109 protein-coding genes and 11 pseudogenes (2 of these 120 only partly in view) are annotated in these 114319 nt (G+C 62.0%); 51 read left to right on the forward strand and 69 right to left on the reverse strand.

The annotated features are described in order from the left end of the window. The 3 genes from MTX19_RS26845 to MTX19_RS26855 all read right to left on the reverse strand — a co-directional run. A protein-coding gene (locus tag MTX19_RS26845) for a primary-amine oxidase (RefSeq protein ID WP_280980080.1) crosses the window boundary here: on the reverse strand, positions 1–162 show its beginning. The gene continues 1797 nt to the left of window position 1, outside the view; only the first 162 of its 1959 coding nucleotides appear in the window; the start codon lies at positions 160–162; its stop codon lies off the left edge, out of view. Between the two features lie 1544 nt (positions 163–1706). Continuing rightward, complete coding sequence (locus MTX19_RS26850) at positions 1707–2732, reverse strand: histone deacetylase family protein (protein ID WP_280980081.1); 1026 nt, start codon at positions 2730–2732, stop codon at positions 1707–1709. Between the two features lie 70 nt (positions 2733–2802). Further along, positions 2803–3507, reverse strand: coding sequence for a GntR family transcriptional regulator (locus MTX19_RS26855; RefSeq protein ID WP_280980082.1), 705 nt, complete (start codon positions 3505–3507; stop codon positions 2803–2805). Positions 3508–3655: 148 nt separating this feature from the next. On the opposite strand from MTX19_RS26855, the gene MTX19_RS26860 reads away from it, so the two are divergent. The 8 genes from MTX19_RS26860 (at position 3656) to MTX19_RS26895 (ending at position 12834) form a co-directional block, all read left to right on the forward strand. After that, entirely contained in the window at positions 3656–4429 is a 774-nt protein-coding gene (locus MTX19_RS26860) for a class II aldolase/adducin family protein (protein WP_280980083.1), read from the forward strand. Between the two features lie 55 nt (positions 4430–4484). After that, a complete protein-coding gene (locus tag MTX19_RS26865; RefSeq protein ID WP_280980084.1) occupies positions 4485–6035 on the forward strand; it encodes an ABC transporter substrate-binding protein in 1551 nt (516 codons plus the stop codon). A gap of 72 nt (positions 6036–6107) precedes the next feature. After that, positions 6108–7079: an ABC transporter permease gene (locus MTX19_RS26870; protein ID WP_280980085.1), complete on the forward strand. Its 972-nt coding sequence runs from the start codon at positions 6108–6110 to the stop codon at positions 7077–7079. Next, a complete protein-coding gene (locus tag MTX19_RS26875) occupies positions 7076–7915 on the forward strand; it encodes an ABC transporter permease (protein WP_280980086.1) in 840 nt (279 codons plus the stop codon). Before MTX19_RS26870 ends, MTX19_RS26875 begins: the two co-directional genes overlap by 4 nt. 3 nt (positions 7916–7918) lie before the next feature. Continuing rightward, positions 7919–9538 carry an ABC transporter ATP-binding protein gene (locus MTX19_RS26880; RefSeq protein ID WP_280980087.1) on the forward strand — a complete coding sequence of 540 codons (1620 nt, stop codon included), beginning with the start codon at positions 7919–7921 and terminating at the stop codon, positions 9536–9538. Between the two features lie 15 nt (positions 9539–9553). Beyond that, entirely contained in the window at positions 9554–10471 is a 918-nt protein-coding gene (locus MTX19_RS26885; RefSeq protein ID WP_280980089.1) for a glyoxylate/hydroxypyruvate reductase A, read from the forward strand. Positions 10472–10493: 22 nt separating this feature from the next. Continuing rightward, on the forward strand, positions 10494–11558 hold the full coding sequence (locus tag MTX19_RS26890; protein WP_280980091.1) for a phosphotransferase: 1065 nt from the start codon (positions 10494–10496) through the stop codon (positions 11556–11558). A 4-nt stretch (positions 11559–11562) separates the two neighbouring features. Next, positions 11563–12834, forward strand: coding sequence for an aspartate aminotransferase family protein (locus MTX19_RS26895; protein WP_280980092.1), 1272 nt, complete (start codon positions 11563–11565; stop codon positions 12832–12834). Positions 12835–13273: 439 nt separating this feature from the next. Here the strand turns inward: MTX19_RS26895 and MTX19_RS26900 are convergent. Beyond that, positions 13274–13804, reverse strand: a pseudogene (locus MTX19_RS26900) (IS5/IS1182 family transposase); the annotation flags it as partial. A gap of 59 nt (positions 13805–13863) precedes the next feature. Between MTX19_RS26900 and MTX19_RS26905 the strand changes: the two are divergent. From MTX19_RS26905 to MTX19_RS26940, 8 genes and pseudogenes are all read left to right on the forward strand, one after another. Further along, positions 13864–14259 carry a transposase gene (locus tag MTX19_RS26905; RefSeq protein WP_280980093.1) on the forward strand — a complete coding sequence of 132 codons (396 nt, stop codon included), beginning with the start codon at positions 13864–13866 and terminating at the stop codon, positions 14257–14259. Beyond that, positions 14256–14603 (forward strand): IS66 family insertion sequence element accessory protein TnpB, encoded by a 348-nt coding sequence (tnpB, locus tag MTX19_RS26910; protein WP_280985550.1) that lies wholly within the window; start codon positions 14256–14258, stop codon positions 14601–14603. Before MTX19_RS26905 ends, tnpB begins: the two co-directional genes overlap by 4 nt. Positions 14604–14649: 46 nt before the next feature. Beyond that, positions 14650–15807 (forward strand): annotated as a pseudogene (locus MTX19_RS26915) (IS66 family transposase); the annotation flags it as partial. 296 nt (positions 15808–16103) lie between these two features. Continuing rightward, entirely contained in the window at positions 16104–16310 is a 207-nt protein-coding gene (locus tag MTX19_RS26920; RefSeq protein WP_280980094.1) for a ferredoxin, read from the forward strand. A 71-nt stretch (positions 16311–16381) separates the two neighbouring features. Further along, entirely contained in the window at positions 16382–17608 is a 1227-nt protein-coding gene (locus MTX19_RS26925) for a cytochrome P450 (protein WP_280980096.1), read from the forward strand. An 85-nt stretch (positions 17609–17693) separates the two neighbouring features. Beyond that, on the forward strand, positions 17694–19016 hold the full coding sequence (locus MTX19_RS26930; RefSeq protein ID WP_280980097.1) for an MFS transporter: 1323 nt from the start codon (positions 17694–17696) through the stop codon (positions 19014–19016). A gap of 10 nt (positions 19017–19026) precedes the next feature. Continuing rightward, positions 19027–19692 (forward strand): sulfite oxidase-like oxidoreductase, encoded by a 666-nt coding sequence (locus MTX19_RS26935; RefSeq protein WP_280980098.1) that lies wholly within the window; start codon positions 19027–19029, stop codon positions 19690–19692. 173 nt (positions 19693–19865) lie between these two features. After that, the gene (locus MTX19_RS26940) at positions 19866–21089 is read left to right on the forward strand and encodes a bifunctional alpha/beta hydrolase/OsmC family protein (RefSeq protein ID WP_280980100.1); all 1224 of its coding nucleotides are present in this window, start codon (positions 19866–19868) and stop codon (positions 21087–21089) included. 185 nt (positions 21090–21274) lie between these two features. Here the strand turns inward: MTX19_RS26940 and MTX19_RS26945 are convergent, their stop codons facing one another. Then, complete coding sequence (locus tag MTX19_RS26945) at positions 21275–22729, reverse strand: PLP-dependent aminotransferase family protein (RefSeq protein WP_280986141.1); 1455 nt, start codon at positions 22727–22729, stop codon at positions 21275–21277. Positions 22730–22821: 92 nt separating this feature from the next. Between MTX19_RS26945 and MTX19_RS26950 the strand changes: the two genes are divergently transcribed. Beyond that, on the forward strand, positions 22822–23721 hold the full coding sequence (locus MTX19_RS26950; protein WP_280980103.1) for a DMT family transporter: 900 nt from the start codon (positions 22822–22824) through the stop codon (positions 23719–23721). Positions 23722–23723: 2 nt separating this feature from the next. Here MTX19_RS26950 and MTX19_RS26955 read toward each other — a convergent pair whose 3' ends face one another. The 16 genes from MTX19_RS26955 to MTX19_RS27030 form a co-directional block, all read right to left on the reverse strand. After that, positions 23724–24779 carry a YeeE/YedE family protein gene (locus MTX19_RS26955; protein ID WP_280980104.1) on the reverse strand — a complete coding sequence of 352 codons (1056 nt, stop codon included), beginning with the start codon at positions 24777–24779 and terminating at the stop codon, positions 23724–23726. A 22-nt stretch (positions 24780–24801) separates the two neighbouring features. Continuing rightward, entirely contained in the window at positions 24802–25815 is a 1014-nt protein-coding gene (locus tag MTX19_RS26960; protein ID WP_280980105.1) for a zinc-binding alcohol dehydrogenase family protein, read from the reverse strand. A 33-nt stretch (positions 25816–25848) separates the two neighbouring features. Then, positions 25849–27180 carry a phenylacetate--CoA ligase PaaK gene (gene paaK / locus MTX19_RS26965; RefSeq protein ID WP_280980106.1) on the reverse strand — a complete coding sequence of 444 codons (1332 nt, stop codon included), beginning with the start codon at positions 27178–27180 and terminating at the stop codon, positions 25849–25851. A gap of 23 nt (positions 27181–27203) precedes the next feature. Beyond that, positions 27204–27659, reverse strand: coding sequence for a hydroxyphenylacetyl-CoA thioesterase PaaI (gene paaI, locus MTX19_RS26970; RefSeq protein WP_280984891.1), 456 nt, complete (start codon positions 27657–27659; stop codon positions 27204–27206). 139 nt (positions 27660–27798) lie between these two features. Beyond that, the gene (gene paaE / locus MTX19_RS26975; protein WP_280980107.1) at positions 27799–28878 is read right to left on the reverse strand and encodes a 1,2-phenylacetyl-CoA epoxidase subunit PaaE; all 1080 of its coding nucleotides are present in this window, start codon (positions 28876–28878) and stop codon (positions 27799–27801) included. A 130-nt stretch (positions 28879–29008) separates the two neighbouring features. Next, positions 29009–29512: a 1,2-phenylacetyl-CoA epoxidase subunit PaaD gene (paaD, locus tag MTX19_RS26980; RefSeq protein WP_280980108.1), complete on the reverse strand. Its 504-nt coding sequence runs from the start codon at positions 29510–29512 to the stop codon at positions 29009–29011. Beyond that, positions 29506–30282 (reverse strand): 1,2-phenylacetyl-CoA epoxidase subunit PaaC, encoded by a 777-nt coding sequence (paaC, locus tag MTX19_RS26985; RefSeq protein ID WP_280980109.1) that lies wholly within the window; start codon positions 30280–30282, stop codon positions 29506–29508. The genes paaD and paaC overlap by 7 nt, the downstream gene beginning before the upstream one ends. A 142-nt stretch (positions 30283–30424) precedes the next feature. Beyond that, on the reverse strand, positions 30425–30712 hold the full coding sequence (paaB, locus tag MTX19_RS26990; RefSeq protein ID WP_225711457.1) for a 1,2-phenylacetyl-CoA epoxidase subunit PaaB: 288 nt from the start codon (positions 30710–30712) through the stop codon (positions 30425–30427). Between the two features lie 12 nt (positions 30713–30724). Further along, positions 30725–31717: a 1,2-phenylacetyl-CoA epoxidase subunit PaaA gene (gene paaA, locus MTX19_RS26995; protein WP_280980110.1), complete on the reverse strand. Its 993-nt coding sequence runs from the start codon at positions 31715–31717 to the stop codon at positions 30725–30727. A 75-nt stretch (positions 31718–31792) separates the two neighbouring features. Further along, the gene (gene paaX / locus MTX19_RS27000; protein WP_280985551.1) at positions 31793–32662 is read right to left on the reverse strand and encodes a phenylacetic acid degradation operon negative regulatory protein PaaX; all 870 of its coding nucleotides are present in this window, start codon (positions 32660–32662) and stop codon (positions 31793–31795) included. A gap of 207 nt (positions 32663–32869) precedes the next feature. Further along, entirely contained in the window at positions 32870–33640 is a 771-nt protein-coding gene (locus MTX19_RS27005; protein WP_280985552.1) for an alpha/beta hydrolase, read from the reverse strand. 201 nt (positions 33641–33841) lie between these two features. Then, entirely contained in the window at positions 33842–35125 is a 1284-nt protein-coding gene (locus tag MTX19_RS27010) for a DUF445 domain-containing protein (protein ID WP_280980112.1), read from the reverse strand. Positions 35126–35340: 215 nt separating this feature from the next. Next, a complete protein-coding gene (locus MTX19_RS27015; RefSeq protein WP_280980113.1) occupies positions 35341–35817 on the reverse strand; it encodes a phasin in 477 nt (158 codons plus the stop codon). Positions 35818–36003: 186 nt separating this feature from the next. Next, positions 36004–36597 carry a GNAT family N-acetyltransferase gene (locus tag MTX19_RS27020; protein WP_280980114.1) on the reverse strand — a complete coding sequence of 198 codons (594 nt, stop codon included), beginning with the start codon at positions 36595–36597 and terminating at the stop codon, positions 36004–36006. Then, positions 36594–37676, reverse strand: coding sequence for an alpha/beta fold hydrolase (locus tag MTX19_RS27025; protein ID WP_280980115.1), 1083 nt, complete (start codon positions 37674–37676; stop codon positions 36594–36596). The genes MTX19_RS27020 and MTX19_RS27025 overlap by 4 nt, the downstream gene beginning before the upstream one ends. Continuing rightward, the gene (locus MTX19_RS27030; protein ID WP_280980116.1) at positions 37673–38059 is read right to left on the reverse strand and encodes a hypothetical protein; all 387 of its coding nucleotides are present in this window, start codon (positions 38057–38059) and stop codon (positions 37673–37675) included. The genes MTX19_RS27025 and MTX19_RS27030 overlap by 4 nt, the downstream gene beginning before the upstream one ends. Positions 38060–38230: 171 nt before the next feature. On the opposite strand from MTX19_RS27030, the gene MTX19_RS27035 reads away from it, so the two are divergent. Both MTX19_RS27035 and MTX19_RS27040 read left to right on the forward strand, forming a co-directional pair. Beyond that, entirely contained in the window at positions 38231–39157 is a 927-nt protein-coding gene (locus tag MTX19_RS27035) for an alpha/beta hydrolase (protein ID WP_280980117.1), read from the forward strand. A gap of 40 nt (positions 39158–39197) precedes the next feature. Further along, a pseudogene (locus MTX19_RS27040) lies at positions 39198–39464 on the forward strand (nuclear transport factor 2 family protein); the annotation flags it as partial. 166 nt (positions 39465–39630) lie between these two features. Here MTX19_RS27040 and MTX19_RS27045 read toward each other — a convergent pair. From MTX19_RS27045 to MTX19_RS27055, 3 genes are all read right to left on the reverse strand, one after another. Next, positions 39631–41028: an IS1380 family transposase gene (locus tag MTX19_RS27045; protein WP_280980118.1), complete on the reverse strand. Its 1398-nt coding sequence runs from the start codon at positions 41026–41028 to the stop codon at positions 39631–39633. Positions 41029–41221: 193 nt separating this feature from the next. Then, on the reverse strand, positions 41222–42544 hold the full coding sequence (gene ltrA, locus MTX19_RS27050; RefSeq protein ID WP_280980119.1) for a group II intron reverse transcriptase/maturase: 1323 nt from the start codon (positions 42542–42544) through the stop codon (positions 41222–41224). Between the two features lie 682 nt (positions 42545–43226). After that, positions 43227–44147, reverse strand: a complete 921-nt coding sequence (locus MTX19_RS27055) for a DUF3320 domain-containing protein (protein WP_280980120.1) — start codon at positions 44145–44147, stop codon at positions 43227–43229. A 312-nt stretch (positions 44148–44459) separates the two neighbouring features. On the opposite strand from MTX19_RS27055, the gene MTX19_RS27060 reads away from it, so the two are divergent. After that, complete coding sequence (locus MTX19_RS27060) at positions 44460–45341, forward strand: hypothetical protein (RefSeq protein ID WP_280980121.1); 882 nt, start codon at positions 44460–44462, stop codon at positions 45339–45341. A 120-nt stretch (positions 45342–45461) separates the two neighbouring features. Here MTX19_RS27060 and MTX19_RS27065 read toward each other — a convergent pair. Continuing rightward, positions 45462–46154 (reverse strand): annotated as a pseudogene (locus tag MTX19_RS27065) (sulfite exporter TauE/SafE family protein); the annotation flags it as partial. Between MTX19_RS27065 and MTX19_RS27070 the strand changes: the two are divergent. The 9 genes from MTX19_RS27070 to MTX19_RS27110 all read left to right on the forward strand — a co-directional run bounded on the left by MTX19_RS27070 (position 46119) and on the right by MTX19_RS27110 (position 52519). Then, the gene (locus tag MTX19_RS27070; protein ID WP_280985005.1) at positions 46119–46316 is read left to right on the forward strand and encodes a hypothetical protein; all 198 of its coding nucleotides are present in this window, start codon (positions 46119–46121) and stop codon (positions 46314–46316) included. The pseudogene MTX19_RS27065 and the gene MTX19_RS27070 overlap by 36 nt on opposite strands. 720 nt (positions 46317–47036) lie before the next feature. After that, entirely contained in the window at positions 47037–47198 is a 162-nt protein-coding gene (locus MTX19_RS27075; RefSeq protein ID WP_280980122.1) for a hypothetical protein, read from the forward strand. Between the two features lie 250 nt (positions 47199–47448). Further along, positions 47449–48393 (forward strand): hypothetical protein, encoded by a 945-nt coding sequence (locus MTX19_RS27080; RefSeq protein ID WP_280980123.1) that lies wholly within the window; start codon positions 47449–47451, stop codon positions 48391–48393. A 13-nt stretch (positions 48394–48406) separates the two neighbouring features. Then, positions 48407–48991: a hypothetical protein gene (locus MTX19_RS27085; RefSeq protein WP_280980124.1), complete on the forward strand. Its 585-nt coding sequence runs from the start codon at positions 48407–48409 to the stop codon at positions 48989–48991. Then, positions 48988–49758 (forward strand): metallophosphoesterase family protein, encoded by a 771-nt coding sequence (locus MTX19_RS27090; RefSeq protein ID WP_280980125.1) that lies wholly within the window; start codon positions 48988–48990, stop codon positions 49756–49758. The genes MTX19_RS27085 and MTX19_RS27090 overlap by 4 nt, the downstream gene beginning before the upstream one ends. A 58-nt stretch (positions 49759–49816) precedes the next feature. Then, positions 49817–50230, forward strand: a complete 414-nt coding sequence (locus tag MTX19_RS27095) for a DUF6634 family protein (RefSeq protein ID WP_280980126.1) — start codon at positions 49817–49819, stop codon at positions 50228–50230. Further along, a complete protein-coding gene (locus MTX19_RS27100) occupies positions 50217–51788 on the forward strand; it encodes an AAA family ATPase (RefSeq protein ID WP_280980127.1) in 1572 nt (523 codons plus the stop codon). Before MTX19_RS27095 ends, MTX19_RS27100 begins: the two co-directional genes overlap by 14 nt. Before the next feature lie 80 nt (positions 51789–51868). Then, positions 51869–52114, forward strand: a complete 246-nt coding sequence (locus MTX19_RS27105; protein WP_280980128.1) for a hypothetical protein — start codon at positions 51869–51871, stop codon at positions 52112–52114. Between the two features lie 165 nt (positions 52115–52279). Continuing rightward, a complete protein-coding gene (locus MTX19_RS27110; protein ID WP_280980129.1) occupies positions 52280–52519 on the forward strand; it encodes a hypothetical protein in 240 nt (79 codons plus the stop codon). Between the two features lie 184 nt (positions 52520–52703). Here MTX19_RS27110 and MTX19_RS27115 read toward each other — a convergent pair whose 3' ends face one another. The 3 genes from MTX19_RS27115 to MTX19_RS27125 all read right to left on the reverse strand — a co-directional run bounded on the left by MTX19_RS27115 (position 52704) and on the right by MTX19_RS27125 (position 56932). Continuing rightward, positions 52704–53483, reverse strand: coding sequence for an enoyl-CoA hydratase/isomerase family protein (locus MTX19_RS27115; protein ID WP_280980130.1), 780 nt, complete (start codon positions 53481–53483; stop codon positions 52704–52706). A gap of 67 nt (positions 53484–53550) precedes the next feature. Beyond that, positions 53551–55650 (reverse strand): molybdopterin oxidoreductase family protein, encoded by a 2100-nt coding sequence (locus tag MTX19_RS27120; RefSeq protein WP_280980131.1) that lies wholly within the window; start codon positions 55648–55650, stop codon positions 53551–53553. Positions 55651–55861: 211 nt separating this feature from the next. Continuing rightward, entirely contained in the window at positions 55862–56932 is a 1071-nt protein-coding gene (locus MTX19_RS27125) for an extracellular solute-binding protein (RefSeq protein ID WP_280985553.1), read from the reverse strand. A gap of 829 nt (positions 56933–57761) precedes the next feature. Between MTX19_RS27125 and MTX19_RS27130 the strand changes: the two genes are divergently transcribed. The 3 genes from MTX19_RS27130 to MTX19_RS27140 all read left to right on the forward strand — a co-directional run bounded on the left by MTX19_RS27130 (position 57762) and on the right by MTX19_RS27140 (position 58568). Then, positions 57762–58028, forward strand: coding sequence for a DUF3551 domain-containing protein (locus tag MTX19_RS27130; RefSeq protein WP_280980133.1), 267 nt, complete (start codon positions 57762–57764; stop codon positions 58026–58028). A 92-nt stretch (positions 58029–58120) separates the two neighbouring features. Then, positions 58121–58345 (forward strand): hypothetical protein, encoded by a 225-nt coding sequence (locus MTX19_RS27135; RefSeq protein WP_280980134.1) that lies wholly within the window; start codon positions 58121–58123, stop codon positions 58343–58345. Positions 58346–58421: 76 nt separating this feature from the next. After that, a complete protein-coding gene (locus MTX19_RS27140) occupies positions 58422–58568 on the forward strand; it encodes a hypothetical protein (RefSeq protein WP_280980135.1) in 147 nt (48 codons plus the stop codon). Between the two features lie 831 nt (positions 58569–59399). Here the strand turns inward: MTX19_RS27140 and MTX19_RS27145 are convergent. The 4 genes from MTX19_RS27145 to MTX19_RS27160 form a co-directional block, all read right to left on the reverse strand. Next, positions 59400–60200, reverse strand: a complete 801-nt coding sequence (locus tag MTX19_RS27145) for a transporter substrate-binding domain-containing protein (RefSeq protein ID WP_280980136.1) — start codon at positions 60198–60200, stop codon at positions 59400–59402. A gap of 556 nt (positions 60201–60756) precedes the next feature. Then, positions 60757–61446, reverse strand: a complete 690-nt coding sequence (locus MTX19_RS27150; RefSeq protein WP_280980137.1) for a substrate-binding domain-containing protein — start codon at positions 61444–61446, stop codon at positions 60757–60759. Positions 61447–61783: 337 nt separating this feature from the next. Next, positions 61784–62902 carry an IS110 family transposase gene (locus tag MTX19_RS27155; protein ID WP_280979077.1) on the reverse strand — a complete coding sequence of 373 codons (1119 nt, stop codon included), beginning with the start codon at positions 62900–62902 and terminating at the stop codon, positions 61784–61786. Positions 62903–63061: 159 nt separating this feature from the next. Further along, positions 63062–63787 carry an SDR family NAD(P)-dependent oxidoreductase gene (locus tag MTX19_RS27160; RefSeq protein WP_280980139.1) on the reverse strand — a complete coding sequence of 242 codons (726 nt, stop codon included), beginning with the start codon at positions 63785–63787 and terminating at the stop codon, positions 63062–63064. Between MTX19_RS27160 and MTX19_RS27165 the strand changes: the two genes are divergently transcribed. Beyond that, entirely contained in the window at positions 63735–64097 is a 363-nt protein-coding gene (locus MTX19_RS27165; RefSeq protein ID WP_280986164.1) for a hypothetical protein, read from the forward strand. The two genes, MTX19_RS27160 and MTX19_RS27165, sit on opposite strands and share 53 nt — an antisense overlap. On the opposite strand, the gene MTX19_RS27170 is transcribed toward MTX19_RS27165, so the two are convergent. Continuing rightward, a complete protein-coding gene (locus MTX19_RS27170) occupies positions 64094–64900 on the reverse strand; it encodes an SDR family oxidoreductase (protein WP_280980140.1) in 807 nt (268 codons plus the stop codon). The two genes, MTX19_RS27165 and MTX19_RS27170, sit on opposite strands and share 4 nt — an antisense overlap. A gap of 97 nt (positions 64901–64997) precedes the next feature. On the opposite strand from MTX19_RS27170, the gene MTX19_RS27175 reads away from it, so the two are divergent. Both MTX19_RS27175 and MTX19_RS27180 read left to right on the forward strand, forming a co-directional pair. Beyond that, complete coding sequence (locus MTX19_RS27175) at positions 64998–65720, forward strand: GntR family transcriptional regulator (protein ID WP_280984892.1); 723 nt, start codon at positions 64998–65000, stop codon at positions 65718–65720. A gap of 49 nt (positions 65721–65769) precedes the next feature. Then, on the forward strand, positions 65770–67128 hold the full coding sequence (locus MTX19_RS27180) for an amidohydrolase family protein (RefSeq protein ID WP_280980141.1): 1359 nt from the start codon (positions 65770–65772) through the stop codon (positions 67126–67128). A gap of 67 nt (positions 67129–67195) precedes the next feature. On the opposite strand, the gene MTX19_RS27185 is transcribed toward MTX19_RS27180, so the two are convergent. Together MTX19_RS27185 and MTX19_RS27190 are read right to left on the reverse strand one after the other, a co-directional pair. Then, positions 67196–67465 (reverse strand): hypothetical protein, encoded by a 270-nt coding sequence (locus tag MTX19_RS27185; RefSeq protein ID WP_280980142.1) that lies wholly within the window; start codon positions 67463–67465, stop codon positions 67196–67198. A 135-nt stretch (positions 67466–67600) separates the two neighbouring features. Then, entirely contained in the window at positions 67601–68341 is a 741-nt protein-coding gene (locus tag MTX19_RS27190) for a Crp/Fnr family transcriptional regulator (protein WP_280985554.1), read from the reverse strand. A 516-nt stretch (positions 68342–68857) separates the two neighbouring features. Between MTX19_RS27190 and MTX19_RS27195 the strand changes: the two genes are divergently transcribed. Beyond that, on the forward strand, positions 68858–69055 hold the full coding sequence (locus MTX19_RS27195; protein ID WP_280980144.1) for a hypothetical protein: 198 nt from the start codon (positions 68858–68860) through the stop codon (positions 69053–69055). A gap of 99 nt (positions 69056–69154) precedes the next feature. Here MTX19_RS27195 and MTX19_RS27200 read toward each other — a convergent pair whose 3' ends face one another. The 5 genes from MTX19_RS27200 to MTX19_RS27220 are packed head-to-tail and all read right to left on the reverse strand — an operon-like array spanning position 69155 to position 73708. Beyond that, positions 69155–69994 carry a phosphodiesterase gene (locus MTX19_RS27200; RefSeq protein ID WP_280980145.1) on the reverse strand — a complete coding sequence of 280 codons (840 nt, stop codon included), beginning with the start codon at positions 69992–69994 and terminating at the stop codon, positions 69155–69157. A gap of 8 nt (positions 69995–70002) precedes the next feature. Next, positions 70003–71061: an ABC transporter ATP-binding protein gene (locus MTX19_RS27205; RefSeq protein WP_280980146.1), complete on the reverse strand. Its 1059-nt coding sequence runs from the start codon at positions 71059–71061 to the stop codon at positions 70003–70005. Further along, a complete protein-coding gene (locus MTX19_RS27210; RefSeq protein WP_280980147.1) occupies positions 71058–71843 on the reverse strand; it encodes an ABC transporter permease subunit in 786 nt (261 codons plus the stop codon). The genes MTX19_RS27205 and MTX19_RS27210 overlap by 4 nt, the downstream gene beginning before the upstream one ends. Before the next feature lie 3 nt (positions 71844–71846). After that, positions 71847–72662: an ABC transporter permease gene (locus MTX19_RS27215; RefSeq protein WP_280980148.1), complete on the reverse strand. Its 816-nt coding sequence runs from the start codon at positions 72660–72662 to the stop codon at positions 71847–71849. A gap of 38 nt (positions 72663–72700) precedes the next feature. After that, positions 72701–73708, reverse strand: coding sequence for an ABC transporter substrate-binding protein (locus MTX19_RS27220; RefSeq protein WP_280980149.1), 1008 nt, complete (start codon positions 73706–73708; stop codon positions 72701–72703). Between the two features lie 424 nt (positions 73709–74132). On the opposite strand from MTX19_RS27220, the gene MTX19_RS27225 reads away from it, so the two are divergent. Then, on the forward strand, positions 74133–74693 hold the full coding sequence (locus tag MTX19_RS27225) for a zinc-binding dehydrogenase (RefSeq protein WP_280980150.1): 561 nt from the start codon (positions 74133–74135) through the stop codon (positions 74691–74693). Positions 74694–74740: 47 nt separating this feature from the next. On the opposite strand, the gene MTX19_RS27230 is transcribed toward MTX19_RS27225, so the two are convergent. Genes MTX19_RS27230 through MTX19_RS27265 form a run of 8 tightly spaced genes read right to left on the reverse strand, consistent with a single transcriptional unit; the run spans position 74741 to position 83214 of the window. Next, the gene (locus tag MTX19_RS27230) at positions 74741–75445 is read right to left on the reverse strand and encodes an ABC transporter ATP-binding protein (protein WP_280980151.1); all 705 of its coding nucleotides are present in this window, start codon (positions 75443–75445) and stop codon (positions 74741–74743) included. Between the two features lie 4 nt (positions 75446–75449). Then, a complete protein-coding gene (locus tag MTX19_RS27235; RefSeq protein ID WP_280984893.1) occupies positions 75450–76220 on the reverse strand; it encodes an ABC transporter ATP-binding protein in 771 nt (256 codons plus the stop codon). Further along, positions 76217–77203: a branched-chain amino acid ABC transporter permease gene (locus tag MTX19_RS27240; protein ID WP_280980152.1), complete on the reverse strand. Its 987-nt coding sequence runs from the start codon at positions 77201–77203 to the stop codon at positions 76217–76219. Before MTX19_RS27240 ends, MTX19_RS27235 begins: the two co-directional genes overlap by 4 nt. A gap of 7 nt (positions 77204–77210) precedes the next feature. Continuing rightward, complete coding sequence (locus MTX19_RS27245; protein WP_280980153.1) at positions 77211–78095, reverse strand: branched-chain amino acid ABC transporter permease; 885 nt, start codon at positions 78093–78095, stop codon at positions 77211–77213. 52 nt (positions 78096–78147) lie between these two features. After that, on the reverse strand, positions 78148–79401 hold the full coding sequence (locus MTX19_RS27250) for an ABC transporter substrate-binding protein (RefSeq protein ID WP_280980154.1): 1254 nt from the start codon (positions 79399–79401) through the stop codon (positions 78148–78150). A 59-nt stretch (positions 79402–79460) separates the two neighbouring features. Further along, on the reverse strand, positions 79461–81854 hold the full coding sequence (locus MTX19_RS27255) for a xanthine dehydrogenase family protein molybdopterin-binding subunit (protein WP_280980155.1): 2394 nt from the start codon (positions 81852–81854) through the stop codon (positions 79461–79463). Beyond that, positions 81851–82336 carry a (2Fe-2S)-binding protein gene (locus MTX19_RS27260; RefSeq protein WP_280980156.1) on the reverse strand — a complete coding sequence of 162 codons (486 nt, stop codon included), beginning with the start codon at positions 82334–82336 and terminating at the stop codon, positions 81851–81853. Before MTX19_RS27260 ends, MTX19_RS27255 begins: the two co-directional genes overlap by 4 nt. Next, positions 82333–83214, reverse strand: coding sequence for a xanthine dehydrogenase family protein subunit M (locus tag MTX19_RS27265; RefSeq protein WP_280980157.1), 882 nt, complete (start codon positions 83212–83214; stop codon positions 82333–82335). Before MTX19_RS27265 ends, MTX19_RS27260 begins: the two co-directional genes overlap by 4 nt. A 173-nt stretch (positions 83215–83387) precedes the next feature. On the opposite strand from MTX19_RS27265, the gene MTX19_RS27270 reads away from it, so the two are divergent. After that, positions 83388–84485: an LLM class flavin-dependent oxidoreductase gene (locus tag MTX19_RS27270; protein WP_280980158.1), complete on the forward strand. Its 1098-nt coding sequence runs from the start codon at positions 83388–83390 to the stop codon at positions 84483–84485. Positions 84486–84500: 15 nt separating this feature from the next. After that, positions 84501–85373, forward strand: coding sequence for a polysaccharide deacetylase family protein (locus MTX19_RS27275; protein ID WP_280980159.1), 873 nt, complete (start codon positions 84501–84503; stop codon positions 85371–85373). A 6-nt stretch (positions 85374–85379) separates the two neighbouring features. On the opposite strand, the gene MTX19_RS27280 is transcribed toward MTX19_RS27275, so the two are convergent. The 3 genes from MTX19_RS27280 to nagA form a co-directional block, all read right to left on the reverse strand. Then, positions 85380–85565, reverse strand: a complete 186-nt coding sequence (locus MTX19_RS27280) for a hypothetical protein (RefSeq protein ID WP_280980160.1) — start codon at positions 85563–85565, stop codon at positions 85380–85382. Positions 85566–85773: 208 nt separating this feature from the next. Then, a complete protein-coding gene (locus MTX19_RS27285) occupies positions 85774–86976 on the reverse strand; it encodes an aspartate kinase (protein ID WP_280980161.1) in 1203 nt (400 codons plus the stop codon). Beyond that, positions 86977–88161: an N-acetylglucosamine-6-phosphate deacetylase gene (gene nagA / locus MTX19_RS27290; RefSeq protein ID WP_280980162.1), complete on the reverse strand. Its 1185-nt coding sequence runs from the start codon at positions 88159–88161 to the stop codon at positions 86977–86979. A 113-nt stretch (positions 88162–88274) separates the two neighbouring features. Between nagA and MTX19_RS27295 the strand changes: the two genes are divergently transcribed. From MTX19_RS27295 to MTX19_RS27310, 4 genes are all read left to right on the forward strand, one after another. Beyond that, positions 88275–89186 carry a BadF/BadG/BcrA/BcrD ATPase family protein gene (locus tag MTX19_RS27295; RefSeq protein WP_280980163.1) on the forward strand — a complete coding sequence of 304 codons (912 nt, stop codon included), beginning with the start codon at positions 88275–88277 and terminating at the stop codon, positions 89184–89186. After that, positions 89158–90150, forward strand: a complete 993-nt coding sequence (locus MTX19_RS27300; RefSeq protein ID WP_280985555.1) for an N-acetylmuramic acid 6-phosphate etherase — start codon at positions 89158–89160, stop codon at positions 90148–90150. The genes MTX19_RS27295 and MTX19_RS27300 overlap by 29 nt, the downstream gene beginning before the upstream one ends. A gap of 190 nt (positions 90151–90340) precedes the next feature. After that, positions 90341–90481, forward strand: coding sequence for a hypothetical protein (locus MTX19_RS27305; protein ID WP_280980165.1), 141 nt, complete (start codon positions 90341–90343; stop codon positions 90479–90481). A 49-nt stretch (positions 90482–90530) separates the two neighbouring features. Beyond that, complete coding sequence (locus tag MTX19_RS27310) at positions 90531–90725, forward strand: hypothetical protein (RefSeq protein ID WP_280980166.1); 195 nt, start codon at positions 90531–90533, stop codon at positions 90723–90725. An 11-nt stretch (positions 90726–90736) separates the two neighbouring features. Here MTX19_RS27310 and MTX19_RS27315 read toward each other — a convergent pair whose 3' ends face one another. The 3 genes from MTX19_RS27315 to MTX19_RS27325 are packed head-to-tail and all read right to left on the reverse strand — an operon-like array spanning position 90737 to position 93207. Further along, the gene (locus MTX19_RS27315; RefSeq protein ID WP_280980167.1) at positions 90737–91423 is read right to left on the reverse strand and encodes a TetR/AcrR family transcriptional regulator; all 687 of its coding nucleotides are present in this window, start codon (positions 91421–91423) and stop codon (positions 90737–90739) included. Then, complete coding sequence (locus tag MTX19_RS27320) at positions 91420–91971, reverse strand: flavin reductase family protein (protein ID WP_280980168.1); 552 nt, start codon at positions 91969–91971, stop codon at positions 91420–91422. Before MTX19_RS27320 ends, MTX19_RS27315 begins: the two co-directional genes overlap by 4 nt. 9 nt (positions 91972–91980) lie before the next feature. After that, the gene (locus tag MTX19_RS27325) at positions 91981–93207 is read right to left on the reverse strand and encodes an acyl-CoA dehydrogenase family protein (RefSeq protein WP_280985556.1); all 1227 of its coding nucleotides are present in this window, start codon (positions 93205–93207) and stop codon (positions 91981–91983) included. Positions 93208–93792: 585 nt separating this feature from the next. Between MTX19_RS27325 and MTX19_RS27330 the strand changes: the two genes are divergently transcribed. After that, positions 93793–94230, forward strand: coding sequence for a hypothetical protein (locus MTX19_RS27330; protein WP_280972772.1), 438 nt, complete (start codon positions 93793–93795; stop codon positions 94228–94230). A 55-nt stretch (positions 94231–94285) separates the two neighbouring features. Here MTX19_RS27330 and MTX19_RS27335 read toward each other — a convergent pair. The 8 genes and pseudogenes from MTX19_RS27335 to MTX19_RS27370 form a co-directional block, all read right to left on the reverse strand. Next, positions 94286–94423 (reverse strand): annotated as a pseudogene (locus MTX19_RS27335) (transposase domain-containing protein); the annotation flags it as partial. A gap of 102 nt (positions 94424–94525) precedes the next feature. Then, a pseudogene (locus tag MTX19_RS27340) lies at positions 94526–95441 on the reverse strand (tyrosine-type recombinase/integrase); the annotation flags it as partial. Then, positions 95438–95815 (reverse strand): annotated as a pseudogene (locus MTX19_RS27345) (integrase); the annotation flags it as partial. The pseudogenes MTX19_RS27340 and MTX19_RS27345, both read right to left, overlap by 4 nt. A gap of 126 nt (positions 95816–95941) precedes the next feature. Continuing rightward, the gene (gene ltrA, locus MTX19_RS27350) at positions 95942–97264 is read right to left on the reverse strand and encodes a group II intron reverse transcriptase/maturase (protein WP_280980119.1); all 1323 of its coding nucleotides are present in this window, start codon (positions 97262–97264) and stop codon (positions 95942–95944) included. Between the two features lie 440 nt (positions 97265–97704). Next, positions 97705–97959: a tyrosine-type recombinase/integrase gene (locus tag MTX19_RS27355; protein ID WP_280980169.1), complete on the reverse strand. Its 255-nt coding sequence runs from the start codon at positions 97957–97959 to the stop codon at positions 97705–97707. A gap of 322 nt (positions 97960–98281) precedes the next feature. Further along, on the reverse strand, positions 98282–99520 hold the full coding sequence (locus MTX19_RS27360; protein ID WP_280985557.1) for a tyrosine-type recombinase/integrase: 1239 nt from the start codon (positions 99518–99520) through the stop codon (positions 98282–98284). Between the two features lie 514 nt (positions 99521–100034). Then, positions 100035–101190, reverse strand: a pseudogene (locus MTX19_RS27365) (IS91 family transposase); the annotation flags it as partial. 12 nt (positions 101191–101202) lie between these two features. Then, positions 101203–102083, reverse strand: a pseudogene (locus tag MTX19_RS27370) (site-specific integrase). A 339-nt stretch (positions 102084–102422) separates the two neighbouring features. Between MTX19_RS27370 and MTX19_RS27375 the strand changes: the two are divergent. The 3 genes from MTX19_RS27375 (at position 102423) to MTX19_RS27385 (ending at position 105734) form a co-directional block, all read left to right on the forward strand. Further along, positions 102423–102755, forward strand: a complete 333-nt coding sequence (locus MTX19_RS27375; RefSeq protein ID WP_280985558.1) for a hypothetical protein — start codon at positions 102423–102425, stop codon at positions 102753–102755. A gap of 743 nt (positions 102756–103498) precedes the next feature. After that, on the forward strand, positions 103499–103678 hold the full coding sequence (locus MTX19_RS27380; RefSeq protein WP_280980172.1) for a hypothetical protein: 180 nt from the start codon (positions 103499–103501) through the stop codon (positions 103676–103678). Continuing rightward, positions 103665–105734, forward strand: coding sequence for a recombinase family protein (locus MTX19_RS27385; protein ID WP_280980173.1), 2070 nt, complete (start codon positions 103665–103667; stop codon positions 105732–105734). Before MTX19_RS27380 ends, MTX19_RS27385 begins: the two co-directional genes overlap by 14 nt. Before the next feature lie 27 nt (positions 105735–105761). On the opposite strand, the pseudogene MTX19_RS27390 reads toward MTX19_RS27385, so the two are convergent. Then, positions 105762–105974: pseudogene (locus MTX19_RS27390) on the reverse strand (transposase); the annotation flags it as partial. A gap of 336 nt (positions 105975–106310) precedes the next feature. On the opposite strand from MTX19_RS27390, the gene MTX19_RS27395 reads away from it, so the two are divergent. Then, entirely contained in the window at positions 106311–106619 is a 309-nt protein-coding gene (locus MTX19_RS27395; RefSeq protein WP_280985559.1) for a hypothetical protein, read from the forward strand. Continuing rightward, positions 106579–107551, forward strand: a pseudogene (locus tag MTX19_RS27400) (IS1595 family transposase); the annotation flags it as partial. The gene MTX19_RS27395 and the pseudogene MTX19_RS27400, both read left to right, overlap by 41 nt. A gap of 301 nt (positions 107552–107852) precedes the next feature. Here the strand turns inward: MTX19_RS27400 and MTX19_RS27405 are convergent. Both MTX19_RS27405 and MTX19_RS27410 read right to left on the reverse strand, forming a co-directional pair. Further along, positions 107853–108455: a hypothetical protein gene (locus MTX19_RS27405; protein ID WP_280980174.1), complete on the reverse strand. Its 603-nt coding sequence runs from the start codon at positions 108453–108455 to the stop codon at positions 107853–107855. After that, on the reverse strand, positions 108452–108784 hold the full coding sequence (locus tag MTX19_RS27410; protein WP_280980175.1) for a DUF6364 family protein: 333 nt from the start codon (positions 108782–108784) through the stop codon (positions 108452–108454). The genes MTX19_RS27405 and MTX19_RS27410 overlap by 4 nt, the downstream gene beginning before the upstream one ends. 652 nt (positions 108785–109436) lie before the next feature. On the opposite strand from MTX19_RS27410, the gene MTX19_RS27415 reads away from it, so the two are divergent. Together MTX19_RS27415 and MTX19_RS27420 are read left to right on the forward strand one after the other, a co-directional pair. Further along, positions 109437–110180, forward strand: a complete 744-nt coding sequence (locus tag MTX19_RS27415; RefSeq protein ID WP_280972775.1) for a hypothetical protein — start codon at positions 109437–109439, stop codon at positions 110178–110180. 90 nt (positions 110181–110270) lie between these two features. Further along, positions 110271–110540, forward strand: a complete 270-nt coding sequence (locus MTX19_RS27420) for an SPW repeat protein (RefSeq protein ID WP_280980176.1) — start codon at positions 110271–110273, stop codon at positions 110538–110540. Between the two features lie 461 nt (positions 110541–111001). On the opposite strand, the gene MTX19_RS27425 is transcribed toward MTX19_RS27420, so the two are convergent. The 4 genes in view from MTX19_RS27425 to MTX19_RS27440 are tightly spaced (at most 29 nt apart) and all read right to left on the reverse strand, a layout consistent with a single transcriptional unit that may run on beyond the window. After that, complete coding sequence (locus MTX19_RS27425) at positions 111002–112564, reverse strand: FGGY family carbohydrate kinase (protein ID WP_280980177.1); 1563 nt, start codon at positions 112562–112564, stop codon at positions 111002–111004. A 12-nt stretch (positions 112565–112576) separates the two neighbouring features. Continuing rightward, positions 112577–113161: a transglutaminase domain-containing protein gene (locus tag MTX19_RS27430; RefSeq protein WP_280980178.1), complete on the reverse strand. Its 585-nt coding sequence runs from the start codon at positions 113159–113161 to the stop codon at positions 112577–112579. 29 nt (positions 113162–113190) lie between these two features. Beyond that, on the reverse strand, positions 113191–113904 hold the full coding sequence (locus tag MTX19_RS27435) for an ABC transporter ATP-binding protein (protein WP_280980179.1): 714 nt from the start codon (positions 113902–113904) through the stop codon (positions 113191–113193). 2 nt (positions 113905–113906) lie between these two features. After that, positions 113907–114319: the 3' portion of an ABC transporter ATP-binding protein gene (locus MTX19_RS27440; RefSeq protein ID WP_280972780.1), read on the reverse strand. The gene runs 319 nt beyond the window's last position; only the last 413 of its 732 coding nucleotides appear in the window; the start codon falls outside the window, past its right edge; its stop codon occupies positions 113907–113909.

The raw sequence follows: 114319 nt of genomic DNA on the forward strand, positions 1-114319 counted from the left end.
CTCAAAAAGGAAATCCGGGCCATACTGCGGATCATTGCGGACGATCTCCACAATTGAACGAATTTCTGCTGCCTTCAAAGGATCCAGAGGATGGCGCAACTCGTCCGCTCGGTCGTTCCTGGAAGCGCAGGCGCAGGATGACTCACAGGTGACTTTATCCATTTGCTGTCTCCTTGCAGTGCTGCCCGCGGCTTCTACGAAGCCCGGGATGCTGGCTCCGACGTTCGCGATCCTTTTCCGGCACTACCGATCACTCCATCCGAACTGGATGGCTTGCGGCCAATCGCATTTCCATGCTTCCGATGCTCACCGATCTTGGGCAATACGTCAGTCGACCGATTTTGCGCATCCACCGGATTTGGCACCCTGCGATTCAAATGTGGCGTGGTGACTGGATGAGGCTCAAGCTGACTCGCCCTTTGATCCTAACGTCACTTTCTCTCCCCCGAACAGCGAAACCCCGCATGGGACTCGGTGCCACGTCGCCCTGTTCTGCGACATCATCTACATGGCGGACGACGCGCCTATCGGAGATACGCACGTCAGGGCCGGCGTGGTGGCGGGTGATGGTGGTACCATCATCTGGCCCCAGCTATTTGGATACGCTCGCGCCAACGAATTTCTCATGAATGCGCGCGCGGCGGAACGCATGGGTCTGGTCAACCACGTGGTTCCGCGAGCCGATCTCGATCGCATTGTACTCGAGATGGCACAACGACTTGCAAACGGGCCGAGAGATGCGATCCGTTGGAGCAAAGTGTGCGCGAATGTAGGGGCAATTGTCGCACTCGATTCTCGATGCCTCCATGGCCTACGAATTCCTGACTCTTCGTAGCCCGACGCGCAAGGAGGCAATCAGAGCGCTTATCGAAAAGCGCAAGCCGCACTTCCACGGACCCTGAGCGCTTTCGTGATTACTCGGCCCACACACGTCGAGGAATTACTGGAGTTATTGTGCAACCGGTCGCCATTGAAGCGGTTCAGCTCCCTTGCCGGCGAACAAGTCGCCTCAACTGTCTCGATCGCACTTTGGAGTTGAGCAAAGGCGGAGCGAGGAGTGCGAACTTTCCAGACCGAGGTTCGCTCGTCAGCGCCCGAGTCGCCCCTTGGGGGCTCTTATCGTCGTTCACAGCCACCAATTAAAGCGGTTTGGCCGCACTCGAAGAGCATGCTCACGCTATCGCTGGTGAGATTTTCTTTGATCTCCCGGTGCACACGTCGTGCACACGCTGCCTTCTAACCGACTGAAACTGCTGAACTATCGCTCCAATCCATCATGGGCTAGTTTGAGCCAGTTCCAGCCAAACTACAGAAATTAGAATAAGCTTCAGGAAAAAGCCGCCGCACAGATCGGGAGCATTGATACTCTGACGGCCTATCGGGGCGTCAAGTCTCGGATCCGCCACATCGCGACACCCGCTATTGCGGAAGCCCTGTTTCTTTGTCGAAGGACAGCTAGCTTGGAATTCGGCGTCCTGGCAGCGCACCGAAACTCGCCCTTTGTCCACTATCTCTCGCCGTCCAGCAGCAAGCCTTGTCCCTCGAGGCGCAACATCCAGTTGATAGGATTGATTCAATCACGACACGCTGGCCGACCACCAGTACTCGGACCGGCGCGGAATATGTGGGGCCAACGATGGGATGAAAAGCACGATACCGAACATCCCGCGATATGAATGGCGCGACGCGTCCGTAACGCAAAGGCATTAGCGCGCGGCTTCGAATCCACCGAGCACCGCCGTCAGATTGGCGCCGAGGATGTCGGAAAGATAGCCGCCCTCCTGCACCAGCACCGTCGGCAGCCCGAACCGGGCCAGCTCCTCGCCGATGCGGCGGAAGCCGTCGGTGGTGACGGCGAGGCCCGCAAGCGGATCCTTTTCGGAGGCATCGAGGCCGAGAGCGACCACGAGCGCGGTCGGCGCGAAGGAACGGATCGCCTTCTCCGCAACCGCGAGCGCCTTCATGTAGTCGTCGTTGCCGGTGCCTTTGGCCAGGGGAATGTTCAGGTTGGCACCGAGGCCGGGTCCGGCGCCGCGCTCATGCGCATAGCCCCAGACGAACGGATAGAAGAACGACGGATCGGCGTGGATCGACACCGTAAAGACATCCGGCCGTTCGTAGAAGATGCCCTGTGTGCCGTTGCCGTGATGCACGTCGACGTCGAGGATCGCGACGCGCTCGTGCTTCTGGCGCAGATGCTCGGCCGCGATCGCGCTGTTGTTGAGGAAGCAGAAGCCGCCGGCCATATCGCGATAGGCATGGTGGCCCGGCGGACGGCACAACGCGTAGACGGCGTCCTCGCCGTCGAGCACCATCTGCGCGGCGGTAACCGCGACATCGCTCGAGGCGCAGGCGCCGGCCCAGGTACCGGGGCCGATCGGTGCCGCGGTGTCGACCGTGTGCCAGCCGAGCTTGCCGACAATATGGGTCGGATAGGTGGCGGCGTTGCGCACCGGGTGGATGTTCGCGATCATTTCCGGCCCGGCATCGCCAAGCGCGGACCACGCCTCCCAGGCCTCGGCGAGAAAGCTCAGATATTCCGGACTGTGCACGCGCGCGCGCGGTCCCTGCCCGAACGCAGTTGGCTCGACCAGCGTGTGCCTGTCGGCCTTCAGCCCTGCCAGCAGGCGATCCGCACGCTCGGGTTGCTCGGTGGTGCGCTGAACCACGCCGCGCACCAGAAAGAATTGCGGATCATGGCTGCGATGCAGTTCACTATAGACGGCCTTCACGGGATACTCCTGTTCGATGAATGAGTGAGATGGATCGCGCGACATCGCGCCTGAGCAAGATCACGCGCGTCTATTTCGCCGCCACTGGCCACGGCGGAATCTCACGCACCAGCCGTCCGACTTCGCGCCAGGCATGACCGATGTGATAGTCGACATGCGCGACGATGCGTTCGGGATGGCCCGCCTCGATCGCGGCGAGCACCGGCTCATGCGTGCGCGCGATCTCGTGCGGATCGTCGTAGAGGCGGCCGATCAGGCCGATCACCATGCGCAGCTCCGAGGCGAGGTCGTCGAACAGCCGCAGCATCCGCCGGTTGCCGGCGATCTCGCAGATCAGGCGATGAAAGCGGTAATCCTCCTCGACCTGCCGCGCCGGATCGTCGAGATCCGCCGTCTCGTGCAGCACCTCGATCTGCCGGCGCAGCATGTCGCGCGTCTCCGGCGTCAGGTTGCGTGCCGCGAGCACCGCGGCGTGCCGTTCGACGCAGAGACGCAGATCGTAGATCTCGTCGATATCATCGGCGGCAAACTGCCGGACAAAGAAACCGCGGCGTGGATTGGCGACGAGCAGACCTTGCTGCTCGAGCAGCCGCGCCGCCTCCCGCACCGGAGCCCGGCTCACCCCCAGTTCGCGCGCGATTCCAGCTTCGACGACCTTCGATCCCGGCGGCAACTGTCCCTGAACGATGGCTTGGGTCAGGCGACGGGCGACCTGGCCAACCAGGTCTGTCTCGTTGAGGGCCGGCAAGCCGACCGGAGGGGAAATCGTGCGCATCAAAAGGGTCCGTTTTGACCCTTGTACATCATTTAATCGCCGACTGTCGACAGTTTAGGCTTGATCAATTCTTAGATTGTCGACAGTTTAGTGACGCGGGCATTGCAACGCAACAAGAACGGCCCGCGGACAGGGACTAGCAGCAACGATGACGACGCATGTGCGGCCCGACGCCGTAAAGGACCAAAACCAGCAATTCCGCATCGACCTCGCCGCAGCCTACCGGTTGATTCACCGGCTCGGTCTCGATGACAGCATCTACACCCACATCTCGGTGCGGCTGCCCGGCAGCCATGACCGCTTCCTGATCAATCCCTACGGCATGCGCTTCGAGGAGGTGACGGCCTCCAACCTTGTCACCGTCGATCTCGATGGTGTCGTTATCGACGATCCGCTCGGGCTCGGCATCAATCCGGCCGGCTTCACCATCCACAGCGCGGTCCATGCGGCGCGCCCGGATGTCGCCTGCGTGCTGCACACCCACACCGTCGCCGGCGTCGCGGTGTCCTGCCAGAGGCAGGGACTGTTGCCGCTCAATCAATGGTCGATGCAGTTCACCGGCTGTCTCGCCTATCACGACTATGAAGGCATCGCGCTCGATCTCGACGAACGGCAGCGTCTGGTCGCCGACCTCGGCGACAAGTTCGTGATGGTGCTGCGCAATCACGGCATGCTGACCTGCGGCCGTTCGGTCGCCGAGGCCTTCAAGCTGATGCACAATCTGGAACGGTCCTGCCGCGCGCAGCTCGCGATCCAGGCCGCCGGCGCCGAGATCGCGCCGCTGTCCGATGCGGTCGCGCGCAAGACCGCCGGTCAATACGCGACCTTCTACGACGCCATCGAGACCAACGGCGTGCCCGACGGCGAATGGGACGCCTTCAAGCGCATGCTCGCGCGCACCGATCCGGACTTCGTGAACTAGTTGCCAGCCATAGCCCGGAGCTGCCGCCGGGACATTCCAGCAAGAGAGATTGGACATGTTGAAACGAGTGTTGCTGAGTCTTTTGGTGGCGAGTGCCCTGAGCACCGCGGCATTCGCCGAGGAACCGAAATCCGGCGGCGTGATCAACGCGGTGATCCAGCCGGAGCCGCCGGGCCTGATGGTCGGCCTGGTGCAGAACGGACCGACCCAGATGGTCGCCGGCAACATCTATGAAGGCCTGCTCCGCTACTCGCCGAAGCTCGAGCCGCTGCCCGGTCTCGCCGAAAGCTGGAGCGTCAGCGAAGACGGCAAAGTCTATACGTTCAAGCTGCGCAAGGGCGTCACCTGGCACGACAACAAGCCGTTCACCTCGGCCGACGTCGCCTTCTCGATCGATTTCCTCAAGCAGACCCATCCGCGCGCCCGCGGCAACCTCGCCCAGCTCGACAAGGTCGAGACGCCGGATGATTACACGGTCGTGTTCACGCTGAAGCAGCCATTCGGCCCGTTCCTCGGCATCTTCGAGGTCGGCTCGCTGCCGATTATCCCCAAGCACATCTACGAAGGCACCGACTACAAGACCAATCCCGCGAACAACACGCCGATCGGCACCGGCCCCTTCATGTTCAAGGAATGGCAGAAGGGCTCGTTCATCCGCCTGGTCAAGAATCCGAACTACTACATCAAGGGCTTGCCTCATCTCGACGAGATCTACTGGCATGTGATCCCCGACGCCGCCGCACGCGCGGTGGCATTCGAGACCGGCAAGATCGACGTGCTGCCCGGCGGTTCGGTCGAAAACTTCGATGTGCCGCGCCTCACCAAGCTGAAGAATGTCTGCGTCACCGGCGCCGGCTGGGAGTTCTTCAGCCCGCACTCCTGGCTGTGGCTCAACAACCGTTCCGGCCCGACCGCGAACAAGAAATTCCGCCAGGCGCTGATGTATGCGATCGACCGCAACTTCGCCAAGGACGTGATCTGGAACGGTCTCGCGAAGGTCGCAACCGGCCCGTCGGCCTCCACGATCAAGTACTACACCGACAAGGTGACCACCTACGACTACGACCCGGCCAAGGCCAAGGCGCTGTTGAAGGAAGCCGGCTACAATGGCGAGAAGGTCCGCCTGCTGCCGCTGCCCTATGGCGAAACCTGGCAGCGCTGGGCCGAAGCCGTGAAGCAGAATCTGCAGGACGTCGGCATCAATGTCGAGATGATCGCAACCGACGTGCCCGGCTGGAACCAGAAGGTGTCCGACTGGGACTACGACATCGCCTTCACCTATCTCTACCAGTATGGCGATCCCGCGCTCGGCGTCGGCCGCAACTACATATCGAGCCAGATTTCCAAGGGCTCGCCGTTCAACAACGTCGAAGGCTATTCGAACCCCGAGATCGATCAGCTGTTCGCCGACGGCGCCACCGCCTTCCCCGACTCCAAGCGCGAGGAGATCTACCTCAAGGCGCAGAAGATCCTGACCGACGACGTGCCGGTGGCCTGGCAGCTCGAACTGCAGTTCCCGACCATCACCCGTTGCAACGTCAAGAACCTCGTCACGACAGCGATCGGCGTCAACGACGGCTTCCGCGACGCCTGGCTCGACAAGTAACGACGCTTCCCACCGCGGCGCCATCCAGCGCCCCGGTTTCCGCCGTTTCCTCGAACGCAACCGACCCCACCGATGCTCGCATTCATTGCCCAGAGACTTGCCAAGGCCGTTGTCGTCCTGCTCGCGATCGTGGTCTTCAACTTCATGCTGATCCGCATGGCGCCGGGCGACCCGGCGATGGTGATGGCGGGCGAGGCCGGCGCCAGCGACAAGATCTTCGTCGCGCAATTGCGCGAGAAGTTCGGGCTCGACCAGCCGCTGCCGGTCCAGCTCTACCGCTACGTCAAGGGTATCGTGACGCTCGATCTCGGCTTCTCGTTCCGCCAGCAGATGCCGGTGGCAAAGTTGATCGCCGAGCGGCTGCCCGCGACGCTGCTGCTGACCGTCACAGCCTTCGCCATTTCGTTGCTGCTCGGCGTTCTGTTCGGCACGCTGGCCGCACGCTTTGCCGGCACCTGGGCCGACACCGCGATCACGATACTGGCGCTGATCTTCTACGCCACACCGCTGTTCTGGGTGGCGCTGATGGCCATCCTGCTCTTTTCGGTCTCGATGGATTGGCTACCGAGCTTCGGTTACGAGACCGTCGGCGCCAATTACACCGGCTTCGCCCATGTGCTCGACGTCGGCGCCCATCTGATTTTGCCGGCAACAACGATGGGCCTGTTCTTCATGGCCACCTATGCCCGCATGACCCGCGCCTCGATGCTCGAGGTGAAGCGGCACGACTTCGTCAAGACCGCGCGCGCCAAGGGCCTGCGCGATGCCGTGATCCAGCGGCGCCACGTGCTACGCAACGCGCTGCTGCCGGTGGTGACGCTGGCGGGCTTGCAGGCTGGCACGCTGGTCGGCGGCGCCGTGCTGACGGAAACCGTATTCGCCTGGCCCGGCATCGGCCGCCTGATGTACGAGGCGCTGTTGCAGCGTGACTACAATCTGCTGCTCGGTGTTTTCGTGGTGTGCTCGGCGATGGTACTCGCCTTCAACCTGATCACCGACCTGATCTACCGCGCGGTCGATCCCCGCATCGAGTTCGCCTCATGAGCAAGTTCTGGCGCACGATGCTGCGCAACCCCGGTGGCGTGATCGGCCTCGTGATCCTGCTGCTGGCGATTGCGATCGCGATTTTCGCACCCCTGCTGTTTCCCACCTCGCCCTGGCGCATGGTGCAGCGGCCGTTCCTGCCGCCGTTTACGGTGCCCGGCCTGCCGCTCGGCACCGATGCGCTCGGCCGCGACGTGCTCGCCGGCATCATCTATGGCGCCCGCGTCTCGCTGCTGGTCGGCCTCGTCTCGACCATGGCCGCGCTCGCGGTCGGGATTCCCGTCGGCGCCCTCGCGGGCTATTTCGGCGGCAAGATCGGCGACGCGCTGATGCGCTTCACCGAATTCTTCCAGACCGTGCCGAGCTTCGCACTCGCAATCGTGCTGGTCGCGATCCTGCAGCCCTCGATCGTCTCGATCGTGCTGGCGATCGCGATCGTGAGCTGGCCGCCGGTCGCCCGCCTGGTCCGCGGCGAGGTGCTGTCGCTGCGGACCCGCGAATACGTCCAGGCCGCAATCGTCACCGGACAGTCGAACGGCTGGATCATCTGGCGCGAGATCCTGCCCAATGCGCTGTCGCCGGTGATCGTGCTGGCCTCGCTGATGGTCGCAACCGCGATCCTGCTGGAATCCTCGCTCTCGTTTCTCGGCCTCGGCGATCCCAATTTGATGTCCTGGGGCTACATGGTCGGCGCCGGCCGTACCGTGATCCGCCAGGCCTGGTGGATCACGCTATTCCCAGGCATCGCTATCCTGCTCTCGGTGCTGGCGCTGAACCTGATCGGCGAAGGGCTCAACGACGCGCTTAATCCGCGCCTCAACAAGGAAGGGCGTTGACGCATGTCGGCCGCGACAATCGTTTCGATCAGGAATCTGAAGCTCGCACTGCCGCCGGGCTCCGACCGTCCCTACGCCGTCGACGACGTCTCCTTCGATCTTGTGCCTGGCAAGATTCTCTGCGTGGTCGGCGAGTCCGGCTCCGGCAAGTCGATGTGCGCGCACGCGCTGATGGGGCTGTTGCCGGACACCATCATCCGCGAGGCTGGCGAGATCGCCTATGACGGCCAGAACCTGCTCACCCTCGACGACGCCGGCTGGCTTGCGCTGCGCGGCCGCCATATCGCGATGGTGTTTCAGGAGCCGATGACTGCGCTCAATCCGCTGATGCGGATCGGCGACCAGATCGCCGAGATGTTCGAGGCGCACAATCTGCTGACGCCCCGACAACGCAAGCAGAAGGCGTTGCAGCTGCTGCGCGAGGTCGGCCTGCCCGAGCCCGAGCGTTCGGTGCGTGCCTACCCGCATCAGCTGTCCGGCGGCCAGCGCCAGCGTGCGATGATCGCGATGGCCCTGGCGCTGGAGCCCGCGATCCTGGTGGCGGACGAGCCGACCACCGCGCTCGACGTCACGACACAGGCGCAGATCCTCGAGCTGATCCGCGACCTGCAGCGCCGCCGCAACATGGCGGTCATGTTCATCACCCACGATTTCGGTGTCGTCTCCGACATCGCCGACCGCGTCGTCGTGCTCCAGCACGGCAAGGTGGTCGAACAGGGCGCGGCTGACGACGTGTTGCGGCGGCCACAACATCCCTACACTAGGGCGCTGCTCGCGGCCGTGCCCTCGATGCAGCCGCCGGTGCGCGCGCCGCTTGCGGATCGCGCCAGAGCCGTCGAAGTGGTTGGCCTCGACAAGACCTATGTCAGCGGCGGCGGCTGGTTCCAGCCGGAACGCCGCGTCCAGGCTGCGAAGCAGGTCAATTTCGACATTCTGCAAGGCGAGACTGTCGGCCTGGTCGGAGAATCCGGCTCGGGCAAATCGTCCGTCGCCCGGCTCGTCATGCGGCTGATCGAGCCCGATCAGGGCACGGTGCGCCTTGGCGACACCGATTTCACCCGTATCGCCGGCAAGGCGCTGCGCAAGGAGCGCAGCCGTATCCAGATGATCTTCCAGGATCCATTCGCGTCGCTCAACCCGCGCCGCAAGGTCGGCAACATCATCGCCGACGGGTCGATAGCGCACGGCACTGATCCTGCGGTCGCACATAAGCGCGCCGCCGAACTGCTCGGCCTTGTCGGTCTGAATGCCAGTGCGATGGAACGCTATCCGCACGAATTCTCCGGCGGCCAGCGCCAACGCATCGGGATTGCGCGCGCGCTCGCGCTCGAGCCGGAAATCATCGTGGCGGACGAAGCGGTCTCTGCGCTCGATGTCTCGGTACAGGCACAGGTGCTGAACCTGCTGGAAGACCTCAAGGCGCGGCTCGGCCTGTCGATGCTGTTCATCACCCACGATCTGCGGGTGGCGGCGCAAATCTGCGACCGGATCGCGGTGATGCAGCGCGGCGCGATCGTCGAGCTGAAGCCGACCGCCGCGCTGTTCACGGCGCCCGAACATACCTACACGCGCGAGCTCCTCGCCGCGGTGCCCGGCCAGATTTCCTCATCGCGTGCGGCCTGAGCCATGCGTTGCGTCTTGATCAGCAGCAGCCTCGATCTTCGCGACTATTTCGGCGCGGAGCTGGCACGCATTGCGCCACGCGTCGAGGTAGTCGATCATGCCGGCGGTGCCGCGGATGTCCGTCTCGCTTTGGCCTGGCACCCGCCCGACGACGCGTTCGAACGCTATCCCGACCTGCAGGCGGTGTGCTCGATCGCCGCCGGCGTCGACAACATCATGGCCTGCCCGAGCCTGCCGCCCGGCGTCGACGTGGTGCGCGTGGTCGATCCCGGACAGGCGCAGATGATGTCGGGCTTCATCGCCTGGCATGCAATCGGGCATCAGCGCGGCCTTGCCGCCTTCAGCGCCCAGCAGCGTGACCGGATCTGGCAACGCCGCGCCCAGCGGCGCCCGCAGGATGTTCCGGTCGGCATCCTCGGCAATGGCGAGATCGGCCGGCGCGTCGCCGTCGACCTCGCCCATCTCGGCTTTCCCGTGATGTCCTGGAGCCGGACCGCCAAGGTCATTTCATCGGCGAGCCGCAGTTTCCACGGGCCGGCCGGTCTTGCCGCGATGCTCGACGAGACCGAAGTGCTGGTCAACCTGCTGCCGCTGACGGCGGAGACGCGCAACATCCTCAACGGTAATCTGTTCGGCAGGATGCGCCGCGGCGGTTACCTGATCCAGGTCGGCCGCGGCGAACATCTGGTGGAGGCCGATCTGCTCACGGCGCTCGACAGCGGTCACCTGTCCGGCGCGGCGCTCGACGTCTTCGCGACCGAACCGTTGCCCAAGGCGCATCCGTTCTGGCATCATCCCCAGATCGCCATCACGCCGCATGACGCCAGCGACGTCAGTATCAGCGCCGTCGCGACCACGCTTGCCACGACCGCGGACGCGATCCGCGCCGGACGGCGCCCCCCGCATGCGATCGACCGCGCACGCGGTTATTGATTGCGACACGGAGGAGCGTCAGATGCAGAACTCGCGTTTGTCCGCCGATGCCGTGCACCCGCTCGACGGGCTGCGCGCCGCCGGGCCGATTGTGGAGGCGCGGGCGCAGACGCTGGCCAGGGACTATTACGGCCTGGCGGCCGAGATCCGCCGGCTCGATAGCGAGCGGGACCAGAATTTCCGGCTGCGCACGCAGGACGGAGGCGAATACGTCCTCAAGATCGCCAATCCCGCCGAAGACCGTGCCGTCACCAATCTGCAGACCGAAGCGCTGCGCCACATCGCGGACCGTGATCCGCTGCTGCCGATCCCACGCGTCATTCCCGCACAGGACGGCGCGGTCGAGCTCGAAATCGGCTTCGACGACGGCTCGATGCGGGTCGTACGGCTGTTGTCATTCCTTGCCGGAACGCCGATGCATCAGGCGCCACCATCGGCGACGCTGCGCCGCCACGTCGGCCAATGCGCAGCGCGGCTTGCGCTTGCGCTGCGCGACTTCGTTCATCCCGGCGCGGGCCACAAATTGCTCTGGGACATCCAGCATGCCGCCGAGTTGCGGCCGCTGCTCGACGCGGTACCGTCTGCCCAGCGCCATCTCGTCGAGCGTGTCCTCAACCATTTCGAGGCCGACGCCATGCCTGTGCTGGCGCAGCTTCCAAAGCAAGCGCTGCATAACGATCTCAATCCGCACAACATCGTCGTCGACGCGGCCTCGCAGGCCCGCGTCTGCGGGATCATCGATTTCGGCGACCTGACTGCGACCGCCCGCATCAACGACCTCGCGATCGCGGCTGCCTATCAGGTGACCGACAGCGAGGATCCGCTGGCGCCGGCGCTCGATCTGGTTGCGGCCTATCACGCGGTCTCGCCGCTCGAACCGCGCGAGCGCGGCATCCTGTTCGACCTGATCGCGACCCGCATGGTCATGACGATCGTGATCAGCAACATCAGGGCCGCTCGCTATCGGGAGAACAGCGCGTATATTCTGCGCAACAACAGACAGGCGTCGGCCCGGCTCGCCCGGATCGCGACGCTGACGCGAACACAGGCTACGCAGCAGATCGAGCGTGCCTGCCAGGGGGAGTGATACAATGCCGGCCGAAGCCTCGACCCAGGAGCTGATCGCACGCCGAAACCGTCTGCTCGGGCCCGCCTACCGGTTGTTCTACGAGCAGCCGCTGCATGTGGTGCGTGGCGAAGGTGTCTGGCTGTACGACGCCGCAGGCAACCGCTATCTCGACGCCTACAACAACGTCGCCTGCGTCGGCCACTGCCACTCGCATGTCATCGAGGCCATCGCGCGGCAGGCCGCGGTGCTCAACACCCACACCCGCTATCTGCACGAGACCATCCTCGATTACGCCGAGCGGCTGCTCGCGACCTTTCCGGCCGAGCTCGGCCAGGTGATGTTCACCTGCACCGGCAGCGAGGCCAACGATCTGGCGCTCCGCGTCGCCCGCACCTGCACCGGCGGGACCGGCGTCGTCGTCACCCGGACCGCCTATCACGGCGTCACCGGCGCGCTCGCCGAGTTGTCGCCGTCGCTCGGCCTGCCCGAGCCGACCGCTCCCCATGTCCGGCTGGTGCCTGCGCCGCAGTCCGCCGACGATGACACGGGCGAGACCTTTGCAAGCCACGTCCGTGCAGCATTCGAGGATATGGCACGCAGCGGCATTCGCCCGGCCGCGCTGCTGGTCGACACGATCTTCTCCAGCGACGGCGTATTCGCCGATCCGCCGGGCTTCCTGCGGCCGGCGGTGGATGCCGCGCGTGCGGCCGGCGCGTTGTTCATCACCGACGAGGTGCAGCCAGGCTTTGGTCGCTGTGGCGAGGGCATGTGGGGCTTTGCCCGCCACGGCGTGGTCCCCGACATGGTCACGATGGGCAAGCCGATGGGCAACGGCCATCCGATCGCGGCGATGGCGGCGCGACCGGAGTTGCTGAAGGAATTCGGCGCGCGCTCACGCTATTTCAACACCTTTGGCGGCAATCCCGTGTCCGCCGCCGCCGGCATGGCCGTGCTCGACGTAATCGAGCGGCAAAGCCTGGTCGAGAACGCCAGGCGCACCGGCACTTATTTGCGCGAGCGGCTCACCGCGCTGCGCGCGAGGCATGAGCTCGTGGCGGAGGTTCGGGGTGCTGGTCTCTTCATCGGTGTCGAGCTCCGCCGCGGCGACTCGGCCGCCGCGGGTGAGACGACGAAACTGGTCAATGCAATGCGCAGACGGCATATTCTGATCAGCGCGGCCGGTCCCGGCGCCAATGTGCTGAAGATTCGTCCGCCCCTGACATTCGGCATGGAGCACGGCGATCTACTGGTCGAGGCGCTCGATCAAGCGCTACAAGAGAATTCGATAGACTGACGATCTCGCGGATTGCTGGTCTTCGTCAGCAGCGGGCAATACCTTCATGCCGCCCTTCAGCCTTACCCCGCTGATACCGGCCTTGAGCATTTCCGCAACCAACCACACCGTCCGGTCCGTCGCAGCGTCGATCCCGAGGCCACGCGAGGACGCAGCTCATACTGGATGGGATGAGATTTTTCTTGATTTCTCGGTGCACACGTCATGCACACGCAGCCCTCTAAACATCTGAAGAATTTAAGCTTTCGCTCCAATCCATCATCGGAGCGACGGAGAATTTCCATTTCATCTCAATTGCTTACCCGCTACGCCGGTTCAATGCAACATGATGCTTTTGATAACCTTGCCCGTCTGATCCAACTAAAATATCGAAAACAACCCCATGCAAAGTAGCACCCCAGTTGGGAGTCGTTCGTGAAGAACTGGCGCGGCGCCCGCCTCAAGCGATGTTTCGAGCCGGGACGGTCTCGAAGAAGGCTCGGATGATGACACGCAAGAGCTCTGCGAGCCCGAAGTTATAGCCGGCAGCGGCGAGAACAGCGTTGATGCGGTCGCCGAGGCGTCCCTTGAGATAATTTCGGTCCATGCGGTGCTCGGCCTTGACGTGGCCGATGACGGGCTCGACAGCCGCGCAACGCTTCATCTCGCGACGGATGGAAGCTGTGACGCGGCGGACCTGACCCGAGATCCAGACCCTGAACCGATGCGGGTGGTTGTGACCGCGATATCCTTTGTCGACGTGGATACGGCGAGCCTCGACGCCGATGAGCTTCTCCATGTCGGCGATTACGGGACCGAGCGTGTGCCCATCGAAGGGATTGCCATGCAGGGCCTTGGCATGGAGCACGAACTGGCCGCCCTTCGGAGACGTCACGGGGGTGGCGATGCTGACCTTGCAGCCGAACTCGTAGGGCGCGCGGGCTTTACCCTTGCCGATGCACTCAACCTCCGGAGCATGTAGCGCATAGACCGTACGTATCCGAGCAAGGCCGCCTTGTGAAAAGGTTGGGAGCGTAGCTGACTGTCCTTATGGATGTGCATAAGGACAGTGCGGTGCTGAGCCGCATAGAGGTGGTGGAGACCGGTCGGCGGCGCCGGTGGACGAGTGGGGAGAAGCTCCGGATCGTAGAAGAGAGCTTCGCGGGGCCACGACTGGTTTCGGCGACCGCTCGCCGGTACGGGATCTCACGCCAGCTTCTGCTGAATTGGCGCAAGACTTTGGCCTCCAATCATGGGGCTGGAGAGGGTTCGATCGGCCCGACATTTGTCCCTGCGATAGTTGTGCCGAGCCCGCCCCCAACGACGGAAGCTGTTGAGGCAGGTCAGATTGAAATCGTAAGCGCGAAAGGGCTGCGCGTGGTCTTCGGTCCCGGCGTGGACGTCGAGGTGGTGGTTCGAATTGCTCGCGGACTGGAGCGCCGATGATCCCGATCCCGACGGGCGTGCGGGTGTGGCTGGCGACGGGCTACACGGATATGCGCAGAGGCTTCCCCTCCTTGGCGCTGCAGGTTCAGGAAGTGCTTGGTCAGGACGCGCTGGGCGGCCACTTATTCTGCTTCCGCGGTCGCAGAGGTGACCTGCTGAAGGTGATTTGGCACGACTCCCAGGGAGCCTGCCTATTTACGAAACGTTTGGAGCGGGGGCGATTTATTTGGCCTTCGGCGGTAGATGGCGCGGTATCGATCTCGCCGGCGCAGTTGTCTTACTTGCTGTCCGGCATCGACTGGAGGCATCCTCAAGAAACTCAACGTCCGACGCGGGTCGGATAGTCGTTTTACGGTTTGAATCTGCGGCTTGATCTGATTCAATGGCTTCATGATATCGAAGCCGGACGATCTTCCATCGGACCTTGAGAGTGCCCTGGCGGCGCTGCAGGCCGAGCGTGAAGCGCGGCTACACGCCGAGGCGGTGGCGGCCAGTGCGCGGGCGGAGCTGTCAGACAACGAGGCGCTGATCGCGCATCTGGAGCTGCGGATCGAGAAGCTCAAACGCGAACTGTACGGACCGCGCTCCGAGCGCACGGCGCGGCTGCTCGAGCAGCTGGAATTGGAGCTCGAAGAACTCGTCACCACGGCGAGCGAGGATGAGCTTGCCGCGCAGGCCGCGGCGGCGAAGACGCAGACCGTGCGCGCCTTCACGCGCAAGCGGCCGGTGCGCAAGCCATGGCCGGATGACATCGAACACGAGCGCGTCGTCATTGAGGCTCCAACGAGCTGCGCCTGTTGCGGCGGATCTCGGCTGGCGAAGATCGGCGAGGACGTGACCAAGACGCTGGAGGAGATCCCGCGTCGCTTCAAGGTGATCGAGACGGTGCGCGAGAAGTTCACCTGCCGCGATTGCGAGAAGATCACCCAGCCGCCGGCGCCGTTCCATGCCACGCCGCGCGGCTTCATCGGCCCGCAGTTGCTTGCGACGATCCTGTTCGACAAGTTCGGCATGCATATCCCGCTCAACCGCCAGAGCGCGCGCTTCAAAAGCGAGGGGATCGACTTGCCGCTGTCGACGCTGGCCGATCAGGTTGGTCACGGGACCTTCGCCGTCATGCCGCTCTTCCACCTGATCGAGCGCCATGTGCTCTCTGCCGAGCGCCTTCATGGCGATGACACCACCATCCGTATCCTGGCAAAGGGCAAGTGCACGACCGGGCGGATCTGGACTTATGTGCGGGATGACCGGCCCTTCGCCGGGCCTGCGCCGCCGGCGGCGGTCTATTACGCCTCGAGCGACCGACGAGGCGAGCATCCCCAGAAGCATCTGGCCGCCTTCGGTGGTATCCTGCAAGCCGATTGCTACAGCGGCTTCGAACCGCTGTTCGACCCGCAGAAGAAGGTGCGGCCGATTACGCCGGCATTTTGCTTTGCCCATGCACGGCGGGGCTTCTTCGAACTGGCTGACATCGAGAAAAATGCCCGGGAAGGTAACAAGGGCAAACCGGTCTCTCCGATCGCGCTGGATGCGGTCAGACGCCTCGAACGGAGGGTCGCTTGCTTCGTTGTTGAGGGAGGTGTCTCGTGACCGTTAGCTCTCTTCAAAAGCCCGGTCGGCACGCTTGGAAATTTTCGCAGTCTTTGGTGACGTTTTCTCAGCTTTTGCCGGACTGTCCAACGGCTGAATTTTCGCTTGACGCGGAAGCGGGACAATAATGTAATACGATATAACTTGGCGGACTGTTTAAGAAGCTGATCCGCCCAAGCAAGATAGACTTGCAAAATGAAAATGAGGAACCCAGCGCGGACCATTGCGCGCGAGAGCTGAGGGAGAGCACTGGCATGTCCAGGCTGAAGATCCGCATCGACCAGGACAAGTGCCAGGGTCACGCCCGCTGCAAATCACTCGCCCCTGAACTGTTCGAGCTCGACGAATACGGTAACGCCCATGAAGTCGGCGACGGATCCGTCCCGGCCGGGCTCGAGGACAAGGCGTGGCTCGCGCAGACCAACTGTCCGGAAATCGCGATCGAGGTCACCGAGGAGTAGCCGCGGCCGAGAGGCACGCAGCATTCCATAAAGCCGACCAGCGTTTGAACGAACGAGAAGGAAACGAGCCGATGTCCGATTCCCCGTCCGCAAGCTATCTGCCCGAGCATCCCCCAGTCACCGACTGGGTCAACGATTTCGACCATACTGATCCGACCTGGACCGAGAACCCGTTCCCGATCTGGGAGGAACTGCGCGCGGCTTCGCCCGTCGTGCACACCGAGCGTTTCCTCGGCTGCTACATGCCGACCACCTATCAGGCGGTGAAGGAGATCGCCTACGACACCGAGCACTTTTCCTCCCGCCGCGTGATCGTGCGCGACGTCCGCCCCGACATCACGGCCAAGGCGCCGCCGATCACCTCCGACCCGCCGGAGCACAAGCCGGCCAAGCAGTTGCTGCTGCCGCCGTTCACGCCCGATGCGATGAAGAAGCTGGAGCCGCGGGTGCGCGCGATCTGCAACGAGCTGATCGACGAGTTCGTCAATGACGGCCAGTGCGACGCCGCGGCGCGCTACACCAAGCACATCCCGGTGCGCGCGATCGCCCACATGCTCGGCATTCCCGAAAAGGATGGCGACCTCTTCATCAAGTGGATTCACCAGATCCTCGAGCTCGGCATCAAGGACGACAACGAGCTGATGACGGCCGTGCGCGAGATGACCGGCTACTTCATGACCCATCTCGAGCAGCGCAAGCAGCAGCCGGGCGACGACCTGATCTCGGCGCTGATGCAGGCGAAGGGACCGGGCGGTCAACCGCTTTCCGACGATCATGTGCTCGGCTCGCTGCGGCTGCTCCTGATCGCGGGCATCGACACCACGTGGAGCGCGATTGGCTCCTCGCTCTGGCACCTGGCCCGGACGCCGTCCGATCGCGAACGCCTGATTGCGGAACCCAGCTTGATCCCTACCGCGATCGAGGAATTCCTGCGCGCCTATTCGCCAGTGACGATGGCGCGCGAGGTGATGAAGGAGACCACGATCAGCGGTTGCTCGGTGAAAGCGGGCAACATGGTGCTGCTGTCGTTCCCGGCCGCCAACCGCGACCCCGCCATGTTCCCCGACGCCGATAAGGTGGTGATCGATCGCAAGGAGAACCGCCATGCGGCCTTCGGCCTCGGCATCCACCGCTGCGTCGGGTCCAACCTGGCGCGGATGGAGATGACGGTGGCGATCGAGGAGTGGCTGAAGCGGATTCCGGATTTCCGCCTCGACCCGGCCGGCAGGGTCACCTGGTCGGAAGGCACGGTCCGCGGTCCGCGTCAACTGCCAATGCTGTTCGGCAGGAACGCCTGAGGTCATCCGCGACCGGTTACATCGTGCCCGCCAAATGAGGTAGCTTGGCCCCGGAATTGAGCCAAAGAGTCCGGGAGGCTACGCTATGTCCGATCAAACCGCTCAGCCCGCGAGCGATCATCTCGACATCCACGACGTGGAGCGGCGGGTGAAGGCGATCTTCATCGGCTCGGTCGGCAATCTCGTCGAGTGGTATGACTTTTACGCCTATACGGCGTTCGCACTCTATTTCGCGCCCGCGTTCTTTCCGCACAGCGACCCCGTGGTCCAGCAGCTCAACGCGGCGGTGCTGTTCGCGGCCACCTTCCTGATGCGCCCGCTCGGTGGCTGGCTGTTCGGCTTTATCGCCGACCGCTACGGCCGCCGCCTGTCGCTGACCGTTTCGGTGGTCTGCATGTGCTTCGGCTCGCTGATCATCGCGGTGACGCCGACCTACGAGACCATCGGCTTTGCCGCGCCGGCGATCCTGGCGCTGGCGCGCATCATCGAGGGCTTGAGCCTGGGTGGCGAGTATGGTGCGAGCGCCACGTATCTCAGCGAGGTGGCCGACGCCAAGCACCGCGGCTTCTATTCCAGCTTCCAGTACGTCACGCTGATCGGCGGCCAGCTCACTGCGATCATCGTCCTGTTGCTGCTGCAGAAGGTGTTCCTGACGCCGGAGGAACTGAAGGCGTGGGGCTGGCGAATTCCCTTCGTGATCGGGGCGATGCTCGCAATCTTCGCCGCGGTGATGCGCCGCAGCCTGCACGAGACCGAGGCCTTCATCGAAGCCAAGAAAGTCTCGAAGCCGACCGGCTCGATCGTGGCACTGTTGAACTATCCCCGCGAGCTGCTGCTGGTGGTCGGGCTCACCGCGGGCGGCACCGCGGCGTTCTACACCTTCACCACCTACATGCAGACATTCGTGAAGCTCTCGGTCGGCCTGACCGAAGACCAGACCACCTTCGTGATCTTCGGCTCGCTGATCTTCGCCACCATCCTGCAGCCGACCTATGGCGCGATCTCCGATCACATCGGCCGCAAGCCGCTGCTGATCTTCTTTGGCGTCGCCGGCACGCTGGCGACGGTCCCCATCCTGACCACATTGAAGGAGAGCAAGTCACCGTTGATCGCGTTCCTCCTGATCTGCGGCGCGTGGACCTTCGTCGCCGGCTATACATCGATCAACGCGATCGTGAAGGCCGAGCTGTTCCCGACCAATGTGCGTGCGCTGGGTGTCGGCCTGCCCTACGCGATCACCGTGTCGGTGTTCGGCGGCACCGCACCGGCGGTCGCACTTTATTTCAAGAGCATCGGGCATGAGGATTGGTTCTATTACTATCTCAGCGGCATGATCTTCCTGTCGCTCCTGATCTATGCGACCATGCGCGACACCAAGCATGACTCCGCGATGCATCGCCACGAGTGACGACAAGCTGATGACCGACGACCCTGAGCCCCCTGCCGAGAGCAAGCTGACGCGCAGCAAGCAGCGCTGGGCGCGCGAGGGCAAATTCCTCACCGGCAAGGTTACCCGGCCCGACGAGCAGCGCCTGCCGCCGGGCCAGCACCTGACGCGAGATTGGCCGGTGCTCGACCTAGGCCTGACGCCCAATATCCCGCACGCGCGCTGGCGGCTCGATGTCTATGGCCCGGTCGAGCACACGATCTACTGGACGTGGGAGCAGTTCCTCGCGCAGCCGCAGACGCAGTTCGTCTCCGACATCCATTGCGTCACCACATGGTCGCGCTACGACAACCAGTGGGAGGGACTTGCCACGCGCGACCTGCTCGCCGCCTGCCAGCCTCGCGAGGATGCGCGCTTCGTCGTGCTGCATTCCTATGACGGCTATACGACGAACCTCTTACTCGAGGACTTCGCCGCGGAGGACGCGTTATTGGCCCATCGCTGGTCCGGCCAGCCGCTCGAGCAGGAGCATGGCGGTCCGGTGCGGCTCGTCGTGCCGCATCTCTATTTCTGGAAGAGTGCCAAGTGGCTGCAGCGCATCGAATTCCTGACCGAGGACGCGCCGGGCTATTGGGAAGTGCGCGGCTATCACAGCCGCGGCGATCCCTGGGCCGAACAGCGCTATTCTGGCGACTGAGCTTCACGGATGGTGAAGTTGGACCGATGGCTTCATCCTTCGAGACGCGGCGATGCGGCCGCTCCTCAGGATGAGGTCGTCCATCGAGCAAGGTTTCAGACCCTCGTGGTGAGGAGCGCGGCAACGCCATGTATCTCGAACCACGAGGCCATGGATGGCAAAGGAGAACCATCGTGCCGCACGAACGCTTTCAATTCACCGGCTCGGAGGGCCACCAGCTCGCAGCGGCGCTTGACACGCCCGATGGCCCGATCGAGGCCTATGCGCTGTTCGCGCATTGCTTCACCTGCGGCAAGGACGTACTCGCCGCGAAACGCATCGCGGTCGCGCTTGCCGCCAAGGGCATCGCAACCCTGCGGTTCGACTTCACCGGGCTCGGCTCCAGCGAAGGCGATTTCGCCAACTCGACCTTCTCGTCGAATGTCGCCGATCTCGTCCGCGCCGCCGACCATCTGCGCGAGACACGCGCGGCGCCGGCGATCCTGATCGGCCACAGCCTCGGCGGCGCGGCGATCCTCGCGGCGGCCGGGCAGGTTCCGGAAGCGAAAGCGGTCGTCACCATCGCTGCGCCGTCCGATCCCGCCCATGTCACGCATCTCTTCAAGGACAAGCTCGACGACATTCGCGCACAGGGCGAGGTCGAGGTGTCGCTGGCCGGCCGCCCGTTCCGCATCAAGCGGGAATTCCTCGACGACGTCGCCGAGCAGAACCTGATGGCGCAGGTGACCAGGCTGCACAAGGCGATCCTGATCATGCACTCGCCGACCGACGACACCGTCGGCATCGAGAACGCCACCCACATCTTCGTCGCGGCGAGGCACCCGAAGAGTTTCGTCTCGCTTGCCGGCTCCGATCATCTCCTGAGCGGCAAGCAGGACGCAGCCTATGTCGCCGACATCATTGCCGCCTGGGTCGAGCGCTATGTCGAGCTCGCAGCGCCGGAACCGGCAGCAGATACGGGCACCGCCCCGCGCAACGTCGTGGTGCAAGAGACCAGGGCCAGCAAGTTTCAGCAGATTGTCACCACGGGTCCACACCGGATGCTGGCCGACGAACCGGTGGCCGTTGGCGGCCAAGATACCGGCCCGGGACCTTACGATTTTGTGCTGGCTGGGCTCGGCGCCTGCACCTCGATGACCATGCGCATGTATGCCGACCGCAAATCGCTGCCGCTCGATCGCGTCACCGTGACGCTGACGCACAGCAAGATCTATGCGAAGGATTGCGCGGAGTGCGAGACGCGCGAGGGCATGCTCGATCAGATCGACCGCGTCATACGGATCGAGGGCACGCTCGATGATGACCAGCGCAAGCGGCTGATGGAGATCGCCGACAAGTGCCCGGTGCACAAGACCCTGACGTCGGAGGTACGGATCGTCACCAAGGCGGCGGAATAATCAATCTAGCCTACTGCGCCACAGGCTCCTCACAGGAGGTGGTGCGCACCGCTGCACCCACGTCATTGCGAGCGAAGCGACGCAATCCATAGCGCCGCAAACGGAGAAATGGATTGCTTCGTCGCTATCGCTCCTCGCAATGACAGCGTTGCAAAGTGTCACAGGATGAGGGGAACGCGGCGGAGTTAGACGCGCGCCGCCCGCTTGCCGGTCAGGCAATTGGTCATGATCCGGACCGCGGCGCCGATCTCGTTCTCGCGCCAGGCGGCGAAGCCGAGCAGCAGGCCAAAGTCGCGCGGCCGCTCCAGCGCAAGGCTCGACAGCGCGCGCACCTCGACGCCAGCTGCGACCAGCCGCGTCACGGCTTCGCCATCCGTCGCGCCGTCCTTGAAGCGGGCGATCAGCTGCATGCCGCCCGGCGGGACCTCCGCCGCAAGGACGTCCCCAAGCTGCCGCGCGAGCGCCGCGGCAAGATGATCCCGCCGTGACCGGTAGATGCGCCGCATGCGCCTGACATGCGCCAGGAAATGCCCGTCAGCCATGAAATCGGACAGCGCCTCCTGGACCTGCACGGACGCGATCAGCCCGAGATGCCGCTGCGCGATCTCCATCGTCGTCGCGAGCGCAGGCGGCACGACGAGATAGCCGATGCGAATATCCGCGGTCATCGCCTTGGCGAAGGTGCCGACATAGAGCACGCGCCGTTCCCGATCGAGCCCCTGCAATGCCGGCATCGGCCGGCTGTCATAGTGAAACTCGCCGTCGTAATCGTCCTCGACGATCCAGCTCTTGCCGGGCGCAGCAGCCGCCAGCAGCTCGGTGCGGCGCGCGACCGGCATCACCCGCCCGGTCGGATGCTGATGCGACGGCGTTGTGAAGATCAGCTTGGGCGCCCTTGCCCCGCGCCTGCGCGTCATGCCCCATTCATCCAGCCTGATGCCGACGACCTCGGCCCCGGTCGCCCGGAACGCCGCCGCGGCGCCGGGATATCCGGGGTCCTCGGTCCAGACCATATCGCCCGGCACGATCGCGGTCGCAGCAATCAGCGTCAGCGCTGCCTGCGCCGTCGGCAGGATCAGGATCTGGTCCGCCTCGGCGCGCACGCCTCTGTTGACCTCGAGGTAGTCGCGCAATGCTTCCCGCAGGCTTGGCCGGTTGATGACCGTCTGCTCGTTGAAGCGGCGGCGTAGCGCGCTGCGGCGCAGGCAGCGCGCCCAGATCTCGTGCGGAAACTCGCGCGCGTCCGCGAGCCCGGGTCGAAGCGGCCGGAAGGCGGCCTGATACGACAGCGGCCATTCGACATCCTTGAGCCGTGACGCCCAGGGCGACAGAAGCGGCTTGCGGGCCGCATCGCGCTTCGGCTCCGGCGCGGCCTTGGCAAACCGATCCTCGATATCGCTGGTCACGACCGGCCGGCGCCGCGCGGCGACATGCAGATATCCCTCGGCCGCGAGTTGCTCATAGGCATGCGTCACCGTGTTGCGCGACACGTCCAGCTCGGCCGCGAGCTGCCGGCTCGACGGCAGCGCCGCGCCGCTCCTGACGCGCCCGCTCGAAATCAGCGCGCGAAGCTGATGCGTCAGCTGTGCCACCAGCCCGGCATCGTCCGACCGTTGCAGCGTGACCAGTTCGGCGAGGATCAATCTGGCTCCTATAATCTTCAATATCTGGCTCTTTCGAGAGAGCCAGATCGATCCTATTCACGACGTCTCTCTCCCGCAAGGACGCTGCCGTGAACCAATCACTCTCACCTGCCAAAGCCGCTGCCCTGTTCGTGGTCGTGGTGCTGGGCTGGGGCATCAACTGGTCGGTAACCAAATCGCTTGTAGTGGAAATCCCGCCGCTGTGGACCGCAGCAATCCGGAGCTGGATCGCGCTGATCGGCCTGCTCGCGATCCTGCGCGCGACCGGAAACCTGATCATTCCCAGGATGGCCGATGTCCCGGTCGTGCTGAGCGTCGCGCTCCTGCACATGACGCTGTTCTCGACACTGGCCGCCGCTGGCTTGCGTTATCTGCCGGCGAGCAAGGGGGTCGTGCTTGGCTACACCACCCCGCTGTGGGTCGCGCTCGCGGCCAGCGTCGCCGGGACCGAGCGGCTCGGCATGCTCAAGCTCGTCGGCGTCGCGGCGGGCCTGCTCGGCCTCTGCGTGATCCTCAATCCCGCATCGCTCGACTGGGGCAATCTGCACGTCATTGTCGGCGCCGGCATGATCATCCTCGCCGCGATCTGCTGGGCCGCGAACATCATCTACATCCGGTCGCATCGCTGGATCGCGACGCCGCTTCAGCTCCTGCTGTGGCAGGTCCTGGTTGCCACCGTCGTGCTGAGCACGATGGCGCTGGCGACGGAGGGCGTTCCCCGCGTGACCTGGTCGCCGCATCTCGCGCTGCTGTTCCTCTATTCCGGTTTCATCGGCACCGCGCTGGCCTACTGGGCGATGTCGATGGTCAACAAGAGCCTGCCAGCGCTGACGACATCGCTGGGCACGACCGCGACGCCGATCATCGGCATCGTCAGCGCAGCGCTCCTGCTCGGCGAACCCGTCGATCTCTCGCTGGCGCTTGCCGCGGCCCTGATCGTCGGCGGGATCGCCCTGAGCACGCTTGCGGACGCGCCGTCGCGCGCATGAGGTCAGGCTGTTGCCAGCGGCCTCACCCGCAGCGCGCCGCGCAGGCCAGCGCCGGTGCCGAGCAGGATGCCGGCGATCGCGACGAGGGACGACAGCGACAGAGTCGACAGTCCGGTCAGTCCCTGCCCGACCGAGCAGCCGAATGCCATCACACCGCCTGTCCCCATCAGTGCCGCGCCGCAGGCCGAACGCAGCATGTGCATCGGCGATTGATAGCCCTCGAGTTGGAATCGCCCGGTGACGAGCGCCGTAAGGAGGCTACCCGCGAACACGCCGAACACAGTGACAATGCCGAAATTGAGCGTCGAGCCGGTCGACAGCATCACATATTGCAGGGCATCCGCGATCGGTGCGATGAAGGTGAGCGAGGTCACCGGCGTCGGGTTGAAGTCATCGGCGCCGAGATGGCCGGTGGCGTACCAGCCGGCGGCAACAAGCCCGCCGACGATCAGGCCGGCAACGATCTGGCCGAAGGATCTCCTGAACGGCGCGTGCGCGAATGCGAAGATGATCAGCGCGGCGGCAAGCACCGAGGCCGCAATCATCCGCGCTTGCGGAGCCGCGAGGCCGAGGCTTGTGAGCACCGCTGGCACCGAATTGGTCGCGACCGTTATCTGTGATGCCTGCACCATCGCGATGCGCGCCGGCGCGATCAGGCCCTTCAGCGTGATCTCGGCGAAGATACCGAGCACGATCACGACCAAAAAGGAACGGAGATTGCCGCGGCCGAGCAGCACCAGCGCGCGCGAACCGCAGCCGTTCGACAGCACCATGCCGTAGCCAAACAGCAGACCGCCAACGAACATCACCGGCGCGGAAAAGGAGGGCTGCAGGTAGATCGATTTGCCGAGATCGACGAGGCCCGCGGTCACAAGCAGCTGCGAGGCCGCAATCGCGACGCCCATCGCCAGCGCGTAGGTGCGGACCAGCCGCCCGTCGCCTTGCGCCCACCAGCCGCGCAGGCTGCTCATCATGCAGAAGCCGCTGACGAGTCCGACCGAGCCGTAGATCAAGCCGATGATCAGGGCAGAGAGAATGACGATGGTGGTGGGGTCCATGCGCGTTCTTCCTATTCCGTCGTCACGGCCGCAGGATCACGCGGTCGCGCGACGAGCCGGCGACCGCGACGAACGCCGCTCTCGCCTGCTCCAGCGGATAGACCGCGCTCGGCTCGATCGGGAACGGCTTCAGATGTCCGCTGGCGAAACCCGGTGCGAGCTCGCGCAGCACCGCCCCGGTCGCAACCGACGACAGCGCAAGCGTATCGATGCCGACATAGGTGTGCTGGCCGCGATAGAATTCGAGGATGTTGAACTGAACGATGCGGTCGACCGCCGCGATCAGGATCTGGCGGCCGCGCAGCGCCAGCGATTTGTGCGCCGCCTGGAAATAGGGATCGCCGACCGTGTTGTACACGATGTCGGCGCCCTTGCCGCCGGTCAGCTCACGCACCCGCGCCGCGACATCGATTGTGGAGGCATCGATCACCTCAACCGGCCAATTGGTGTGGCCGGCATAGGGCTCGCTCTTGCGCACGACGCCGATCACGCGCGCGCCGTGCCAGCTCGCGATCTGCACCGCCGCCTGGCCGACCTTGCCGTTGACGCCCATGACGAGCACGGTTTCGCCCTTCTGCGGCAGCCCAGCGCGGCGCAAGCCTTCCATTGCGGTGACAAAAGGCACCCCGATCCCAGCCGCCTCCTCCCAGGAGATGCCGGCCGGCTTCTCCACGACCGCATCGGCCTCGACCACCAGGTGCGTGGCATGGGTGCCGTCGCGGCGGATCCCGAGGTCGCCGGACGAGCCGAACACCTCGCGCCCGATCCAGCCGGAGGGTCCGTCGATCACGACGCCGGCGTAGTCGCGCCCCGAGGTGCGCGGGAACACGGCATAGGGCATCAGCCCGGTGGCCGCCTTGACGTCGGACGGATTGACCGCGGCCGCCTTCACCTCGATCAGGACGTCGGCGGCGCCGCGCGACAGCGCGTGCGTCTCGACCACCGGCGCAACCGCCGCCGCGTTCTCCGCCTTGGCCAGAAGCCGGACGCAGCGTGCGTCGGCCGAGAGGGCGTCAGGCTGAGGGGAAACCGGCATTGAGGGCAGTCCTGCTTAATTTCAGAGCAGGAGTTACCCCTTCGGCCGCTTGTCGTAAACACGTTTTGCCTTGCCGAGCGACCGTTCCAGGGTCTCGGGGGCGACGGCGCGGACGTGGGCGGTGATGCCGATCGTGTTCTTGATGAAAGCCGCGACCTTGTCGGCATGGACGACGAGGCCGGCGCCGTCCCAGCTGTCCGGGCGAGCCTCGGCGAGCACCGTCATCTCGTCCATCCGGCCCTCGCGGGTCAGTTCGATGATGAAATGGCCGCCGCACCAGTCGGTCGCCAACAGGATTTCCTCGATCTGGGTCGGGAACACGTTGACGCCACGCAGGATGATCATGTCGTCGGAACGACCGGTCACCTTCTCCATGCGGCGCATGCCGGGTCGGGCCGTGCCGGGCAGCAAGCGCGTCAGGTCCCGCGTGCGGTAGCGGATGATCGGAAAGCCTTCCTTGGTCAGCGAGGTGAACACCAGTTCGCCCTTCTCGCCATCGGGGAGCACCGTGCCGGTCGCGGGGTCGATCACCTCAGGATAGAAGTGATCTTCCCAGATGTGCAGGCCGTCCTTGGTCTCCACGCATTCCTGCGCAACGCCGGGTCCGATCACCTCGGACAGCCCGTAGATATCGGTGGCGTCCATGTTGAAGGCTTGCTCGATCTCGGCACGCATCGCATTGGTCCAGGGCTCGGCGCCGAAGATACCGAACTTCAGCGACGATCTGCGCGGATCGAGCCCCTGCCTCTTGAACTCGTCGAGGATCGCCAGCATGTAGCTCGGCGTCACCGTGATGATGTCGGGCCTGAAATCGTTGATGAGCTGCACCTGCCGCTCGGTCATACCGCCGGAAATCGGGATCACCGTGCAACCAAGCCGCTCAGCCCCGTAATGCGCACCGAGGCCGCCGGTGAACAGGCCGTAGCCATAGGCGTTGTGCATCAGCATGCCGGTGCGGCCGCCGGCAGCGCGGATCGAGCGCGCCATCACCTCCGACCAGATGTCGATGTCGCTCCTGGTGTAGCCGACCACGATCGGCTTGCCGGTCGTGCCGGAGGAGGCATGGACCCGCACCAGTTTCTCGCGCGGCACGGCGAACATGTTGAAGGGATAGTTGTCGCGCAGATCCGTCTTCACCGTGAACGGAAATTTCGCAAGATCGGAGAGCTGCCTGAAATCGGACGGATGCACGCCGGCCGCATCGAACGTCTTCTTGTAGTGCGCGACATTGTCATAGGCGTGCTTGAGCGACCAGGCGAGCCGTCTGGTCTGCAGCGCCATGATCTCATCCCGCGAGGCGCGCTCGGCCTCATCGAGCTCCGGGCGATAACCGCTCTCCTTGACCTTCAGCTTTGCCGTTGCCATCGCATTTCCCCTGAGATCGATCGTTATGTCTTGCTGTCTGTCTCCGGCAGCCACGTGCCTGGTATCACGCGTGAATGGCCGCGAAATTCGGCGATCACGGTGTCAGCAGTGGTGACGCGCACATCGTAGATTCCGGAACGGCCGCTGCGCGAGATCTCGCGCGCGGTCGCGACCAGGCGGTCGCCGAGCTTGCCGGGCCGGATGAAGGTGATGTTGCCCTGCGCCGCCACAACGCGCTCATTGTGGCTGTTGCAGGCAAAGGCGAAGGCGGAATCGGCGAGCGTGAAGATGTAACCGCCGTGGCAGATACGCTGGCCGTTGACCATATGCGGCTGCACCGTCATCGCCATCACCGCGAGCCCCGGCTTGATCTCAACGATCTCCATGCCGAGCTCCTTGCTGGCGTCGTCCTCCTTCCACATCGCCTCCGCGCAGGCGCGGGCGATGTCTTCGGGCGATAGCGTGGCCTTGACGTTCACATCGAACTCCCTGTCAGTCGGGCTCATTGCAACGAGCCTCTTGTCAGCTTCAGTCTTCTGCGCAACGCCGACGACGTCAACGCTACTTCCGTCACTCCGTGATCGTGGCCAGCACCAACCCCGGATCGACGATCAAAAGTCACACGTGATCGTAATCGACCACGACCTTCTCGGAGCACGGCTTGGCCTGGCAGGTCAGGATGAAGCCCGCCTTCAGCTCCCAAGGCTCCAGCGAATAGTTCAAATCCATCGCAGCATCGCCTTCGACCAGCTTGGCACGGCAGGTCGAGCACATGCCGCCCTTGCAGGCGAACGGCAGGTCCATGCCGGCCCGCAGTGCGGCATCCAGGATCGACTCGCCGTCGGCCACCGGCACCTCGCGGCGCTTGCCGTCGATGATCAGGCTGGCTACCGCCTTCGGCGGCGCGCCGACCGAAACAACGGTCTTCGGCCGCGGCTTGCCGCCGAACTCCGAGACGAAGCGCTCGACATGAACGCGCTCGTCGGCGATCCCGATGTCGCGGCAGGCCGCCTCGATCGTGTCGCTCATCCCGGCCGGGCCGCAGATGAAGACATGATCGATACTTTCGGCGGGGACCAGCGAGCGCAGCAGCACCCTCACCTTCTCGCCGTCGAGCCGTCCATGCAGGATCGGAATGTCCTGCTCCTCGCCCGAGATGACGTGGAACACCGACAGCCGCTGCATGAAGCGGTCCTTCAATTCCTCCAGCGCCTCGCGGAACAGCATGCCCTCGGTCGAGCGGTTGCCGTAGAACAGGAAGAAACGGCTCTCAGGCTCGCACGCCAGCACGCCCTTGATGATCGAGAGGATCGGCGTGATGCCGCTGCCGGCGGCAAAGCCGGCATAGATCCGCGCCTGCTCCGGCGCATGCGCGATGCCGAAGCGCCCGGTCGGCGTCATCACATCGAGCACGTCGCCGGCCTTCAATTCATCCGCCGCCCAGCTCGAGAATGCGCCGCCATCGACCTTCTTCACCGCGATGCGCAGCTCGCCGTCGTCAGGCCCGGAGCAGATCGAATAGGAGCGGCGGATCTCCTCGCCGTCCATCGTGGTGCGCAACGTCAGGTACTGGCCGGGCATGAAGCCGTAGTCGTGCTCCAGTTCCTTCGGGATCGTGAAAGTCAGGGAGACGGCATCCGGCGCCTCACGGCGCAGATCGTGGACAGCAAGACGGTGAAACCGAGGCGTAACGGACATCACCTATCTCCCACCGCCATTGCGAGGAGCGACGCGACGAAGCAATCCATGGTTCCGCGGACACGGATAGATGGATTGCTTCGCTTCGCTCGCAATGACGACATAGTCTCGTCGACTAAGCACGACATGGTCAATGACACTTGAAGTAATCGAAGGGTTCACGGCAGCTCTTGCAACGCCACAACGCCTTGCAGGAGGTCGAACCGAATTCGGACAGCAGCTCGGTATCGGCCGAGCCGCATTGCGGACACATCACCTGCTGTTCGCCGAACAGCGCGCGGCGCGACGAGCCCGGCAGCGGCGGTGCGATGCCGTACTCCTTCAACTTGCGGCGGCCGTCCTCGCTCATCCAGTCGGTGGTCCAGGCCGGCGACAGCACGGTCCGCACCCTGGGCTCGTGAATGCCCTCGCGCTCCAGCGCAAGCTCGATCTCCAGCGCGATCATGTTCATCGCGGGGCAGCCGGAATAGGTCGGCGTGATCGCAACCTCGACGTGGCCATCGTGGACGGCGACATCACGCAGCACGCCGAGGTCGGCGATCGTCAGCACCGGGATCTCCGGGTCGACCACCTGTGCCGCCGCGGCCCAGGCGCGTTGGCGCAGGTCGGCGTCGCTGATCGCAGTCGTCACCATGTCGCCCCCGGGAAGGTTCGCTGCAACGACTGCAGCTCGCTGAGGAGATGACCGAGATGCTCGCTGTGGCTGCCGCTGCGGCCGCCCTGCTGCATCCAGTCATTATTCGGCAGTGCCAGCGTCGCCTCGTTGACGATACCGGTCACCGTCTTCAGCCAGCGCGGCTGCAGCGTCGCCGGATCGATCGCGATGCCGGCGTCGATCAGGCCGCGCTCGCTGTCGTCGACCGCAAACATCTCACCGGTGTAGGCCCAGAGGTCGTCGATCGCAGTCTGCGCCCGACGGTGACTCTCCTCGGTGCCATCACCGAGGCGGACGATCCATTCCGACGAATGCCGCAGGTGGTAGGCACTCTCCTTCTCCGACTTTGCGGCGATCGCGGCGAGCGTCGGATCTGATGATGCCATCATCGCGCGCCAGTAGAGATCGGCGAACGCCGCATAGAAAAACTGCCGCACCATGGTGCGGGCAAAGTCGCCATTCGGCTGCTCCACCAGGAGAAGGTTGCGGTACTGGCGGACATCCCGCAGATACGCGAACTTGTCTTCGTCATTGTCCTTGCCTTCGACCTTGGCCGCATAGGTGTAGAGCTCGCGCGCCTGGCCGAGCAGGTCGAGGCCCATATTGGCGAGCGCCATGTCCTCTTCCAGCGCCGGCGCGTGGCCGCACCATTCGGAGAGACGGTGGCCGAGGATCAGCGCATCGTCGGCACGGCGCAGCGTGTAGAGCACCAGCGGCGTTTCGGAGACCTTGATGTTGGCGGTTGCCATTCTACTGTTCCTACCTGCATCCACTTGCTCAGACCTCATCCTGAGGAGCGCCGAAGGCGCGTCTCGGAGGATGGGCCACGATCGCAATACGGGCCTCATGGCTCGAGACGCGCTTTGCGCTCCTCACCATGAGGGGTAAGAGTCACATATGCCCGACTTCGTCGGGTACGTCGTAAAACGTCGGATGCCGGTAGATCTTCGACTCCGCCGGCTCGAACATCATGCCTTTCTCGGAAGGATCGGACGCGGTGATCGCATTCGACGGCACCACCCAGATCGAAAGACCCTCGCCGCGGCGAGTGTAAATGTCGCGAGCGGCCTGCAGCGCCAGCGTGGCATCCGCCGCGTGCAGCGAGCCGACATGCTTGTGCGCGAGCCCGTTGCGGCTGCGGATGAAGACTTCCCAGAGCGGAGTGTTCGGCGTGGCCATGTCGGCGCTCCCTTATTCGGCCGCTTGCGCGAGCTGGCGGTTCTTGCGCTTCTCGGCATAGGCCATCGCAGCCTCGCGCACCCACGCGCCCTCTTCATGCGCCTTGCGCCGCGCGGTGAGGCGATCGCGGTTACAGGGGCCGTTGCCGGCGAGCACCTGCTTGAATTCCTCCCAGTCGATGGGGCTGTACTCCCAGTTGCCGTTTGCATTCTGCTTCATGCCGGGATCGGGAATGGTCAATCCCAGGAACTGAGCCTGCGGCACGGTGGCGTCGACGAATTTCTGACGCAGCTCGTCATTGGAGAAGCGCTTGATCTTCCATTTGGTCGAGGTGTCGCTGTGCTGGCTCACCTGGTCCGGCGGGCCGAACATCATCAGCACCGGCCACCACCAGCGATCGAGCGCGTTCTGGGCCATCGCCTTCTGCTCCGCGGTGCCGCGGCACAGGGTGAGCATGATCTCAAAGCCCTGGCGCTGGTGGAATGACTCTTCCTTGCAGACGCGGATCATCGCGCGCGCGTAGGGGCCGTAGGAGCACCGGCACAGCGGGATCTGGTTCATGATCGCCGCGCCGTCGACCAGCCAGCCGATGGTGCCGATGTCGGCCCAGGTCAGCGTCGGATAGTTGAAGATCGAGGAATATTTCGCCTTGCCGGCCAGCATCGCATCGACGAGTTCCTCGCGCGAGGAGCCGAGCGTCTCGGCGGCGGCATAAAGATAGAGCCCGTGGCCGCATTCGTCCTGCACCTTGGCGAGCAGCGCGGCCTTGCGGCGCAGCGAGGGCGCCCGGGTGATCCAGTTGCCCTCGGGGAGCATACCGACGATTTCTGAATGGGCGTGCTGGGAAATCTGCCGGGTCAGCGTCTTGCGATAGGCGGCGGGCATCCAGTCGTTCGGCTCGATGCGCTCGTCGGCATCGATGCGCGCCTGGAACTGCGCGGCGCGGGCGGCATCCTCGATGGTGCGTTCATCGCCATCGGATGTATTGAGCGCCTGCGTGTACATGGCCGACCTCCCAAGGTGTTATTGGGAGCAATATATAACACAATTATCGGAATGCAACATATTTCTGTAACATATTTACACCCCCTCAAAGCGGCGCGCGACGGCCCCGTTGGGCTTCGGCAGCGGGCCGTCCTCGTTGGTGGCGTGGTCGTCGAGCCATTGTTCCGACGGCGAAAGCAGTCCTCTATAGATCTCGCCGCAGAGTTTTCGCGCCGCCCTGCCCGGCCAATTGCCCGGCAAGAGCTGAGCCGGCAGCAGCGGATCGCGCAGCACAACGCGGCGGTAATAGTGGATCAGAAGGATCCGCGCGGTGAAGGCATCGGCGTCGCTCAGCGCTTCGCCGCGCGCAATCCAGCCGCGCAGCGGCTCGAAGGTCTTGATGAACTTCAGGTAGGCGTCCGCGGTGCGGTCGAGCGGCCAGCTTTCGCTGAGCAGCCGCCGCCCGCTGTCGTCTTCCGCCGAGACTTCGAGACGGATCGCGTGCGCGGCCTCGTCGGGGATCGGCACGCCCGATGGCGCGACCCACACGCCGGGCAGCGGACTGCCGAAGCCGGCATTCTTCAGCGCCTCGCGCGAGGCGTCGCGATCCTCACCATTGCCGATCAACAGCAGCTCGAAGCGGCCGGTCCAATCCGAGGGCGGCGGATCGTAGATATGCTTGGTCGCAGTATCGAAGGTCTGCCGTCCCTTTGCGTTCAGCCGATAGAAGCTGTTGCGGCCGACCTTGTTGCGCTCGAGCCAGCCGTCCGCCGCGAGCCGCGACATCGCGGTGCGCACCACGTTGCCGTCGATGTCCAGCGACTTGAAGAACTCGAGCAGCGTGCCGAGCCACACCGAGCCGCCGCGCGGCACGATGGCGTCGCCGAACACGGTGATGATGATCGAGCCGGTGCGCGACGGCTCGCGCTTCAACTGGTCGACGATACGGGCAAGCGGCTGCGGCATGCCTCAACGCATAGCGCGTTTTGCCGATTCACGACAATGCGGGCCTCTTCTCCTTCTCCCCGCGTGCGGGGAGAAGGTCGGGATGAGGGGGGCCCTCCGCGTTCACGATGAGAGTTAATCTTGCCGAGCCCCCTCACCCGGATCGCATTGCGCTTCGCTTCATGCGATCCGGCCTCTCCCCGCAAGCGGAGCGAGGTAGGGATGTGGTCAGCGGTTCGGATCCGGATAGACGATGCTGCGCCAGCCGCCGCGATCGAACGGGGACCACTCGCCTTCCTTCTGCGCAAGCCGATCGGCGACCGCGTAGACAACGGCCGGATGATGGCCCATGCCGCAATGGCTGCTCTCGACCTCGATGCTCTCGGACATCGACGAGGCCTGCTCGCGGCAGCCCTGCCAGGCGCATATGCCGTCGGTGCGGCTGAAGATTGCGGTGGTCGGCACCGGGGGCGCGCCAGCGAGCGCGCCGCCGAAGCGGGCATCTTCTTCCGCGGCACGGCGGCCGCTCGCCATCTCATAGACGCGCCACGCGTTGGTCGATTTCGGGCCCGAGGCAAACGGGCTGCCGAGCGTGATCACCTGGCGCACGCGATCCGGCATCATCTTGGCGAGCTGTCGCGCATAGAGGCCGCCGAGGCTCCAGCCGACCAGCGACACCTTGCGGCCGCTGGTGTCGTTCATCTCCTGTAGCAGGTCGACCATCCCGTCCTGCACGCCGGCGCGAAGCCCCAGATTGCGCCCCTGGCGCCAGCCGCTGACGGCGTAGCCCTTACTCCTGAGGAAGTGGCGCAGCGGGCGAGTTGAAACGTCCGACGCGATCAGGCCGGGCAACACCAGCACCGGATGTCCGTCGCCACGCGGAGCGAGGCTCAATAGCGGCAATGCACCAAGGAAGGCGCCGAGCTCGTGGATGGCGCGGCCTTCCAGAAACATCAGCGTCCTGGATGGCGGGCGTAGCGTCTGCGCGGCAACGGACATTTCGGCTCCTCTTCCGGCCCGGCTCCTGACGTCTCGGCAGCGGGCGATATCGACAGGACGGGTCAGCAAGGTTGATGCTTACACAGCGGAACCGTTCCGCGACGCAACAATCTGTCTGGAAAAGCTAGGGAACCGGCCACTTCCTTGCAAGCCGCGTGGATCACACTTGCCACAACTAAAGCGACTTCCGTACCCAATCGGTCACAGCAGCCGCAGCGCATATTCCAGCGTGTAAAGTGCGAGGCCCGCAAGTCCGCCGATCAAGGAGCCGTTGAAGCGGATGTATTGCAAGTCCTTGCCGACATTAACCTCGATCAACTGTAGCAACTGCTCCATGTCCCAGGTCTTCATCTGGTCGGCGATGAAGGTCGAGACCCCGCTCTTCTGTTCGGCGATCACCGTGCGCAGGATCGCGACAAGGCCCTGGTTGATTTCGCCGCGCAGTTCGGTATCGCCGGCCAGCGCCTCGCCGGCCTCGACGAACATTCTCGCAAGTTGATGCTGCAGCACCTGCGACTCGCCCGAGGCGCTGCGCTGGATGAAATCCTTGACGTTGGCCCAGACGGTGCGCCCGAGATTGGCAAGCTCCGGCCGCGCCATCAGGTCGCGCTTGAGGCCTTCGATGCGATCGGCGAATGCCTTGTCGCTGCCGAGCCGGTCGACGAAAGACAGCAGCATGCGGTCGAACTCGCCGCGGAACGGATGGTTCGGATCGTTACGCACCTCCTCGAAGAACTTCGTCGCCGACGCGATGATCCGGTTCACCACGAACTTGTCGGCGCGGTAGAGCCTGAGCAGTGTCGGCATCTCGGCGCGGACCTTGTCGCGGATCACGGCCATGGTTTCCTTCTGCGTCAGCGTCTGGTGCAGCGCGCGCAGGATGTCGTCGAGCAGGCCCTCATGCTTGCCCTCCTGCACGAACCCGCGCAGCGCGCCGGCCGCAAGCGGCGCGAGATCGACGGAGAGGACCTGCGTCGTGATCCGGCGGCTGATGAACTGCATCAGGCCCGACGTCTCGGTCGCCGCAACCGCCTCTGGCAGCATCCGCAGCACGAAACGCGCAAGGTCCTCGCTGCGCTTGCGGTCGCGCAGCCAGTCGGCGATGAAGGCACCGAAATCGATCTCGCGCAGCTTGGCCTCGACAGGGCCGGCCTCCAAAAAGTTCTTCTCGATGAATTCGCCGAGCTTCTCGGCGATGCGCGCCTGATTGCTTTGAATGATCGCGGTGTGCGGGATCGGCAATCCCAGCGGCCGCTTGAACAGGGCGACGACGGCATACCAGTCGGCGAGCCCGCCGATGGTCGCTGCCTCCGCGAACGCCGCGATGAAGCCGAAGGCCGGATGCATCGGCAACAGCGCCTTCGACGTGACAAAGATGATGAAGGTCGTCGCCAGCACGCCGGTCGCCAGCCACTTCACGCGCCGCAGCTCGGCGGCGCGTTCGACGTCGACGGGAGTGGCGATGAGGGTGGCGGGAAGGGTCATGGGGATCGGAGAGGCTATCGCACTGGCGGCAGATTACCGTCATTGCGAACCAAGCGAAGCAATCCATCGCCCGCGAAGAAGTGGATTGCTTCGTCGCTGTCGCTCCTCGCAATGACGGCAGGCGCGACGTCAACGATGTATGAGAACCACGGCAAAAAAGAAGGCCCGCGAATTGGCGGGCCTTCGAAAAAGAGCGGTTGGTCGAAGCAGCGCGATCAGGCGGTCTTGCCGTAGACCTTGGCGAAGTTGTCCTGCGCGGTCTTCGCGCTGTCGGATACGAGCTTGCCGAGATATTCGGTCGTGGCCTTCGCCCGCGAGACGAACACTTCGCCACGCGCACGGGCCAGGTCCGACTGGATCTGGGCGGCTTCGCTCAGCGACTTGGCGGACGCGAGCTTGTCGATGCCGGCGAAGAACGCCTCGGCGTCCTGATAGATCGCCTGCTGGATGTTCCGGCTGATCTTGGCGGCCTCGGTCACCGAACCGGTGACGGCGGACTCGATCACGGCAGTCACCTTCTCCGAACCGGCATAGGCATCGGCGGCGCGGGTCTTCGCGGCCTCGGCCTGCTTCTTCACGAACTCACGAGCGGCTTCCGGAACTTCCAGGTTCTGGAGCTTAGTGAATGCCTCGGTGACGGGCGCGAAGGCTTCCTTGACGCTGTTCAGCACGGAATTGGTTTCGGTGGTCATTGGGGTCTCTCCATCCTCATGTTTGAGCTATGGGCTCACCCCGTCCGCTATGGCCCAGGGCGAGAGTGTTGTGTCATAGCTAATGGTGCATCGCAACATAAATATTGCATTGCGACATCACGAACTGGTGATCAGTGTAAATGTGCGGCAGATTGCCCAGGGGAACTGGCAAACAGTGGTGCCAAATTACCTCTGAACGGCGCCAGGAAGCCCGTAAGCCTCCATCTGCGCCCGGACCAGCGCCACATTGTGCCCTAGCACCACGATGTCATGGGTCTTGCCCTCGGCATCACGGACGTGGTCACGAAGCAGCGCCTCCGCCTTGAAGCCGAGGCCTTCGAACAGCGCGATCGCCGCCCGCTGGTCGACCGTCATCTGCACCGAGAATTTCTCCAGCCCGGCGCCCAGCGCGATGGCGAAGGTCTCCTGCGACAGCGCCCGGCCAACGCCCTCCCCACGCACGTCGAGCGACACCACCATCCGGATCTCGCCGACATGCGGTGACCAGGAGTGCGGGTCGCGCACCAGCGTGCCGCAACCGACCACCTTGCCGTCCTTGATCGCGAGCAGGCTCGTGATGTCGCCACGCTCGATTTCGTTGATCCAGGCCGACAGCACCTTCGGCTGGCTGATATTGCGCGGCAGGAACAGGAGGTCATGCGTCGGGAGCTTTTGCGCGAAAGCCAGCACCGCGGCCTCGTCGGCGCGCGTCATCAGGCGAAACTCGATGTCGCCGGCATCTAGCTTGACGTGGCGCGGATAGGAACGTTGTTCGGTCATGTCGATCTCTTGCCCAACCAGGAGTCCAGTTTCGGCCACAGCCGCTTGATTGCATTGGCGCCGGCGACGAGCGAGACGTGACCGCCTTTCAGCATCACCTCCTCCTTGTCCTCGGAGCCGATCTTGGTGATCAGATGTTTTGCCGCATCATACGGCACGATGTGATCGTGCTCGGCGACCGCGTGCAGGATCGGCACCTTGATGTCGGCAAGCTTCGCCTTGCGGCCGCCGACCGTCATGGTGTCGTTGTAGAGCTTGTTGTCCCACATCAGGTCCTTGGTGATGGCGCGGAAATATTCGCCCGCGAGCGGCAGCGTGTCGGTCGCCCAGCGGTCGAACATCCGGTAGGACTTCACGAACTCGTCGTTCCAGATGTTCTCCCAAAGTTGCACCTGGCTGGCGACGCGCGAGGCCGGCCGCAGCATCTCGAACGACTGCAGGATCAGTTCCGGCGGCATGTTGCCGGCGCTCTCGAGCAGGCGGTCGACATCGAAATAGCGGCGATCGGCGAAGTTGGAGAACAGCTTCATCTCGCGGAAGTCGATCGGCGTGGTGAAGCAGATCAAATTCTTCATCGGTCCGTCGTTGAAGATCGAGCCGTAGAGCAGCGACAGCACGCCGCCGAAGCAATAGCCGATCACCGAGATATCCTTCTCGCCGGAATCCTGCTGGATGCGGCGAACGGAGTCCGGGATGAAGTCGAGGACGTAATCCTCCATGCGGAGCGATTTCTCCTCCGGCTTCGGCGCGGTCCAGTCCAGCATGTAGACGTCGTAGCCGCGCTTGAGCAGGAATTCGATGAAGCTCTGCCCCGGCACCAGGTCGAGGATATAGCCGCGATTGGTGGTCGCCATCACGATCAGGATCGGCACACGATAGACTTCGTCTGCCAGCGGCCGGTAGTGATAGAGGTTCATGGTGCCGCGCGAATGCAGCACGTCCTTTGGCGTCGAGCCGAGCGACGGGCCAGAGGTCGAGAAATATTCGACGCCCTTGATGCTCCGCTGGATCGCACGTTGCACCTCGGATTGAACCCGCTCCGAGATCGAGGCGAAATCAAACCCGGTGGGAGCGTTCATTGCGGCTCTCCCTCCGACGGCGGACGTTTGGTGCGTGGCGGCCGCGGCGCGGCGCCATAGCCGCCCTCCGGCGCCAGCGAATTGTGGTGCACCTGCTGCAGCAGCAGCGACTTGATCTCGTTGAGCTGCCCCTCGATCGACTGCAGCCGCTCGGCCATGCCGACGAGCTGGGCGCGGCTCGGCAGGTTCATCGCCAGCAGATATTTCTCCATCAGCTCGGAAAGCTGCTTCTGCGCGCCCGCCGCGACGCCGCCGGCCTGGTTCATCATCTTGGAGAATTCGGGCGACGACATCGCCTGGTTGGCGAAGGAGTTGAAGCCCTTCTCCACCTCGCTCATCATCGTCTGCCAGATCACGGCAGGGTCGTTGCCCTTGTCGGCCATTCGGCGCTCCTCCACACCAATTCCGGGCGCTTGCCGCGCTTCCGCTTGTTTCTGCATACGACACCGTCGTCGCAGGCCGGTCAACTCCACGCCGTCGTCAACCACATCGAAAGCCTTCTGCGCTGCGTCAAACCATGGCATAGAGGTCCCTGACCGCGATACCAGCAGGGGATGCCCGTGACCTCGCTCGCCCATCAGCCGCCGCAGATCATCCGCGCCAATGGCATCGACATCTGCTACGAGATCTTCGGTCATGCGGATGCTGAACCGTTGCTGCTGATCATGGGCCTCGGCGCCCAGATGATCCACTGGGACGACGAGTTCTGCCGGCAGCTTGCCGCGCGCGGCTTCCGCGTCATCCGCTTCGACAATCGCGACATCGGAAAGTCCTCGCATATGAGCGGAGGCAAGCGCCTCACGGCGCTCGAACTGCTCAAGCTGCGTTTCCTCAAGATTCCGGTCGCGGCGCCCTATAAACTGATCGACATGGCGAGGGACACGATCGGGCTGATGGACGCGCTCGGCATCAGGACCGCGCATATCGTCGGCGCTTCGATGGGCGGCATGATCGCGCAGGAGATCGCGATCACCTTTCCGGAGCGCGTGCGTTCGCTGACATCGATCATGTCGACCACCGGCAATCCCAAGGTGCCGGGGCCGACCCGTGAGGCGGCCGCGGTGCTGATGGCGCCACCGCCGGCGACCAAGGAGGAGTATTTCGCGCGGTTCGCGCAGACCTGGAAGGTGCTGCGCAACGGCTCGTTCCCGGAGGATGAAGCACTCGACCGCTCGCGCGCGGAACGCACTTATGCACGCGGGCTCAATCCGGCCGGCGTCGGCCGCCAGCTCCGTGCGGTGCTGGCTTCCGGGAGTCGCAAGGAGCGTTTGCGCAGCGTCAAGGCCCCGACGCTGGTGATCCACGGCACGGTCGATCCGCTGGTTCACCCCGAAGGCGGCAAGGACACTGCCGCCTTGATCCCCGGCGCAAAGCTCGTGATGATCGAACGTATGGGCCACGCGCTGCCGATCCCGATGTGGACGGAAATCATCGACGCCATCGACAAGCACGCCCATGGTGCAGCCGCCAAGGCGGCGTGAACCAGGTTTCTCCCGGCAACCATGTGACCTCGGGATGCGCAATCCGAACGCCGCCGACGGCCCGGAAGGCTTCCGCAAGTTCATCGCCTTCCTGCGCGAGAAATTCCCGAACTCACACAGCAAGATCAAGCGATCATTCGTCGATGGCGATTATGTGATCCTCCACGTCGACGCGGTGCGCGAGCCCAGCACCCGCGGCAGTGCGATCATCGACATCTTCAAGCTGGAGAGCGGCAAGATCCTCGAGCACCGGGACGCGGTGCAGCCGGTCCCGGAGACTGCGACGAACAACAGCACGATGTTCTAGCCCGCATTTCTCACAGGGCCGACTGATCTGACAACACCGATTTGGTGTGCCAGTATGGCCATGAAGGGTTGCTGCGCGGGAAGGCGCGGCTGGCGGGATTAGGTTGTGGGTTTCTCCGGTGGGCCAGTTGGCGATGCCGCGGTTTGGCGCGTCGCAGCTTCGCGTGTCAGGCCGGCGAGGCGCGGGCTCCGGCGGCTTTGGCCAGGCGGTGCGCGGCGATGCCCCACGGTTCGGCGGCCGGACAGGCCGAGGCCATGGCGATCTTGATGCGGCGGACGCTGATGCGCACCAGTGCGCCGATCTTCAGGAGCTTGAGGCGGATGGTGCCGCAGGTGGCGTCCGCAAAGATGGTTTCGGCAAGGCCGATGCGCCTCAGGGCACAGATCAGCACATAGGCCATCGAGGCGAACCACAACCGCAGTTGGTTGGCGCGCATGGTCGCCGCGGAAGTGCGGTCGGCGTAGAGATCGAGCTGGCACTCCTTGATGCGGTTTTCCATCTCGCCACGGGCGCAGTAAATGTCCTCGTAGAGCTGCCGCGCACCCGCCTCGGCCCGCTTGAGCGAGGTCACGACGAAGCGCGGATTGGCTTCCCCTTTTGTCCACTCCGCCTTGGCGACGACGCGGCGCCTTCGGCTCCAGGTGCCGCGCGTGCTCCACTGGAAGTCCTTGAAGCGGCGCGCCGGGCGGCCGGTCTTCTCGGCTGCAGCCCGCGCCGCGGCGAGCTCCTCTTCGATCATGGCGACCAGGCGCGTGTTGCGGGCGAGCCCGAACAGGTAATCCACGCGGTTCCGTTCGCACCACGCCATCAGCGCCTCGCGCGCAAAGCCACTGTCGGCGCGCAGCAGGATGCGCACGAACGGCCAGTGGACGCGGATTTGCCGGACAATCCGCTCGACCTCCGCGACGCTGCCCGCGCTGGCGTCAATGTCGGAGGGCCGCAGCTTGGCCGCCAACAGATGCCGGCCGCAGAACACGTACAGCGGCAGATAGCAGTAACAGTCGTAATAGCCGTGGAAGAAGCGTCCTTCCTGATGCCCGTGCAGCGGGTCGTCGGTGGCGTCGAGATCGAGGATGATCTGCGCCGGCGGTCGCTTGTGCGCCTCCAGGAATAGCGTCACCGGCAACGCCTCGATCGCCGCCGCGTCGTAGGCGATCTTGTGATAGCGCGAAGGCTCGTTTCGGCTCAGCTCCAGCCGGTTCAGCGTCGACTTGCCGGCCACCGGCGCGCAGTCCTCGCGCTTGGCCTCAAGCTTGCCCGCCAGCACCGCCATCAGCGGGTCGTGCCGCAGCTCGTCGTGATCGTTGAGATCTTCGTAGCCAAGTGCAATGCCAAAGACCCGTTGTCCGACCAACGTCCCGACCGCATGCTCGATCAAGTCCGGACGGCGATGATCGCGAAAGCAATCTGCAAAACGCCCCACCAGATCGATCGCTCGATCGGCGGCGCCCAGAAGCAGCGCTCCAGCGTCCGACGTCACCAGGCCAGCATCAAAGGCCGCTTCCACAGCCCGGCCTTCCACCACTCCAAAATCAAACCGTTCTGCGCTACACTCTGTCGGCATCGGGGCATTCCTTGAATCATCGCAAAGTCCTTCTCGCAAAAGAACTTTCGCTGATTCGCGCCCCGATGCGCCTCAACACTGGTAGAGTCGGGGAAGGGCGCGGTAGCTTGGGCCATTCGGCAACGCCCCGTTTCCCTTCCTCGCTCATCAAACCGGACGTGCGGAGCTACCGCATCCGGCTTTCCGACTGGCTTCAGTGCAAGGCCCACGGCGGCGGTCCCAAGTGGACGCGTCGGAGGTGCAAGACCCCGAGCGCGCCAAACACAGCCTCTCGCGGGAAGAGGCGGGTGCCACGCGACGGCACCTTGTGACGTCGGACCAGGAATCCGCGGACCCGTTCGTACACATGGTTATCGACGGTCCGGTACGCCGGTTTCCGAGTGCCGTAGCCGAAGTACGTGCTCCAGCCTCGCAACAAGCGATTGAGCCGGTCACGCACGTCAAGCCAGCACCCGGTGTTGCCGGGGACCAGGATATCGCTCACCTTGGCTTTGAGCCGCTGAACACTCTTCTTGGACGGGCTCGCGCCCAGATACCAATGGCCATCTTTCCGGTACCGATGCGGCCCGAAGCTATAACCAAGGAAGTCGAAGCTCTCGCGCCGGGCATCCTTCACCGAGGTTTTCGCCTCGTTGAGCGTCAGCCCGAGTTTCGTCATCACCGCTTTCGTCCACGCCAGAGCCTCGTGCGCATAGCCGCGGCTGAGGATGACGAAGTCGTCGGCGTACGAGACGATGTGGGCGCGGAAGGCTTCGCCGCGTCCGGTCAATCGCCAATGCTTCAGGAACCGGTTCATATAGATGACGGAGAGCAGCGGGCTTGCAACACCGCCTTGCGGTGTGCCGCGCTTGCTGTTCTTGCCGCCACTCATGCGCCGCTTCCCGTTGCCGTCCCGCTCCTCGACCGGCGCTTGCAGCCACAGCTTGATCAGCCACAGCACATGCCGGTCAACGATGCGTCGGGCCACCGATTTGAGGAGGTCCGAATGCGGGATCGTGTCGAAATATTTCGACAAATCGGCGTCAACCACGTCGGTATAGCCCCGGCAAATCAGCCGGTGCGTTTCCTTGATCGCATCGACCGCGCTGCGACGCGGACGATAGCCATAAGCACTGTCCTCGAAGTCCGCTTCGAATATCGGTTCCAACACGAGTTTGGCGGCAGTCTGAATGACGCGACAGCGGATCGTGGGAATGCCGAGCGCGCGCTCGCCTCCCCCGGGCTTCGGGATCATCACCCGCCGCACCGGATCGGGTCGGTACGTCTTCGAAACGAGGTCCTCGCGCAGCCCCGCTAACCATGCTTCCACGCCCGACGCCTCGATCTGCTCAAAGGTCACCCCGTCAACACCAGGCGCACCCGCATTGGCACGGGCCAGCGCGTAGGCGTGGCGCAGAATGTCCTCACGGCAGATCTTGTCGTAGAGCAAATAGAAGCGGTAGGCAGGCTCCGCCTTCGCCTTGCAATAGAGCTTTCTCTGAAGGGTCCTGATCCTTTCAGGCGTTTCGAGGCTCATCGCCAATCACCTGTTTCCTCACCGTCTTTGAAAGCACACCAGAAGTCAGGGACCTTCCCTCCGCCGGCATTACCCGGTTTCAACGGTACCGCGTCCCTGTCCGACTCCCGCTGCAGGCCGCCGCCAATTGCGACGTTGAAGACGCGACCTCCGCCCGCTGCGGGTCTCCCCCGATTACCCGCATCGCCCTTCCAGCGTGCCGAGTCCACTACCCCGGCGGATCAAACAGGTGCGCACGTCGATTGCTTCCCTATCCACACGGCCTTCCCCGTATCTCAGGCGGGTCGGCATCCGCATCTTCACTTTCGAGGCCTGCTCAGACTTCACTCATATTACGGCCCGCTGGATTGCTCGACCGCCCAAGGCGGCCTTTGTCACGAGGCTTCGAACCGGCCGGTTACCCGACCGATCCGCTCGTCAGCTACCAGATCAATCGACAACTATCTGGGTGGAATCCTCCTCCACTGGTGATGCGCGCCGTCGGGGCGCACTGAGAAATTCTGGTTAGCACGCGACCAACCCAACTGATCGAACCGTGCCTTGACGCCGATGGACGCTGAACAGTGGCTTACCCTCGGTACAGGCCCATTAGCAGCGCAGAAAGCTTCGTTGCAGACGAACTGCCAGCCCGCCCGATCTCGTTGGCTTCGTTTGCGGTGCTAACAACAGAAAGGAAAGAACCTTACTGATCAGCTCCGAGGCTTCGAGCCAGTTCAGCAGCAGCTTCAAAGCGAGAGCGGGTATTCTCCGCCATGCGTTTCAGGCCCATTCGTCGGCTCATGAGCTCCGCTGTCTTGCTTATCGTGTGACCTGCGGCCAAAAATGAAGCTGCAAGGGACGCCAATTCGACCAACGGGACATCCGGATGGTCCCGGACCTCTTTGGAAGCATCCCGGAACGGCACCAACTTCTGCGAGTCAGCACCGGGCCATACTATCGACCGGTTATCTTCTGATGATCGCGCAAATACTGGGTCGGTGACATCCCGAGTAATCTGGAGCAGCTTTCCCGTTGCTCTTGCCAGACCATGAACGCGCGCGATCCGGCGCGCCACCAGCTCGTCGAAAACCGGGCCCTCTGATCTGATGACGTGCGTCACCATGCGCTCGATCACGGCTCGGTATTCGGGCTGGTACAGCTTGTCCTTGGTTATGGTCTCACCGAGCGATTCGAAGTCCGTGGGTTCATAGGTGAGACCCGCTCCTTGATCCTGAGCGCGGTGACGCGGTTCAGCCTGGCCGGCTGCGATCTGCCGGGCAGGCACATCGAAGGGAGCCGTTACGCGCGGCCTCCAACGGACAATCCTGTCTCGGGCGGCTCCAGGTCCTGCCTCCGGGCCGCTGTCCACGAGCCGGCTCATGGGGAGGCGAGCAGGCGTGTCGTCAAAGATCCTGATCACCAACCCGAGAGCATCCAGTGTTTGGATCAAAAGGTGCAACGGGGCGGCCGCTTTGCCCTTCTCAAGATCAACCAACCACTGTCGCCCGACGCCTGACCGCATGGCTAGATCGCGCTGTGACCAACCGAGCAGAAGACGGCGCTCACGAATGAGAAGTCCAAGATCTCTGGGACGTCGAACGTACACGGAAACTCCTGTCGCCATTTGACGACATTTCAGTCGCCAAATGACGACAGTATATAAAATACATCAATAATTTCAACGCTTGAATATCGTCAATCCTAGCCGACGCGAAGTTTGACGCGTTAAGCAATTGTCTGGGCTGATTTCGCCGCGCATCTTTTGGGTGAGAGATTGGCATTGATTTATTTTTGATTGTTGGCAGTAACGAGGGGAGCAAGTTAGAGACTTCGGATGGCACAGCGAGAGGACGCGACCGGACGGACGGTGACCCGTACCCGAGAAACGATAGCTCATTACCGAGAGCGGTACCTGAGCCTCTGCCGGCTCGCAGGAGTGCATCTCAATGACTTGCCGGGGGCCATTAGATGGTTCGTCGATGAGCACAATCGCTGGGTGAAGTCGACCATTAACCTGTACCGAGCCGCGCTGATTCAAGCCATCGAGGATGCCGGACCCGAGCTTGCAAACGCCAGTGCTGAAGAGCTGTTGGCGAGCCTTAAACCGGGTCCGCAGCCCCGCAAATCTGGCTCCCCTAAGACCTCAGCGCGGAAGAGAAAGTCCGTCCCGGAGGCCGAGTTCGCTCTGCTCATGGACCGGCTGAGAAACAGAGGAGATCATCCCGATGACCGTCTGGCGGCTCGGTTGCTCAATCACAATGTCCGTTTGTTCCTCCGCCCAAGTGAGTGGCGAACGGCGATCATCCAGGGAAATACTTTGATTATAAGAAATGGAAAGGCCACGAACGGGAGGGCATTGGGCACTCATCGTCAGCTGGACTTGAAGGATTACGGCGGCAAAGGTGTAAGCGACCTTTCCAAGCTGTTGGTGTTCTTGAGAAAGCGAGCACAGGGAGCCGAGAGCTTTCGTCATCTTTGGGGAAGTTTAGCCTCGCGAATAGCCAGGGCCTGCAAGGAGATCGGCATAAAACGAGTGTCGCCGTATTCAACGCGTCACATCGGAATGGCCAACGCCAAATCCTGGATGTCACCTGAAGAGGTGGCGGCAACTGCGGGACATAAGACCACGGCGACAGCAACGGCCCATTATGCCAAGCGTCGCACCGGATGGCGCACTAAACCTTTGGGTGTTGCTCGTCCCATGGCGGAGGATGTGGCAAAGGTGATCAGATCCCCGAAGGTACGTAGAGAAACGAATTTGGAGCTCATAAGAAAGCGCAAGGAGCCTGAAGACGATACGCCCGCCCTCAAATTCTGACGCAGTCGCGCGCCTGCGACTGGCGATCATGTCAATGGCGCTCACCCTCCCTGCCGGATGCAGCCTGGGGCCTTCGGCGGCCAATGCGGATCATCGATCAGGCCAGAACCCGATACGGCTCTAGGCATGTTGGCCAAGGGCCATCCAGCTTCGATAGAGCATGTAGATCGCAACCGCGAAGATCAGCGCAGCGAAGACGTTGTTGAGCGCGCCCCTCTTGCCGGCGAGGTGTTTGGCCAACCGCGCGCCGAGCAGGCCGCCAACGCCGCCGCCCGCAAGGAAAACGACCGCAAGCCTCCGATCGACCAGGCCGAAGAACGCGTAGTTGGCTGCGGTGGTGGGCCCAAATGCCGTGACCGAGACGAGCGAGGACCCGACGGCATTGAGAATCGGCATCCCGGTCGCCAATATCAGGGCGGGCACGATCAGGAAGCCGCCGCCGATGCCGAAAAAGCCCGACAAGGCGCCGGTCGCAAGGCCGAGACCTACGAGCGCTGGGAAATTTTCGCTGACCGAGCGCCACGGCAAAATCGCCGTCGTCCGCCCGCTTGCGCAGCATCAGCGCGCTGACGATGACCATCAATAGCGCGAAGATCAGGAGCAGTTTTTGGCCGTCGAGCATATTGCCAAGCGTTGAGCCGCCGAACGCACCCACGATGCCCGCCACCGCAAACACGCTTGCGCACGGCCATTTCACATTGCCCGCTTTGTCATGGTTCGCCAGATTGAGCCCCGCATTCGCCGCCACCGCGCGATCGCGCTCGTGCCGATCGCGAGATGCTGGTTCGCGACACCGACGAGATAAACCATCATCCGCCTCGTCGGCGCGATCCTCTCGAACAGAACGATGAATGGGCCGTCCAGCGCGGCCGATACATGACGCCGGAAACCATCGCCCCGTTGCGCGATGATCCCGCCGTCAGCTTCCCGGCAATCGCCACTGACCGATCCGGCCCATGCCGGCGAACGTGGTGAACTCCGCTTAGCTACACCACGCCAGGGGACACGATCTTATCCGATTTCTCGCCGGGATAAAGCCTATCAGCGCCCGAGATCCCAATATGTCCTTCAATCTTCCTCTCGAACTAGATGAACTCGAACCCGAACGCTGGGACTATCTCGATGTCTATCAATTAAGGACGGACCTCCACTGCCTAACCGTTCCAGGCCGAAACTGCCCAATTCACCCTGCCTCGCGTGCGCGGGCTGAGCCGATCCCGCAAACTTCGCCAATGCGACAAACCATGGTTCGACCTAAAGCTTAGACGCGCGGAGTGACTCAACTGAGCAGCCCCTACTGCCCTGGCGCTTCGCGACGCCTTACCCACTGCATGATCCCGGTCGCTTTGTGCGCAAAGTCGGCATGGAGTTGCTCTGTCACACCACCAAGATTGTCGGTAGATTGCTTAGCTCGCTTACCTGGAGCTGCCGACCGCTGGCATCTGATGGAGAACGCCAGTCGGGCCTTCCAGCTTGGCAAACAGTTTCAGCGCACTGCCCAGGCGGCGGTGGAGAGCAGGCGGCATTTGTCGTTGCTCTCTGGAGGACATTAACCATGCCGTATCATCGAGGCTGGCGCTTGTCCGGTGAAGTTCCATATATGATTGCACTTCGCGGTACATGCGAAGCGGCCGCTGCCGGTGCTGGTAACACCGACAACGGCCTAACCACAAACCGACTTTAGGAGAGTCAGTCATGGCTAAGAGCCCTTATAGCGCCGATTCGGTGTCTCTGCCCCCGTCCTCCCTGGTGATTCAGGCCCGGTCCAACGCGACCAACGCCAGCTGCGCTGCGTCCAATTTGGCAGTCGCCGCGGCTGACGAGGCCTCGGCCGTCACCCCGTTCTTCATCGGCTAGACCAGATCGCGAGACCTTACGTCGCGTGACGCAGATGCGCCACATGGACCAGTCCGCTTCGTTTCGATCTTTCGGCCGTGCTCTCGGATCCAATTTATCCGTTTCACCCGACCGCAGGCTGAGGTCGAGACGCCAATGAGGGCAAACACCTTTCGCTGCGACGATCCGCACGAAAGGATGACGCCTCAAAGGCACGGTCTTGTCCGACGACGTTTGCCTCGCGATCTCTCACGCCAGAGAGGTCCTCACAATGTCCCTGTTCTCCACCAACACCTCCGTGCAGCCCGCCTGCACCAGCAACGTCCATCGCCCGATGGGTGGCATCGCCGGCCTTCGCGAGGTCCACGACGACGTCGGCCGCCTGGCCGTCGCGGCGTTTCCCTACGCGATGGTGAAGGATATCGCGCTGAGCCGCGCCGCCGTGCCAGCGTGCTACCTCCTGGCCGACCATGCCATGGTCTATATCGGAGAGACCGGTAACGCCGGTCGCAGGCTCTCCGAGCATGCGGCTGATCCCTCCAAGGGATTCGCCCGCGAGGTCTATGTAATCTACGGCTACGAACGCGCGTGGTTCGACAAGACGGCTGCGATCTATCTGCAGTTCCGTCTGACGCAGATCGCCGAGCAGGCCGGCCTGGTCGACGTCGTCAAGGGTACCAACCCGCAGGTGCTCGAGCTGCCCAGTCACAAACGCGCTTCGCTCGATTACTTCGTCGAACACGGCGAACGCCTGCTGTTCGACGCTGGCTGCCGCGCGCTGCGCAGCAACTTCGCGAGTCAGCGCCGCACCCCGGAAGCGATCGACACCGATATCGCCATCGGGCCGGATGACGCCGGACCGATGCAGATCGGCGCAATCGGGATGCCGCCGGTGGGTAGCGAGCTCGAGCTCGCCTATGGCGACCTCTGGGCCCGCGGTTACGCGGTTCGAGACGGCTTCGTGGTGGCGGCGGGTTCTGAGGTGCGCAGCATCGTGAACACGAGCGTCAATCCCATCCTGCACACCCGCCGTGCCGAGCTTGCTGCCGCCGAGGCCCTGGCCGCCATTCCCGGCATCCAGGACCGGCTTCGCCTGCGCGTCGCTGTCTGCTTCCCCTCCGCCGCCATCGCGGCGAAGGTCGTGACCGGTGCACATGTCAGCAGCGGCAAATGGGTCAACCCCCGGTACCCCGAACCGATCCTGATCGCGGCCTAGGGAGCTCACATCCATGTCCAGGAAAATGAAGACACCGGAGCGCAAGCTCCGGCATCAGGGCCACGCTGCTCAAATTACCAACGCTGGTGATCGGCCCTCGAACATCGTTAGGCCGGCGGCGGTCGCATGGCCTTTCAACCCCCAGGACGTCTCGCCGCTGGCCTGGTGGCGAACGTTGTCGTCCGATCTCTTCCGCGATGCCCCGCATCTCCTGGTTCGCGCCACTCTCGAGAGGATCACGCTGCTACACGGAGACAACCGGTTTGCGACAGCTCTGCGGGGCGATCCCGCCGCCGCGATCGCGGAGGCATTTTCCCTGATGCCGATCAGCGAGATCACGCTCAAGACCGACATCGCGATGACCGCCGCACTGCAGTGCGTGCTCGACGGTGATGCCGCCGCATCGCTCGTACTGACGAACGTGCTCTGCCGGACCCAGCTCGATCATCCCTTTGCGCTTGAGGTGGCGGCCTCATGGTCCGCACAGAACGGACGCCGTTCGCCGAATCGACGCAGGTCTGCTTCGACAACGAAGCCGCAGCTACCGGCCTTGCGCCAATTCGACGATGACTCCCTGTCCGACGGAGGCGCGGCATGAAGGTCCAAATCTTCTCCGATCTCCATGTCGGCGTCCTTCCGATCAAGATGATCACGATCGCCGACGGGGTCGAAGCCGTGATTGTCGCCGGCGATGTCTGCGAGGGCGCGCCGCGTGCGTTCGAGCACCTGCGGCGGATCGTGCCAATACACATCCCGATCGTGATGGTGCTCGGCAACCATGAGTTCTACCGCCGCTTCGTGCGAAGCGAGCTTAAGCTCGCCTGTTCGCAGGCTCCAGCCTTCAATATTCACGTGTTGGAGAACAGCGGCGTCGTACTCAGCGGGGTCCGCTTCGTCGGCGCGACGCTCTGGACTGATTATCGGATCTTCGGCGACGCCAACCTGGCGGGCGTGATGGCCACCTGTGCCGCTGGCATGAACGATCACAGGCTGATCGGCTGGCGGAAGCAGCCATGGCAACGCTTTCGACCGCAGGAGGCGGCACTGCTGCACCATCAGTCCAGGGCCTATCTGACCGAGGTTCTGGCAGCCACGTTTGCCGGCCCCACCGTCGTGATCACCCACCATGCGGTCCACTGGGACTCGATCCTGCCGAAATTCCGGAGCCAGCGTCTGACCGCGGCATACGTGTCCGATCTCTCCGGGCTGATTTCGACCCACAAGCCCGACATCTGGGTCCACGGTCATGTCCACAACTCCTCCGATTATCGGATCGGCGCCACCAGGATCATCTGCAATCCGCACGGCTATGGGTCCGAAAATCCACAATTTGATCCCGCGATGACGGTCAAGATCGGCGAATGACGTCACCTCGGCCGCCGTCCTTTCACCCTTCCCCTCTCCTTCGTTTCGAGTGTTGTCCATGTTGACGCAGCTGTTTCCTTTCCTCGATCCCTCCCACGTCACGCCGGACCTGTCGGGCCGATTGCGTGACCTCGCCGATGACTGCAACCGCCTCGAACTCGGTCGCTCCGTGCTGCCCCTGCTGAAACAGGCGCCCCTGCTGGACGACTGGGTTCCGGTCCTGACCCGACAGGGCGTGCAGTTGGTCGGACGTGTCACCGGTCATCCCATTCTCGGCGATTGCACCGCGGCGACCACCCACCTGTGGTTCGCCGATCCCGACGGCGCCTGGGTCCGCACCCTCTCGCGGTTCTATCGCCTTGGGCCGCCGCTCGATCGGGCCGACGTCCGCCGCTTTGGGAGACAAGGCCTGACGTCGAACGCTCCCCCACGGATGGCGATAGCTCGGAGGACGAGGCATGAGTGCGACTGACGACGCCGATGACTTCGATCCGCCCCCGATTGAGGATGCCGTCTCATCGGGCGCAGCCGCCGATTCCGGCGGCTGGGACGAGCGCTTCAAGGGGCTGCCGAGGCTTCTGCGCTACGCCATGCTCACCGTCGAGCAGGCCAGCCATATCCGGCAGCGATTGATCGCCGAGATCGCCGAGCTTTGTCCGCAGTTGCCTGAGAGCGTTGCCTGGGCCGCAGCCCAGACCGTGGAAACGGCTGTGGCACTCGCAGCCAAGATCGATCGCCTGGCTGTCGGACAGAACGAACCGGATCTGAGGAGCCTTGCCGATTGCGTCCGGCTGGTCGCCTTGCCCGTCCCGCGCGATGTCGTCCACTTCGAGGACCACCGCCGCGTGGGCAAGGCGCTGGTGCATGCGTTTCAGATCATCTCGCGGCAAGCCGAGCACAATCTGTGCTGCGACCTCGAGCGTTTCACCTTCGGGTGGGCCGCGCTCCCGGCCTGCACCGACCTCGTGCCGAGAAACGGCTCAGCAGCAACGAGTGCGGCGCTCCTGGGAAGCCGCATTGCGGAGCACCGCATCTTCGCGGCTGCGGTCGCGGCGCGGCGCAAGGCCAAGGAGGAGGAAGAGCGCCGCAAGCAGAAAGAGGCTGAGGAAAACGCTCCAACATCCGAGCAGCCCGCCTCTTCACCTGCGCCAGAAATCGTTCCTGATCGTCACCTCGTGGTTGCGCCTCTGAGCGACGACGAGATGAAGAATACAAAGCTGAAGGAAATCCTCCGTCCACTGAAGGACGTCATCAACGCCCCCCTACCGCTTGTCGAAGTACCGCAGCTGCACGAGGTGCGTGCAACGCTGATGTTCGAATTCCCGTGCGCTGTCGACGTCATCGACTTTGCACTGGCCGATCTCGTCGGGCGCACCACGGTGCGGCTCCGCCCGCTCCTCGTGGTCGGCGAGCCGGGCGGTGGCAAGAGCCGGTTCGCCAGGCGGCTCGGCGAGGTCCTGGGACTCAGCGTCTGGCGCACCGATGCCAGCCGCTCGGACGGCGCTGTGTTCGGCGGTACCGATCGGCGCTGGTACTCGGCCGAGCCGTGCCATCCCTTTCTTGCTGTGGCGCAGGGACGGATTGCCAACCCGCTCGTGCTGATTGACGAGATCGAGAAGGCGGGTACGCGCTCGGATTATGGCCGGCTCTGGGATTGTATGCTTGGCTTTCTCGAACCGGAGACCAATGCGAGGTATCCGGACCCCGCCTTGCAGACCAACCTCGATCTGTCCGAGGTTTCTTACGTCGCAACCGCCAACAGCCTCGATCTGCTGCCCTCTCCGCTCCGCGATCGCTTCCGCGTGGTGACGTTCCCGAAGCCGAGCCAGGAGCATCTCGACGAGCTCTTGCCGGCCGTGATCGCCGACCTCGCACGTGAGCGAGGTCTCGACCGGAGTTGGGTGCCGCCGCTCGACGGCGTCGAGCGCGCGACAGTGGCGCGGCATTGGCCCGGAGGCTCGGTGCGGCGGTTGCGGCGAATCGTTGAGGCGATCCTGCGCGAGCGCGATCTCCGAGCATCAAGGAACTGACCGTAAGCATAGATCGCGGCGGCTGAATACCCGGCGACTCGTAGCGCCCGCGACACTGCGGCACGAATTCCCCTGGTGCGATGCAGGTGTTGATCTCGCTGGCGCGGTTCTGTCCGGCCTTTTTCACAGAATCGGGAGCGGCCAGCATCGGCCTTGCTATGGAGATGAAATCGCAGGTCCCGTCCGATAACAGCTGTTCCGCCAACTCCGGCGTCTTGATCCGGGATATCGGCCTCCACGGCGCGCGCCTGCGCGTCGATCTCCTCGGCGGTCAATCCATTCTCGACGAGATCGATTGCCGAGATGCGGTACATGATCAGGAATGAAGACCCGATCGACGCACGGATGCGCGTTACGACCTCGACCGGGAAATGCAGCCGGTTTTCCAGCGATCCACCCCAACGATCTCCACGGTTGTTCGTCCGCGGCTCGGTGAACTGGTTGATCAGGTAGCCCTCTGAGCCCATCACCTCGACGCCGTCATAGCCGGCTTGCGCCGCCAATCGGGCGCAGTTCACAAACGCTTCGATCGTCTGCTCAATCTCGAGATCCGTGAGAGGCCTGGGGATACGCGGGTTGATGGGAGAGCGGATTTCGGAGACACCGACAATGTTGTCGTGCTTGGCGTATCGGCCGGCATGCAGGATCTAGAGAAGAATCTTGCGATCGTGACGATGGACCTCTTCGACTATCACTCCGAGGATCAAGGCTCTGCTTTTCATCCAGAATAGGCCCTCCCTCTTCCAGACGTCCGGCTTCGTCAGGGGCACGACTGTCAATCGGCCCCCAAGTTTTTGTCCGACGATCCGCTCGCTTCTACCCCTCCAAACAATCAATCTGCCTGACCTGTTCTTCAAAGCCCGGCGAGAGAGCAACCGTCGTGCTAAAGGACAGCTTCAGATTAGAGCCGCTCGCCTACCGTCCTGGCCAGCTCGGTTTGCGCTTCTCCGAAAATGCCTTAAGTCCCTCCTTCGCATCCTCCGTCATGGCAAGCAGCGCGATCTGGCTTTCGGTGTAGGCGATACTCTCGTCAAACGACATCGAGGCAATCGCACGCATAGCGTATTTGCCGCGCCGGATTGCAGTCGGCGACTTGTCGACGATGCGTCCAATCAGCCAATCGATCTTGGCGTCGAGCTCGGCGGCAGGCACGACATAATTCAGGAGACCGGCTGCCTGCGCGGTGCTGGCGTCAAAGGGTTCACCGGTCAACGCCCATTCATTGACGAGGCGTGGCGGCGCAATCGATTGCAGCAGGCTCATCACCTGCATTGGAAACACGCCGACCTTTACTTCCGGCAGGCCGAAGATCACATGATCGGCCGCGACTGCCATGTCCGTCATGCACAACAGGCCCATGCCGCCCGCCATGCAGACGCCGCCGACCCGCGCGATGGCCGGTTTGGTCGAGTTCTGCGACAGCCGCAGCAGGTCGGCATAATCGACATTGGGGCGTGAGTAGTCCATCGCGAACGCTGCGCCGCTGTTCTGCAGGTCAGCGCCGGCGCAGAACGCTTTGTCGCCCGCACCGGTCAACACAATGACGCGCACGTCCTTGTCGTCATGCGCGTCGCGATAACCCTTGGCAATGCCTGCGATCACGTCAGCGTTGAGGGCGTTCCGCTTGTCGGGCCGGTTGATGGTAATCCTGAATGCCTGCCCGCGCTTTTCGAGAATGACGCTGTTGTCGGTCATGTTTCCTGCCTGTGCGCTGTTTTCAGCTTACATTTGCGGCAGGATCGGCATCAACTGCAAGCAGGATTTATACGGGCGCCGATGCCTTCCTGACCCAGACCTTGTTGTCGTGGAACGCGGCTCCGCCGACAGGTGCGACGGCCTCGGCTCCTGTCAGCATATTGATGCCGCGGCCGCCGATATGGGCCTTGTTCGGATGAACCGATTCGGCGATCAGCACGCCGCGGCGAACACCATCGAACAATTTTGCGGTCAGCGTGGTCTCGCCTCGCATATTGCCGAGTGTCACCGGGTCGCCGTCGGCGATCGAAAGCGCTGCTGCATCCTCGGGGTGGATCATCACGGTCGGCACACCCTCGCGGGCCTGCGAGGACGGCGTTTCGTTGAAGGTGGTGTTGAGGAAACTGCGCGACGGCGACGTCGCGAGCCGGAATGGATGCTGCTCGTCCGCTTCCTCTATGATCGTCCAGTGGTCCGGCAGCGAAGGCATCCGCTCCCAGGCCCCCATCAGCCCGCCAGTCCCCACCGGAACCTGGCCCCAATCGACCTTAAAATGGAACTTCTTGTCGGGATGGGCGAAGCCGTCGAGATAGTGCGAGGTGCGGAAGTCAGGCTGCAGATCACGCCAAAGCTCGGCCTCGAGCGTCTCTATATCGCCATGACCGCTCTTCTTCAGCGTCGCGTCGATCAGCTCGCGCGCCGTGATGTCGAAGCCGGGATGCACGGCGTTCAGGCGGCGGCCGAGTGCCTGCATCACCTCATGATTGGAGCGGCATTCGCCGGGCGGATCGATCAGCTTCGGGCCGACCGAAATATGCTGGTGGCCGCCGCCATAATAGAGGTCGTCGTGCTCCATGAACATCGTCGCCGGCAGCACAATATCGGCCATCTGCGCGGTCTCGGTCATGAACTGCTCGTGCACGGCGACGAACAGGTCTTCGCGGGCAAATCCTTGCCGCACCAGCGCCTGCTCCGGCGCGACCGTCATCGGATTGGTGTTCTGGATCAGCATCGCCTTGACCGGGCCGCCGCCCTTCAGAGCCTCGGCATCGCCGGTCAGGATGCGGCCGATCTTGGACTGGTCCAGCACCCTCGTCGCAGGGTCGATCGCGTCATGCCCCTCGATAATGGATTCGTCGAAGCCCCAGATTCCAGCGTTGTTGAAAAATGCGCCGCCACCTTCGTATTGCCAGGCGCCGGTGACCGCGGGAATGCAGAGCGCAGCGTGCATCTGGGCGGCGCCGTTGCGGCTGCGCGTGAAGCCGTAGCCGAGACGGAAGAACGAACGCTTGGTCTGCCCGACGATGCGCGCAAACGCCTCGATCTCCGCCACCGGCACGCCTGAGATCGCCGAGGCCCATTCCGGCGTGCGGGTCTTCAGATGTGCTTCGAGCTCGTCCGGGCAATCGGTATAGCGTGCGAGATAATCGCGATCGGCTAGACCTTCGCGGAACAGCACGTGCATCACGGCGCACGCGAAGGCGCCATCGGTCCCCGGCCGCAGCAGGATCTTGATGTCGGCCTGCTTCATCGTCTCGTTGTTGTAGACGTCGACCGCCGCAATCTTTGCGCCACGCTCCTTTCGAGCGCGCGATGCGTGCGTCATCACGTTGACCTGGGTGTTCACCGGATTGGTGCCCCAGATCACGACGAGATCGGAGGCACCCATCTCGCGGGGGTCAACGCCTGCGATCTTGCCGGTCCCCACCGTAAATCCGATGCGGGCGATGGTCGCGCAGATGGTCGCATAAAAGCGCGAGTACTTCTTCACATGCGAAAGACGGTTGAGACCGTCGCGCATCACGAGCCCCATGGTGCCCGCGTAATAGTAAGGCCAGACAGACTCGGCACCGAACTCGCGTTCCGCAGCATCGAAGCGCGCCGCGATTTCGTCCAGCGCATCATCCCATGATATCCGCGCAAACTGGCCGGAACCCTTCGGGCCGGTCCGGCGCAACGGATACACCAGCCGTTCGGGGTGGTGAATCCGCTCCGCATAGCGCGCGACCTTCGCGCAGACCACGCCCGCCGTATAGGTCTGCTGTTTGGAGCCTCGGATGCGGCCGATCGAACGGCCCTCGAGGACTTCAACGTCAAGCGCACATGCCGAGGGGCAGTCGTGCGGACAGGTGGAATGGCGGATGTCGACCCTGGCGTGCTGGTTCATGGCCAAATAGGTAACATCAAATGACCGGTCCGCCGAGGGGCTTTATCCGCACAATTTGTGCGAAAATCGGGCATAGGCCATGCCAAACGCTCAAACAGGCCCGCTCGCGGCGTGACTCGCTAGCCACGGCGAAGCCAACGACACCGCTGCAGCTTCCTGTCACCGCCCGCGCTTCGGTGATCAATTTAACCCCACACCGAGGCGACGGTAGTCAAACCCGAAAGATACGGGTGTAGTGCGACTTGATCGACTCTCCCTCCCGCTCCACCGCGGCGGGATCGTCCTTCATCGTCTTGATCTCGTTCAGCGGCTTGCGTCCAGCCTTTTCCCGGGTTTGCGCATGGACGGAGCGCAGACCGCCAATGTCGATATTGAGCTGCTGCGCCTCGCGCCCCAGCGCGAACGCCTGAAACAGCTTCGCAGCATTCGGATGCGGACAATCCTTGAAGATTCCATTCGGGCCAACAATGATCGGAGACTCTTCGGTGGCGTAGACCGGCTCGACCGGCCGGCCGGCCTCCTTCAACTGGAAGATGTTGTACTCATTGCCGTCGGCCATCACCGCTCGCTCACCCAGATCGAGCTTCTTAGGCGGATCCGTCGAAGACTGTACCTGCATGATGTTCTGCTTCGCCAACTTCTCGAAATAGCTCCAGCCGAGATCGCGCTGCATCTGGTAGGTCGCTGTCATGATCGTGCCGCTGTAGCTGGGATGCGCCTTGACGATCTTGCCCTTCCATTTCGGATCGAGCAGATCGTCAAAGCTCTTTGGCGCCTCCTCGGCCTTCACCAGGTTCGTGTTGTACGCGATGATCGAAAGCCAGACACGGAAGCTCGCGAACTGGCCGTCCACGTCGCGGTGCTCAACCGGATAGAACTTTGCGACCTCCTCGGGGACATAAGGCGCCAAAATGCCGTTCCGCTTCCAGACAATGAAATGTGCGGCGTCGGAAGAGTTCACGACGTCCACGGCGTGAATGTTGCTGGAGTATTCCTGGCCGATGCGCTGGAATACGCGCTCCGCGCCGGTCCGCTCGACGCGTACGGCGATGCCCGGATATTTCGCCTCGAACGCCCTTGCCAATTTCTCGGCGACCGGCAAATCGGTCGAGGTGTAGTAGTTGACCTGTCCCTCCTTCGTCGCCGCGGCGATCAGCGCTGGCGTAACTGGCTCGGCCGGAGGCGCGGCGGCCATGACTCGCGTTGACAAGGCGGCGCCCGCAAGCACCGCACCGGAGCGTTTCAGCACATCGCGGCGCGATGGCCCGAGACGTTTCCTCATATGATTCCCCGCGTTTGATGGCGAAGTTGAGTACACCACTTCCCGTCAAATATTCCGGTCTGGGAGACGGAGTCTCTCGTCGACAGCCCCTTCAGGTTGCAGTTAGACTTCTGATCAAGAAACAAGACTAAAGTTGGGGAGGCTGATCACGTTGCTGACGGCACCCGATGCATGGCAACTCCGCAGCCGTGCGGGCTTCGTCACAGAACGAATCTAGCGGTCATTAAGCTCTCGGCTCGCCTTTTTCCTTGCTGCTACCTACGACTTTGCCCTCGGGACCCGCGGTGCGCCAAGGTAGAAATCAACTTTGGATTAATAGCTACAACTTGGAGAAACTTAGAATTTGTTCGAAAGCTTTTAAGGTCGCCTTCTGGCCCGGTCGCTCTGCTTGGCTTGGAACTAGTTCCTCAGACGCACAGCCTGACGATCGCTGGAATCGACAGATTTCACTATTCGCGGGCATTGAAATATTCAAACGCGCACCCGTGGCGGCTATCGAGCGCGGAATTGGCCGACCTTAGACGTCGAAACCTTGAACTCGCAGGCGGGCGCGATGAACATCGTACCAACTGGCATGACAGGATTGCCACGCCGTGCCAATTCACCAAGGGCCGGAGATCGGGTGCCAGTTAATACGCCCGCCAGGTGCTGGAGGGTGGAACGGGGAAACCCCTAGATTTGTTTATTGGAGATGCGGTCGATCTCTCCAGATCCTCAGAGCGTTCCGATGCGACCGGTTCACACGGATAGCGTCGCGCTTGCCAGCGTCGCAGTGGCGTCGTTCGTCGTACTTTTCATCAGTGTGAGTTGGTTCTACTGAGGTGACGTGATGAGACGACTCACGTCCGCAATTCTCGTTCTGGGCACGCTCGGGGGCTTTGCGCCGGCGTCTGCTCAGACGTACGATCCCGGCTATCCCGTCTGCATGCACGTCTATGGCGAGAAGATCGGTGACAGGATCGATTGCGTCTTCACGTCTTTCGCGCAGTGCGCAGCGACAGCGAGTAGCCTACCGGCGACCTGCCTCGTCAACCCTTACTATGCCGGCGCGAGGCGATTGCCGCTCCCGCGGTCTCACAGACCGCGGAATTGGTAGCCGGCTTCACTGGCGACAAACTGACCGCCACCTATCCTTAATTTCCATCGCCAACAAAGAGCCGCGCGCTGATCTTTGCGCTGGGGCTCTAGATGGCAAAGCGCGCGACCGGCTGGCGCCGGCAGTTTGATGATCCGATCGTGTTGCCGGATGGGCGCGTGCTCGTCACGTTGCACCACGCCGCCACCTACATCACTGAGCTGCCAAAGAAGGAATCCGCAGCCCCCGAATGGCAAACCGCGATCTCGGAGCTGATGCTGGTGGTGGAGCGCAACAGGCAACCATGCTGGCCAGGATCGGATTCATGCTGGCCTTGAACCGCCATAAGGTCCGAGAGTTCAATCCGAACCGCAAAGATCCCCATTGGGGCAGACGCAAGCTGAAGAGAGGCCAATGACTGTCTTCATCTATGTCAACACCAGCAAGCAGGTCGGCCACAAAGAGCACATCAAGGTGTTTGCCAGCCAGGACGCTGCGGAGAAATGGTTCGAGGAAAACGACCCCGAGGGCGTGGCATTCGAGTATGAGGTTTTGGAGTGAGCCGGAGCGCGGAGTTCCTGACGAACTCCCCCCGTAGTTCACCTGTCTTGTTGGAACACGAATCTACTGATGTCGTGACCGCTCCTGCTTTCAGGGAGCGATTCGATGCTCACGATGGTCCTCACAATGACGGCGGCCGGGATCACCATTTGCGGCGCGATTATCGTGGTCTTCGAGATCGTGACGGCAAGAGTGCGTCGATCAGAAAGCCCCGCCGCCCAAATGCCACACCGTGCGCGTCGCCGAGCCTTTTAGGCGAAACCCTGAAGCGACGTTGCCTAACTTCGTCGCGTGAACTGACTGAGTTAGAAGGCGCGGCGGGCGTCACCGACGGACACGTCGCCATCATCATGGCTCGCACCACGACTGCTTAACGCACCGCGAGGGCCACCGTGTATGGACGCGCTAATTCCTAGTAGAGGAATTCCTGTCGCCAAACCGTCATGCGCGGCTGTTATCGCGGGATTGTCGTGGCGCCTTGGAAGCTCGTCACGGCGACTTCCCCACCCCGCTCGCGGTCCGAGCGGGGCATTTTTTCATAGTGCAAGAAAAAGCCCGGTTAGAACCCCAGCCCCTAGCTTAAATGTGGAATCGCCAAAATGGCGATTCCACATGTTTTTTTTGAAAAACCCGACAAACGCCTCGTCGACGCTCAGCCGCATTAAAATCGGTATCGGGAAGGCGTGAATTGCGCCCTGGCCGTCATTCGTAGGGCCAGCCGACAACGCCCCGTGGCCATGGCCTCAGAATTTAGGTCCGCTTTCGGGGGCATAAAGGACTTGACCGGCTTCGGTGCTGTCGCGACCCGGTCGCGAATGACCCGGAGCGGACTCAGGGCACTCTAACGCCGTTCAGCCCGGACTCGGTGATTGCCTTCTGTACAGTGCCTTCGGCTCGAATTTTGGTCACGAACTCGTCAACGGCGGGCAGTGCCGCAACCGCCCGCTTACGCACTCCGATCGCCATCTGCACGACATTGAAACGTCCGGGCAGCACATGGGCGCCCGGGACGGCGTCAGCGATCCGATGAGCGAGGTGCAGGTTCTCGCCGTAGACATCGGCATTTCCCTTCGCAAGCGTATCGCGCGCTGCCTCGAAACCACCCGGCACCGGGACGATCTCCGCCTGCTTTATCAAACGGCGCAACACCGTGTGTGGTGCACTTCCCTGTGCCACGGCGATCTTTACGCCCGGCCGGTCGACATCATCGGCACTCGTCGGTGCCGCGCCGGCGCGGGCGACGTAACCATTATCCACCTCCATGAAGGTGGCGCTGAACGCGAGATGATCGGCTCGGGAAGGATCGCGCGCGGCAAGCCCAACATCCCAGTCGTCCGTTTCGAGGCTCTCGTTGTAGCGCGCGGGATTGTCATAGGGCTTCAGTTCGGTCGGAACGCCCAGATACGCAGCCAGCGCGCGGGCGACGGTGACTGACACCCCGCCGAGTGTACCGTCGGAGCGGCGGGTGACCAGAACAGGGTTGGAGACGATCAGAGCAGCCCGTAGCTTGCCGGTCGGACAGAGCGCGGCTACCGCCGAAGCGAGCGGCGCTTGCGCGCGAGAAACCCGCGTCGTGCCTGTGATTGAGGTCGCAATCGCGACGGCGAGTACGTCTCTCCGTGTCCACGTCATCGTCCCCTCCGGTCAATGGCGGGAAAGACAATAATGTTTTCTTCCGAAGCGCCACAAGCCGCGTCAAGCATATCTAACGACTGCCCGACCGGACAATTTCCGCCCTTGATGCTAGGGCGAAGTCCGGCTTGGCTCTGAATGGTCTGCTTATCGGGGGTGGACCGGAAGTGATCGGCAAGCGTTCAAACCGGTGCTTTTGACCCCGAGCCGACCTCACGCACCCCGCTTCTGCGGGCACGGGTAAGAACGGTTAACTTATTCGAGAGCTGTCAATCTCCGATATTTAGCGGCAGCGCTGGTGCCATCGGAAGGGGCAAGAACGCTCTGAAAGCACATCCACTCTCGTTTCTCAGGTGCGGTCAGCACCTGTTGCTCGCGCATGACCGCGGTGCTTTTTCTTTTTAGTGAGCCGCCGATCGATCAGGTCGGCGCGAAGGCTGGCTTCGGAGCAAAAGCGAACCACATCTCACGCCGCCAGAAATACCTGCTCTGACCCACGGCAGACGTGGTGGCCTGCGCTTCTTCAGCCGGGCTCAAAGCCTTTCGACCTAATCGCCTAAGCGCCCCCTGGGGCGGTGAGGAACTCAAGAAAAGCCTTAGCCGTTCCTGGCTCGTTGGCGCCGGCTGCGACTGCGCCCGAAAATGTAACCCTCGCGCGGAACTCGGGAGGCATCGGGACGAACTGAACGCCCGACACTTCATGAATTTCACTTGATAACTGGATCGCAAGTTCGGCTTCGCCCTTAGCAACAAACGTGGCGTTGAGCTGGCCCGCTACAAGTTTGCTCTTCTTGTTGATCTCATCGGCGATGCCAAGGCGCTCAATCATTCGCGCGAACAAGACGCCAGCGATGCCTCCCGTCTTTGGATCGGTATAGACAATCGATTTGACGGCCAGCAGCGTCCGCTTTGTCGCCTCATTCGTACTGGTGTCAGGCTTTGGCACGGTCGAGAGTACAGCCATCCCAAGATCGGAATGGGCAACGGCAACAGGGTCGTCGGCTAATGTTTTCCGAATCTCTTCCCAACCAGCGGGCAAAAAGGTTACATCGAAATCTTCGCCGCGGAGAATGCGTTTCCTGACTATACCTGCCTCGTCATAGCTGATGTTGACCTTGTTACCCGCTAGATTTCTGGGACATGGCGTGCTCCTTTTCGGTGCCCCGAACCAGCTTCGATCACTGGCGGGGCTGGAGCACGGCCGGACCGTCCCATTCTGATGTCCCCAGTCAAGCACACAGCGCACGGTTTCTCATCTCCACGAGGACTCATCGTGAAGTTCTTGCGCCGATGGATCGTGCAGAGGAGAAGGCGGGACCCAAAGACGTCGGTGAACAGGCTCTGATGCGCGGGTTGGATACCGCATTTCCGTTTTTTCGTCTGGGGCTGTCCTGGTCTAGCGTCGGGCGTCGATCGGATGATCGGCCACATAATGGGTTTCAGGATTTCCCCTGCCGTGGTCCCACCTTCACCTCTGCACGATTGATGTCTGCGACTACCCCTGATCCTGATTGCAACAAAAGGGGGCTGTGGGCCGGTCGAGCGCACCTCACGACTCGAGCGGTCCACAGCCCCCAACGACGTTACGCCTGTCGAGGTGGCATGAGCTCGCGATTGATTGCCCAAATGAAGGCGGATAGCTCTCGGGCAATCGCCGTGACGATTACGGTTCGCCGCTTGCCCTTCCGCTCGAGTGAGCGGAAGCGTCCGCACAATCTGGTTTGCGCTTTCCACGCAATCTCTCGCGCGCGTCTCGGTGCGGCCTCCACCTTTGGCTGCTTGTCTCGGCTCACGCGCGGCGGATATCGATAGCTCCAGGCCGCCTCCACAAGAATACGTCGCGCCCGCCCATTACCGGCTTTGGTGATGCCGCCTCGCTTGACCTTGTCACCAGTCGAGTTTTCCGTGGGCACCAGACCCAGATAGCCCATCAGCTCGCGCGGATTTTGAAAGCGGGAGAGATCACCGATCTCGGCCAGCACCCCCACAGCCGCAATGAGATCAATCCCCCGCATCGCCTGCAGGGCCGCGACAACCTCGGCAAGCGACCACTCGGCCACCACCTCGCGGATGGCATCCTCCAAACGCTCCATCCGCTCACTTTCCTGGCGTATCCCCTCAAGTAACTCTTCGAATGCGATGCGCTGCTCGCGATGCTCGAGCTTCTGCGACATCAGCCATCTCATGTGGGCTGGTCCCCACGTTGTCTTGCCCGGATAGATGCGTCCCAGCCGCAGCATCAATGACGAGATCTGTTGACGCTTGCCCTGGAGGTCCTTCTTTACTGCCTGACGGGCGCGCGAGAGATCGCGCATAGCCTCATGGCGCTCGTCCGGCACCCACACCGCGGTGAGCTCGCCCGCGCGCAACAGCTTGGCGAGGCTTACCGCATCGCGCCGGTTCGTCTTCACTCGATCGCCGGCCTTCTTCGGAACGAGCGAGGGAGCCACCACCAGGCAGTCATGGCCGAGGCTCTTGAGCAGTCTGTAGAGGCCATATCCTGTCGGCCCTGCTTCGTAGCAAAATGTCAGATGACAGCATTTCGCTGCAAGCTTTGCCACCAGCTTTCGGATCGTTGCCTCCGTGGCAGAAAACTCCCCGAGATATCGTACCTCGCCGCCACGGCCGCCTTCGGCAATGGCTATTGCATTGCGCGATTTTGACGTATCGATTCCGACAAAGACCTCGGTATGATGACCCACGACTCGCCCTCCTTGTTTGAGGCTCTGCCCGGTCCATCCAGGCAACCCTCGTCGCAACATCGAGGGTGAGTCGCCTCATTTTGTGGAGGGGACATACAGTCTAGCTGACGTCGCGCGGTGTCACGCTGGAGATTAATTTCTCTGGCCTGAGCGAGCCCCTTACCCATGCGCGATGTAGTTCGTGCGTCCGCCATCCACCACGAGCATTTGCGCCGTCACCCAGTCCGACTCCGGGTCTGCAAGGAAGGCCACGGCGTTGGCAATGTCCGCAGGTTGCCCGATCCGCCCCATCATAGTTCTCTCGGCGAGACGCTTCTCGATCGCCTCCCATTCGGCAGTACTGCGCCTCCCCTGCGTCATGTCCGTGCGGACAAATCCCGGCGCCACCGCGTTCACGGTGATTCCGTCAGGGCCGAGTTCCATCGCGAAGCGTCGCGTCAGGATTGCGGCCTCCGCCTTCGTCGCGGCGTAGAATGCGTTTCCGGGGAGCGCCGTGCTGATCGCTGCGATCGAAGTAATGTTGATGATCCTGCCGTAGTGGGCTGCGCGCATACCTGTCATAACGGCGCGTGTCGCATGGATGACGCCGTCCGCGTTGACGCGACGCATGCGCTCGAACTGCTGATCATCGAAGGTATCGAGCGTCGCCTGATGGGATACCCCGGCATTGTTGACCAGGATAGTCACCGCGCCAAGCTGCGCTGCGGTCTGCTGGATCATCGCCTGAACTGCGCGAAAGTCCGAAACATCTGCACGCGCTGTGATGGCGCGTCCCTCTCCGGCCTTGATTTCGGAAGCGACCTGCTCGGCCGCGTCCGCGTGACCGGCGTAGTTGACGGCGCTCCGCTGCGCCAGCAGAAGCGCGATCGCGCGGCCATCGGTCACTCTCCGTGATGCGCTTGAAGCTTTGATAGGCAAGCTTGGCGTTGGCGATCGCAGCCTTGCCGAGGAGACGCCCCGGATCGGGCTCGCTCCGCGCCCACCCGCCGGGAAGGATCCGCTGCCGCAGCAGTTGATCCACCAAAATGTCGATGCGGCTCAGGAAGAAGCTCGCGACCGAGGCAACACGGTCAATGGGCTGGCCAGCTTCCAGGCGGCGCTCGAGCGCTCGCATATATGCTTCTGCGACGGCCTCGCGATCGCGGCGATATCATCGGTTCGCGGTTCGAGAGCCACTAGGCATGCCGCAGTCTAACGTGCCAGTTGGGTCAGCCCCGTCGGCGGTCCATCGACTGCGGTCCAGCCACCGTCAACAAACAGCGTGCTGCCGCTGACATAGCTTGCGGCATCCGAGGCCAAATAGGCGACCGCGGTCGCGACCTCGTCGGCGGTGCTCCAGCGATTGAAAACGGTGTGTCCGGCATAGAGGTCATAGATATCGGGACGCTGTTTGAACGGCCCGGTCAGAGCAGTCTCCGCAATACTCGGCGCGATCGCGTTGACCCGGACGCCTGAACGCCCGACCTCCGACGCAAAGCCCTTCACCAACAGTCCGATCGCCGCCTTGGTCGATCCGTAGACAGCAAGGCCGGGCTCGATGGTCACTGCGCGTACCGACGAGCAGGCGATCAGGCTGCCCCCTTGCTGCTTGACCATGATGCGGCCGAACGCCTGGAAGAACCAGACGGTGCCCTTGATGTTGAGGTTGATGACGCGATCGAGGTCCGCGTCGGTATAGTCGAGGATGGTCTTGCGGATATTCAGCCCCGGCGTCGTGACGGCGATGTCGACGCGCTGAAATTCCGCCAGTGCCTTCCCTGCCAATGCCTCCACGTCCGTACGGTCAGCGGCATCGCAACCAACCGCCGCCGCCAATCCACCTTGCGCGCGGATTGCTGCCGCGGTCGCATCCGCACCCTCCTGGGTACGGTCAGCACAGAAGACGCGCGCGCCAAGCGACGCCAGCGCTTCGGCGGACGATTTGCCAATCCCTGAAGCCGCGCCCAGCACAACGGCGGTCTTGCCGGTGAGATCAAACAGCTTGCGATAGTCGATCACGTGAAAACTCCCTTCCGGACACATGGACGCCCTTGTCTTCGTTACGCCGAATTATATACTAATATATCAATTTTGAAAGCAAACGTCGGTGCCGACACTGAAGAGATCCGAACTCCGCTTCCCGCGCAGACGGGGCGGCCGGCCCCGCACCGAGACGGCAGCGGCCCGCATCTATACCGACCTGCGCGCGGAATTGGTCTCTTTGCTGCGCCGACCGGGTGAGCCGATCCTGGAAGGGCAGATCGCCCTCTCCTACGGCGTCAGCCGGACGCCGGTGCGCGAAGCGATCCTGCGGCTATCAGATGAGGGCCTACTCGAGATTTTCCCGCAGTCGGGCATCTTCGTATCTCGCATCCCGTTGGCCGCGCTCCCCGAGGCGATCATCGTCCGCAGGTCGCTCGAGGAAACAACAGCGCGTATGGCGACAGAGCGAGCCAGTTCCAGCCAGATCCTTGCCCTGCATTCTATCCTGGAGCGTCAGCGCGAGGCGAACGTGGCGGCAGATCGGGAGGCCTTCCATCAGGCCGACGAGGCCTTTCACGCCGCCATCGCGGACATCGCTGGATATCCGGGCATCTGGAGGCTTATCCTGCAGGTCAAGGTCCACGTCGATCGCTTCCGGCGCCTCACCCTCCCGCAACGCGGGCGGATGGCAGAGATTGTCGCTGAGCATGAGGCCATCATGACCGCGATCGAGGCACGCGATCCCAACGCCGCCGGAACTGCGATGGTCAGGCATATTGAGCGCCTTCTGGTCGACATTTCGGCCACTCCGCACAGCAATCCGGAGTTCTTCGACCAGCAACGCGAGCCGATATGACGACGGCCGAAGTCTAGAGAAGGCTGCGTATCGACCGTGAACGTCGATCATGGCGCTGCGTTGCAGCGCTCGACTATCGCGACTTCATCAGGATCAGCGCCGTATCACCGGTCTTGCAGGACGAGCCAAAGCAGCCGGCTATCCGGAACGTCCGATCAAGACCGCCGAGCCCTTCGCGTTGGTCCGCCCACACGCCGCCCTCCAGCCGGTCTGGTCGGATCAAGATCGCGCGACACGCACAGCGTGTGGCTTGCGACCACCTCCCGGCATCCCTACGCTGCCCCTCAAGAACAAGAACAGGGAGGCGATCGTCATGACCACAAGGCGAGATTTCCTGAAAGCCGGAGCAACGGCGGCTGCCGGCATCGTATTCTGCAGCTGTGGGGGCGTTCACAACGCAAATGCACAGCATTCGCGCCAAAAGTTGCCGGTCACGGTCAACGGCAAGCGCGTCAAGACTATCGACATTCACTCGCATTGTCACTTTCGCGAAGCGGGCGCCCTGCTCCGCGCCGACGCCGACAAATTGCAATTGCCACCGGTCAATGGCGCAGCCGAAGCGTTCATTGAGATCGACAAACGCCTCGCCGCGATGGACGCGCAGGCGGTGGATATGGAGGTGCTGTCGATCAATCCGTTCTGGTACGACCGGGACCGCGACCTTGCTGGACAGATCGTCAAGATCCAGAACGAGAAGCTCGCCGAACTTTGCGCCTCAAATCCCGATCGGTTTGCGGCGTTCGCGTCGTTGACACTGCAGGCGCCGGATCTTGCCGTTCAGGAGCTTGAGACCGCCGTGAAAAAACAGCGCCTGAAGGGCGCTGCGATCGGCGGCGTTGTCGATGGCGTCGAATTCTCCGACCCTAAGTTTCATCCGGTGTGGGCCAAGGCGGAAGAGCTCGGCGTGCCACTGTTCATCCATCCGCAGGGCATTCCGGAACTAAACAAGCGGCTCTCAGGTAATGGCTGGCTTGGGAACACCATCGCCAACCCGCTCGAGACCACGATCGCGCTTTCACACCTGATTTTCGAGGGCACGTTCGACCGCTTCCCAGGACTCAAGGTCATCGCTGCGCATGGCGGAGGCTATCTGCCCTCCTATGCCGATCGCTCGGACCATGCTTGCCTGGTCGGACCAAAGGGATGCAATCCCGACATCAAGCTCAAGAAGGCGCCGTCGGAGTATCTCAAGCAGATCTACTTTGACTCCCTGGTCTTCACGCCGGAGGCCATCCGCCACCTGGCGGCACAGGTCGGCGCCAGCCAGATCGTGCTGGGAAGCGATTATCCCTATCCATGGCAACTGGCCCCGGCCGACCACATCCTTGCCTGTTCATCGCTGAGTGATGACGACAAGGCCAACATCCTTGGCCGCACCGCCGCACGACTGCTCGGAATGGCTGCGTAGGGAGGCGCCAACGGACCATCGGAAGGCCTGATGAACCTGCCATTCTCGCGACGACGGATTCCACCCGTCAATGAGCTTCCACCGTCCGGATCTCATTCCTCGGCTGAGCCATGTGCATCGGCGGCGGGATGTTGGGTAGCGTATCAGCGTCAACCGCGTCGAATCCGACAAACTCAGCTTGCGCCGCGTCCGAGATCCATTTGACTGTTGCCGGATGGCTGACCACCATTCCGATCAATGCAATGAAGACGAGCACGGGCAGAGCGACAAGCTTGATGCTGAAGCTCTGGTAATTGCTCTGCTGGTCCTGCCGCCGCCTGTCGAAAGAGCCGCGCATGGATCCCTCCACATTGCGATGTGCTCCCCGAAGCGTCACTTACCGCAACGCACGTGGAGCCAATGTGAATGGTTTCACAGGCAGACCGAGTTCACTCACTCGTGAGTTATCGCACTGGCCGCGTGGCTGAAGCGGCTATTCACCGTCGTTCGATCCGGCGTCGACCAGTTCCTGCAGTGCTCCTGGCTTCAGCACCACAATCGCACCATGTTCAAGCCTGACCCAACCGCGCGTCGCCCAGACACGGAGCTGCTTGTTGATGCTCTCACGCGTCATGCCGACCATCTCGCTGATCTCCTGCTGGGTGATCGAGATGGTCCGTCCCTGCGGCTCACGCTTGTGTTTGTCGCTCAGGCGCAGCAGCGCACTGGCGAGGCGGCCGGGCAGGTCTTGCAGGATGACCTGCTCGACCTGATCGCTGGTCCAACGCAATCTCGCGCAGAGCAATTCGATGAACTTCATCGCAAGCGACGGTTGGCTGCGCACGAACGGGATGAACTCCCGCCGATCGATGACAAACAGCTCGCAATTGGTGTTGGCAGTGGCGTCGGCCGTCCGCGACAACCCATCGAGCAGCGCGATCTCCCCGAATATCTCTCCAGCCTCGATCAGGTTCAGAATGGCGTTGCGACCGTCCGGCGATGAGATGCTGATCTTCACCGTGCCGGAGATCACGGCAATCAGGCTCGTGCCGGGATCGCCCTTGGAAAAAATCGTCGTGCCGCGCTTCAGCGTAATGTGCTTGGCGTATCGGCAAAGCTGGTCGAAGGCGTCGGGCTCGAGATCGGCGAAATAAGGATGCTTGCGCAGCACCGACAGCTTGCTGCTCGAAAACGGCGCAGCGGCATTTCTTTCTATGAGCGGCGCACCGGTCATTGTTATCCAAAGCGATTGGGTTGCGTACTATCGGCGCGCCACCAGAGCGGGCGCCGACAAAGCCATCGATCAATGAAAGTAAATGGAATTATAGCCCCGCCGGGGGCCTACAGCAACAAAAGGTCCACGCTGGAGCGCTCCGGATTGAAAAGCCGCTAAAGTACATTTTTCGAATAAATAGATGCTCAGATGCAACACTGTTAATTGCGCCGGATTTCGCGGGACTGAATAAGCGAGCCTCGCCTCTCGGCCACAATCTCGCCTGATGTAACCGGCTCAGCACGCAATCGTCGTTTAAGGACCTATCCGCACGCTGCATCGCAGATCGACTGCCTAAACCGCTGGTTTGCCCTGGTGCGGAGGATACCCCGGCAGCAGTCGCGCTCACCTGTCCCGGCTTGGCAATTCGCTTAACCAAGAACAGAGCCCCTGAGCGCCGTCCAGACAGTATCCGAGGCAGGCAACTCGCCATTCATCAACTTCGGCCAGTCTCCCCTCAAAAAGGGGAGTGCGAAAATGCCGCAGCTTTGGATGACCTATCAAGAGATTGCTGACTTGCTGGGCTGCGACACGGAGATGGCGCGTGTCACAACCATTCAACGCGCGCTCGACCGGAAGAGGAGCCGCGATGGACTGACCCGCACCAAGCTCGATTCCGAGCTGACGGCAAAGTTTGTTGCCGCGATCCGGAATGCGGAACTGACCCTAAACTAGGCGGTCCGCGATCTTCGCGACATGCATGAGGCGATGTCGCAGGCAGATCGGACCGCTATCGGGCGCTCTGCGGCCTCAGGTTGATCATCCCCAGCGACCTCAGAGCAGTTTGCCGTCAGGTCCAAAAAAGGGATGCGGGCCGTCGAACTGCCCAATTGGAACCTGGTGCGTGACCAAATGTCCGAAGCGCTCGCCTGGAAACCAGGTGTGGATGTGAAAAGCCGGTGGCTCCACCTTGAACGATGGCTCGCGGAGCTGTGCCAGGTCCAGGTCGACGGCGTGGTTCGGCGCCGGACATATCGTCGCGGGAATCCCGGCGAAGGTGGTCAGCATGGCACGATGAACGTGCCCACACGCGATCAGCCGCGCACGCGGGTGACACCTGACGATCCCTGCCAGTTCGTCGGCATTGAAGAGGTCTTGTCGGTCCATATGCCAGATGCCACCCTTGAATGGTGGATGATGCAGGAATATCAGCGCCGGTCTATCAGGCGTCGTCGCCAGCGTCGCGTCGAGCCATTGCAGTGTGGACGTCTCGAGCGAGCCGTGCGGCTTCCCGGGCACGCTTGAATCAAGCAGCAGGAGATCGAGGCCGTTTGCGTCGATCTTTTGGTCGAGCGGGCCGGCTGCATGAACGTACGGTGCAGCCGGGAATGCGGCCCGCACCAACTCACGGGAGTCGTGATTCCCGGGAATGCCGGCAAACGGAAGCCGGAGCGGCGCAAGCAATCGTTTAAGGTAGTCGTACTCCTCGACAGTCGGTGTATCCGCAAGATCACCCGATATGACCACGAAATCAGGCGCGGGCTCGAACGCGTTCAAGGCAGCCACGCACCGTTCGAGCGCCGTCGCGGTATCGACGCGGCCATAGGCCAGTGCGCCCGGAGGCTTGATATGAAGGTCGGATATCTGGGCGATGAGGACCGGCTTCGACGACATGGATCATCTCATTCCTTGGATGGCAGCAGGCGAAGGGCTTCGGGCGCGATCGAAAGTCCGATCCGATCACCAGCCTTGGCTTGAACTGTGTTGGGAGCGTCCACATTGAGCGGCTTGGTCGATGCGCCGCTCACGACGAGCCGCTGCCGGTCGCCGACGAAGCTGACGGAGTCAATGATGCCGGAGAGTAATCCAGCTCCGGCGTCCACCACACGGATGGTTTCAGGGCGGATCATGACGGCCGCATTCGTAGTCGCCGTTTCATCCCCTATCGGCAATCGCCCACCGGGCAGAACCAGTTCGCCTTTCTCCAGGCAAGCTTCAACGATGTTGGCTGCTCCGACAAACTCCGCCACGAAGCGGTCCTTCGGCTCGAAGTAGACCTCGCGCGGCGTCCCAATTTGGGCGATCGCACCTTTCCGCATCACCACGATGCGGTCACCCAATTCCATGGCTTCGGCCTGATCATGCGTGACATAGATCGTTGTGATCCCGAGCGCCCGCAACAGCCGATTGAGCTCGCCTCGCAGGCGATCGCGCAAGGCTGCGTCAAGTGCGGTCAACGGCTCGTCCAGCAGCAATATGCCCGGCCGGATTGCGACCGCACGAGCCAGCGCGACACGCTGACGTTGGCCGCCGGAAAGCTGATCGATGCGGCGGTTCTCCAACCCCGTGATGTTGGTCAGAGCCACCAGCTCGGCAACGCGCTTGGTGCGTTCTTCCCGGGCGACGCCGCGGATCTTCAAGCCGTAGGCGATATTGTCCGCGACCGTCATGTTGGGGAACAGGGCGTAGGATTGAAACACCATCCCGACATTGCGTCGCTCAATCGGGACAGACGTTACGTCCTTGCCGTCAAACAAGACTTTCCCGCCAGGATCCGGCAGCTCGAGGCCCGCGATGATGCGCAGCATCGTGGTCTTGCCGCAGCCGGAGGGCCCCAGTAGCACCAGCGTCTCGCCGCGCGCAATGTCAAGCGTTGCAGGATCAAGAGCGCGCGTGCCGTCAGTGAAGGTCTTGCCGCAGCTCTCAATACGCACCGACGCACCGTGTCCAGCCGCACTCATCGCTTGTAATCCCTGTCGGCCAGTAGTTGCATCGCAACCAGGAGCGGAATGATCATCACGAAGAAGATCAAGGTGTAGGCGGATGCCACTTCGAGCCGCATCGAGGCATAGCTGTCAGCAAGCCCGATCGGCAATGTCTTCGTCAGCGGCGTGTGCAACATCCAGGTCAGGTTGAATTCGCCGAGCGACAGCGTGACCACCATCAACGCACCGGCGAGAATTCCCGGCACGGCATTCGGGACGATCACATCGCGGAATCGCCGCCACGGCGATGCCCCCAGCGAAGCTGCCCCTTCATCCAGCGTCCTGATATCCAAGGTCGCAAACACCGCCATGACCGACCGCACCATGAACGGCATGGTGAAGATCACGTGTCCGACCAGGATGAACAGCCAGGAACGGCGGAACTCGCCAAAGCTGCCATAGGCCAGCAACAGCGCAAGTGCGATCGCCAGCCCCGGGATCGCGAGCGGAAGCGTAATGATTTCCTCGATGATCCGCGCCAGCCGACCTCCGCGCACATACAGCGCATAGGCAGCCGGAACGCCAACGAGCAGCGTCACCGCAAGCGTCGCAAACGCAATCACGAAGGAGAGCAGGATCGTACCGGCATAGAGCTCCCACACCTGCGCGACCCACTGCAGGGTCACGCCGGATTGGATCCCTCGAAAATAGTTGGCGGTCAGGCCTGCGGAAATGGACAGCGCTGCAGGCACGACCAAGAATGCGGCGACGAATGCCGTGAAGATCAACTGACTAGTGAAAATCAGGCGATCGCGCATGCCTCACCCGGCGGCCGCGACGGCGCTGCCACTGAACGAGCGGGCCAGCGCGAGGATGAGCCAGGTGATCAGACCTAGCCCCACTGAAAGCGCCGCCGACGTCGCAAAGTTAGCTGCCAACGTGAACTCCGTGTAGATCAGCATCGGCAGCACATCGATGTTCGTCGCCAGCGTGAAAGCCGTGCCGAACGCTCCCATCGCGGTCGCAAACGCGATCGCGCCGGAAGCGACGAAAGCCGGTGCCAGCGCGGGCAGCACGACATCCCGCTGGACCGCCCACGGGCTGGCGCCAAGCGAACGCGCGGCTTCTTCCAGACCGACATCCAGCTTCTGCACCGCCGCCATGATGGTGAGGATCACGCGCGGGATCGAGAAATAGAGATAGCCGAGAAAAAGTCCGTAGATCGAGTAGGCGAACACGAACTTTTCGCCGGCGATACGGCTGGAAAGATCACCTATCAGTCCCTGTCGCCCGGCCAGCAGAATGATCATGAAGCCGACGACGACGCCGGGAAACGCCAGCGGAAAGGTCAGCATCGCGATCAATACGGCGCGTCCGGGGAAGCGATGCCGCTGCAGGAACATTCCGGCAATCGTCGCGACGATCAGCGTGACAATCGTGGTCGCTGCCGCCAGGAGCACCGTATTGATCAGGGTTGCCCGATAGCGGCCTTCCGCAAGGATGGCAAGATATCCGGCGACACCGTGTGGGCCTTCCGCACCGGCGACCACCAACCGCGCCATCGGCAGCAGGAAGAATGCCGTCGTCACGACCGCAAGCGGCAACAGGCAGAACCAAACAAAGGACTTTTGCGACATCGTGAGAGCGGTACCCCAACAAGGGGCACCATATTGCCTCAGCGGACCTCGGCGAGATAGCGGTCGACGAAGGCTTTTTGCACGTTTTCCATCTCGCCCCAGTCCACGCTCTTGGCACGGGCATAGTCGCTGTCCGGGAGGAATTTACCCTTCACGGAGGCCGGCAGCTCGATCGGGCGGGCCGGACGCAGATAGGCATTGGTCCAGATCGCCTGCCCCTTGTCGGACAGCAGATAGTCCAACACCTTCTTGGCCTTCTCCTTGTCCGGCGCATTCTTCACGAGGCCGACGACATAGGGAAACACCACCGACCCCTCGCAGGGAATGACAAACTCGAAATTGCCCTTCTCCGAGTATTTCGCGCGGTAGGCGTTGAAATCATAGTCGAACAGGATCGGCATCTCGCCCGAGACGACCCGCGCATATGACGTCTGCTTGGGCACGATCGGATCGTTCTTGCGCAGTTCCTTGAAGAAGCGGATCGCCGGATCGAAATTGGTTGGCGAGCCGCCCAGCGCCAGATTCACTGCCACCGCACCGACATAGCCAACCGCCGCTGACGACGGATCGAGATAGCCGACCATGCCCTTGTAGTCGGGCTTCAACAGGTCTTTCCAGCAGGCCGGTACCGGCTTGCCGCCGAGCGCGTCCTTGTTCACGAACAGACCAAGCGTTCCGGAATGAATCGTGGTCCAGTAGCCGTCCGGATCCTTGAGGCCGGCGGGCACCTGATCCCAATGGGCCGGCTTGTAGGGCTCAAGCGCATCCTGCGCCTTGGCCTTCATGCCAAAGGTCACGCCGAAATAGCCGATATCGCCGACCGGATTGCTCTTCTCCGCCAGGATCTGCGCCAGCGCCTGGCCGGAATTCTTGTTGTCGTGGGGGATATCGTAGTTCAGATCAGCCTTGATCGCCTTCAGCATCGAAGCCCAGTCTGCCCATTCCGGTGGGCAGTTGTAGCAGATCACGTCCGCGGCCTTGGCGGATTGCCATGGCGCGATCAGCGTCAGCGCCAGCAAGGCAAGGACAAGGCGGACGGTCTTCATGGGAGGCTCCGGTCGGTCAGCAGTGCAATGAGGATTTCAACATCAATGGGGCGATCAAGTATAGGCCGCGCATGAAGGTTTTGCGACGTGCTTGCTGCCTTGCAGCAAACGCCGAACGCCGACCTGAACAATCCAGACGCTCGTGGCAAGGACCTAATCTTGGCTGGTCTGTCGACAGGAAGCGCCTATGTACCATCCTCCTGGCGTCAGGACATCGCCCGACCTTCCCGTTCCAGACGTGATGAAAGCCTGGATCCTCGGCGATCCCGACCAGGCGGATTTGCCGAATATGCCGTCAATCACATCAATACGCTTGCGCGCGTACCCGATACGATGAGCGATGCGGAGGCGACACTCGTGATGACGGCGGAGGCGTCAATGTACGGCTTGACGGACCTGGGGGATTGTTGCTGGCGAGAGCGTCGTGGTGATCGGGCCTGGCCCGATCGGACTGCTCGCGGTAGCGGTCGCCAAGGCGCTCGGGGCAAGGCCGGTGATCCTGACTGGGACACGCAACAAGCGACTGGCAATCGGTCAGGAACTCGGCGCCGATCGCGTCATCAACATCAACGATGAGGACCCGCTTGCGGTTGTGAAGCAGCCGACCGGCGGGAGCGGCGCGGACTACGTCGTCGAATGCGCCGGGACCGAAGCGACGCTCAATCAGGCTATTCGGATGACCCCTCGCGGCGGCAGAATCTGCCTTGCCGCCTTCCCGCATGAGGCCGCAACGCTGGACATTGCGCATCTCGTGCGGAACAACATCAACGCCTACGGCATCCGCGGCGAAGGTCCCAGTGCGACCCACCGCGCGATTGCGCTGATGGCAGCGAAGCGGCTCGACGCGACCAAGATTCACATGCATACGTTCCCGCTCGCCAACCGGCCGACGGCGCTCAGATATGCGCGGGATCGTGTGGATGACGCAATCAAGGTTGTCGTCACCAATCGAAAGCTTGAAGCGATCGCGAGCGCTGCAGAATAGAAGGCGCCTTAGCTAGGCGGCGATGATTCTGATTTTGGAGAGCCTCTCTAGACCGAGCAGTACCGCTCCTTGATCTCGTGATCGGCGAGCAGCTCCTGCGCCGATGCGTGGTGCACCACAGATCCCTGATCCAGCACATAGGCGCGATCGGCGATATCAAGCGCGAGTTCGACATTCTGCTCGACCAGCAGGACCGTCGTCCCCTGTTTCTTCATATCGCGAAACAGTGCAAACATCTCGTCGACCAGCACCGGCATGATGCCCTCTGAGGGCTCGTCAAGCATGATCAGGTCGGGCTTTGCGATCATCGCACGTGCGATCGCCAGCATTTGCTGCTCTCCGCCGGACATGGTGACGGCCTCCTGGTCCAGGCGCTCGGCCAGCCGCGGGAATACGCTCGCGATCTCGTCGATCAATTCGGCTTCCCGCCTCTTCTCTGGCGACGCGACCAAACCAAGCCGCAAATTCTCCCGCACTGACAATCCCTGCACGATCCGCCGCTCTTCAGGTACATAGGCCAGCCCCAACGCGAAACGCACGTGTGCCGGTTGTCGCAGCAGTTCCTGGCCTTTGAAAATCACCGAGCCGCGCGTGCGATCCATCAGACCGATGATCGATTTCAACGTAGTGGTTTTGCCGGCGCCATTGCGGCCGATCAGACAGACGATCTCGCCCCTGGCAACCTCCAGACTGACGTCCTGCAGGGCATGACTAGCTCCATACCAGGCATTGAGCTTGCTGATCTGCAACATAGCGTCAATGTTCCCGTTGGCCGAGATAGACGCGCTTCACTGCTTCGTTTTGCCGGACCTCCTGTGGCGTTCCCTCGGCCAGAAGTTCTCCATGATGCAGCACCAGAATGCGATCGCTGATCCCCAACACCAGCTTCATCTTGTGCTCGACGAGGATCACCGTCCGCTCGCTTGCGAGCTTCATGATCAGATCCATCATGGTGCGGGTTTCTTCCGGGCTCATGCCCGCGGTCGGCTCATCCAATAACAGCAGGCGGGGCTGACTGGCCAGCGCCATGCCGATCTCAAGCGCACGCTGCTCGCCGTGTGCAAGCGTCTTGGCTGCGCGCTCCCGAGACTCCCACAGCCCGACGAGCGCCAGCAACTCGTCCGCCCGCTCGACCAGCTCGCTTAAGCGAGCGCGCGGGCGCCAGATATCGTATCTCGACACCAGAGCCTGCAGGCCGACCCGGATGTTCTCGCGTGTCGTGAGCTGCGGGAACACGCTGGTGATCTGAAACGACTTTGCGATCCCCATATGGGCAAAGCGATGCTGCGGCAGTCCGGTGACGTCCCTGCCCTCGAACTCGATGCTGCCTCGCGTCGGAGGGAAGCCGCCGCAGAGCAGGTTGAAATAGGTGCTCTTCCCTGCGCCGTTCGGACCGATGATCGACGTGATCGCGCCCTTGGCGAACTCGGCCGAGATATTGTTCAACGCGACAAATTTCCCGAACGTCTTGCCGACCCCCCTGGTGCGGAGAATGATCTCTCTCGCTGGCGTTGCCGCGGCAATCATCGCCTGCCCCGCGCGATCAGCGTTCCCCAGATCCCTGCCGGGAAGAACAGCACGCATGCAATGAAAATGGCGCCCACGATCAGCTGCCAGTGAACGGTCCACACCGAGACCAGGTTCTCCAGGACAAGGAAAACGGCCGCCCCGATCATCGGCCCGAAAAATGTCCCCATGCCACCCAGCAAGGCGATCATCACCACCAGACCTGAGGTCTCGTAGTGCAGGATTTCGATCGGGACGATCGATAGGTGAAGAGCCTGCAACGCGCCTGCAAGGCCACAGAAGCCGCCTGACAGAACGAAGGTCAGCAATCGGGTCAATATGACGTCATAGCCTGATGCGCGAGCACGCATCTCGTTCTCCCGCACCGCCTCGATGACGGCCCCAAATGGAGAGGCGAGGATGCGTGACATGACGAAAAACGCAGCGATCACAAAAGCTGCAATGACGTAGTAGCGAACAATCGGCTCAAGGAAATCGATCTGCAGGCCGAACAGATCGATCGTACGGATGTTGATGCCGCGCAGGCCGTTCTCGCCGCCGGTCCAATCAACCGCCTGATAGAACAGGTAGTAGACGCATTGCGACAATGCCATCGTCACCATGGCGAAGTAAATGCCGCGCGTTCGGATCGCGATCACGCCGATCAACAGCGCGATCAACAGGCCGCCAAAGACACCGGCTGCGATGGCCGCATACCACGGCCAGGCGAAGTGCACGATGGCAATGCCGCAAAGATAGGCTCCGGTCCCGAGCAGCGCGGCATGGCCAAAGGACAGCAGCCCCAGATATCCGAACACGAGGTTGAATCCGAGGGCATACAGCCCGTAGATCAGGATGTTCACCGCCAGGGCCGTGAACGGCATCACCAGCGGGAAAATCAGGATCGCCAGCGCTGCGATACCGGCGCGATGCTTCGTGGCGAACTCGTACCAGCCGGCCGCCGCGCCCGGAGATTGCCTGATGGATTCGGTGGCTTCGCTCATGCCTGGCTCAACTCAGCAATCCGGCGCGACCAAAGAAGCCTTGGGGTCGAACGATCAGGACGATTGCCATCAAGGCAAAGATCGACACCTTGGCCATTTCAGGGGCAAACAGCGATGTCATGCTGACGACTACCCCAACCAGGAGACCTGCCAGCACCGCGCCGCCGATCGAGCCCATGCCGCCCACCACTGTGACGACAAAGGCCTCGGCCAGGATGGTGCCGCCCATCTCGGGAATGACGCCTTGAAGCGGGGCTGCCAACAAACCTGCGAAGCCAGCAATCGCCGTTCCGATCCCGAAGACGATCAGCCACACCCGTGATACGTCGACCCCAAGGACGCGGACGATCTGCGGATCGCGCGCCCCAGCCCGGATGATAAGCCCGAAGCTGGTCTTCTCGAGAAATAGCCAGAGAGCCAACAGAACGGCAGCCGTCGCGCCAATCACGAACAGGCGGTACAGCGGGAAGTATCCGACGCCGATATTGACGGCACCCTGCAGAACCTCGGGCGTATCGAAAGGATAGCCGGTCTTGCCAAAAGCAATCCGCACGCATTCGACCATCACGTAGCTCAGCCCGAAGGTCAGCAGGAGCGGATAGTCGATGCCGCGCCCATAAAGCGGCCGGATCAGCACACGCTCGACCGCCATGCCGAACAGCCCGATCAGGAGCGGTACGGCTACCAGGCAGAGCCAGAAGTTACCGCCGAGTGAGATCAAATAGAGCCCGACATAGGCGCCCACCATGTAGAACGCGCCATGGGCGAAGTTGACGACCGTCAACATCCCGAAGATCAACGATAGTCCGATCGCAAACAGCACATAGATCGCGCCGAGTGCCAGCCCGGCGAACAATTGCAGCGCAATCAGGTCAAAGCTCAGGCCTGCCATCGATCACCTCAAGGTGACGCGCACCAGCGATGGCGCGCGCCGTCTCGCCAGCTCAGCTCTTGTGGCCGAGCGCTTCGCAGCTACGCAGGTTCTTCTCGCTGGGCTCTTCGGTCGATAGAACCTCGAATACATCGGACTCGTTCTTCATGTCCTTGGATTTCGATTTGATGACGAGTACCGACTGTACCGACTGGTGATCGCACTTGCGGTAGTATTGCGGTCCCTTGTAGTAGTCGTACTTCAGGGCCTCCAATGCCGTGATCACCTTGTCGGTCTCAACCGTGCCTGCGATTTTGACGGCCTCGAGCACAGTCCGAACACCGCCATAGCCCAGCGCACCATAGTCCGTGGGCAGCTTGCCGTCGTACATCTTGCGGAATGCGTCGTTGAACGCCTTGGTCGAAGCAAACTTGTCTTCGATACCCCAGTAGAATGAACAACCGCCAACGACGCCGTCAAAGGCCTGGGCGCCGGCCGCGACGCGACTGGCGTGCGAGAGTAGCGGCGCAATGATCTGGATCGACTTCTTGACGCCAAAGTCGGTGGCCTGCTTGAGCACGATCTGCTGATCCCGTCCGAAATTGCTGATGCACAGAATATCGGGCTTCAGCGCCTGCAAACGTGGTAGCAGGATGGAGAAGTCGGTCGTTCCCAGGGGATGACGGATGTCCCCGAGATTCTCGATATTGAACTCCTTGCCAACTTCGAGGAAGCCGCGAACCATCTCGTGACCATAGGCATAATCCGCAGTCAGGAACGCCACCTTCTTGCCGAACTTGGGGAAGGCGTAGCGACCAACCGCTCCTGACGTCATGTGCGGATTCAAGGCCTCATGGAATGTGTACTTGCTGAAGTCAGCCGCTTCATTGATGGCATCCGACTGGCTGATCGAATTGAAGATGATGCCGCGTTCTTTGGTAACATTGTTGATCGCAAGCTGAACGGCCGCAGAGAGACTGCCGACCACGAAATTGACCTTCTCCTTCTCGACCAGTTCCAACGTCCGCGTCGCGGCCTCTCCGGGGTTGAGCTTGTCGTCGCGGACGACAAGCTCGGCCTTGCGGCCATTAAGACCGCCGGCATCATTGAACTGAGCCACCGCCAGCTGTCCCGCACGCACCTGGTCCTGCGCCTCGGCGCCATATGGCCCGGTCAAAGGAACAGGGAAGCCGATCTTGATCGTCGCTTCCTCTGCCTGAAGCAGATTAATACGAAAGGGCGATGCGGCGAGAACGGCCCCAGCGCTCGCGGTCGTCAGCAACCGGCGGCGCGATACCGCCCCACCTTCAGTGACCTTCTTCGTCATGACTATTCCTCCCCAAGAATTGTCTAATTGCCTTATTTAGACTTGCTTACGTCTCCGCTTCAGATTCGTCCCAGAGCGGTCAGGATAACCTGAGGCGTGAGCGGAATCTCGGTAATTGTAGCGCCGAAGGGCCGCAGCGCGTCGTTAACTGCATTGGCGACCGCAGCTGCCGCGCCGGCCGTACCGGCCTCACCTGCTCCCTTGGCTCCTAACTCGGATTCCAGTGTCGGCGAGACCACGTGAGCGACCTCGATATCGGGCATCTCTCCGGACATTGGAACCAGGTAATCCGCCATATTGGCGTTGATGAGCTGGCCGCGCTCGTCATAGATGCACTTCTCAAACAACGCGGCGCCAAGCCCCTGCACCACCCCGCCCCGGATCTGCTCGTCGACCAATTGCGGGTTGATGATCGTACCGCAATCCTCGACCACCCAATGCTTCAGCAGCTTGACGAATCCAGTGTCGGTGTCGACCTCGAGCCACGAGGCCTGGACACCGTTGGTGAACGCAAATGGATACTGGCGCGGGACAAAGTGGCGGGTCGCCATCAATTCCGGCTGGATACCCGGCGGGAGCGTATCCGGCCGGAAATAGACGATCCTCGCGAGTTCATTGAGCTCAATCCGCGGCACACCGTCGCTTGTGTTCACAACGTGGTTGTCGACGATATCGAGCGCGGCTGGATTCGATTGCAGGATGGCCGCGGCGACATCCACGATGTTGCTGCGCAGGATCTTGGCGGCCTGCAGCGCGGCTTCACCGCCGATTCCAGCGCCGCGAGAGGCCCATGTGCCGCCGCCATACGGCGTGTTGTCCGTGTCGCCGAGGATCACGCGGACTCGTTCCATTGAAACGCCAAGCACACTGCCTACGATCTGGGCGGTAAGCGATTCAGAACCCTGTCCCTGTTCGGTGATGCTGGTTTGGCAGATCACCGAACCTTGTGCGTCCATACGAACCGCAACGCCATCCTGCGAGGAGATCTTCGCGCCACCGACGCCATAAAAGGCGGCGCTCGGGTTGGTCACCTCGATGAAGCTTGCGATGCCGATCCCCCGATGAATGTTCCGCTTGCGCAAGGCCGCCTGCTCTGTTCGTAGAGCATCATACCTCATCATCTGGAGCAGCTTCGCCAGCGAGGCGTGATGCGACAGCTGCTCGAACTTCATGCCCGAGGGCGACGCGCAGGGATAGGCGTTGTCAGCAATCAGGTTGCGGCGGCGGATTTCGACCGGGTCCATGCCGATCTTTGCAGCTGCCAAATCGACCAAACCTTCGGTCACCGAACAGGCGATCGGGTGTCCAACCGCCCGGTACTGGCACATGACGTTCTTGTTTTGGAAGACGACGCGGGCCCGTGCCCGATAGTTCTGGGTGATATACGGCCCGCCGACCAGATTGACCACCTGATTGGCTTCGATCGCACTGGTCCGTGGATACATCGAATAGGGACCGATCCCCGTCAGGTCGTCGATCTCGAACGCGGTGATCGTACCGTCCTGCCTGACGCCGACCCGGCCCTTGCAGCGGTGGTCACGGGCATGAATGTCAGTGTTGAAGCTTTCGATGCGGTCGGCGACGAACTTGACGGGGCGCCGTAAGAGCTTGGACAGTGCATAGGTCGCCATCTCATCGGCATAGATGTGCACCTTGATGCCGAACGAGCCCCCGACATCATTGCAGACCACGCGGACCTGCGCGTCCTTTAGACCAAGATGCAGCGCCGCGATATTCTGCACCATGTGAGGCGCCTGCGTGCCCTGGTAGATCGTAAGTCGCGCCTCGGCCGCATTCCAGTCGGCCACAACTGCCCGCGGTTCCAGCGTCACACCGGTATGACGACCAAAGACGAAATCTGCCTCGACCACCGCATCGGATTCGGAGAATGCGTGATCGACGTCGCCCGCACTGTGTATCCGCTCAAAGGCGAGGTTATCGCCGAGCGAAGGGTGAATGACCGGCGTCGATGGATCGAGCGCCGTTCGCATATCGGTGACGGCCTCGAGCTCTTCGTAATCGACGGCCACCTTCTCCATGGCATCTTCAGCAGCCGCACGATTGGTCGCCACAATCGCCGCAACTGCCTCGCCCTGCCAGCAGACCCGGTCAATCGCGATCGCGTACTGCGGCGCCGACTTCAATCCCTTCAAATGGGAGAGCACGCCGACCCAGGGCGTGATGACGGCCTCAAGTTCGCGGCCTGTGACGACAGAGATCACGCCCGGCATGCGCTTCGCGATGTCGGCATTGATCGCCACGATCTTGGCGTGGGCGTATGGCGACCGCAGAAACACCACGTGCGCCATGCGCGGCAATTCGAGATCGCTGACATATTGACCACGTCCTTGCAGCAGCCTGTCAAGGTTCGGCCGCGGCACCGTCTTGCCGATATAGGAATTCGGGCGATCAAGCACCGAGAGCGGATCAACTGCTGCACGGGTTACAGTCATGTGGATCGTTCCGCACGCGCCCTCGCCGTTGCCTCCACGGCGTCCACAATGGCCTGATAGCCGGTGCAGCGACAATAGTTGCCGGACAGATGATCACGGATTGCTCCGCGATCAGGCGCCGAAGTATGCTTCAGCAAATCTTGCGCCGTGATCAGCATTCCCGGCGTGCAATAGCCGCACTGCAGCGCGTTGCGCTCGCGAAATGCCGCCTGGAGATCGGCAATCTCGCCACTGTCGGACAACCCCTCGATCGTCTCGACCGATGAGCCCTGCGCTTGCACAGCCAGTATCAGACACGAGCGAACAATCTCGCCGTTGACGCGGACCGTGCAGGCGCCACAGACCCCATGTTCGCAACCGACATGCGTGCCTGTCAGTTTCAGATTGTCGCGGAGAAAATCGGCAAGGTTGAGCCGTGGCAGCACGATCGCCTCGACCGGGTCGCCGTTGACGAGAAGCGAAACCGGGACCGGCGCAGTCACTCGGCCACTCCCACATCCAGTTCGGGGCGCGAGAGCAGTGTCGCCACGCAACGTCGGAGCAAGACCCCTGCGAGGTGCCGACGCATGGCCGCAGACGCCAGCTGATCTTCCTGGGGATCGAGCTCGTCTGTCAGCGCCGCCACGGCTTCGGCAACCGTGACAGGAGTGATGGACACATTGATCAGCCTGCGAGCGGCCACAGCGAGCAAGGGTCGATCGCCGACTGCAAAGAACCCTAGTTGGAGATCCGCGAAGGTGCCGCTCTTGACGACAGACCGAGCGGCGAGACCTGCGATGGCGTAATCTCCATGCCGTCGGGCAAACTCCTGGAAGAAGAAGGTCGAGCCTTCACCGGCAACCGGCAGTTCGACCGCAACGAGCAATTCCTCTGATGACAACGCCGTTTCGTAGATCCCCCTGAAAAACTCACCTGCAGCGATCCGGCGCTCGCCCCCGGCGCTGCGAACGACAATTGTCGCGTCAAGGGTGACGGCGCAAGCCGGCAGCTCCGACGCTGGATCGGCATGCGCGAGGCTTCCGCCAAGCGTTCCGCGATTGCGAATTGCAGGATGGGCGACATGCGCAACAGCATCCCGCAGCAACGGCGCGTGCACCGCAACTTCGCCGGACCTGAGCAGGTCAACGTGACGGGTGAGTGCACCAATGACCAGGATGTCTTTCTTCAGGGTGAAGCCACCCAACTCGTGAAGGCCGCCGATATCAACCACAATATCTGGAGATACGAGCCGCAGATTCATCGCCGGCATCAGGCTTTGACCACCCGACAACACCTTCGCCCGATCGCCATGCGCGGCCAGCAGCTCCAGCGCGTTCGCGACGCTGGTCGCGCGGGCATAGGCGAAAGCCGCGGCTTTCATGTGGGCGTGGCCTCCCGGGCCTATTTCTGGCTTTGCCGGATTAGAGGGCCGCCTCATTTAAAGGTCAAGCTTGTTTATCGGGTGATTATTTGTCCCATTGGGACTTGTCTTCGCTGAACGGAGGACGCAGGTTCCTGACCGATAAAAAGAGCCGGCCGCGGGAGCAAAAGATCATGAAGCTCGGGTTCTTTACGATGCCGATCCATCCGCTCGAGAAGGATTGGCGGCAGTCGCTCCTGGAGGATCGTGAGGCCTTCCTGCTCGCAGACGAGCTCGGCTTCTGTGAGGCCTATGTCGGCGACCATGTCACCGACAAGGCCGAGAATATCACCTCCAGCATCGCCTTCATCGCCTGGATCGCGGCCGCCACCAGGCAGATCAAGCTCGGGACCGGCACGATCAACATGCCGAACGCCCATCCGGCGGCGATCGCGGCGTCTGTCGCGATGCTTGACCATATGCTCGATGGCCGCTTCATTCTCGGAATTAGCCCCGGCGGCCTGCTCTCCGATGCAGAGGTGTTCGGCAATCTCGATGCGGATCGCAATGCAATGTTCCTCGAGGCAATCAATCAGGTTCTTGCTATCTGGGCCGGCAAACCGCCCTATGATTTGCAAGGCAAGTACTGGAGCATCTCAGTCAAAAAGACTCTGATCGAGGACATCGGCCAGGGATTTATAGCTCGTCCCCTACAGACGCCCCACCCGCCGATCGTCGTGACCGCCGTCGCTCCATTCTCAAAGGGTGTGACCGAGGCTGCGGCGCGCGGCTGGGACCCGATCTCGGCAAACTTCCTGATGCCAGCCTGGGTGAAGAGCCATTGGCCCAAATATGTCGAAGGCTGCGAACGGGTGAATCGGGTGGCAGACGCCGCCAATTGGCGGGTCGCCAAGAGCGTGTTCGTCGCAAAGGACGCATCAATCGCAAAGGCTTACGCCACCGACGCAAACGGCCCCTATGCGTACTATTATCATCAGCTGTTCACGAAGCTGAAGCGCAGCGGTCGCCTCGAGCTGTTCAAGACGCGACGGGACCAACCGGACACAGAGGTGACACTGCAGTCGATCTGCGACAAACTCATCATCTACGGCACGCCCGAAAGCGTTGCCGATCAACTGCTCGCGTTCCAGGACGAAGTCGGCTCCTTCGGGACCCTGCTTTACGCCGGCAAGGACTGGAAGGACCGCGACCTCGGCCGCCAATCGATGATCCTGATGGCTGAGAAGGTCCTGCCGCGGATCAACGCCGGCGCCGCCGGATCGTCGAACTGATCAAGGAGTTCCGACGTGGCTTTCACTGATCGTATCCCCTATCAGGCTCAGGTCGACCGACCAAAACTCACCTTGCCGGCCGGCAAGAAGCTCGCGGTATGGGTCATCCTCAATGTCGAAGAGTGGCGCATCGAGCACGCGATGCCACGCACCGCGCTTAGCCCGCCGATGGGCCAACCCTTGTTACCCGACGTGCCGAACTGGTCGTGGCACGAATACGGCATGCGCGCCGGTTTCTGGCGACAGTTCAAGGCGCTCACAGAGAGAAAGATACCCGTAACGCTGGCCCTGAACGCCAACGTCTGCAATACCTATCCGCGCGTGGCGTCAGCAGCGCTCGAGGCAGGTTTCGAGTTCATGGGACATGGATTCACCCAGGGACCAATGCACAAGCTCGAGAACCAGGCGGATGCGATCAAGCGATCCGTCGACACCATCGCGGCGTTTACCGGGAAGTCGCCGCGATCGTGGGAAAGTCCTGGCCTGACCGAAACCGAGGAAACGCTCGATCTCTTGCGCCTCAACGGGATCGAATATGTTGCCGATTGGGTGATTGACGATCTTCCCCAGGACATCGCCACGCCGCACGGCACCGTGACCACGATTCCTTATTCGGTCGAGACCAACGACATCGTCATTCACGCACTGCAACATCTTCCGTCCGAACAGTTCTTGACGCGCTGCACCGACCAGTTTGATCGGCTCTATCTTGAAGGTGCGGAGAATGCGCGGATCATGGCCATCTCGGTGCACCCTTACATCACGGGGGTGCCGCATCGAATCAAGTACCTAGAGGCGTTGCTCGACTACATGATCAGCCATGACGGCGTCGCGTTGATGACGGCGAGCGAGATTGGAGATTGGTATCGCGCCGAGATGGCGAAGTAGTACGGGTCAACCGGCGACCTTGATCGGCGATCCGCCATCGGCCGAACTCTCGGCCAGTCTTTCGAATCCTGCAAGGAAGATGTCCTGCGCGTCACTGATCATCCGCGCCTTGTCGTGCTCCAGCACGCGCGCTTCATAGATGTATCTTTGTACGCCGTAGGAGAAGATGCCGCCGTGAAATACCCAAGCCAATTTCAGTTCGGCACAAGTCCGGCGTCATGCCGGCATTCTCGTATGATGCGGGTCAAACCCCTGTCCTTGACCATGCCAACGTACCAGCGGCTTATATCGAGCGCGTTCAGAGCTGAAGCGCGTCAAATGAAAGGCCGTGACCGTCTCGCGCCGATCCAGTCCAGGATCACGCGTAATTGGTGGAAACGGTTTCTTTCACTTCTCGTAGCTATGTTTGCTGGACAAGCGAATGCAACGCATTAACCGCAGCCTCCCGGTTCTCCACCGGGACAAACAGACTTACCGAATGCGACGACAAGACGTACGTGTCGGGGACAATCCCGTGATATTCAAGGATCTGCAACGCCCTGAACGGCAATTCCGATGAAACGCCGCCGAAGCAGGTGAGACTCACCGAGCTTGAAGCCTCGCGCTGCTTGCGCAGATCCTTGCTCGCCTCCAGCGTGCGCAACAGCGCGTCGAGCCACTCCGAATCACAGGCCACGGTCATGCTGGTTTTTCCCGCGGCGAAGTGTGACGCCAGGAGCTGCGGCCAGGACAGGTTGCTTTGCTTGAGGTGCTGCGCGAATTTCTCGAAACCGTGACTGAGATCCTTGGAATCGATTTCCACATGCTCAATGCGAGCCATCGAGTTGACGGCCAGAACCTTTCCGGTTTCCATCCCTGCAACCTCTTTCATCACTTGCGTGCTGTGTTCAACGCCACCCCACTGCTTGAGAACCAGAGGCACGTCCCGACTTTGCGCCAGCTCTACGCTGCGAAAATGCAGGATCTTTGCACCCCAGAAGCACATCTCCGACAGGGATGCGAAGTCTACTCGCCGCAGGGGCTTTGCATCCGGCACGATGCGCGGATCTGCCGAACAAATGCCGTCGACGTCTTTGATGATTTCACAACGCTCGGCTTTCAGCGCTGCGGCCATCGCAACGGCCGTGGTGTCGCTGCCGCCCCGACCGAGCGTGGTGATTTCCCTGGTCGCCGGGTTCACGCCCTGAAATCCTGCCAGCACTACAACACGCCCACGATCAAGTTCCTCACGCACCCGAATGGGCCGCACATCCAGAATGCGCGCCGAGGAATGGGAGTGGTCGGTCATGACGCCGGCCTGGCTGCCGGTAAAGCTGATCGCGGGCACGCCGAGATCGGAAAGCGCCATACTCATCAGGGACATGCTGATGCGCTCGCCGGTCGTCAGCAGCATGTCGAGTTCACGACGATTGGGAGTGGGGCTTACCTGATGAGCCATCTGGATCAATTTGTCGGTGGTCGTGCCCATGGCGGAGACGATCGCCACGACACGATGACCACGGCCATGCAGCTCGGCGAGACTGCGCGCAACCGCGCGAATTTTCGCCGGTGTTTCAAGGCAGACACCGCCATATTTCTGCACGATGATGGGATGGTTGCGCATCTAACCTCGGTGGGAAGTCTCGCTCGGTTCGCCCATCGAACCGACACCGCCTACCCATGCGCCGATGACTTCAAAGTTCGGACTGAAGGCGACAAGGTCCGCGCGATAGCCAGGCGCGATCCGTCCAAGCTCGGTCTCAAGGCCTAGAAATGCCGCTGGCGTCCGAGAGGCCATGATGAGGGCATCGGCAAGAGGGATCTCGAGCAGCGCAACAGCGTTGCGCACCGCCTCGATCATGGAGAGGTGAGCGCCCGCGAGTGTGCCATCGGGGCCCGTCAGGCGATTTTCATGCAACGTGATCTGCTTTCCTTGCAGCATGAATTGGCGGTCGTTCGTGCCCACCAATGGCATGGCATCGGTAACCAGCATCAATCGATCGCGTCCCTTGCAGCGGAAGGCAACGCGCAAACCGGCGCGGTCAACGTGGATGCCGTCGCAGATGATCCCTGCAAACAGCCGGTCATCTCCGAGCGCGGCGCCCACCAAGCCCGGCTCCCGGGCGTTCAACTGCGACATGGCATTGAACAGATGGGTCACCCCCGAGACACCGCGATCGACCGCCTGGCCGATTTCGGCTGCGGTGGCGTCGCTGTGGCCGACCGCAATCCGCAATCCGGCGCCGATCAATGCATCGATCATGGACGCGGGCACACATTCCGGGGCCAAGGTCACAATGGAGCGGCCCCGGCCTCCGAAACTTTTGATGGCGGCGAGATCGCGCCGATCGGGCACGCGTATCTCGGCTTCCAGATGGATGCCCTTGCGGGACCTGTTGAGAGCCGGCCCTTCCAGGTGAAAGCCGAGCACGCCGGGAATGTTGAGGCACGCCAGAGCTGCTGCAGCCAATTCCTCGATGACCTCGCTTCGATCGGTGATGAGGGTTGGCAAGCAGCCCGTGGTGCCCGCCTTGCGGTGCGCCGCGACGATGCGTCGAACGCCAGGCTCCGTCGGCTGGTCGTTGAGAAGAACGCCCCCGCCTCCATTCACCTGAATGTCGATGAATCCCGGTGCGAGGATCGCACCGGGGCGAAGCTGGATTGCCGCGCGCGCCTGTGATTCTCCGAGGGCGATGCTTTCAATCCGGCCTTTCGAAATCCTGACCGACCCCGGCCCGCGCATGGCGATACCGTCAAAGATTTGCGGCGCAGCAATCGTGAGAATGTCGGAAGAGGTGCAGTCGCCCATCAGCATTCATCCGCGAGTGGCAGTCACAGACCCGTGAGACGAGTGTCGTAACCTCAAATGTTCCCCATCTAGGCATTGGGGGACCCGGACTGAAGCCGTCGCGTTAACACTCGATGGGAACGAAAGGTAGCACGTATCTCGGAATTGGCGGGGGCGGAACTCGGTGCCGCGCCCGGATTGAGGACGAACACGGCACGCTGCTCGGCGAAGCAAGCTCGGGACCTGCTACGACTAGGATCGGCGTCGAAAAGGCCCGGCGATCCATCACCGAGGCGACCGAAGCTGCTGCTGCAAAGGCTGCCCTGGGGCGCGACGATTTTGCGCGAAAGCAGGGCGGAATCGGCCTCGCCGGGCTTGGCCGCCGGGGCGCGGAAGCGGCGCTCAATGAGATCGGCCATCCCTTTGCATCCGCTATCTTCATCAGCGACGGCATGGCTGCCTGTGGCGCCCATAGCGGCGCGGACGGAGCCATCGTCGTAGCCGGCACGGGCTCGGTTGGTGTCGGCCTGATCGGTAGCCGCGAAATCCGTCTCGCCGGCTACGGCTTTCCCGTGCTGGACGAAGGCAGCGGTGCTGACATCGGCCTGCAGGTTGTTCGACTGGCGCTGCGGACCGCGGATCGCCGCGGCGATCCGCCTTCATCGCTTTCGGAGGTGCTGGGCGCATTCGATCATGATCCTTATCAGGCCGTGACCTGGTCCGAAGACGCCAGGGCCACAGACTGCGCTGCGTTTGCGCCGATGGTGATGCGGCACGCCAATCAGGGCGATCCGGTCGGCCGTCGCATCACCGAACACGCGGCTGGCGATCTGCTCGATCTGTTCCTGGCGAGAGGAATTGACCGGCTCGCGCTGGTGGGCGGGCTCACGGATGCCATTACGGCCTGGCTGTCGCCTGATCTGCGCGCCCGCGTCAGGCGTCGTGACGCCAACGCAGCGGTCGGTGCGTTACCTGTGGCGCGAGGGCGGCTTGACCTGCCCAAGAGAGAAACTGACCATGAACAGGCTTCAAGGTTCCGCGGTTAAGGAAGCATGGATCAATTTTATGGCCACCGAAGAAGTCGATCCTCGCTTTGCCGATCTTGATGCATGGTCGCTGACGTCAGCGATGGAAGCCATGTGGGAGGGTCAGCTTGCGGCAGTTGCGGCAATCGGCCGTGCCCTTCCCGCGATCACCGCGGCGACCGAAGCGGCCAAGGCGGCGCTGGGCGATCGCGGACGCATTGTGTATGTCGGCGCGGGCACCTCGGGCCGCGTGGCGGTCCAGGACGGCGCCGAGCTGACGCCGACCTTCGCCTGGCCGAACGAGCGCGTCCGCTTCATCGTCGCCGGCGGAGACAGTGCGTTCGTCAGCAGCATCGAGGGCGCGGAGGACGATGTCGATGATGCGGTCACGCAGATCAATGCCGCGCGGCTCACACCGCACGACGTGGTCATCGCGGTAGCCGCCAGCGGCACCACGCCATTCACGGTCGCAGCGCTAAAGCAGGCAGGCTCTTTCGGTGCAGTGACGATCGGTGTCGCCAACAATCCCGGAACCGCACTGCTGGCGTCGGCAAGGTTTCCGATCGTGATCGAGACCGGCCGCGAGCTGATCGCGGGCTCCACGCGAATGAAGGCGGGCACCGCGCAGAAGGTTGTGCTCAACCTGATCTCCTCAGGGATCATGCTGCGGCTTGGCCGGGTATATCGCGGCATGATGGTGAACATGCAGCCGACCAATGCCAAACTGAAGCGGCGCGCCGAGGCCATGGTGGCGCAAATCGCGCACTGTGATCCGTCGCACGCGACACGCTCACTTGAGCAGTCCGAGGGAGACATCAAGACGGCAGTCCTTCTGGCGTTGGGCGTCGACCGGGTTGATGCCAAGACCGTTCTGAACAATTGTGAGGGCAACCTTCGACGCGTGTTTGCCGAGCTCGCCAGGACTGGTGACCGGCATCCAAAGGGCGCGGCGGCGCGCAATCGAGACGGAGCGGTTGAGCCGTGAGAACATCCGCGATGGCGAGCGAAATCGGGGAAAGCGCGGATGTTGTCGCCAACATCGTTCGCAACCGCCCCGCCACGCGTGACATCACACAGCGAATTGGGATTGGTTCCGCCCCCCCTGTGCGTCGTGTGCGGCCGGGGAAGCTCTGGGCATGCCGGGCCAGTAAAGCAACGAATAGTCGAGGTGGGCGATGGAGACGCTCGGCGGCGTCGAGAGGGCGATCGAGGCGAGGCAGACGGCGATCGACATGCTACAGCCGGTGGCCGAGGCCAACGCCACGCAGTCGCAGGAATCACTTTGTCGCATGGCTTCAGAAGAAGAGAGAACTTGACATCCAGACACAGTCAAAGGGCGCGCTTGACACGCGCTGCACCTACCAATTGGATCGACACCACCTCGAAGGCTCAAAGAACGCGCGGATCATTGCCATCTCGGTGTACCCTTACATCACGGGGTTACCGCATCGAATCAAGTACCTTGAGGCGTTGCTCGACTACGTGATCAGCCATGACGGCGTCGCGTTGATGATGGCGAGCGAGATCGGAGATTGGTATCGCGCCGAGATGGCGAAGTAGTATAGTACGGATCAACCAGCGACCTTGATCGGCGCCCGCCGACGATCGGCCGAGCTCTCGGCCAGTCGTTCGAATCCTGCAAGAAAGATATCCAGCGCGTCACTGATCATCTGCGCCTTGTCCTCCAGCACAGGCGCTTCATAGATGTATTTTCGTACGCCGTAGTAGAAGATGCCGCCGTGAAATACCCAAGCCAGTTCCAGCTCGGCAGCACTGGGCCTGCCTTGCACCGCAAGTCCGGCGTCATGGCGGCATTCTCGTATGATGCGGGTCAGGATCTTGTCCTTGACCATGCCAACGTACCAGCGATTGATATCGAGGCCTTTCAAACCTGAATACAGATAAATCCGCAGCCATTTGCGGGTGAAAATCGTGTCCGTATAGGCTTGGTAAAACTCCTGTAGCCGCACACGCAGCGAACGCGAACGATCCGAAAGCAACTTTTCCCAACCGGTCTCAAGTGGACCAAGATAGACCTGCTGATAGACCTCCTTGATGAGGTCGTCCTTGCTGGGAAAGTAGCGGTAAAGCAGCGGCTGAGTCACACCAAGTTTCCGCGCCAACGCGCGGGTGCCGCCAGCAAATCCCTCTTCCGCAAAAAGCTCGGTAGCCTTGGTTACGAACTCACTGCGCCGATCGTCGGCTGACAATCGCCGTTGCTTCACGCGTGTTGGTTTGACCACAGCCTTTCTGCTCATGCCTTGTCGCCGCCGCCAGCAAGAAACCGACCAAAACCACCGCGCGCGAACAGTAAAGGGGCCTTCTGATTGTAGGAATATGCTTCCACTGCTCCCAGGAAAATGACGTGGTCCCCACCGTAATAGCGATTGACCGAGCGGCACTGAAAATTGGCGACCACATCCGCAAGTATGGGCGCGCTGCCGAGACCCGGCGTCCAGCTTACGCCCGCAAACTTGTCATCGGTCGATCTGGCGAACCGCACGGCTAGCGCTTGCTGCGATGCAGCTAGAACATTGACAGTAAAATGGCTGGCATTCTGGAAAATGGGGAGGCCCTGAGAGAACATACCCAGGCTCCACAGCACCAGCGGCGGATTGAGCGACACCGACGCGAACGAATTGCACGTGATCCCATACGGCCGTCCCTCGGCCGACATCGCAGTCACAATCGTCACACCGGTTGCGAACGTGCCGAGCGCATTACGGAAATCGCGAGGATCGATCACCGAATTGCCGCTTGCGAACTCATTGGACGGATCCGCCGGATGCTTGGGTTGGTCAGACATCCAGCAACCTCAAAGCGTCAGGTTCTCGGATGGTAGCCCTAGCGCAACCCGCCCGTAATTGGTCCCTGCCGCGTCGAAATTGAATGCGAGGTGAGAATTCACCGCGTGAGCGTCGCGGAATTGGCGCTGCAAGGCTCCTGACGTGAACAGGCTGCGGGCTCCGCTCGCAGTAAATAGGAGAGACACGGCATCGGTGCACAAATTGACCGAGAAAGCACCGTCACGCCGCAGTTTCGTTTTTGCGGCAATATCTGGAATGTGCCCCTGCCGAACTTCCGCGAGTACGTTGATGCAACTGGTGCGCATGATCAGGCGCGCTGCATCTATCTTCGCCGACGCCTCGGCGATCTTGATCTGTGTACTCTGCAAGTCACCGATCTTGGCTCGGTTGTATGTCGAAGCGCGATGGTGCGCGATCTCCACGTAATCGTCCAGGCAGGCCTGGGCATTTCCCAACCCGACTCCCGACAGCACGTACGGAAACAACGAGAACACCGGAAGTGCGTAGAGCGCATTCTGGTTGACCGCACTGCCCGGCGTTGGACCTCCCGCCAGGTCCCTCAGCACGACCGTCATATGTTCGGGTACGAATGCATCCGTCACTTGAACATCGTTGGATCCGGTTCCACGCAAGCCTGTCGCATTCCACGTATCGTTGATCTGGTAATCTCGCCTGTTCAACAAGAACAGCCGGTACTCGATCCCGTCCGCCTCGTCGTCGGTCTCAACGACACTGGCAAGCATATTCCAGTCACATGCCTCCACTCCGGACGAGAACGGCCAATGACCATCCAATAGGTATCCGCCATCGACCCTCCTGGCGCGACCGGCCGGGAAAATGAACGACGACGCGATCAGTGTGTCGGGATCCTTGCCCCACACGGTGCTCTGCGCCTCCGGGGTGAACATCCCCAGCATCCAGTGATGGCTCGCAAGATTGGCAAAGTTCCATGAAACGGAAGCGTCGCCCTGAGCCAAGGCATCAGAGCAATCGACCAGGGCGACATAGTCGAGTTCACTTCCGCCGATACGACTGGGCTGCAGGATCCGAAACAGGCCATTCTCATGAAGATCCCGCATGGTCTCTGGCGGCAGTTGCCGCAACTCCTCGGTCTGCGGAGCCCGTTCTCGCAATGTGGGAACAAGCGCCTTGGCCCGCGCGATCATGACCGAGTATTTGTCTGGACCGGGCCCTGGCGGCATAGTCGTGTCAAGCCCGGGGCCAACCTCAACCATTGGCGTTTCCTTCGTTCAACCCGGCATTCCGGACGAGGACGAACCTGCGGAATAGTTTATCGAGCGATCAACAGAGATCAAGGTGGGTAAGCCGTTGCTTTCTGCACCATTTCACGCTTGTCCTGGAACGGCGAGCAGCGGGCAGATCAAGTCGAGCGGGCTCATCGGCACCGGGCCGGCCACCGAGCTTCCTCATCGACATGTTCCAGCTGAGTGCGCGCGGATATCCGAACGCCTCGCCACCTCCGTCGATTACGACTTTAGATCGATGGCTGTGAGACTCGGAGAAAGAAGCTTTAGGCAGCCAGCTCTAGCTGTGAGCTTTCAGGAGGTTGTCCATCTGGTCTGAACCGAGGAAGCTGAGGTTGCGAAGCTTCAGTGTTCCCCGGGGAGACCAGATGAACATCCACAAGAATGCGCCTCTGACGCCGAAAGGTCGACCGGCGAAGGCCGCGAGGTGCCTGTTTTGAGCGCAACAGGTGCGCGAGCGCTCCGCTCCTGCTTGCGATGATGTGTGGACGGCGTGCTCTTGGTGATTGACGGCCGTTCGGCTTGGTGGCCTCGTATCTTCCGAGGAGCGACGGCATGTCGATCGAAGACCAGCTTCGGGAACGGCTGAAGAAGGTGGAGGCGCTGTATTTCGGCGCGACCACCGATGGGGAACGCGGCGCCGCGGAGGCCGCGGTAGAACGGCTGAAGGCGAAGCTCGAGGAGGTGAGCCCTCGCGATCCCCCCATCGAGATGAAGTTTAGCCTACCAGACCAATGGTCGGTCCGGCTGTTCATCGCGTTGTGCCGGCGTTATGGCGTGCGGCCCTTCCGATATCCGCGGCAGCGCTCGACGACAATCATGGTCAGGGCACCGCGACGCTTTTTCGATACTGTTGTGTGGCGGCAGTTCTCTGAGCTGCATACGGATCTCTGGCTTTATTTCGAGCAGACCACCGAGCGGCTGATCCGGGAGGCGATCCACGCCGATACCGCTGACGCCGAGACCGCGGTCGAACCGGCCAGCCTGCGCTGACGCGCATCCTGTTGCTATCATTCGACGTGATCGCTTGATCCGGCGTAATGCGTGATCAGGCCGCCTGAATGGCAGCTGGCGCAGCGCGTTTACACTCCCAAGGCAGCAGTTCAGCAGGACGGCCTTGGGGGATGCCGGCGATGCGGACGAGCACATCAGCGAGCCAAGCTTGCGGGTCGATATCGTTGAGCTTATATTACCCGTTTATGCCGCCCGCCGAACTATGCCGAACGGGTCCGGTATTGCGCGTCGTTGTCACGGTGGCATCGTCGATCGCGTGCACGGCAGCCCATGCCAGGGCAGCTTCCTTGAGGGCGAGGTGGGCGTGCAGATACGTCTGCGTCGTCTCGAGCGATTCATGACCGAGCCACAGCGCGATCACGGAGCAGTCGACGCCGGCTTGCAGCAGTTCCATTGCAGCGCTGTGCCTCAGCACGTGCGGTGACACGCTCTTGGCCTTCAAAGACGGGCAACTCTTGTGAGCGACACGAACATGCTTTCCCAGTAGCGACTGGACGCTGTCAGCACTGAGCCGGCCCCGTGCACGTTGGGGAACAACGCTGTAGCTCCTTTCCGCGCCGGTTCCTTGAGCCATGCCTGAGCGCACACCGAGCGAGTGCGGTCAGGGGAGTGGTCCGCTCCTTCCGCCCTTTACCGACGCATCGTACGTGTGCGCCAGACCCAAGGTGGACGGCATCCAGGTCAAGGCCAGTCAGCTCTGAGAGACGTAAGCCCGTCTGGGCCGCGATCAGCAGCAAGGTGTGATCGCGGCGGCCAAGCCACGTCGTTCGATCGGGCGCGGCGAGAACCGCCTCGATCTCGGGGCGCGTCAGGAAGTGCACCTGTCGCTTGTCGTGGCGCTTGCTCGGTATGGCGAGCACGCGCTGGATCAGCGCACTGTGTGCCGGTTCCTCGAAGGACACGAACCTGAAGAAGGATCGGATGGCGGTCAGACGCAGGTTACGCGTCTTCGCGCTGGCGCCGCGCTTTACCTCGAGATCGGTGAGGAACGCGCCGACGAACGTTGCATCCAGATCGGCGAGCGTCAGGGCCGATGGGGACTTCCGCAGCCGCACCTGTGCGAACACGAACAGCAGCCGGAACGTGTCCCTGTAGGAGGCGATCGTGTTGCCGCTAACATTGCGCTGGCGCATGAGGCGCTCGGTGAAGAAGCGCTCGATCAACGTGGCGACATTGCAGGCGGGCTTCATCGCGTCACCTCCCATCGCCGATCGAGACGCCGCGCCGCTTCTTCCATCAACTCGGGGCAGGCCGAGAGATACCAGTAAGTATCGCGCACGCAGGCGTGGCCGAGGTAAGTGGACAGCACTGGGAGTTGCTGCTCGACGTCCTTGCCTTCGCGATACCAGTCGAGCAGCGTCCGGATGGCGAAGCGGTGACGGAAGTCGTGCACGCGTGGCCCGGTACGATCACCTGGGCGCCGCAGCCCGATCTCTCTGGACAATCGCCAGAAGACGCGATGAATGTACTGGTGCAGCAAGCGGCCTCCCTGTTCGGCAACGAAGAAGGTCGAGCCGCAGCGTGATCCGAGCAGTGCATCGCGCCGATCGGCGTAGTTGCGCAGCGCGGTTCTCGTCGGTAGAGTCGGGGAAGGGCGCGGTAGCTTGGGCCATTCGGCAACGCCCCGTTTCCCTTCCTCGCTCATCAAACCGGACGTGCGGAGCTACCGCATCCGGCTTTCCGACTGGCTTCAGTGCAAGGCCCACGGCGGCGGTCCCAAGTGGACGCGTCGGAGGTGCAAGACCCCGAGCGCGCCAAACACAGCCTCTCGCGGGAAGAGGCGGGTGCCACGCGACGGCACCTTGTGACGTCGGACCAGGAATCCGCGGACCCGTTCGTACACATGGTTATCGACGGTCCGGTACGCCGGTTTCCGAGTGCCGTAGCCGAAGTACGTGCTCCAGCCTCGCAACAAGCGATTGAGCCGGTCACGCACGTCAAGCCAGCACCCGGTGTTGCCGGGGACCAGGATATCGCTCACCTTGGCTTTGAGCCGCTGAACACTCTTCTTGGACGGGCTCGCGCCCAGATACCAATGGCCATCTTTCCGGTACCGATGCGGCCCGAAGCTATAACCAAGGAAGTCGAAGCTCTCGCGCCGGGCATCCTTCACCGAGGTTTTCGCCTCGTTGAGCGTCAGCCCGAGTTTCGTCATCACCGCTTTCGTCCACGCCAGAGCCTCGTGCGCATAGCCGCGGCTGAGGATGACGAAGTCGTCGGCGTACGAGACGATGTGGGCGCGGAAGGCTTCGCCGCGTCCGGTCAATCGCCAATGCTTCAGGAACCGGTTCATATAGATGACGGAGAGCAGCGGGCTTGCAACACCGCCTTGCGGTGTGCCGCGCTTGCTGTTCTTGCCGCCACTCATGCGCCGCTTCCCGTTGCCGTCCCGCTCCTCGACCGGCGCTTGCAGCCACAGCTTGATCAGCCACAGCACATGCCGGTCAACGATGCGTCGGGCCACCGATTTGAGGAGGTCCGAATGCGGGATCGTGTCGAAATATTTCGACAAATCGGCGTCAACCACGTCGGTATAGCCCCGGCAAATCAGCCGGTGCGTTTCCTTGATCGCATCGACCGCGCTGCGACGCGGACGATAGCCATAAGCACTGTCCTCGAAGTCCGCTTCGAATATCGGTTCCAACACGAGTTTGGCGGCAGTCTGAATGACGCGACAGCGGATCGTGGGAATGCCGAGCGCGCGCTCGCCTCCCCCGGGCTTCGGGATCATCACCCGCCGCACCGGATCGGGTCGGTACGTCTTCGAAACGAGGTCCTCGCGCAGCCCCGCTAACCATGCTTCCACGCCCGACGCCTCGATCTGCTCAAAGGTCACCCCGTCAACACCAGGCGCACCCGCATTGGCACGGGCCAGCGCGTAGGCGTGGCGCAGAATGTCCTCACGGCAGATCTTGTCGTAGAGCAAATAGAAGCGGTAGGCAGGCTCCGCCTTCGCCTTGCAATAGAGCTTTCTCTGAAGGGTCCTGATCCTTTCAGGCGTTTCGAGGCTCATCGCCAATCACCTGTTTCCTCACCGTCTTTGAAAGCACACCAGAAGTCAGGGACCTTCCCTCCGCCGGCATTACCCGGTTTCAACGGTACCGCGTCCCTGTCCGACTCCCGCTGCAGGCCGCCGCCAATTGCGACGTTGAAGACGCGACCTCCGCCCGCTGCGGGTCTCCCCCGATTACCCGCATCGCCCTTCCAGCGTGCCGAGTCCACTACCCCGGCGGATCAAACAGGTGCGCACGTCGATTGCTTCCCTATCCACACGGCCTTCCCCGTATCTCAGGCGGGTCGGCATCCGCATCTTCACTTTCGAGGCCTGCTCAGACTTCACTCATATTACGGCCCGCTGGATTGCTCGACCGCCCAAGGCGGCCTTTGTCACGAGGCTTCGAACCGGCCGGTTACCCGACCGATCCGCTCGTCAGCTACCAGATCAATCGACAACTATCTGGGTGGAATCCTCCTCCACTGGTGATGCGCGCCGTCGGGGCGCACTGGGATATGCAATGGTACGAGCCGCGACTTGCCGAACTTGGTCAGCCGGACCGTCAGCACGCCGGCGTCGAGGCCGACGTCATCACGCTCCAGGCCCATCGCCTCGGATATACGCATGCCCGTCACCGCGATCAGCCCGAACAAGGTATGGTAGGTCCATCGGCGCAGCCCGTCCTCTGGCGGCAGAGCCAGCGCCGTCAGCAACGCATCGATCTCCGCGTCGCTGTAGACATAGGGCTTGGCCCGCTTCCGGGCAGCATGCCGACGGGCGGCACCTCCGTTCTCGGATCGAAGTTGGCGACATGGCGCGCGAACCCGCGCACGTCGCTCAATCGCAGCGCCCAGGATGCATGACGATCGGGCGGCAGCGTTGCCCATTCCATTGCCAGCTTCGTCGTGATGATCCTGGCTTTGCGCTTCTCCATGAAGGCGACGAAGTCGGCGAGCCGACGGGTCTCGTGCTCGTACTTATATCCCAGTCCCTAGCGCATGCTCAGGTACTTATCGAGTGCGGAGCGCAGATTGGTCATTGCACGCCTCCCGGCCAGGGCAGGCTCAATGTTCTCAGCGCATCGATGTCGACCTTCGCGTAAATCCGGGTGGTGTCGTGGTTCTCGTGCCGCAGCAACTGTCCGATCTCCGACAAGGTCGCGCCAGATCGGAGAAGCTCGGTAGCGAGACTGTGTCGGAAGATATGGGCGCCGCGATGTGCGCAACCTTCGATTCCAACGCGATCGAGAGCGGCCTTGGCGATCATGGTGATCGCACATCCGGAAGCAAAGCCGACGTGTGGCGCGAGCGTGCGGACGAACAACCGTCGGCACGACGACTTTGGGCGGCCATTGTGCAGATATGCAACGATGGCCGCGCCAACGTCTGGCGGTATCGGCATCCGTGCGCGCTGGCGGCCCTTGGCGCGAACGAGTATCTCGCTGGCGCGCCAGTCGATATCATCGAGGGAGAGCGTCGCGACCTCGTTGGCCCGCAGGCCGAGCTTGGCCAGCAACAACAGAATGCCGTAGTCGCGCCGTCCCATCACCGTCTTTCGGTCGCAACCGTCGAGAGCCTTCCGCACCTGAGCGGCGGGCAGATAGGTCGGCAGAGTTGCGAGCTTCCATCGTCGCATCGATGGAACGCAATCCGCCAATGGGCGCGCGTTCAGCCCCCGATAGTGGAGGTAACGGAGAAAGGCGCGCAACGACCAGCACATCGCCTTGCCTGTTCCCGGGCTCCAATCCTGGGCGTGGCGCTCAATGTAGCGGATCACGTCCTCTTGGTTGATCTTGCACAGGGCGGCGCCGCCGGAGCACACCTCGTGCAGGAACCCGCGGATGACCGGGAGATGGCGTACGGTGGACCTCGGGGCCAAGCCCCGCTCTGATCGCAGGTAGGCATCGAACTCCTTGAAGATCCGTTCGTGCGGGGTGAGAGGCGGAAGCACCAACGGCGCGATCGCGCCGTCCTCGCGCAGCACTGACAGCCATCGCTTGAGCGCGGCCCGGTCACCGGGTTGGATAGACTGCCTCCCGCCTCGATGTCGGAGGTACCGCTCAACGACCTGCTCATCGAGATCGACCAGCTTGTAGCGACGGCCTGCGATCCAACTCAGGAGCCCGCCAACCACGTTGAGGCAACGCCACGTGCCGTGCCGAACGAGCCTCTCTTCGACGAGACGAGCGGCGTAGCGCTCGACGAGCTGTCCGTGCGGCCCGCTTCTGAGACGCCGGTACAGACGGCTTCTGCCCAAGTACTCTTCAACTTCCATCTTCCTGTTCTCCCCTGTTGAAAGCGGAGGCACAGAACGAACTATGCCGAACCGACCAAACGCCGGTCAGCGAGAAATCTGGGGAAAACGACCCGACTCGGCATAGTTCGGCGGGCGGCATAATGCAGAGCGTTTTTAGCGCAGTGGCGCGGCCATCATTGAGCGGTTGTGTGAAAACTTTTGATCCGCGCCGGTGGGCTAAAAACGTGTTGGACTAAACTGCCGAGCACGGCGGTGCCACAGCTTGCTATGGGCATTGCAGCCCGACGTGGAGTTGCGGCGACGTGAGAAGGCAGCCGCGAATAAAGAAGAGCGGCAGATTTGAGCCGATGCGACGATGCGCGCGATGCAATGACAAGAGGCAAGGACAACAAAAGCGCCTTGGAAATGAGATGTGGAGCTGCGCGAAGCAAAATCGTCCTGTTCGCGTGATCGCGCAAGGTCGGTCGATATGTGATGGTGAGTTGCTGCTGTTGATGGTCACGACGTATCCGCTATGACTGGATGTGCATTTGAAAGTCTCGATGACTACCATGGTGCCACAGCGACACAACGAGCATGTCCTTAGGGAGAACCCCGTGAGTGCCTCATATCGATCTCTGTAGTCCGTGTTGGCTTCGTGGGCGGCCGTGGGCGGCGGCATTTGCATGAGCTGTCGGCACAGAGCGAGCTTCTCTGCCCGGTAGCGATTGGCGAGGAATCCGAAATAGCGAATGCGTTGAAACCCGTCGGGAAGTACGTGAAGCAGGAACCGACGGATGAATTCGTCGGCGCCGAGCGTCATCGTCTTGTAGCGGCTGCCATCGCGATAATCCTTCCAGCGAAATTGAACCTTGCCGTCATTGATATCGAGCAGACGGTTGTTGGTGATGGCGATGCGGTGCGTGTATCGTGCGACGTACTTGAGGACCTCTTCAGGTCCCGCGAAGGGGCGCTTCGCGTAGACCACCCAGTCCTTTTTCCGGATGGGAGCAAGGTAACGCAAGAAGGTGTTGCGTATCCGAAGTGGTTCTAGGGAGGAGAAGAACTGCAGGTCGCCGCCATCAAAGGCTTGCTGGAGATAGTCGAGGAACAGTCGACGAAATAGACGCGCCAGCACGGCGACGGGCAGAAAGAAATTCGACCGGCAGGAAATCCATCGCGTGCCATCCGTGGAAATGCCGCCCCCCGGAACCACGCAATGCAGATGCGGATGGTGAAAAAGAGCCTGGCCCCAGGTATGGAGCACCGAAAAGAATCCGATCTGCGCGCCCAGATGCTTGGGGTCCGCCGCAATGGTACGCAAGGTCTCAGCGGCGGCCCGGAACAGAATGTTGTAGACGACCTCCCTTGTTTTGCAGGGCAATGGCGGCGATAGGCTGCGGTACGGTGAAAACCACGTGAAAATACTGGGTGTCGAGTAGCTCGAATCGACGGTCTTCCAGCCACTGGGCGCGAGCCAGCGATTGGCATTTTGGGCAGTGGCGATCCCGACAGCTGTTGTAACAGATGCGCCGGTGGTCACAGCGATCGCAGTGCTCGACATGACCACCAAGTGCCGCTGTGCGGCACAGTTCGATCGCGCTCATTACGCGACGCTGTGCAGTGGATAGCGAGGCGCCATGGCTCTCACGATAGGCTGCGCCGTAGCGGCGGAAGATGTCCGCCACTTCCGGCCCCGAGCGGGCCATCGGTCTGAAAAATCAGAAGTGGTTTGGCGGTGCCGGCTGAGGTTGAGCGGCAATTGGCCGCGGCAACAGGTCCAGAGGGCTCGATGTCGCGCAGACCTTGTTGGTAGCGATGCGCAGGTACTTGGCCGTGGTGGCGAGGCTGCGATGACCAAGAAGGAGTTGAATGGTCCGCAGATCGGTACCGGATTCGAGGAGATGCACGGCGAAAGCGTGCCGAAGCGAATGCGGGGTGACAGGTTTTGAGAGACCAGCCAAACGATACGCCTACTGGCAGGCTGCTTCAACCGCGTCTTTCGTGAGCGGCCGATCGTGATGGATGCCGGGGAACAGCCATTCCGGCGGGCGAACGGCTCTCCAGTAGCTGCGCAGAATTTCGAGCAGCATGGGCGACAGCATCACGTACCGATCTTTGCGACCTTTGCCCTGCTCGACGCGAACAACCATCCGGGCACTGTCGATGGCGGCGGCCTTCAGGCGAACGGCTTCCGAAATGCGCAAGCCTGCCGCGTAGCAAGTTGTCAGGATCACCCGATGTTTGCCGCAATCCACGCAGTTGAGGAAATGCACAACCTCCTCAGGGCTCAAGACGACGGGTAGCTTCTGTGGCTTCTTCGGAGGGGGATGTCTTCTCCAAGGGTCCATTCTTTCTTGAGCGTAACCTCGTAAAGGAAACGAAACGCCGCGACAGCCGTATGTATCGGGTTGGGGAACAGCTTCCTCTCGTTCGTGAGGTAGATCTGATAGGTCCGAATGTGCTCGGGGGTCAAAGCATCCGGCGACGTGCGGAAGTAGCGTGCGAAGAGCGATACCTGTTGGAGATACGATGCCTGCGTATGCGGCGATAGATTCCGCACCTGCATGTCCTCAGTCATCCGTTGTCGAATAACAGTCATGGGAAGCTCCGTTGCGATATGAAAGTGCTGCAAGCAGCGCCTCTAGAGTGCCGCAATTGAACTTCGTCAGGAATGCAGGAAGAAGATCGCCGGGTGGCACCGAAGCTCGTCACGAGTCACTATCGCGAAGCGGTATAGTCCAAGCTCGGTTGCACTGAACCGCGGTCCACGAGTCCGGCTATGGAGATGGCACTGCGGCTGGTGAGGCGGAACCGCGAACGCGGTCGTTGCGCTATGCGTCGGACCCTGGACGTTCAAGGAATGGCTCTGTTGAGCCATATTCCCTATCATCGATGATCGACAGCTCTTTGATTCCCCTGCTTAAGATGGATGCCGCAGATGCTCGATCATCCCAAGAAGACCGCCCAGCTCCTCGGCGCGCTTAAGGCCGCGGCGCCATTTGAAGTAGAATTGACGTCGTCATTAATTGAACATCTCCGAGCCGAAAATGTCATCGAGGCCGACCAGAAGCGCCACGTCGTCTCGGACCTGTCGTACGCCGGTGACGAGGGCGGTATCGTGTGCCATTTGTCCTGCTCGGAAGAGGACGGAAGAGCACTCGTTATATCTTTGACCCATGTGCGGGTGTCGCGTTCGATGCCGCTCGCAGCAGCCGTCCTTGATTATCAAAAGCACCGCATGAAGAAGATCAAGAAGCAGGGTTGGAGGTAGCAAAGAAATGGCGCATGCAATTATCCGAGGGCGGAATGGTCGCCGACACGAAGTAGACTTTGAAGACTCACCGGTTCGGGTCGAAGTTCATGCCAGCGAGGAGACTATCGAGATTTTTGTGGAGGCCGACATCGAAACGCACGCGGAAGAACGGCGACGTTTTGCTATAATCAATATCCCCCGCTACCTATTCAGTGAGGCTACTGCTGCGGCAGCGCGACGCGCAGCAACGAAGAATCGTTGAAACCGCAGACTCTGCGCCGCTTTCCTATCGCGGCCGTGCTACGTGCTCCCTACCGCGGCAGCGGTTTAGTCCAAACCTGTCTATGCCGAGTTCGGCATAGGCAGGTCATGATCAGCGTTGCCATGGCCGCGGTGCGGTCCGCTCCGCGATCCGAGCCCGCGAACAGCCAGGACTTACGTCCCAGCGCCGTTTACCGTTCATTCTGCCCATGTCGGGGAGGATTTTGAGGTCCACTATCGCTGGCATCCCTATTTTGGCCAGATGGTGAACGTGCGTCGTGTGGAGCAACGCGCGACAGGTCAGTTTTTGCGGATCCGAGCCCCATTGGGCACGGTCATCACGATTCCCAGCTGGATGGTAGATCCAATCGCGTGCGCGGAGATGACCTCCGGGCGACCACAAGTTGATCTTGCTGCATTATCAGAGCTGAAGAGACTGGTCACAGCGCTCGCCATTTCCGCAAACTCCCCGAGCGATCGAGTCGTATGGGAGAACGCCGATGAAGCAGGAGCGCGTAGCTGCACAGATTTCAGTCGGGCAACTGAGCCTGATATTCGAGCCGGACAGGCTGGACAGGATGAACGAGGCGGCGCGGGTGAAGGCGTTACTGACGCTCGCCCAAATCCTCATGCAGGCCGCCGGCCTGGTAGTCGAGGAGCTCGGTGATGCCCGACACTGACCAGATCCCGGAAGCGCTCTTGAAGCGCAAAGCTGTCGTCTATGTGCGGCAGTCAACGCAATCCCAGGTGATGGCCAATCTGGAGAGCCAACGGCGACAGTACGATCTTGTGGATATTGCGCGCCGGCACGGCTTCTCCGACGTGGAAGTCATTGATGATGACCTCGGCCGTTCGGCGAGTGGAACGGTGGCCCGGCCCGGATTTGATCGGCTGGTCGCATGGTTGTGCGCAGGAGCCGTCGGCGCCGTGATTTGTTTCGATGCATCGCGGCTCGCGCGCAACGGCCGCGATTGGCATCATCTGCTTGAGTTGTGCGGGCTTGTTGAAGCGAGGGTGATTGATCACGACGGCATTTATAATCCTTGCCTTCCGAACGATCGGCTCTTGCTCGGCATGAAGGGAAGCATAAGCGAGTTTGAGTTGGGCATAATCCGGGCACGGATGCTAGACGCAGCCAGGGCGAAGGCCCAACGTGGTGAGCTACGCTTATCAGTGCCGTTTGGTTATGTCTGGCATCGCGAAGCCGGTCTGGGCCTGGATGCTGACCTGCGTCTGCAAGAGGTGATTCGACTTATCTTCACTCGCTTTCGCGAACTTGGTAGCGCTCGCCAGGTGTTGTTGTCGATGAAGGCGGAGCAAATCCACTTCCCCCGACCGGCTGATGAAGGTCGCATGACAAACTTCGTTTGGCAGCCCATCCGCTACCGCAATGTGATCAGTGTGCTGAAGAATCCGTTCTATGCGGGTGTTTACGTATACGGCAAAAGCGAGAAGCGAACCGCGATTGTCGAAGGAAGAGCGCGGCGGACCTACGGGCACTACAAACCGGCGGGCACCTGGGATGTGATGATAAAGGATCATCACGAAGGGTACATCACCTGGGATGACTACCAGCGCAACCAGAAGCAATTGGCGCTTAACGCCTACGGTCGCCCAGATGGCGCAAAATCAGGCCGGGGCGGCCAGGCGCTCTTGTCGGGCATTCTGACGTGCGCTCGTTGTGGTCAGCGCCTGAGCGTCAGCTACAGGGGCGGTCGAATCAGCTACCCGGTCTACCGCTGTGACAAGGGTAGTCTGGCAGGTCGGCTTCGCTGTATGATATTCGGTGCTTCAAAGATCGACGCGGCAGTTGCACGAGAACTGTTACGAGCGGTAGAACCCATGGCGATCGAGGCCGCGTTCGAGGCGCAGCGCATGCAACGGGAACGCCAAGATGACAAGCGCCGGATCCTTGATCTGGAACTCCAGCAAGCCCGGTACGATGCCACGCTTGCTGAGCGCCGCTACGCTGCCTGTGACCCCGATAATCGCCTGATCGCTGCGCAGTTGGAGAAGAACTGGGAATACGCTTTGCGCCGTCTGCGCGAGCTGGAAAATCGCCAGAATGACCATCAGTCATCCGGCCACGCGGTCGATCCCGGCACCTTTGCCGATCTGGTGGATAACCTGTCCGTAGCCTGGAAATCCCCTGATGTGACGATGCGCGCGCGCCAGCAGCTACTGCGAGCCTTGATTGTCGACATCATCGCGGACGTCGACGATGCGGTACGCGACGTTGTGCTCACGATCCATTGGCAGGGTGGGCAGCACTCCGAGCTTCGGATCCGCAAGCCGCGCTCCGGTGAACACGGTTCCTCCACGGCGGAAGATGCCTTGGCTGTTGTCCGCAGCATGGCCGGGCGCTGGTCTGACGAGCACATCGCCGCCACGCTCAATCGCATGGGCTTGCCCACCGGCATGGGTAAGACCTGGACAGCACATCGGGTCAGCTCTATTCGCCGTGTGCGTGGCATCCATGCCTACCGTTCAGCGGAAAAAAACGGCGAATGGCTTACGCAGATCGAGGCCGCAAAAGCGCTCGGTGTCTCAAGTCATATGATCCGCCGCCTTGTCTCCAGCGGCGTTCTTCCTGCTGTGCAGGTTGTTCCGCGAGCACCCTGTCAGATTCGAGCTGCCGATTTGGCGTCCGAGGCGGTCAAAACAGCGATTGCCCGAAAGGGTCGCCCGTCTCGCGAAATTGACGCGGACACGCTTCCAATGTTTACAAGCACTTAAAGAAGGGGCGCACAATGACTCAAGGCTTGCAAATCCGCGCAAGGCGCGTTCGGCCGCGTTGTTGCTAAGGCAGACCCTGCCGTCGTCGATAAAGCGGACAAATCGGTCCCAACGCTTGAGCATGTAGTTGATCGGTTCGGCGACCGAGGCTGATTACGAGACGCGGGAGCGCTGTTCGCGCAGCCATGCTCCCAGCTCCACCAGGAGCGGCACGCTTCTCTCCTTGCGGATGCGGAGCCTCGCCAACAGCGTGCGGCCGGACGCGGCCGAGATTGTCTCGATCCACCGCCATTGGTCAGGAGCGTCAACTGGTTGCTGTGCGTGACAAAGCCGCGACCGAGCTCGGCGCAATCGAACAGCTGGCGCAGGTCGTCGACCGAACAGGGACTCGTTGCTGGCGAGCAATTCAAGTGCGCTACCCCCGCCTCGGCGGTAAAGTACGCGAAGCAGCTGTGGAAAGTATTCGGTTACGCCGACGCCACCGCAATCGTTCGCACCGGATATCCGGAAACCAAAACCACCATTCTGAGGACGTATGGCGTGGTGCCGAACGACCCGAGTCATGGGTAAGGAAACATGGCGACTTTCCAGGGACATATCTTCTCAGACGAGCTCGGCTCGTCTGTCCACGTTCTTCGGGCGGTCTTGGACGCCCTGCCCGACGCTTCCCACTACGACATCATGCAAGGCGCAGAACCCTACTATACGGATGCGCGCAACTTCGAACCGATTGAAGCCGCCCGTGCGCGGGAAAAGGCCGAGTTGCTTATCCCGTTTGCACCGGTAGTAACCATATCTAGCGGTATCGATCGAGGTTTTGGCGGAGTCGTGTTGAGATCCGCGGATGGCGAGAGAAGCCGTCTTCCCGGCGCGCTGGAAGCATGATCGACCGCCCTCGATCGAGGGGTTCATGACCGACTTCCACGACGATTACGCTTGCGCCGAGCACCTTGCCCGCAACCGATGGCCCGACGGCTCCGTCTGCCCGCACCACACATCCAGGAAGGGCTGGCGGCTGGAAGCCAAGCCGTGGGTCTGGGAATGCGCCGGAAAGGGCGCCGATCAAACCTGCCGACGCCAAACGTCGGTGATCGTCCGGCACCGTCATGCACGGCACCCACCTGCCGCTCCGGACCTGGTTCATCGCGGCGTATCTGGTGGCGACGCACTCGAATTCGATCTCGGCGCTCCAGCTCCAGGCCAAGCTCGGCCTCGGTTCGTACAAGACCGCCTGGCTGCTGCTGCACAAACTACGCCGGGCCATGGTCAACCCGCACCGCACTCCGTTGCGGGGCGATATCGAGATCGACGAGAGCAGTATCCCCTATCGAACGCTCGACGATCCGCTCGAGGGCGGTCACGGCAAGAGCCTGGTCGGCAAGATCTTCATCATCGGCGCGGTCGAGAAACGTGAAGGCCGGACCTCCGGCCGCATCAGGCTGGCCAAGCTGACGGAGGACAAACGGCGCTACATCCAGCCGTTTGTCGTTGCGAACACGGCCCCCGGATGCGCCATCTACACAGACGCGAACCGTTCCTATGAGGGCATTGCCGATCGGAAGCATTTCCCGAGCAACCTCAGCGCAAAGAATGCGTTGCCCGCCCACATCAAGTTCGAGCGCATCCATCGTGTCTTCTCGAACCTGAAGCGTTGGGGCCTCGGGACGTTCCACGGCTTCCGCGAAAAGCACCTCGACGCGTATCTTCATGAGTTCGAGTTTCGCTGGAATCGGCGATGCAATTTTCAGGCGTCCCTCAATGTACTGCTCGGCATCGGACAGTCCCTGCCGCGATTGACCTACCGGGACATCGTGGGCGACACCAGCGCGCGGCGGCAGGCCCACAAGAAGCGGGTTCTGGGGATGGTTTCTCCGGAGCGCCACGAAGCCGCCCGGCATCTCGCCAGGGCCAGGAAGATCGACATTCTCGATGCGCTCGATCTGGTCGGCCCCCGCCTGGTCGGAACGGCCATACGAGAGGCGTCGATCGGAACGGCCGGTGCTGGCGCCGCGCAGGCGCGGTGAAGAGCGCTTCACCGCGCACTATCGGCATCCGCCGCGACCGCCGACGATTGAGATTGATCGGCGGACTGCATAGCCGCTCGGCTTCCTAGACGTCTTACCGATTGCCTGGCACCCAGGAGCTTCCAATCGCCGCAGGTTCGTCGACGCCGTCTGGCAGATCGGTAAACGCGCGCGCGTTGGCAGGACGTCTGTCGGGTTTTGAAGGGTGCGTCATCTCGTGGATGATCTTGTCGGCGGAATCGATGATGCCGACCCGTTCAAGCCCCCTGAGCATTCCGACCGTTGAAAGCAGATGAAGATTTGGCGGCTTGTTGAAGACGCGAACGCCCGCATCTTCAAACAGAATGGCCACCGGCTCGCCCGTCGCCACGTATTTGGACATACCATCGTCTGAGGTCATGAAATCGACGATGGCGAGTTCACCCGCATTTTTCTTTGGCCTTCCGCCAGCTTTCCGCTTTGCGCGCGCTTCGGATCCAATGTCGGTATTCTCGATGACGAACGGCGGCTGGTGACCGTCGATGAAGGCTTTGACGTCCTTGTCCTTCGGATAGGACGTATCGCTCGTCAGTTCATCGTAGACTGCGTCCACCACAACCAAGCGCATGTCGAGCGCCAACAATAGGTCCAGGCGATCTGCGACCCACAGACTGTTGAATGGCCCGGCATCCGGAATGATAACGGTGCAGCGCTTCACGATTGCCTCCAGAGCTTCGTGAAGGTCGTCGCCTGGTTCTCGATTTCATGCGGCGGTGCCGACGGCATCGGCAAATCCGCATCCCCCAGCGCAACAAGAAGCTCCGCATAATCGCGCAGCCCCAGCATCCGAATGGCCTCGCTTCTGGACAACTGCCCCTGCGAGTAAGCGAGAAGCGGATCGTCCGCGATTGGATTCTCGCCCGACGACGTGACTGCCTCGAGATGTGAGCGGATGATCGCGGTCATGGTCGTGCCGTGCTCGGCGGCATAGGCCTTGGCCCGCGACACCAGCTTATCGGGCAAATTCAAAGTGGTGTTTCTCTGCATGCCACGTCTCCACATATATATGTGAACATCGGGAATTTATCCAGATTCCGTAACGATTTCAATCACTATTTCATTCCGCTAAGGCAGGTGAATGCTCATTCAAAGGCGACCGAAGTGACGAGCCCATGAAAATCCCGCGCTGTTCGTCCGCCAGATGTGGCTCCAGTCTCGACGACGACTTCGACTACGGGGCTGACGATGGGGCGCTCGACCCCAAGCCATAACCATCGGCGGTTCCCGCTTCTCTGATCAGCGGCTTGTTTCCATCTATCGCCGCACGCGCCATCATCGATGTGCATAAAGCCATCGGAGAATTAGATGCGGTGGGACCTGTCCTCACGAATCCTACGACCTGCAGTCCCTTCATCGCCCCTACGCGAGGGGAATGGCACCGTCAAACACTACGTGTGGTGTACCCCTGAGCAAACGGGATAAGCAGTTAGGCCGACTAGGACGAATACTGGTTCGCGAACAGGTATACGTTCGAATGGAAGGACTTCTGCGCGCAGCTGCAGTTCACCTCATTGGTCACCTTGACCTTCTCGGTCGACCGATGAAATGAAAGAACGATAGCCGGATGGGAGTTTGAATACTGGGAACACCGTTACATCAGAGCGCGAAGACGCCGAGACGCCTGGCACCGGGCCTATTGTTGCTGTGTGCGTTCACGATTCTTGGCTTCAGCGGGCTGTACGTGGTGGGCGATTTGTCGAGATATCAGGAAGCTATCTCAAAAAGTGAGGGCCATGTTGCCATGCGCGGCGTGAGCAATCCTGAACAACTGGATCAAGCGCTAAAGCAACATCCCTCAAACGTGATTTTGAAAATGATCGCACTGGCAAGTCTGGATGCGACCGAGATGGATGCTGCCGCTCGAAGGCTATTAACCGGCGCCGAGCAAAAGGATCTTCCGAAAGCAATCGATCTAGCTTCCAGTCGCAGTGATCTAGACGCACTTCTTCGCGATCTGAAAGCCGCCGAGGGTAGTATCGCTACCTTTGAGCCCCGCTACATCGCTCTGGTCAATTCCAAGCGCGACAAACTGGAAGGCGAGGCTCGCTCACTCCGTGTTGGAAACGATACAATTCGCAGATTCATGAGCATGGTCGATGCGCAGCACACCGAAATAATTGCCGTAGCTGCCAAGTTGGCGGCCGCGCACGCCGAATATTACAAGGCTTATGACAAGTGTGTGACGCTCCTGCTGAGGGAGTTTGGCATCTACAAAGTGAAAGATGGTCAGTTCGTATTTCCGTTTCAATTGACTGCAGACAACTACAATCGTGCAGCGGCGGCAATGATGGCTGCCACAAAACGCATTGCCGAGTTGGACGATGAAATGACCGCCCTGGGTCCGTCCCAGCTGAACAGATGGAAGGCCTTCGTTGAACAATAATTGAGACGAAAGGCAGCGCTGCTGGCCCACCAATCAGTGCGATCTATCCGCCGACGCGCTTCACGGCACGGGAGACCAGCTGCCTGGCACATGTCCTGGATCGCGCGGGCGGCGATCGCCATTCTGGCCGTCTTTTCAATCGTCGATCTCTTCGAAGCCGTTCCTATTCCCGAAATCTTTGAATCGGAAGAATGGATCAATCTAAGTGTCGGCCTATGGGTCGCGGTATGTCCGTGGGTCCTCGGCTTTCACCGCGACATAAGCGCAAGAAACGTTTACTTTGTCATCGGGCTCATCATCGCTGTGATCGCGGCCGTGGAGCTATGGCTGCTGCGTCACACGCCGCACTCAAAGGCCTAAGCAGCTTAGCCGCTGGCGAATAATCCTCTCCATGCCGCCGCATCGCCGCATCTGGAAGCGATCTGACTGCTAAGCTTCACTCGGTCGAGTTCACGTGGGGTCGCGGGCGCCTTTCGTGGGGTCGCGGGCGCCTTTAAGGCGTTATTTGCTCACATCGCGAATGGGCTCGTCCTTCGAAGCGCGTTTCGGCGAGAACCGAAGTCTACGTCGGTGTGAAAATTGGCCAGCGGGCATACCAGTCCGGAGCGTCCGGCGAAGCGTTGACTTATGCATGGAGAGAACTGGATTCGCGTGTTTGCGGATCTGTTGGCAAGATCCGCAACCCAGCCTTCAAGAAGCTCCGCCTCCTCGTCGTGCTGAAGCGCGGTGTGACGGGCGGACAAGGTAGAAGGCCTCGGTCACTTAGCCGCAGTCGGAGCGGCTCGACACTTTCTGGAACTGAACCCGGCCGGCCGTGGCGCTCAAAAGTAGCGTTGCTGGAATTGATAGATTGCTTGATAGACGCCCGACTGCGCGTGAGCCTCATAGGCTTGGCGGAACACTTGGAACAGATCCTGATACAGGTTCGCGGTTTGGGGATCCGGATCGATCGCATGGTCGATGACGACCATGGCTTGCACAGCCTCGTCGACATCCGCGAAGTGGCCGGAACCCACCGCGCCGAGTATTGCCGCGCCCAGGACCGTGCATTCCCGATTGCGCAACAAAACGATGGGCCGGCCCAGAACGTTAGCGTGAATTTCCATGAACGGTCGCGAGCGCACGGCGCCACCGGTCATCCGAAGCTCCGATATGCCGCCCTTAAGGTCGCGCGCCATCCCGTCGACCATGAAACGGACTTCACAGGCACACCCTTCCAGCATTGCGCGAACGAGACAGCTGCGGTCGTGATCGAGCCCCAGCCCAAGAAAGGCGCCGCGCGCCATGGCATCGTAATAAGGCGTTACCTGGCCGGCGAAAAATGGATGGAACACCACGCCTCGACTGCCGGGCGGCGAAGCTTGCGCGGATTCGACGATCAGATCATAGACATTCGCTCCTTGCTCGGCCGCCTGCGCGCGCTCCAGCTGACCGAAATGGTCGCGCCACCATTTGAGGCAGCTGCCGATCGAAAATGCACCGCCCTCGGCATCCCATTTACTCGGCACGGCGTGACCGCCGACATAGGGGGCCGAACCGGTAACGAGGTCGGGGCTGTCGAGATGTGCGACCATCATTGCCGCGGTCCCGATGGTCACCTCGGCCAATCCCTGCTTCGTCACGCCGGCACCAACCGCCGCGCACTGCTGATCGCCGCCGCCACGGCACACCGGCGTGCCCGCAGGCAACCGAAGCTGCTGGGCGGATTGACGCGAAAGCTTGCCCACCGGGCTGGCCGGTTTGCCGACCGCTGGGAACAGGCTCGGATTAAGTTCGGCAGCCTCGATGACGTCCTTGCTCCAATCGAGGCTGCGGATGTCCAGCATTCCATTCAAGGTCAGCGACGAAGGATCGCTCTCGAGACGGTCGGCCCCAAGCCGGTGCAGGAAAAACTCCTGACCATTGCAGACATGACGCACGCGCCGCATGAGATCCGGGCGATGGCGCACGAGCCAGGCGAGTTTTGCGATTGACCAGCTTCCGGATATGGGCATGCCGGTGATGCTTCGGAAGCGATCCATGCCGAGCCGCTCGGCCAGCAAAGGCTCCATGTCCTTTGCTCGACTGTCGTTCCACAGCACGCAGGGCGCGAGTGGGCGATATTGCTCGTCGAGGAGAATGAAAGTTCCGCGCTGGCTCGACAGGCCGACCGATCGGATGAGTCCATCGCGCACGTTCGCCTGCGCTCGCGCGGTCTGACTGGCCTTGCAGATGCCGCGCCAGACATCCTCCACGTCTTGTTCGATCCACCCCGGGTGCGGATAAATGCAAGGGTAATCGCAGTAGCCGCTCCCGAGCTCGTTGCCAGCTCCGTCGAAGAGCGCAACCTTAGCACCGGTTGTGCCCGCGTCTACCCCCACAAAGACATCAGTTGCCGTCATCATTGGCACATTCGGTCAGAGTGTCGCCATCCATCCGGTCAGCCGCTCGAAGAAACGCGTCCGCTTCTCGCGTTCCGCCGGGCTCAATTGCGCAAGCAACTCGGCCTTCCGCGCAGCCAAATCCTCGACGGCCGGATACTCCCTGATCGGCGTTGCAGCGAGCACCGTGTCGCCGGTTCCCGGCCAATTGCGGTTCACCGGAAACCCGAATGGCATCAAGGCATCATGCCAGGTCGCGTCAAGTTTGAGCCAGTGCTGATCCTCAAGCACGCGGAGATAGTGATGAAAATCGCAGACGGGATCACCCTCGATCATCACGCGCAGGTCTGCCGGCATGGAAGGATGCGACGGGACGCCGCGATTGAAATGGGCAAAGATGGTGATGATCTCTGCATCATGGCCGGTTTGACAGAGCAGATCGCGCAGGAGAATGTGCTTACCCGAACAAGACCCCACATTGTTGGTGATGACCTTCACGGGATCCCGATCCCCGACCGAGCCGTAGGGGATGTTGCGGACAGCGTGGTAGAGGTCCGCTAACTCGGTCTTCTCGTCCTTGACATACCTACGCAGGAACGTCGCGTAACTGGATTCTGACATTGTCTCGAATATCCTTCAGCAGGTGGAGATCAGATTGCCAAGTGTTCCGCCAGAACTTCTCGATGCTGGAGAGCTTCCCAGGTCAAGGTCGCGACCACGCTCCCCTTGTCCATGGCATATGCGCGTTGCGCCAGGTGTGAAATCAGTCCAACATTCTGCTCGACCAGAAGAATCGAAAGGCCTTCTTCGCGGTTGAGTCTGGTCAGGCTCTCGCCGATTTCCAGGACGATGCTCGGTTGTATGCCGAGCGACGGTTCGTCCAGCAGCAACAGTTCCGGTCGACCGACGAGCGCACGACCGATCGCCAGCATCTGCTGCTGGCCGCCGCTGAAGGTTCCGGCGAGCTGACGCCGTCTCGCGTGCAGTATCGGGAAATACGCATACACCAGATCGTAGCGTGGTCTGACCTTCGCCTGATTGATACCCTCCCCCATCAACAAGTTTTCCTCGACTGTGAGTTCGGGAAAGATCTCCCGCCCTTGGGGCACGTAACCCATGCCCAGCGCCGCGCGTTGATGCGGCGGCAAATTCGTAATTGCTCGCCCCTTGAACCGTATCGATCCAGAGCGGGTGGGGAGCAGCCCGATGAGAGCCTTCATCAATGTCGACTTGCCAACTCCATTGCGCCCAATCGTTGCGACGATTTCGCCCGCCTCGATCCTCAGGTTGACGCCTTGCAGGATATCGCCGCTACCATATCCAGCCACCAAGTCCTGCACCTCGATGAGAGATCCGAGTGTCATTCTCATCGCTCACCTAGATAGATTCGCCGGACCTCCTGATTAGCCTCAATCTCCTCCAGAACGCCTTCACTGAAGATCTGTCCATTGTGCAGCACCGTGACGCGGCGCGCGATGTGGCGCACAAACTCCATATCGTGCTCCACCACCAGCACCGTGAGGCCCTGCTTGTTGAGGTCGATCAGGAAACGTGCCGTCCGCGCGGTCTCGTCGGGAGTCATTCCAGCGGTTGGCTCATCGAGCAGAAGAAGGTCGGGCTCGGTGGATAGCGTAAGGCAGATTTCGAGCCACTGCTGGTGACTGTGGGGCAGCTCGCCGGCCTTGACCTCTGGTCGTGACGCCAGATCGAGGCTGTGCAGCGCCCACCTCACTCGTTCGTTTTCGCGTTCGAACTGAACGCCGCTCGCGATGAGCAGAT

The organism is Bradyrhizobium sp. ISRA464 (assembly GCF_029910095.1).
In the GTDB taxonomy this organism is placed as follows: domain Bacteria; phylum Pseudomonadota; class Alphaproteobacteria; order Rhizobiales; family Xanthobacteraceae; genus Bradyrhizobium.

Excerpts from the sequence above, each read along its gene's own strand:
- MTX19_RS27005 (WP_280985552.1), bottom strand. The coding sequence starts at position 33,640 with ATGTCCGTTGCCGCGCAGACGCTACGCCCGCCATCCAGGACGCTGATG.
- MTX19_RS27210 (WP_280980147.1), bottom strand. The coding sequence starts at position 71,843 with ATGCGCGATCGCCTGATTTTCACTAGTCAGTTGATCTTCACGGCATTC.
- MTX19_RS27130 (WP_280980133.1), top strand. The coding sequence starts at position 57,762 with ATGAGACGACTCACGTCCGCAATTCTCGTTCTGGGCACGCTCGGGGGC.
- MTX19_RS27045 (WP_280980118.1), bottom strand. The coding sequence starts at position 41,028 with ATGCCGACAGAGTGTAGCGCAGAACGGTTTGATTTTGGAGTGGTGGAA.
- MTX19_RS27135 (WP_280980134.1), top strand. The coding sequence starts at position 58,121 with ATGGCAAAGCGCGCGACCGGCTGGCGCCGGCAGTTTGATGATCCGATC.
- paaK (WP_280980106.1), bottom strand. The coding sequence starts at position 27,180 with ATGGCAACGGCAAAGCTGAAGGTCAAGGAGAGCGGTTATCGCCCGGAG.
- MTX19_RS27395 (WP_280985559.1), top strand. The coding sequence starts at position 106,311 with ATGGCGACTTTCCAGGGACATATCTTCTCAGACGAGCTCGGCTCGTCT.
- MTX19_RS27240 (WP_280980152.1), bottom strand. The coding sequence starts at position 77,203 with ATGAGCGAAGCCACCGAATCCATCAGGCAATCTCCGGGCGCGGCGGCC.
- MTX19_RS27070 (WP_280985005.1), top strand. The coding sequence starts at position 46,119 with ATGCTGGTTCGCGACACCGACGAGATAAACCATCATCCGCCTCGTCGG.
- MTX19_RS26960 (WP_280980105.1), bottom strand. The coding sequence starts at position 25,815 with ATGCCGGTTTCCCCTCAGCCTGACGCCCTCTCGGCCGACGCACGCTGC.
- MTX19_RS27420 (WP_280980176.1), top strand. The coding sequence starts at position 110,271 with ATGTCCTGGATCGCGCGGGCGGCGATCGCCATTCTGGCCGTCTTTTCA.
- MTX19_RS27080 (WP_280980123.1), top strand. The coding sequence starts at position 47,449 with ATGTCCCTGTTCTCCACCAACACCTCCGTGCAGCCCGCCTGCACCAGC.
- MTX19_RS27220 (WP_280980149.1), bottom strand. The coding sequence starts at position 73,708 with ATGAAGACCGTCCGCCTTGTCCTTGCCTTGCTGGCGCTGACGCTGATC.
- MTX19_RS27015 (WP_280980113.1), bottom strand. The coding sequence starts at position 35,817 with ATGACCACCGAAACCAATTCCGTGCTGAACAGCGTCAAGGAAGCCTTC.
- MTX19_RS27435 (WP_280980179.1), bottom strand. The coding sequence starts at position 113,904 with ATGACACTCGGATCTCTCATCGAGGTGCAGGACTTGGTGGCTGGATAT.
- MTX19_RS27250 (WP_280980154.1), bottom strand. The coding sequence starts at position 79,401 with ATGACGAAGAAGGTCACTGAAGGTGGGGCGGTATCGCGCCGCCGGTTG.
- MTX19_RS26865 (WP_280980084.1), top strand. The coding sequence starts at position 4,485 with ATGTTGAAACGAGTGTTGCTGAGTCTTTTGGTGGCGAGTGCCCTGAGC.
- MTX19_RS27430 (WP_280980178.1), bottom strand. The coding sequence starts at position 113,161 with ATGTCAGAATCCAGTTACGCGACGTTCCTGCGTAGGTATGTCAAGGAC.
- paaX (WP_280985551.1), bottom strand. The coding sequence starts at position 32,662 with ATGCCGCAGCCGCTTGCCCGTATCGTCGACCAGTTGAAGCGCGAGCCG.
- MTX19_RS27305 (WP_280980165.1), top strand. The coding sequence starts at position 90,341 with ATGGAGACGCTCGGCGGCGTCGAGAGGGCGATCGAGGCGAGGCAGACG.
- MTX19_RS26870 (WP_280980085.1), top strand. The coding sequence starts at position 6,108 with ATGCTCGCATTCATTGCCCAGAGACTTGCCAAGGCCGTTGTCGTCCTG.
- MTX19_RS27105 (WP_280980128.1), top strand. The coding sequence starts at position 51,869 with ATGCAGGTGTTGATCTCGCTGGCGCGGTTCTGTCCGGCCTTTTTCACA.
- MTX19_RS27385 (WP_280980173.1), top strand. The coding sequence starts at position 103,665 with ATGCCCGACACTGACCAGATCCCGGAAGCGCTCTTGAAGCGCAAAGCT.
- paaE (WP_280980107.1), bottom strand. The coding sequence starts at position 28,878 with ATGTCCGTTACGCCTCGGTTTCACCGTCTTGCTGTCCACGATCTGCGC.
- MTX19_RS27025 (WP_280980115.1), bottom strand. The coding sequence starts at position 37,676 with ATGAACGCTCCCACCGGGTTTGATTTCGCCTCGATCTCGGAGCGGGTT.
- MTX19_RS27200 (WP_280980145.1), bottom strand. The coding sequence starts at position 69,994 with ATGTCGTCGAAGCCGGTCCTCATCGCCCAGATATCCGACCTTCATATC.
- MTX19_RS26935 (WP_280980098.1), top strand. The coding sequence starts at position 19,027 with ATGACCGACGACCCTGAGCCCCCTGCCGAGAGCAAGCTGACGCGCAGC.
- MTX19_RS27215 (WP_280980148.1), bottom strand. The coding sequence starts at position 72,662 with ATGTCGCAAAAGTCCTTTGTTTGGTTCTGCCTGTTGCCGCTTGCGGTC.
- MTX19_RS26920 (WP_280980094.1), top strand. The coding sequence starts at position 16,104 with ATGTCCAGGCTGAAGATCCGCATCGACCAGGACAAGTGCCAGGGTCAC.
- MTX19_RS27035 (WP_280980117.1), top strand. The coding sequence starts at position 38,231 with ATGCCCGTGACCTCGCTCGCCCATCAGCCGCCGCAGATCATCCGCGCC.
- paaB (WP_225711457.1), bottom strand. The coding sequence starts at position 30,712 with ATGGCCACGCCGAACACTCCGCTCTGGGAAGTCTTCATCCGCAGCCGC.
- MTX19_RS26860 (WP_280980083.1), top strand. The coding sequence starts at position 3,656 with ATGACGACGCATGTGCGGCCCGACGCCGTAAAGGACCAAAACCAGCAA.
- MTX19_RS27010 (WP_280980112.1), bottom strand. The coding sequence starts at position 35,125 with ATGACCCTTCCCGCCACCCTCATCGCCACTCCCGTCGACGTCGAACGC.
- MTX19_RS27205 (WP_280980146.1), bottom strand. The coding sequence starts at position 71,061 with ATGAGTGCGGCTGGACACGGTGCGTCGGTGCGTATTGAGAGCTGCGGC.
- MTX19_RS27295 (WP_280980163.1), top strand. The coding sequence starts at position 88,275 with ATGGGAACGAAAGGTAGCACGTATCTCGGAATTGGCGGGGGCGGAACT.
- MTX19_RS27330 (WP_280972772.1), top strand. The coding sequence starts at position 93,793 with ATGTCGATCGAAGACCAGCTTCGGGAACGGCTGAAGAAGGTGGAGGCG.
- MTX19_RS27100 (WP_280980127.1), top strand. The coding sequence starts at position 50,217 with ATGAGTGCGACTGACGACGCCGATGACTTCGATCCGCCCCCGATTGAG.
- MTX19_RS27380 (WP_280980172.1), top strand. The coding sequence starts at position 103,499 with ATGAAGCAGGAGCGCGTAGCTGCACAGATTTCAGTCGGGCAACTGAGC.
- paaA (WP_280980110.1), bottom strand. The coding sequence starts at position 31,717 with ATGTACACGCAGGCGCTCAATACATCCGATGGCGATGAACGCACCATC.
- MTX19_RS27375 (WP_280985558.1), top strand. The coding sequence starts at position 102,423 with ATGCTCGATCATCCCAAGAAGACCGCCCAGCTCCTCGGCGCGCTTAAG.
- MTX19_RS27285 (WP_280980161.1), bottom strand. The coding sequence starts at position 86,976 with ATGCGCAACCATCCCATCATCGTGCAGAAATATGGCGGTGTCTGCCTT.
- MTX19_RS27300 (WP_280985555.1), top strand. The coding sequence starts at position 89,158 with ATGAACAGGCTTCAAGGTTCCGCGGTTAAGGAAGCATGGATCAATTTT.
- MTX19_RS27185 (WP_280980142.1), bottom strand. The coding sequence starts at position 67,465 with ATGCGCGGCTCTTTCGACAGGCGGCGGCAGGACCAGCAGAGCAATTAC.
- MTX19_RS27255 (WP_280980155.1), bottom strand. The coding sequence starts at position 81,854 with ATGACTGTAACCCGTGCAGCAGTTGATCCGCTCTCGGTGCTTGATCGC.
- MTX19_RS27230 (WP_280980151.1), bottom strand. The coding sequence starts at position 75,445 with ATGTTGCAGATCAGCAAGCTCAATGCCTGGTATGGAGCTAGTCATGCC.
- MTX19_RS27030 (WP_280980116.1), bottom strand. The coding sequence starts at position 38,059 with ATGGCCGACAAGGGCAACGACCCTGCCGTGATCTGGCAGACGATGATG.
- MTX19_RS27425 (WP_280980177.1), bottom strand. The coding sequence starts at position 112,564 with ATGATGACGGCAACTGATGTCTTTGTGGGGGTAGACGCGGGCACAACC.
- MTX19_RS26905 (WP_280980093.1), top strand. The coding sequence starts at position 13,864 with ATGGATGTGCATAAGGACAGTGCGGTGCTGAGCCGCATAGAGGTGGTG.
- MTX19_RS26925 (WP_280980096.1), top strand. The coding sequence starts at position 16,382 with ATGTCCGATTCCCCGTCCGCAAGCTATCTGCCCGAGCATCCCCCAGTC.
- MTX19_RS26890 (WP_280980091.1), top strand. The coding sequence starts at position 10,494 with ATGCAGAACTCGCGTTTGTCCGCCGATGCCGTGCACCCGCTCGACGGG.
- MTX19_RS27235 (WP_280984893.1), bottom strand. The coding sequence starts at position 76,220 with ATGATTGCCGCGGCAACGCCAGCGAGAGAGATCATTCTCCGCACCAGG.
- MTX19_RS27360 (WP_280985557.1), bottom strand. The coding sequence starts at position 99,520 with ATGGAAGTTGAAGAGTACTTGGGCAGAAGCCGTCTGTACCGGCGTCTC.
- MTX19_RS27085 (WP_280980124.1), top strand. The coding sequence starts at position 48,407 with ATGTCCAGGAAAATGAAGACACCGGAGCGCAAGCTCCGGCATCAGGGC.
- MTX19_RS27140 (WP_280980135.1), top strand. The coding sequence starts at position 58,422 with ATGACTGTCTTCATCTATGTCAACACCAGCAAGCAGGTCGGCCACAAA.
- paaC (WP_280980109.1), bottom strand. The coding sequence starts at position 30,282 with ATGGCAACCGCCAACATCAAGGTCTCCGAAACGCCGCTGGTGCTCTAC.
- MTX19_RS27410 (WP_280980175.1), bottom strand. The coding sequence starts at position 108,784 with ATGCAGAGAAACACCACTTTGAATTTGCCCGATAAGCTGGTGTCGCGG.
- MTX19_RS27325 (WP_280985556.1), bottom strand. The coding sequence starts at position 93,207 with ATGGTTGAGGTTGGCCCCGGGCTTGACACGACTATGCCGCCAGGGCCC.
- MTX19_RS26930 (WP_280980097.1), top strand. The coding sequence starts at position 17,694 with ATGTCCGATCAAACCGCTCAGCCCGCGAGCGATCATCTCGACATCCAC.
- MTX19_RS27020 (WP_280980114.1), bottom strand. The coding sequence starts at position 36,597 with ATGACCGAACAACGTTCCTATCCGCGCCACGTCAAGCTAGATGCCGGC.
- MTX19_RS27120 (WP_280980131.1), bottom strand. The coding sequence starts at position 55,650 with ATGAACCAGCACGCCAGGGTCGACATCCGCCATTCCACCTGTCCGCAC.
- tnpB (WP_280985550.1), top strand. The coding sequence starts at position 14,256 with ATGATCCCGATCCCGACGGGCGTGCGGGTGTGGCTGGCGACGGGCTAC.
- MTX19_RS27270 (WP_280980158.1), top strand. The coding sequence starts at position 83,388 with ATGAAGCTCGGGTTCTTTACGATGCCGATCCATCCGCTCGAGAAGGAT.
- MTX19_RS26895 (WP_280980092.1), top strand. The coding sequence starts at position 11,563 with ATGCCGGCCGAAGCCTCGACCCAGGAGCTGATCGCACGCCGAAACCGT.
- MTX19_RS27125 (WP_280985553.1), bottom strand. The coding sequence starts at position 56,932 with ATGAGGAAACGTCTCGGGCCATCGCGCCGCGATGTGCTGAAACGCTCC.
- MTX19_RS26855 (WP_280980082.1), bottom strand. The coding sequence starts at position 3,507 with ATGCGCACGATTTCCCCTCCGGTCGGCTTGCCGGCCCTCAACGAGACA.
- ltrA (WP_280980119.1), bottom strand. The coding sequence starts at position 42,544 with ATGAGCCTCGAAACGCCTGAAAGGATCAGGACCCTTCAGAGAAAGCTC.
- ltrA (WP_280980119.1), bottom strand. The coding sequence starts at position 97,264 with ATGAGCCTCGAAACGCCTGAAAGGATCAGGACCCTTCAGAGAAAGCTC.
- paaD (WP_280980108.1), bottom strand. The coding sequence starts at position 29,512 with ATGGTGACGACTGCGATCAGCGACGCCGACCTGCGCCAACGCGCCTGG.
- MTX19_RS27195 (WP_280980144.1), top strand. The coding sequence starts at position 68,858 with ATGCCGCAGCTTTGGATGACCTATCAAGAGATTGCTGACTTGCTGGGC.
- MTX19_RS27265 (WP_280980157.1), bottom strand. The coding sequence starts at position 83,214 with ATGAAAGCCGCGGCTTTCGCCTATGCCCGCGCGACCAGCGTCGCGAAC.
- MTX19_RS26880 (WP_280980087.1), top strand. The coding sequence starts at position 7,919 with ATGTCGGCCGCGACAATCGTTTCGATCAGGAATCTGAAGCTCGCACTG.
- MTX19_RS27055 (WP_280980120.1), bottom strand. The coding sequence starts at position 44,147 with ATGGCGACAGGAGTTTCCGTGTACGTTCGACGTCCCAGAGATCTTGGA.
- MTX19_RS27145 (WP_280980136.1), bottom strand. The coding sequence starts at position 60,200 with ATGACGTGGACACGGAGAGACGTACTCGCCGTCGCGATTGCGACCTCA.
- MTX19_RS27180 (WP_280980141.1), top strand. The coding sequence starts at position 65,770 with ATGGCGCTGCGTTGCAGCGCTCGACTATCGCGACTTCATCAGGATCAG.
- MTX19_RS26875 (WP_280980086.1), top strand. The coding sequence starts at position 7,076 with ATGAGCAAGTTCTGGCGCACGATGCTGCGCAACCCCGGTGGCGTGATC.
- MTX19_RS27075 (WP_280980122.1), top strand. The coding sequence starts at position 47,037 with ATGGCTAAGAGCCCTTATAGCGCCGATTCGGTGTCTCTGCCCCCGTCC.
- nagA (WP_280980162.1), bottom strand. The coding sequence starts at position 88,161 with ATGGGCGACTGCACCTCTTCCGACATTCTCACGATTGCTGCGCCGCAA.
- MTX19_RS27245 (WP_280980153.1), bottom strand. The coding sequence starts at position 78,095 with ATGGCAGGCCTGAGCTTTGACCTGATTGCGCTGCAATTGTTCGCCGGG.
- MTX19_RS27115 (WP_280980130.1), bottom strand. The coding sequence starts at position 53,483 with ATGACCGACAACAGCGTCATTCTCGAAAAGCGCGGGCAGGCATTCAGG.
- MTX19_RS27090 (WP_280980125.1), top strand. The coding sequence starts at position 48,988 with ATGAAGGTCCAAATCTTCTCCGATCTCCATGTCGGCGTCCTTCCGATC.
- MTX19_RS27095 (WP_280980126.1), top strand. The coding sequence starts at position 49,817 with ATGTTGACGCAGCTGTTTCCTTTCCTCGATCCCTCCCACGTCACGCCG.
- MTX19_RS27320 (WP_280980168.1), bottom strand. The coding sequence starts at position 91,971 with ATGTCTGACCAACCCAAGCATCCGGCGGATCCGTCCAATGAGTTCGCA.
- MTX19_RS27315 (WP_280980167.1), bottom strand. The coding sequence starts at position 91,423 with ATGAGCAGAAAGGCTGTGGTCAAACCAACACGCGTGAAGCAACGGCGA.
- MTX19_RS26955 (WP_280980104.1), bottom strand. The coding sequence starts at position 24,779 with ATGGACCCCACCACCATCGTCATTCTCTCTGCCCTGATCATCGGCTTG.
- MTX19_RS27190 (WP_280985554.1), bottom strand. The coding sequence starts at position 68,341 with ATGACCGGTGCGCCGCTCATAGAAAGAAATGCCGCTGCGCCGTTTTCG.